Genomic DNA, 115,343 nt, shown 5'->3' on the forward strand with positions numbered 1-115,343 from the left:
TTGTTTTATAAGAGAGATAGTATTTTCCACATATTCCCATTCCACCGTTTCTGTAGCTCCCAGTGCTGTTTTTTGAATGTCTTTATGCGGTGGAGTAGCTGTTATTCCACAGAGATAGACCTTTTTAATTAAAAAGGCATCTGCCGTTCTAAATACAGAACCTATGTTGTTAAGACTTCTAATATTGTCCAGAATAACAATAATGGGCGTTTTAGCAGCTCCCTTAAATTCGGCTACCGTCTTTCTTTCTAATTCGCTATTCTTAAGTTTTCTATTTTCTCCCATAATGGCAAAAATAGGAATATTTATAAGTGTTTTTTAAGATGTTAAAAGGAAATACTTAATCTACTTTACTTCCAAATATGATATTTCCTGAGTAACTTGCTTGCTTATCAAAATATAGCTCTTGCCTAGAACTCAAAGATCCTTAAAACCTGAAAAGATTAACTTTAAAGAAAGCTTTGCCTCTTTAAAGTTTGTGCCACGTTTTTTTAAAGAAATACGAAAGGTTAATCCGTTGTTATTTTATGCCAACGTAGCTAGTAGAATATTAAATGCGAGTTTACCTGTACTAATATTATTGATTGGAAAGATCATTGTAGATGAGGTAGTGCTTCAAATAGCTGCTGATATTAAAGATTATGACAGGCTTTGGTTATTTGTGGGAATTGAGCTTGGGTTGGCAATACTTTCAGATCTATTATCTAGAGCAATCGCGCTGACAGATGCGCTGTTAGGAGATCAATATTCTATAGATACTTCAGTAAAGATCATAAAAAAAACTTCAGAAATAAATTTGGATCAGTTAGAAGATTCAGAATTCTACGATAAATTAGAACGGGCGAGGCAACAAACAACAGGAAGAGTAGGCTTGATGTCTAATATTTTAACCCAAGGACAAGATATAATTGTGATTATATCTTTAATGGCGGGGGTAGTTGTTTTTGAACCTTGGTTGATAATTCTACTAGTTGTTTCTATAGTCCCAACTATTATAAACGAAATAAAATTTAGTGGAACCAGTTATTCTTTAGCCAGAAGGTGGACGCAGGAACGCAGAGAATTGGATTATTTAAGATATGCAGGAGCAAGTGATGTGACAGCTAAGGAGGTGAAATTGTTCGGACTTTCAGATTATCTTGCAACAAGATTTCAAAACCTTTCCAATAAATATTACAAGGAAAGTAAGCAGCTTGCAAAGCAACGTGCAGCCTGGGGTTCATTTTTTAATGTAATAGGAACTGGGGCATATTATGGCGCGTATGTGCTAATAGTTTTTAGGACCGTGGTTGGAGTATTTAGTTTAGGAGATCTTACCTTTCTTTCAGGCTCTTTCAAAAGTTTGCAAAATAAATTACAAGGATTTTTTACCAGATTTACAGCAATCACAGAAAGTGCATTATATCTTCAGGATTATTTTGAATTTTTAGATCTTAAATTCGATAGATCTGAAGAAGTAGAAGGACTGTCCTTACCTGAAAGTATAAAAACAGGATTCACGTTTAATAATGTTGGATTTAAATATCCTAAATCTGAGCGCTGGGTAATCCGTAATGTGAATTTTGAATTGAAAGCAGGTGAAAAGCTGGCTTTTGTAGGAGAAAATGGAGCAGGGAAAACCACACTTATAAAATTATTGCTTCAATTCTATGAGCCAACCGAAGGTGAGATCTTATTAGATGGTGTGCCAATAAAGAAATATAATCAGCTTCAATATCAGCAGTATTTCGGGGTGATCTTCCAAGATTTTGTGAAATTCGAATTAACCTTGCGAGAAAATATCGCGATGGGTGAAATAGAGGAAATTGGGAATCAGCCCCGAATAGACAATGCAGCAGATAAAAGTCTTGCGAATCAGGTAGTTTCAGAATTGCCTGGAGGTTACGATCAGCAATTAGGAAAGCGCTTTAAGAATGGAAAAGACCTTTCTGGAGGGCAATGGCAAAAGATCGCTATTGCAAGAGCTTATATGAAAGATGCAGAAGTATTAGTGTTAGACGAGCCAACTTCAGCATTAGATGCAAGAGCAGAAACCGAAGCCTTTGATAGATTTATAAAATTAACCGAAGGGAAAACCGCAGTGATCATATCGCACAGATTTAGCACCGTGCGAATCGCAGACCGTATCATGGTGCTAAAGGAAGGCACCGTTCTGGAAATTGGAACTCATGAAGAATTAATGGAGAACAATAAATTATATACTGAATTATTCAATCTTCAAGCGGCAGGTTATCAATAGTAAATTCTAATATTATCTAGACAGTAGTTAAGATATCTTTTATTTAAATTTAAAATTTATTAATAATTAGTAGGTATTTAACACATTTTTAATATCTTAGAGCATCTTATTCGTGATAAATAGGAATTTTGTTTTTTACTCCAATCCCCCTTGCATATCCCAAAAAAATTATTTTCCGTAATATTCGGAAACAATCCCCACATTTTAGTTTTGAATAATTGTACTGATTCTAGTATTTCAATATTCTGAATCGGCATTTTATTATAATTAAGTAACCAACTAAAATTCAGAGATTATGAGAACCATTAAAATTTTAGGGCTTTTATTGTTCGGTTGTATGTTCGCGTTTAACATGCAATCTCAGGAGGAATCTAGGTATCAGCGATATCTAATTCATATGGATCCTGTGAAACCTTCTATGCAAGCAGAATATGAAAAGACTGCTGCCAAATTCGCGAAAATGTGCAAAGATAATAACTATGCTAACGATTGGATGACACTTGCCACAGAGGATAACAATTATTTTTATATCTCTCCTATGGAAAATTTTGCTGAACTCGATGAAAACCCAATGGCTTCACTTAGAGAGAAAGTTGGAGCAGAAGATTTTGACAAAGTTTTTGAAGATTTTGATAAATGTTATGACAAGCATTCAGATTTTGTACTAGCACTGGATAAAGAACTTAGTTACATGCCAGATGGAATGCAAACTATGATCGAAGGTGAGAATTATCGAGAAAACACTCGATATTATTTTGCTCCAGCAGATACTGATAAAGCTGTAGAAGCAGCAAAAGCTTTCAAAAACTTCTATTCAGAGAAGAATCTCAATATGCACTATAGATTATATAGAAGTGGCTTTGGGACAGATGGCGCCTATTTTATGGTTGCGGTAGCTGCAAAAGATGCTATGGATATGGAACGTAAAAGTGCAGAAGCCAGAAAAGCGATGGGGCCAAAGGGGCAAGAACTTTTTGCCAACCTTAATAAGATCCTTTTAAAAACGGAAACGATGCGAGGGTGGATGAGACCAGACCTTTCTTATGTAGCATCTAAATAAATTATTGATATTTTTTAACTCCAGATTTTATAATAGACCTACAATAACCATCTAATATTAAATTATGAAAAAGATTTTTTACTTGATATTGCTAATTCCTTTTTTAGCAATATCCCAAAACGGAAATGAATATATGGTGTTTGAAAACGCTTTGTTATCCCCGCAGTTGGATAAGATTTCTGAATTCGAATCTGGACTTGCAGCGCATAATAAACAATACCATAATGAAGGACAATATGGCGCAAGAGTATATTGGATAGGAAATGGACCCAACACTGGTAAGTATCTATGGGTAATGGGGCCTTTGCCTTGGAGCGCATTCGATACCAGACCGGAAAAAGAAGGACATGATGAAGATTGGAACTCCAATGTTCTGCGATACATGCTGCCAGAAACAGATCAGACCTATTTCAAGTTTGAGGCAGGGCTTTCTAATTTTCCTAAAGATTTTACTCTCAACAAATTGTTGGTAGATTATTATGATATAAAGCCTTTTCAAGGGACAAAGACAATGGCTTTATTAGAAAAGATAGAAAAGGTAATGAAAGATAAATTCCCGGGAGCCACTTATGGAATTTACACCAACGAATTGCCAAATAGCAAAGACGGGAATGATATTTCCTTTATTTCATTTTTTGAGAAATCGGCATGGATGGGGGAAGACAGGAAATTTGTCGATAAATATAATGAAGTTCATGGGGCAGGTAGTTTTGACACCTTTCTTAAGGACTGGGAAAATGCAACTCAAGGGAGTTACTCCGAATTATGGCATTTCAGACCAGAACTTAGTGGATTATCCGGCGAAGTGAAAGTTGCAGAGCGACAAGAAAATTAGAGTAGAAACAAAGAATTAATAATAAGCTTTGTTTCTATTTCAATCAATACCTAAATAAATTTATAATTATCCTCTAATGCACACTAAGAGCTTAGAGGATAATTTTTATTTTAATAGTAATGTTGATCTCTTTTAAGATTGATCTTTGGGTTAGAAACATTCTCATTAAAAGATATTGTGGATAATTTTGAATAAAAGCAGCTTTTTAAATTTCTCATAGCCTTTAGGATTGAGTATTTTAGCATGAATTAAATTGAACTCTTTTGGCAGCTAAAAAACCTAAATCAATCACTCCTTTAATGAAACAATATAACTCCATCAAGGTGAAATATCCTGATGCTCTATTGTTATTTAGAATAGGGGATTTTTATGAGACCTTTGGGGAAGATGCCATTAGCACTGCCAGGATCCTGAATATAGTTCTAACTAAAAGAGGGAATGGGAGTGAAACAGAAACTGCTTTGGCAGGATTTCCTCACCACGCCTTGAATACCTACTTGCCTAAATTGGTTAAAGCTGGCTTGCGGGTTGCTATTTGCGATCAGTTAGAAGATCCTAAACTCACAAAAACTATTGTGAAAAGAGGTGTTACAGAGTTGGTTACCCCGGGAGTAGCAATGAATGATGAGGTTTTGAATAGCAAGGCCAATAATTTTTTATGTGCTGTTCACTACGGCAAGAAGACAATGGGAATTTCTTTTCTAGATGTCTCTACTGGAGAGTTCTTAACAGCGCAAGGTTCTGCGGAATATATAGATAAACTTCTTCAAAATTTTGGACCTAGTGAAGTCCTTATTCAGAAAAATTATAAAAAGGAATTTACTAAAACCTTTGGTGATAGTTTTCACTGTTTTTATCTGGAAGATTGGGTTTTCAAATTGGATTATGGATATGAATCCTTGAACGAGCATTTTAAAACCAAATCTTTGAAAGGATTTGGAGTAGATCATTTGGAAGAAGGAATTATTGCTTCAGGAGCTATCCTATATTATTTAAGCGAAACCCAACATCATAAATTACAGCATATCGCTTCTTTAAATAGAATTGCTGAAGAGGAATATGTTTGGATGGATCGATTTACCATTCGAAATCTCGAATTGTACAATTCCAACGCCCAAAATGCAGTCACCCTTCTGGAAATCATAGATAAGACTATTTCTCCTATGGGAGGAAGAATGATGAAACGATGGCTAGCGCTTCCGCTTAAAAATGCTGAAAAGATTAAAGCGAGGCATCATGTGGTGAGCTATTTTATTCAGAATAAAGAGGAGTTAGCGCAGCTTCAGAAACAAATAAAACGAATTAGTGATCTGGAAAGATTGATCTCCAAAGTAGCTACTGGGAAAATTTGTCCTCGGGAAGTAATTCATCTAAATAATTCTCTGGATGCTATCATGCCAATCAAAAAACTGGCTATGAATGCTAAGGAAGAGTCCTTAAAAGTACTTGGTGATAAGTTACAAAGCTGTGAGGTTTTAAGAACCAAGATCAACGAGATGTTACATGAAGAAGCTCCGGTGAATATTGTAAAAGGGAATACTATTGCTAAAGGTTATCATCCAGAGCTGGATGATCTTAGAAACATCGCTTTTTCAGGGAAAGATTACCTTAATGAGATGTTGGAGCGGGAGAGTAAAGCTACCGGAATCACCTCCCTTAAAATAGGAAGCAATAATGTATATGGCTACTATATTGAAGTAAGGAATAGCCATAAGGATAAAGTGCCGGAAGAATGGACCCGGAAACAAACTTTGGTGAATGCCGAGCGTTACATAACTGAAGAATTGAAGGAATATGAAGGCAAGATCTTAGGAGCAGAAGAAAAGATCTTGCATTTAGAGCAAGAATTATTTGCAGGTCTTGTAGACTGGATGAGAGATTATATTAATCCTGTGCAGCAAAATGCGCGATTAATTGGTCAGTTAGATTGTCTATCTTCTTTTGCACAACAAGCGATCTTGGAGAATTATAACAAACCAGAAATAGATGATTCTACTGAATTAGAGATCAAGAATGGGAGGCATCCAGTTATAGAAAAGCAATTGCCACATGGAGAACAGTATATTACCAATGATGTTTTCTTAGATAGAGAAACTCAGCAGGTAATTATGATCACGGGCCCTAACATGAGTGGTAAATCGGCTATTTTAAGACAAACAGCACTTATAGTATTACTGGCTCAAATGGGAAGTTTTGTCCCGGCAGAAAGTGCGAGAATTGGCTTGGTAGATAAGATTTTTACAAGAGTAGGAGCGAGCGATAATATCTCTATGGGCGAATCTACTTTTATGGTAGAGATGAATGAGACCGCGAGCATTCTTAATAACCTATCTGAACGTAGTTTGGTGCTATTAGACGAAATTGGTAGGGGAACAAGTACTTATGATGGAATTTCGATTGCTTGGGCTATTACAGAGTATCTTCATGAACATCCTACCCATGCAAAAACACTTTTTGCGACCCATTATCACGAATTAAATGAAATGGGAGATACCTTTAGTCGAATCAAGAATTATAATGTTTCTGTAAAGGAATTAAAGGATACCGTATTGTTTCTTCGGAAATTGATTCCTGGTGGGAGTGCGCACAGTTTTGGGATACATGTGGCGAAGATGGCAGGAATGCCACAGCAAGTTATAAGCAGAGCTAATAAGATCCTGAAGAAGCTGGAAAAATCTCATAAAATGGAGGATTCCGGAGAAATTTTAAAAAATTCTGCAGAACAAGAGATGCAATTGAGTTTTTTCAATTTAGACGATCCTTTGCTTCAAGAATTAAAAGAAGAGCTCTTGCATATTGATATTGATACACTTACGCCAATTGAAGCCTTGATGAAATTAAATGAAATAAAGAGAATGCTTTCTGGGAAACAAAAAGCCCAAGTTTAAAGTCGATAATATCGTAGAAAATCCTTTGGTATTATAAGAATTGTTTTAAATTTGCAACCGCAATAAGGAATTATTGCTCTTCGGGAAACCGAAAAAACGTTCAGACAAATTGCGAAAATAGCTCAGCTGGTAGAGCGCCACCTTGCCAAGGTGGAGGTCGCGGGTTCGAATCCCGTTTTTCGCTCTGACAAGCGAAACATTTGAAGTTTGCGGGTTCTCCCGATGCTTCGGGGCCGTTTTTCGCTCTGAAAGGCGAAAGTTCGCTCATAAAATCAATGCTCGGATGGTAGATCCTGATGGTTATCGGGAAATAGTCTTAAGAGCAACAAATCCAAATTAGGATTTAAAATATTAAAACATCCACGCTCGGGTGGTGGAATTGGTAGACACGTTGGACTTAAAATCCAATGAACATTAGTTCGTACGGGTTCAAGTCCCGTCCCGAGTACTCTAAACCCTGTTAATCTATTGATTATCAGGGTTTTTTGATTTATAGAATAAAAATTGTCAAACCATTTGTAAATTCGCCACAACTTTTAAGATTGATCCTTGAATGTTTCTCAGAGCAGACTAACATCTCTGTAAGTATACTTCGGCCATTTTTTCGTTCCGGAAAAGCTCAGGATGCCTCTGATATGATAGGGTATTCAGGGGTGGGACTGCTCTTTTTTCAATAAACTAATCCATCACTTTTTCCACTCCTTCAAGCAACACTGCCATTTTTAAATAAAGCCTGTCTTTGTGTACCGGTTTAGCGAGATAATCGTTCATCCCTATGTCTTTCACCCGCTGTTTGGTACTTTCCATAACATCTGCTGTTACGGCTATTATAGGAATGTTCTTATTATAGGTCCCTGCCTCTCCCTTTCGTATCTCGATGCAGGCTTCGTAGCCATCCATTATCGGCATTTGCAAATCCATTAGTACAAGATCAAATGCCTGTTCTTGCAATTTCTCAAGACATTCAGCACCATTATTGGCAAAACTTACCTGGGTTCCGTTCCATTTTTTAAGGATCATTTTCAGCACCATTTGGTTTATAGGGTCGTCCTCAACTACTAGGATATGGCTGCCTTTCAAATCATAAGTTTGAATAGGAGTCAATTTTGATAGGGCTGCAGGTTTATTGGCCAGGGGGAACGAGAGCTTGAGAATGCAGGTGGTTCCAACTCCCTGCTTACTTTGTATTTGAATTTCGCCCTTGTGCATATCTACAAGTACCTTTATAATAAAGAGTCCCAAGCCAAGACCACCATATTTTCGCTTATTATTGATGCTTTCTTGGGTCAGCGAATCAAATATAGTTTCCATTTTTTCTGTAGGTATTCCAATTCCGGTATCGGTAACCTTCAGTAATAGGTCCATAGTATTAAGGTTTCCTTTGCGGGTTTTAAGGTCTAATCGTATACTGCCTTCCGGAGTAAATTTCAGGGCATTGTCTAGGAGGTTGTTTACAATTTGGGCGACCCGGTTTGTATCACCTACTACTGCCTCGGTTACTAAGTTATTAGTATGAAATTCAAAAGAAAGACCTTTTTCTTCGGCCTGGTTCTTATAGCTTATTTGTAATTGTTCCATGATCTCCATAAGATCAAAAACCTCATTCTCAAGTTTCAGTTCCCCTTTTTCTATTTTTGAAAAATCCAGAATATCGTTTATTAGGTTTAATAGACGTACCGATGAAGCCTTGATCACATTAGAAGTGGTTCTTACTTTCTGTTCATTAGTCTCATTGGCCATAGCATCTGCAAGTCCCATTATTGCATTTAGCGGAGTGCGCAATTCGTGGCTTAAATTAGACAAGAAATAAGATTTAAGTTCATCCATTTCCTTCAAGCGTATCAAGGCAAGATTTTGAAGTTCTTGTTTTTCGGTTTTAAGTTTTTTAATCCTGTTGGCCATGGAAAGCGACAGGAAGATAATTTCCAGTCCTGTTCCCAGTTTTGCACTGTTTTGGGTGAGAAAGGTATTGGGTAAGACACTTAAATTATTCAGAATAAAGATCACAAATCCCAGAGTGAGAAAAAATATTCCCGTTAGGAAAAATTTGTCTACGGTTATTTTTTTTGATACTAGGATAATCACCGAAACCACTATGGCTACTAGTACCCCAAGCCCCAATAGGTTTGCCGAGGGATATGCAAATTCCAAAAACCCGGGCACAAATAGCAGCGCAAGCAGCAAAAGCCCAAGCATCACATAGATCGCTTTAAAGATGCGAGCCATATTGCTGTTGCTTTGCCGGATGTTTAAATACACTTCAGAATATTTACCCAGAAAACCGGCTGATAAAATGGCAAACAATATTACAGAATGATTAGAGAACCAGCCACCTGCAGGTCCAAGATATTGAAAAAAGTAGCCGTCTAGGGAGAACTGCAAAAGTCCCACTGTGATTACATAAATACTATAATACAGAAAACTCCTTTCTCCAAGTGCAAAGAAGAAAAACAGGTAAATAATGGCAGCGATCAATAAGATACCGTAGAAAATGCCAAACACTAGTTGCTCGATATAGGTGATCTTTAGAAGACTGGAAGCATTATGAAGGAGTAGGGGTAAATTTAAAACTTCTCCGTCATTCTCGTAATGAATATAAATATCAAGGGTTTCATCAGAAGGCAGATGTATTTCAAAAATTGTTTTCCGGTGGTCAAAACTGCGATTTGAAAAGGCCATTTTATCCCCGCTTTGTTGGGATTGAATGTTTCCTGAAGCTGAAATGCTGTAGAGGTTCACCCTGTCTGTTATAGGTCGGCCGGTCTCAAGATAATAAGTGAGATTTTGAGAAGTAGTATTTTTGATCCTGAATTTCACCCAATAGTGGTCCCGGGTGAATCCAATATTCATATTTTCAGATTCCAGAGGCCTAAAATCAAGGGTTGCGGTATTGTTCTTTACTTCTTCAAGCGTGTAGATTTCGTCTCCGGAGCTGGCATAAAGTGCATATTCATGCAAGGAAACAACTTCAGTAATGGGTTGGGCAGGGTAAGGGTCCTGTTCCAAAGCATTAACCTGAAAAGTGCACAGGAGCAAAAAGACCAGACAGGCAAAATATCTCATTTGACCTTTAGGGCAGGGTAGGTAAGGGGCCATTAATATTTTATTTAATTGGTATTGATAATGACGGTTAAGATAGAAATTAATTTTCAGATTAAATCTGAAGGCGCTATATCAAGCAAAAAACTTTTGATATTTATCATGAAACGCTCTTCATAGTTTTATACTTTTTGAAAATATCATATTATAAATTGCTTCTGAAGTAAACTTTGGTGGAATGTTTATTTTCACTGCTTCATTTTTCTTTGCGTTTTCTTATATTGAGATCTCAAATAAAATTGAATATGATCAAAAAAATATCGGCACTTGGTTTAATGGCAATCGTTTTTCTTGGATGCCAGAGTCAGCGATCCATTACAGGAACACAAACAGGGAATAAATCAGCTTCAACAACAGATTCTAAAAAAGATAATGACGACCTAAAGCCCTACCGGGAGGTGATTACTTCAGAAGCTAAAAGTGATGAAGGTTTGTTCACCAGTCACAGGGTAGGAGATAAGTTATATTATGAAATTCCACTCAGCCTGCTTGAAAAGGATATGCTGTTGGTGAGCAGAATTGCAAAAGTGCCGGCCGGTTTTGGTGGTGGCTATGTAAATGCTGGTTCCAAGGCAAATGAACAGGTTGTAAGATGGACCAAAAGGGGTGAGAATGTAGATATAAAGATCATCAGTTTTGAGAATGAAAGCGATGAAAATTCCCCTATATACCAGTCTGTTGCTGCAAATAACTTTTTCCCAATACTTTACAGTACAAAAATTTCGGCTTACAATCCCGATTCCACAGCTGTAGTTGTTGAGGTAAATAGTTTATATGAGAATGACATTGAAGCTATTAATGGTATTTCAAGTTCCCTTAAAAAGCGGTACAAAGTCAAAAAGCTGGACCAAAATCGTTCTTATATTGAGTCTGTTCAATCTTTTCCGAAGAATATTGAGGTAAAACATGTGATGACCTATGAAGCAGAGGAGCCACCGGAAAGTGATCAGGCAGGAACTATTTCTTTGCTGATGAATCAATCTATGATATTACTTCCGGATGAAAAAATGCAGCCGAGATTAGCAGATGAAAGAGTAGGCTGGTTCAGTATTAAGAAATACGATTACAATTCAGACGAACTTAAAGCTGATGATTACAGGATTATAAGGAAGTGGCAATTGGTTCCGAAGGATAGTGAAGCCTATAAGAGAGGAGAATTGGTAGAACCTGTAAAACCTATTGTTTATTACCTGGATCCTGCAACACCAGAAAAGTGGAGACCCTATTTCAAGAAGGGAATCGAAGACTGGAACGTAGCTTTTGAAGCTGCAGGATTTAAGAATGCTATCATAGCCAAGGACCCGCCTACTAAAGAAGAAGATCCGGAATTTAGCCCTGAAGATATAAGATATTCTGTGGTAAGATATGTTGCCAGTACTACAAGGAATGCAACTGGGCCTTCCGTATCAGATCCACGTACGGGTGAAATAATAGAAAGTGACATAATTTGGTATCACAACCATCTGCGTTCTTACCGAAACAGGTTTATGATAGAAGCAGGAGCACAGAATCCTGCTGCCCGAACTTTAAATACTCCGGAAGCTGAAATCGGAGAAATGATGCGAATGGTGATTGCTCACGAAGTAGGTCACGCCCTGGGATTACCACATAATATGAAGGCCAGTTCAGCCTACCCTACAGATTCCCTACGTTCAGCTGAATTTACTCAGAAGTATGGATTAACGCCTTCCATTATGGATTATGCGAGGGTGAATTATGTTGCACAACCAGAGGATAAAGGTGTTCGATACATCCGGATGATGGGACCTTACGATCTTTATGCCATCAATTGGGGGTATCGATATATACCTGAAGCAGACAGTCCTATTGAAGAGAAGCCAATTCTTGATAAATGGATACTTGAAAAAGCCGGGGACAGGATGTATGAATTTGGAAGCGGTTATGGTGGAGTAGATCCCCAGTCGCAAAGGGAAAGTTTAGGATCTGATCAGGTGAAGGCCAGTGAATATGGACTTGCAAATTTAAAAAAGGTAGTTCCAAATCTTATTGCATGGACTTCCAAAGACGGAGTAGATTACGAGGATCTTGATGAGGTTTACGGGGAATTAACCAGCTTGTGGAGAGGTTATGTAAACCATGTCGTTGCCAATGTAGGTGGGGTTAATGAAACCCTGAAAACTGCAGATCAGGAAGGAGCTGTTTATAGAGATGTTCCAAAGGAAATTCAAAAAAATGCCGTGGCATTTTTAAATAATCAAGCTTTCACAACTCCCGACTGGTTACTAAACCAGGAAATTCTGAGCAGAATTGAAGCGTCAGGAGCAATTGAACGTGTACAAAATTTACAGACCAGAGCTCTTAACAATCTGCTTGATGAGGATAGGTTGAAGAGAATGGTGAGTAATGAGCAGATGAACGGAAAGGAAGCTTATACGGCAGTAGAATTAATGGATGACCTGCGAAAAGGGATTTTCAGTGAATTATATTCTGGAAGAAAAACTGATGCCTATCGCAGAAATTTACAACGTTCTTATGTAGATGCTGCATCCGCTTACCTTCAGCAATTAAAGGGTGAAGATAATGAAGCGGTATTGAAGTCGGATATCATCGCATTAATGCGTGGTGAAATGGAGCGATTGAAAAGGGATCTTAGTACTAGAAAAAACAATAATAATGATTCTTTAACCAAATATCACTGGAATGATCTTGTTGCAAGAATAGATGCTGGTCTTACCGTCGATTTTTAAAATAGATTTTATTTTCATGTATCTTAATATTAGTGACGGAGTAACGTAGTGGACTTGTGACGGGGGGTTTAGTTACGGAGTGACCTTTTAAAGCAGTGACGGAGTTTTGAGCATAGTTCTTCTACGACCCTTAAATTCATTACAGCGTTACTTCAGCACAACATTACTGAGTTTCTTTATTCTCCGTCAAAAAAATTGATGTTCTTCTAATTCTTGGAAGTAAAGTGCCCCCAAAAAGTTGAACACTAATTGGGGGCATTTTTTTAATTATAGGAAATTGGATAAGACTTTCCTTCTTAAATAGAATTACTGATTCTCCCCATTTACGTCATCTGTATTATGAACTTCTTCATCTATTTCTTTGACAACTTTTTCGGCACCGGCTTCAATTTTCTCTCCTGCTTCTTTAGCATTTGTTTCTATATCTTCACCTATAGACTCTAAAGCATCTTCTGTTTTTTCTTGAGTAGTTTCTCTACAAGAATATACCGATGTTGCCATTGCAGCAAGCATCAGCATTAAAAATAATTTTTTCATTGTTTAGATTTAAAGGGTTTAACTAAAAAAGCCACCTCAAATTAAATTAAGATGGCTTAAGAATATGAATGCAAAAAAGACTACATGTCGTCGTCTCCGTTCACATCATCAGTTCCATTTACTTCTTCTTCTACTTCAGTTTCAACGTTTTCAGCAGCAGCATCTAGGTCATCAGCAACATCGTCTGCAGCATCTTCCATGTCGTCAGCTGCGTCTTCCATAGCGTCTTCTGTTTTTTCTTCTGTTGTTTCTCTACAAGAATAGATTGATAAAGAGAATACAGCAGCTAATAATAATAAAGATAATTTTTTCATTGTAAAATGTTTAATTAGTTGAGCAGCAAATTTAAACTAATTTTTAATTTGGCCAAGTACTCTTTTCAGTTAAATATTTCCAATATCTTTTGGGTACATGTTGCAGGTGTAGTTTCATATTCTTTCTGGATTTTATATTGGTGCTTTCAAAATATTCTTACCATAATTTTTTAAAGCCTATTCCGGAAGTACTGAAAACACTGGTGTTAGATGAATCTAGGTGATCTTTAGATTTAAAATTAAAATTTATATAACTAGTATCTCGTAAGTTAAAAAACAAGTCGAAATTTCACTTTATATTGTAAATAATCCATTTTTGATCGGCATATCGACTTTCAAAATGCTGTAAAATTATGGGGAGAACGTTAAAATCTGGCTCGATCGTAGCAAAATAGATCTTGTGTTTAGTAAGCTGAAATCTTACAAAAATCTCTATTCCATTCACTTCCTATGAACTTGTTTAGCGATATTATTGATCCTTAGAATAATATGGTTTCCAATTTTTTTGTATAAAAGTTTCTATACTTAAATTAACTAAATGCCTTATTAAATAGGTGGATTAGTTTCTTCTAATTCACTCAAAAATGCCAAGATTGTGGCCAAAGCCATATAATTAACAATCCAGAAACTATGGCAACCCCGAAAACCACTACAATCCATTTTACAATCTCTTTAGCTCCCAAAACTATAGCCATAATTCCTTTGAAAACCAAATTTGAAATTGAAGCTAAGAGAATCAATTTCCATCCCAATTCTGTTTGTAAGCGCCCATCTTTCATCATTTGTGACAGTGATAGTGTTATGGCATCCACATCTGTCAATCCACTAATTATAGAGACGATGTAGAGTGCATTATTACCAAATTGTTGTTTGGTAAAAGCCACTGCCAATAGGATAAAACCATATAATAGTCCAAATAAAAGAGCGCTCTTAAACTGTGCAGGATTACTTGGCTCAGGCATTTCATTATCTGAATTATTTTTGTTTATCAGGTAAAATATAATTACACATAGAATAGAAACAATAACTATTTCGGCTGCAATGGGAAGAATTATTTGTCCAAGTTTTTCAGGAACAACTACTCCAATTTCTATTAATACGCGTACCATAGAGATAGCAGAAGCTGTTGTTATAACAAAGACTGCTAATTTGCTTATATTTTGTGCTTCTTTTGTTTTACGAGCATAGCTGACTGTGGTTGCAGTACTGCTAATTAAGCCACCTAAAATTCCGTTGGATATAATTCCAGCTTTTTTGCCCACAACTTTATAGATGAAATACCCAATAACACTTATACCAACTATAAGGGTAACCATTAACCAAATATTTTGTGGATTAAGCACATCAAGCGGGCCATAGGTTTCATTTGGAAGAATTGGTAGTATAATTAGACTTATGCCTGCCAAAGTCATGATGGCTGATAAATCCTTATGGCTCAATCGTTCTATAAATTCATGTAAATGATGTTTTAAGTACAATAAAACAGCCATTGATGCACCTACCAAAACGCCAATCAATTGGCTTCCTACCACGAGATATGCGCCAATGGCAAACATCAGTAAAGCAGCAACTTCAGTTGTTTGACCTACATCTGGTTTGTCAAATTTCTTTATTTTAATGTAATTAGCCATCATCAACATAGCTGCGATACTAAGACCCAAAACAGGAAGAATAAAAGCATTGTCATATTCCCGAGTCAAAAACCCAGCAATAACTCCTAAAATAGAAATAAGTGTAAACGTCCTGACTCCAGCCATTTGGTGGTCGGTTTTTTGACGCTGTAATCCAACCAAAAGACCTAACCCCAAAGCAATACCTAAAGTTGTTAAATCCGTGTAATTCATAACATCTAAAATACTAAATTCCATAAAAAAAACCCCATCTTTGGATAGGGTTCTTTTTCATGTCACGTAATAGGCTAAATCAAAAATGCAGTAATTAGTTAATAAGGTCTTTAGGAAAGAAACGCAACTGTTATCTTCTTTATAGCTGTTTCAAATACCACGGTATCACTATTTCCTAATCCTCCTTTATTGGCACGCTTGCTCCCGATACTAAATCAGGAGAAATCATATTTCGCAGCATCTGCCAGAATATTTAATTTTTCCTGAATTCTTTCCAAAGACATAATTATTGTTTTCGTTTAGCTTCAATTCTTTTTTTCTTCCAGACTTTTCATTTTTTCAATTCGGTGGCCGGTAGCCAGATTTCCTTCGGAAAATCGCGGATCTGTGATGTAAGCCTCTTTCTTCATTTTGCTCACTTCAATACTAAAAAAGTCGAATTCTTCGGTGACCTTTCCTAATAGTGCATAAACTCCACTGCCTCTAAATGCGTATTTTTCTGCGATAGGAGGGAAGAGAATGGTATCAAAAAAGTAACCTTCTCGATCTATAAAAGTTCCAAAATTCATTGGTTTTCCCTTTGCCGTTCTAGTGTTTTTCACCGTTACCAGATATCCGTAAATCAAAATTTCCTTATTTAGAAACCCTGCCAGATCCTTTTGTCCATAATCGGTTTGAGGAGACTCCTGTAGCAAATCAAAATGACTACATAATGGAAATCCCAAGAGTTCTATTTGCTCAAAAGACTCTTCTTGTAGAGTAGTATGTAATTCTGGCAATGTGAATTTTTTATGCTTCGGAGTAAAAAGAGGTACCTGATGTGGCTTCTTGGGTTTCTTGTTTAGTTTAAAATGAGCTTCCCATAAGAGTTGATATTTGTCTATGCCTGTAAACCTAAATGCATTAATCCTAATTAGTATGCTTAATTGCTCTATGCTAATGGGAACACGATCTATAAAATTTTCTAAGGATTTAAATTTTCCTTTAAAATTCCTGTTTTCCAGAATACGTTGTACAGCGCGATGCTCGACTTCTTTTAAATTTCCAAAACCCAAATAAATGGTCGTTCCTTTTATGGTATTATGGTAATCCCCTTCATTGATACACGGTGGCTCTACAGTAGCTCCACTCATCTTGGCCTCATGCACATACATTTCTGTAGAGTAAAAACCGCCTCCGTTATTAAGAGTTGCTACCATATATTCTAATGGGAAATAGGCTTTTAAGAACAAACTCTGATAACTTTCTACGGCATAGCTGGCAGAATGCCCTTTTGCAAAGGCGTATCCTGCAAAACTTTTTATTTGATCCCAGACTTCAGAAATGGTCGTTTCTGCGATCTTTTTCTCACGACAGTTGGAGATGAACTTTTCTTCTACCCGCTGAAATTCTTCTCGGGAGCGATATTTCCCACTCATTCCACGGCGCAAAACATCTGCCTCTGCAAGGCTGAGGCCGGCAAAAAAATGCGCTACTTTAATTACATCTTCTTGATACACCATAATGCCATAAGTGTCCGGCATTATTTTGGCAAGTTCGGGATGGGCATTGTCTCGTCTTTCTGGGTATCTGTGGCGTAAGATATATTCTCGCATCATTCCGCTCCTTGCCACCCCAGGGCGAATAATGGAACTGGCAGCCACCAAACCTAAATAGGTGTCGGTTTGTAATTTTCTAAGCAACATACGCATTGCAGGGGATTCCACATAAAAGCAGCCAATACAAGAACCTTCTTTAATAAGATTATTTATTTTAGAATCTTCTTTAAAAACTGCTACATCATGAATGTCGAATGCAGCTGCATCTGGCTGATTTTCAGCAATGATGTATAAAGAATCCCGAATCTTCCCTAATCCTCTTTGTGCGAGAATATCAAATTTATAAAGTCCCACATCTTCAGAGATCACCATATCAAACTGCACACAAGGAAATCCTTTTGGCGGAAGGTCTAAAGCAGAAAAAGCTGTAAGTGGTTTGTTAGAAATTAGAATTCCTCCTGCATGGATACTTCGGTAATTAGGCATGCCCTGAATTAAATCGCCATATTTAAGGACTATTTTATGAATGTCATCTTGTTTGTTATTTGGAAGACTTCCTTTACAGAGCTTGTCTATGTCTTCTTTTGGAAGTCCAAAGACTTTCCCTAATTCTCTAATTACGGCTCTAAATTGGAAGGTGTTATAAGTGGCAAGCAGGGCCGTATGCTTGAATTCTTCAAAAATAAACCTAGTGATATCTTCCCGATCGTTCCATGAAAAATCTATATCGAAATCTGGCGGACTGGTCCTGAATTCATTTATAAATCGTTCAAAATAAAGATCTAATTCTATAGGATCTACCTCGGTGATCTGCAGTAGATAGGCCACAATACTATTGGCGCCGCTTCCTCTGCCTACATAGAAATATCCTTTTTCCCGGGCATATTGGCAAATGCGCCAGTTAATAAGAAAATAGGAGATAAAGTTCATTTTCTTAATGACCTTTAATTCTGTGATCATTCTTTTAAGAACTTCCTCTTTAGCTTCAGGATAGCGAAGAAGGAGTCCTTTTTCGCAAAGTTCTTTTAGGAATTTTTCATCATTAGAAGCGCTTTCCCCAAAAACCTGCTGATTCTGAGGCTTTCTGTTTTCAGAAAAATCGAAATGGATCTTACAGTCTGCCAGAAGCTCTTCGGTGTTTTTGAGAATAAAAGGGAACTCTTCAAAATGCTCTTTTATCTTCTCAAGAGGACTCATTTGCTCTTCTTTTCCAGCCTGTTCTTCAGGAGAGAGTTTGCTTAGAAGTGTATTATTATCAATGGCGCGCAACAATCTATGCGCATTAAAATCTCGTTTATTTCTGAAGGTGACAGGTTGTAATATTACCAGTTTGGTGGTGAGTTCCTTTAATTTTGAAAACTTCAATTTTCGCAATTCAGCAATACTTACCCCAATAAATTCATTGGCGGCAAATTGACTTATTTCTGAAGCTAATATTTTTTCAAAAGGATAAATAATAAAAGCATTTTCGAAAAAAGGTGCTTTTTCCGGGATGACTATTTTTTGCTGAAGATGTTTAGAAAGAAAATCATTTAATTCCTGAAAACCCTCATTGTTCTTTGCGATGCCTATAAATTGTTGCTGTACTCCATTCCTGAAATCTATTCCCAGAATTGGGGTGATATCATATTCTTTGGCAATTCTCACAAAATTTAGGCTGGCAGAAGTGTTATTAATATCTGTAAGCACTAAAGTTTTTACATTATTTTTTTGTGCCAGTTCCAGTAATTCTATTTCTGAAAATGTTCCAAAGCGTATGCTATAATATGTGTGGTTATTTAAGTACAATTTCAGGTCTTATGTTTACAGTATTTTAAACTTCTAATTCTTAATCCCTCATTGAGGGTTTAATTCCCCGAGGCCTGCCCGAAACATTCAGGCGGGCTTGCCTCGAATTTTTGAAAGTATTTTTCCTCCCGAACCATCGGGACATACCTCGTGGGCTTGCCCCGAGGTTCTTGATTTTTTCTTTCTCTTTTTAATTTTTCTTTCTCTTTTTAAGCAAGGTTCTATTGCTTTCTGTGCGCTAGCACTACCGGTGGTTCCCCATTAAAAGGATTGGTCATCCGGCCAATGGTCCTAGCTCCCAGAGAGGCCGCTCTTAATACGCTTCGGTCTCCATACCTAATTCTAATAGTGTCCATAGCATTGTACAAACTCAAAATCTCTTCGTTATCATCGAACAAGTTGATCTGGTAATTTCCACCGGCTAAATGGCTAAAACGTATCCCAATAAGCCGCACCAATAAGCGGCGGTTATAGAGTTTTTTGAATAGATCTTTAATCTTGGGAATTAAAATATGATCTGCACTCGTGTAAGGGATCTTGAGTTGTTTGGTATAGGTATTAAAATCTGAATATCTTATTTTAACCGAGATACAGGAGGTAAGTTTATCACCACGGCGTAACTGAAATGCGAGATTTTCCGTCATTGCTATTAAAATGGCGGATAATCTATCTACATCTATAGTATCCCGATCGAAAGTGCGCTCGGTGGAGATGGATTTTCTTTCAGAATAGGGGATAACCGGCGTGTTGTCTATTCCTTGTGCTCTATGCCAGATGGTTGTGCCGTTTGCTCCCAATACTTTTTGGATCATTTCCAATGGCATTTCTTGTATTGTTTTTACATGCCGAACTCCGAGATTCCGAAGGGTTTGGTATGTTTTATCACCCACCATAGGTATTTTCTTTACTGAAAGCGGTGCTAAGAATTCCTTTTCAAATCCTGAATCTATTTTTAATTGATTGTTGGGTTTTGCTTCATTAGTGGCTACTTTAGAAACTATTTTATTTGCTGAAAGTCCGAAGGAAATAGGTAATCCTGTTTCCCGAATAATCTTTTTACGTAATTCTGAGGAATATTTATAACAGCCAAAAAACCGATCCATCCCGGTGAGATCTGCATAGAATTCGTCGATGCTTGATTTTTCAAAAAGCGGAACATCTTTTTTTATTATATCGGTTACATCATTAGAATATTTGGTGTAAGTACTTGCGTCTCCTCTTATAACAGTCGCCTCGGGACATAATTGTTTGGCGAGTTTCATGGACATTCCGGAATGCACCCCAAAAGCCCTGGTTTCATAACTACAGGCCGCTACGACTCCTCGGTCGCTGGTACCTCCTACTAATAAGGGTCTATGCTGTAAACGCGTATCTATTAGGCGTTCTACAGAAACATAAAAGGTGTCCAGATCCAGATGTAATACGGTTTTTGCCATTTTATATGCATTCCATCTTAGTAGGGAATGATTACAAAATTATGGAATTATTCCAATATATTGGAATAATTCCAATGTTAAAATTAGAAGATTTTGATCTTTAATCCCTCATTGAGGGTTTAATTCCCCGAGGCTTGCCTCGAATTTTTAAAAGTATTTTCCTCCCGAACCATCGGGACATACCTCGTGGGCTTGCCCCGAGGATCTTGATTAGAAGGATCTAGTGTAAGTAGGGAATAGCAGAAATTTGAAAGAATAAATTCCCCTGTATAAATATAATAATGAGAATCTAGAAGATTATAAAAAGAAAAACCCCCAAGGAATACCTTGAGGGTTTTTTATGAAAAAGGAATAAATATTACATATTTTCCAACTCTGCTTCAACTTCAGCTTTAGTTCCTCTGTAGGTTTTTACTTTTACATCAGTCTTACCATTTTCAATAGTAGTAATTCTAACCTCTGCAACAGTTTCGTCACCTTCAGTGGTCATTCTAATTTCCACTTCTTTAGTTACAGAATTTTCTAGATCAGTAACATTTATTATTTCAGTATTTTCAGCTGAATAATTAACATCATCAAGAGTGTGTCCTCCTAATATTGGAGCTATTACCAAACCGATTAAACAAGTCAGTTTTATCAAGATATTCATAGATGGACCAGAAGTATCTTTAAATGGATCTCCTACAGTGTCACCAGTTACAGCCGCTTTATGGGCATCAGATCCTTTATAGGTCATCTCACCATCAATTAAAACTCCGGCTTCAAAAGATTTTTTAGCATTATCCCAAGCTCCACCTGCATTGTTCTGGAAAATAGCCCAAAGAACACCACTCACAGTAACTCCAGCCATATAACCTCCTAACATTTCAGCAATTGCCAAATTATTCATTCCGAAGATCATAGGGATAAAAGCGATCGCTAAAGGAAAACCTATAGTTAATAATCCAGGTAACATCATTTCTCTTAGAGAAGCTTCGGTAGAGATCGCCACACATTTATCATATTGTGGTTTTCCAGTTCCTTCCATAATTCCAGGAATCTCTCTAAACTGTCTACGTACTTCCTGAACCATTTCCATAGCTGCTTTTCCAACGGCATTCATTGCTAAGGCAGAAAATACTACGGGAACCATTCCTCCAACAAATAACATTGCTAAAACAGGAGCTTTAAAAATATTGATCCCTTCAATCCCAGTAAAAGTTACATAGGCTGCAAATAAAGCTAAAGAAGTTAATGCTGCAGATGCAATTGCAAAACCTTTTCCTGTTGCGGCAGTTGTATTTCCAACAGAATCTAAAATATCTGTACGTTCTCTTACTATTGGTTCTTGTTCACTCATTTCGGCAATACCACCTGCATTATCAGATATCGGTCCGAAAGCATCTATTGCTAATTGCATAGCGGTTGTAGCCATCATTGCTGATGCTGCTAATGCAACTCCATAAAATCCTGCGAAAGCATAAGAAGACCAGATAGCAGCTGCAAATAATAAAACTGAAGGAAAAGTAGAGATCATCCCTGTTGCTAAACCTGCAATAATATTGGTTCCTGCACCAGTACTGGATTGTTGTACAATTTTGAGAATTGGTTTTTTACCTAATCCTGTATAATATTCTGTTACAGAAGAAATTGCTCCTCCAACAATAAGTCCGATGATGGTAGCTCCAAATACACGCATTGAAGAAATTTCTTTAATACCTTCTCCAAAGAATTCCATTTGCATAGTTGCCGGAAGCATCCATTTTACCAATACATAACATGTTATTGCTACTAAGGCTATAGACACCCAGTTCCCGATGTTCAAGGCACGCATAACTTGGTCTTCCTTAGCATCATTACTGCTTATTTTCACTAACATGGTACCAATCATAGAAATGATAATTCCTGCACCAGCAATCGCCATTGGTAATAATACCGGGCCAATTCCGCCAAAAACATCGTCGATGCTTCCACCCATATCCTTAATAACATAATTCCCAAGAACCATGGCTGCTAAAACGGTTGCTACATAAGACCCAAAAAGATCGGCTCCCATTCCGGCAACATCACCAACGTTGTCTCCCACGTTATCTGCAATAGTGGCTGGGTTTCTAGGATCATCTTCAGGAATACCTGCTTCCACTTTTCCCACTAGATCGGCGCCAACATCGGCAGCTTTGGTATAAATTCCTCCACCAACACGGGCAAATAAGGCTATAGATTCAGCTCCAAGAGAGAATCCAGCTAGCGTTTCCAATACAATGGTCATGTCCAATGTATTTGTCCATTCGCCTCCCATAAAGTACCAAAAGAAAAAGATAAAGAAACTTGTTAAGCCTAATACAGCTAAACCTGCAACACCAAGACCCATTACAGTTCCACCGCCAAAGGAAACTTTTAATGCATTTGGTAAACTTGTTTTGGCAGCTTGTGTAGTTCTAACGTTTGTCTTTGTTGCTATTTTCATTCCCATATTTCCTGCCAAGGCAGAGAAAAATGCTCCGAAAATAAAAGCGATCACAATTAACCAGTGCGTAGTTGGTACTACAAAAGAAACTACTGCAAGTGCAACACTCACAATAACTACAAAAATGGCAAGTAATTTATATTCGGCATTTAAAAAGGCTAGTGCGCCTTCATAGATATGATCTGAAATTTCTTTCATTTTTCCGTCGCCGGCGTCTTGTTTTAAGACCCAAGACCTTTTTATCCACATGTATAATAGACCAATTATGGCCAGAACAATTGGGGCATAGATAATCATTGATTCCATAGAGAAAGTTAAAAATTAGTTAATGTCTGCTAATGTAGTTAAATCAATGATAAATAAAAAAAGCGATAACTTTTTAGAGTTATCGCTTTTAATCCCTCATTGAGGGTTTAGTTACCTGTCCCGAAACATCGGGATGCCTCGAAAATTTAAAATTATTTTCCTCCCGAACCCTCTGAACATAAATTTTGGGCTTGCCGAGAGCTTCTTGATTTTGTTCAATATTATGAGAAAATCATTCGATTATATTCCGAATCTCTCTTTGTCTCCTTCATAATTCTTATATCTCTCGATACATTGTTTGATGATTTCTTTAGCTTCATCAGCATTTCCCCATCCACCAACATCTACTTTCTTTTTCTCAAGATCTTTGTATACTTTAAAGAAATGTTCGATCTCTTTTAATAAGTGACCATTCACATCATCCAGATCATTCAATCTATTCCAGATAGGATCTGAAACCGGTACACAGATAATTTTTTCATCTGGTCCTTTTTCATCTGCCATATGGAAAACTCCAATTGGCTTTACTTCCATTACAATTCCAGGGAAAGTAGGCTCTGCTACCAATACTAATACATCTAAAGGATCACTATCCAATGCTAATGTGTTAGGAATGAATCCGTAATCTGCAGGGTACATCATAGAAGAAAAGATCATTCGGTCGTACCGAACTTTCTTCAATTCAAAATCATACTCATATTTGTTTCTACTCCCTTTTGGGATCTCTATCAATACATCAAAAGTCTCTGACATTTTCTTTCTTTTTTATTCAAATTTTTCAGGCGGCAAATATAGTAATTTATACTCTTAAAGAGCATATTAAAAATGAAAACCAAATGAAGCGGTTACTCCAAACGATCTTGCATCTTCATTATCGAAATAATTTCCTCTAAAATGAGCATCTATTCTCAGGAACTTAAAAATATTCCCAACACCTACACTATATTCCCAATAAGGTTCAGAATCTGGCGCAATAAGCGGTAATCCAGAAGCATCTATGTTTTTATTCTTTTCTGAAATTTCTCCGTAAACTCCACGAATTCCAACGATCTCCCTTAAATTAAGGTCACGAAGGCCCGGAATCCTTGAAAACAATCTTCCATTAAAGTTGTGTTCCAAATGTGCTGCTATATAAGTATCTGTAACAAATTCGTAGAAATTCAACAGTGAAAAACTGTTGTATAAAGCGAAATAGGTTTGATTTCCAGGCACTACGCTCAATAGCCCCAACGGAACCTCTCCAAAGGTTTTTCCTGTTTCTAAACTAACATTAGATCTTCCGAAGCCTCCTACTAATAACGGCTGATTATAAAAGAATTGTATCTTTTTATAATTAAAATCACTTTCAAAAATATCTTTTACTCCCAGACTATAATTCAAGAAAAATGTTGGAAAATCATCTCCATTAATAATATTTCTATCTACCCCATACCCAGTGGTTTCTCTTCCTGGGGTATAAGTGAAAATGGTGGAAATTTCGGTTTGATTTATTTCTGAATCTATTTGTGTAAGCGCATCATCTGTGTAAAAATCCAGACTAAAAGTTGGTGATGCCGGCTTAAGGATCCTGTAAGATCCAGCTAGTCTAAAAGTGAAATTTTTAATGGGTTCAATTTCCAGGCTTGCTACAGATAGATTAATGGAACTTAACTTATCATTATCTCCTACATTTATCAAAGAGGAAGAAGCCAAACTTCTACCAAGCACATCGGTAGTATTGGTGAGACTGGTTCCCAACTGCTCAATATCGCGCCTGTTCCCGGCGGTGGCAATTATCCTCAATTTTTTGTCTAATAATACTTTAGCTGCGATCCCGTATTTGAATTTCTTATCCTTAAAACCGTAAGCTCCATATCCTTCAATTCTCCATGGGTCATTCTGGTCAAAATAGGTTCTTCCGCCACCTCTAACTCTCCAGCCTTCTACATCATTAAATCCTAATGTGGCATATATAGGCCCGTAATCGAAACCATCTAATTCTATATATCCTGTAGTTAGGGTAGTAGTTAAATTATATAAACGCTTGAAAGCGGGAACCGTTTGCAGGGTGTCCAGCATTTTATAAACACCTCTTTCGTCACCATTTAATTCTTCTAGACGATTCTTTTGCCAAAATTCATCATCTCTATTATACACTTCTTCCTTGAAATCTATAACTCGGTTATCGTAAAATTTCAATGGTTTTTTATTATTGAAATTATAATTATCGTAAAGCACCGTTCTTTTTCCATAGATCCCTCGTGCAGACTCTTTGTCTCTAAGTGAGAAATCTACCTGAAAAAAGTCTCGAGTAATTAAGAAAATAGAATCATTTAAAACGTCAAATTCTTGTTCTATATAAACCCCTTTTACCCAGTTTACATTGGCGTCTTCTGCCATTTCTAGATCGATCTTCTTCACCGCCCAAGTAGTGTCATTTACCCAAAAGTCTCCTTTAAAGGTTAATTCATTTTTTCGCCTTGGATAATATCTTATTCTATAGCACCACTTGTCGCCAACAAAAGAGCTGTCTGTTAGAATATAATTGTAATTGTTTATTCCAGTTGTAGAAAGTGGACTTATAAAACTCTTGTCAAAAAATTTGAGGTAATTCTCGTAAATATCTATTTCAGAATAAATATCTTTTACAGAAGAGATTAAAATCTGATTATTGCTAAAACCAGAATTCTTATTTCCTAAAAGTTCTTCTTTAATTTTACCAGATTTTTTATCTCCATATATTTTAGAAACAGCTTCATTAAGAAAAATAGGTAAATAGGTTTTTCCAGTAACTCTATTAGTATCCAGATCTTTAAATATAAATTCCATTCCATTAAAAATGGGACTATTAATTAAAGCGCTGTCTATTTTATTAAGATCGAATTCCAGTTTTTCATATTTCCTGTATTCGTATTGATCGAATTGCTTAACACCATTCTGTCTTTTGTTCTCCCAGACCTTTCTAAGAATATCCAAAGCAGGATTATTGGTTTTAGAAGTTTTTCCTTGATAGATCATTACTTCACCCAAAGATTCGGTTATTTCTTTCAGAACGATCTTGAGATTCAAATTATCTCCTTTTTCAAGGGGCATTAGCAAAGTCTCATATCCTACATATGAGAATTCTACATTAGGTTGATCTTGATCAGATTTTATGTAGAAATCACCATTCTCGGTAGTGGTAGTTCCTTCAGAAGAACTTAAAAAGATAACATTCGCAAAAGGGATAGGAGTGCCTGTCTCATCTACAACAGTTCCGCTAATTCTGGTTTGTGACCATCCTTGAAAAAAAGTGAATAAAATACAGGTAAAAAAAAGGTATTGTTTCATAGTTGGGCACAAAAAAAGCTTCACCGTTTAGATGAAGCTTCAAAGATAAGTCTATAAGATTACTTGTAAAGCACCTTTCTCACAGCTTTAACAACATCGTCACTATTCGGTATCCAGTTTTTTAATAAGACTGGAGAATAAGGCGCTGGAGTATCTGCCGTATTGATTTTTATAATAGGGGCATCCAAGTAATCGAATGCATTTTCCTGAACTTGATACGTAATTTCTGTAGCAACATTTCCAAACGGCCATGCTTCTTCCAAGATCACTAATCTATTTGTTTTTTTAACCGACTTGTATATTGCATCATAATCCAAAGGTCTTACGGTACGCAAGTCAATGATCTCACAAGAGATTCCATCTTTTTCTAATTCATCTGCTGCTTTGTAGGCTTCCTTGATGATCTTTCCAAAAGATACAATAGTAACATCTGTTCCTTCTCTTTTAATATCTGCAACTCCAATTGGAACTATATAATCTTCTTCAGGCACTTCTCCTTTATCTCCGTACATCTGCTCACTTTCCATAAAGATCACAGGATCGTCGTCGCGAATTGCCGCTTTTAATAAGCCTTTTGCATCGTAAGGATTGGAAGGTACAACTACTTTCAAACCTGGACAGTTTGCAAACCAGCTTTCAAAAGCTTGAGAGTGGGTAGCTCCTAATTGCCCTGCAGAGCCCGTTGGCCCTCTAAATACGATAGGAATATTAAATTGCCCACCACTCATTTGGCGCATTTTAGCTGCGTTGTTAATAATTTGATCTATTCCTACAAGCGCGAAGTTGAAGGTCATAAACTCTATAATAGGTCTATTTCCATTCATAGCACTTCCAATTCCAATTCCGGTGAAACCAAGTTCAGAGATCGGTGTGTCTATCACACGGTCTGGTCCAAATTCATCCAACATCCCTTTAGACGCTTTATAAGCACCATTATATTCTGCCACTTCTTCACCCATTAGGTAAATAGTATCATCTAAGCGCATTTCTTCGCTCATGGCCTGCTGAATCGCTTCTCTGAATTGAATTGTTTTCATTCTATATATCTATACTGTTAAATGTATCGCTTTGAAAAAACAAAAATAGTAATTCGTAAAAGTTTATAGCGCATCTAACTGCTAAAATATTTGTTATGCGCGCATAGTAAATTCTGTATAAATTTCCCTATCTTCGTGATCACGATAAAAAAATTATTTAAAAAGAAAATATAGATGAAAATATTAGTGTGTATAAGTCACGTACCGGACACTACTTCGAAGATTAACTTTACAGATAATAATACTCAGTTTGATACCAATGGAGTACAGTTTGTAATTAATCCGAATGACGAATTTGGTCTTACCCGTGCAATGTGGTTCAAAGAAAAACAAGGAGCAATTGTAGATGTAATAAATGTTGGCGGTGCTGAGACTGAGCCGACTTTACGTAAAGCCTTGGCAATTGGTGCAGATAATGCAATTAGAGTGAACACGCCTGCTACAGACGGTTTTCAAGTTGCTAAACAACTGGCGAACGTTGCAAAAGAAGGTGAATATGATCTTATTATTGCAGGACGTGAGTCTATAGATTACAACGGAGGGATGGTTCCTGGGATGTTAGCTGCTTTGTTAAAAGCTAACTTTGTAAACACCTGTATCGGGCTTGAAATTGAAGGAACCGAAGCAAAAGCGGTTAGAGAAATTGACGGTGGAAAAGAAAGTGTTACCGCTAAATTACCATTGGTTATTGGAGGACAAAAAGGTTTGGTTGAAGAAAGTGATCTAAGAATTCCTAATATGAGAGGAATTATGATGGCTAGAAAGAAACCTTTAAATGTTGTAGAGCCTGTAGATGTCACAGCCCAAACTGAGGTTGAGAAGTTCGAAAAACCTGCTCCAAAGGGTGCAGTTAAATTGGTAGAGTCGGATAATTTAGATGAATTGATCGAATTACTTCATAATGAAGCTAAAGTGATTTAGTTACATATGGAAGGCTTCAGAAAAGCCGAAATGAGTTAAAGATTTAATATCCACAACAAATAAAAATAAAAAACATGTCAGTTTTAGCTTATATAGAATCAGAAGAAGGAAAGTTTAAAAAAGCATCATTAGAAGTGGCTTCCTATGCAAAAGAAGTTGCTCAAATGCTTGGGACTACTGTAACAGGAGTAACATTTAATGCTGAAGATGTTTCGGAACTTGGAACTTACGGAGTAGACAAGGTTTTGAAGATCAATAATTCAAAATTAAAAGACTTTAATGCCGAAGCTTATGCCGATGCATTAAAGCAAGCAGCAGACAAGGAAGACTCTAAAGTGGTAGTTGTAAGTCAGAGTGCAGACAGCAAATATTTAGCACCTCTTTTAGCGGTGCATTTAAATGCTGGATATGCGTCTAATGTAGTTTCTATCCCAGAAAGTGCTAGCCCTTTTGTTGTGAAAAGAACAGCTTTTACAAATAAAGCGTTCAATTTCACAAAAATAAGTACAGATATTAAGGTAGTAGGAGTTTCTAAAAATGCCTTTGGTTTAAAAGAAGTTGAAGGAGCTGCAACTGCTGAAGATTTTTCTCCAAATTTATCTGAAGAAGATTTTTCAGTAAATGTTACCAACGTAGATAAAGCAAAAGATAAAGTGACTATTGCTGATGCAGAGATTGTGGTTTCTGGTGGTAGAGGGCTTAAAGGTCCAGAGAACTGGGGAATGATCGAAGATCTAGCTGAAACATTAGGTGCTGCAACAGCATGTTCTAAACCGGTGAGTGATATGGGTTGGAGGCCTCATAGTGAGCACGTTGGGCAAACAGGGAAGCCTGTTGCTTCAAACTTATATATAGCAATTGGTATTTCTGGTGCTATCCAACATTTGGCAGGGATTAACTCTTCTAAAGTGAAAGTTGTTATCAATAATGATCCGGAAGCGCCATTTTTTAAGGCTGCAGATTATGGAGTTGTTGGTGATGCCTTTGAAATTGTACCGAAGCTAAATGAAAAACTAAAAGAATTTAAAGCTAAAAACGCATAATTTTTTTAACTTGCGAGCATTAAAAGGGCTTTCTAAATCTGGTATTTTGTCCTTATTTAGAAAGCCCTTTTCAATTATTGGTATATGAGCCTAATACGCCTTAATATAAAAGGAATATCTTACAGTCAAACCCAAAACGGCGCTTACGCACTTATTTTAAGTGAAGTGGGCGGGGATAGAAAACTCCCTATCGTTATTGGAGCCTTTGAGGCACAGTCTATAGCCATTGCGCTAGAAAAGGAAATTAAACCTCCGCGACCTCTTACTCACGATCTATTCAAGAACTTTTGCGACAGATATACGATCAATATTAAACAAGTGATCATTCACAAATTGGTGGATGGTGTGTTTTATTCTAGCTTAATTTGTGAAAGAGATAAAATTGAAGAGGTAATAGATGCCCGTACTAGTGATGCTATTGCGTTAGCCTTAAGATTTGATGCCCCAATTTTTACTTATAAAAACATCTTGGATAAAGCAGGAATATTCTTGAAAGGAGAATCTGGATCCTTAACTCCATCTACTGCAAAAGAACAAGCAGAAATAGATGATATACTTGCAGAAAATATTGAACCTGAAGGCTCAGATTATAAAAAAATGTCCTTGATTGAACTTGAAGATCTACTTACTCAAGCAGTTAAAAATGAAGATTATGAAAAGGCAGCCAGAATTAGAGACGAGATCTCCAAAAGAAAATAAGTAGTTATTTATGAAGAAATACTGGTGTTGCCTGTTCTTTGTTTTATTCGGAATTATTACCGCCCATTCCCAAACAATTTCAAAATCATGGACTTTTCAGTCTGTAAAAGATAGTACTCAAACTCTTTCTGGATTCGCATCTGAAGATATAATGACCCTAAAAGATGGTCGTTTTACTATAAATTCTGAAGAGGAAGCAATAGCGCAAGGAGATTATTTGTACCAAAATAATCTTTTGGTATTCTTTTATAGTCAGCCTGCTGGAGATTCAATAAAGAAATTTAGGATAGCAGAATTAACTGAAGGCTCTCTTCAATTATCAGATAACTCAAACACTTATACATTTAGTGAAACCCCTTTGTTAATAGAAGAGGTTATCCCTGTTAGTACAGATAAACAAATGATTCCTAGTGCCGGGATCTCTTTTAAAAGTGTTTCTAGAGGTCTTTTAGGAATGGCTTCGCTATTGCTAATTGCTTTCTTATTTAGCAGCAGCAGAAGATCTATTAACTGGAAGACAGTTCTTATTGGATTAGGAGCACAGATGTTACTCGCAATTGGAGTTTTAAAAATCACATTGGTAAAAAATATATTCGAATTTGTTGGTGGGATCTTTGTATTGATCCTTGATTTTACAAGAGCTGGAAGTGAGTTCTTATTAGGTGGAATGATGGATATAGATAGTTTTGGATTTATATTTTTATTCCAAGTATTACCAACAATCATATTCTTTTCGGCATTAACTTCAGTATTGTTTTACTTAGGAATTATTCAAATTGTAGTAAAAGGAATGGCTAAGGTGCTAACCAGAATCATGGGGATTTCCGGAGCTGAAAGTTTGAGTGTTGCCGGAAACATCTTTTTAGGACAAACCGAAGCTCCTTTAATGATCAAAGCATATTTGGAACGAATGAACCGTTCAGAAATGTTGCTGGTTATGATTGGTGGTATGGCTACTGTTGCAGGTGGAGTGCTGGCAGCTTATATAGGTTTTCTCGGGGGAAATGATCCTGAACTTAGACTACAATTCGCAACACATTTACTGGCAGCTTCTGTAATGGCAGCGCCAGGAGCTATTGTGATTTCAAAGATATTATATCCTCAAGTTGAAGCTATTAATACAAATGTGGAGGTTTCTTCAGAAAAAATTGGATCTAATATTTTAGATGCAATCGCAAATGGAACTACAGAAGGTCTTAAACTTGCTGCAAACGTTGCTGCTATGCTACTAGTGTTTATTGCTTTTATAGCTATGATAAACTACCTGCTAGGTTGGATTGGGGGAATTACGACCCTGAACTCGGTAATGGCAGATTACACTCCTTATGATAAGTTTTCTTTAGAATCTATACTTGGAACCATTTTCGCTCCATTAATGTGGCTCATAGGAGTTGCAAAGGAAGATATGATGCTTATGGGGCAATTGCTTGGAATTAAGCTTGCGGCGAGTGAATTTGTAGGTTATATACAGTTGGCAGATCTTAAGAATCCAATGAATGCCTTGAGTTTAAACTATGAAAAATCGGTGATCATGGCTACTTATATGCTTTGTGGATTTGCTAATTTTGCTTCCATTGGAATCCAAATTGGAGGAATTGGATCTTTAGCCCCAGGACAGCGGAAGGTGCTTTCAGAATTTGGTATGAAAGCCTTATTAGGTGGAACCATTGCATCGCTTTTATCGGCAACTATTGCCGGGATGATTATTGGGTAAAATCATAAATTACAGTAAGTTTTAGAAAAATTTATAATTTCATTTTCTTTATAGCTTTATTTATTTCTATCTTAAACCATGTTATTTTATAATTGGATTTATCGATTCAGTATAAATATTTATATCTATGGAAAAAAAGGTAAAGAAAATAAAAAATAGGGGGTATGAAGCTGAAAAGCCACATCATATTCCGCTTGCCGGGTGGCTAGATATTGGGAAAAGGGTTTTTTCCGAGATAAAGAGAGATCATGTTCAGATAGTATCTGCCGGTGTAGGTTTCTATTTTTTCTTGGCATTATTTCCAACTATTGTTGCAGCCATTTCGGTTTATAGCCTGGTTTTAGAAACTTCACAAATTCAGGAACAAATTTCAAGACTCAGTACAATCTTGCCTGAACAGGCCTATGGAATGATTATCAATATTCTGCAACCTGTATTGGAGCAATCTAAAAAGGAAATTGGCTGGGGATTAACCGTTAGTATAGCAATAAGTTTATGGAGTGCCAACAGAGGAACCAACGCTCTTTTTGAAGGGGTAAATATTGCCTATAATGAGCTGGATCAAAGGAATATTATCAAAAAGAACCTTATTACGCTAATCTTTACTCTTGGAGCAGTGGTATTGGGATTGATTAGTTTATTGTTTATAATTTTCTTTCCAATTCTAATTGAAAAAGTAGGATTGCCAAAGCAAATAGAGGGTATTCTGGGGTGGTCCCGATGGATTGTCCTTGGTATTATTCTTATTCTAAGTTTAAGTATGGTTTACAAAATTGCACCGAACCGCTCCAATCCACGATTTAAGTGGGTGAGCCCAGGCGCGATTTTAGGAACTATATTCTGGTTAGCAGGCTCCCTTCTGTTTTCATGGTATGTTAAAAACTTTGGTAGTTACGATGATCTCTATGGCAGTTTTGCTGCCGTTATTATACTCATGCTATGGTTATTTCTTACCGCTTTTATCGTATTAATGGGTGCAGAAATAAATTCAGAAATAGAGCACCAAACTATGTTCGATACAACGGTAGGCGAGCAAAAACCGATGGGAGAAAGGGGAGCATATCACGCGGATCATCATGCCAAGAAGCCTGAAGAGGATTAGCTTATAATATTACGAGACTATCTTTAGTTATTTACTCTTACTATCTTCTAAAAAAATGTTTTTACGAAAGGAGTAAGGTTCTCAAAATGGACTATAAATCATATAAAAACGGCCGTACCTAAAGCAAAGCCCTAAGTCTTACTTTATGCTTTTTTAATTAACAAAAGTTTAGAAATTTTATTTTCGATACTTACAACCAGTTTTAATTGTGGCGTTAATAACTATTCATAATTCTAGGGGGAATCTAAATTTGAAAATCTAATCAATTCAGTAATTTAGGCGGATCTTAAAAAGTGTAGATTATGCAGCAATATCACGACTTGGTAAAACATGTTTTAGAAAACGGAACTCAAAAAGGAGATAGAACAGGAACAGGTACAAAAAGCGTGTTTGGATACCAAATGCGATTTGATCTAAGTAAAGGATTTCCAATGGTGACAACCAAGAAACTCCACTTAAAATCTATTATTTATGAATTGCTTTGGTTCTTAAAGGGGGATACCAATGTTGGGTATCTACAAGAAAACGGAGTACGGATATGGAATGCTTGGGCCGATGAAAATGGAGATCTTGGACCAGTATATGGTCATCAATGGAGAAACTGGAATAGTGAAGATATAGACCAGATCAAGGAATTAATATATACATTAAAAAACAATCCGAATAGCCGAAGAATGTTAGTTTCTGCTTGGAATTCTTCGGTTTTGCCGGATACTTCTAAATCTTTTTCAGAAAATGTTGCTAACGGGAAAGCAGCTTTACCGCCATGTCATGCGTTTTTTCAATTCTATGTAGCAGATGGTAAATTATCTTGTCAGCTTTATCAGCGCAGTGCCGATATTTTTCTTGGAGTTCCTTTTAATATTGCCTCCTACGCTTTGTTTACAATGATGGTAGCACAGGTATGTGGTTACGAAGCCGGGGATTTTATTCATACCTTTGGTGACGCTCATATTTATAATAATCATATTGAGCAGCTGGAACTTCAGTTAAGCAGAGATCTAAGAGCCTTACCCCAAATTAAGATCAATCCAGACGTGACAGATATTTTTGATTTCAAGTTTGAAGATTTCAGCCTTGAAAATTACGATCCGCATCCGCATATAAAAGGAAAAGTTGCGGTTTAACTCTCATCGAGGGTTTAATTTATGGAAGCCTGCCCAAAAAATTAGGTGATTGTTACTCGGATTTAAAAATACCTACTTATGAAAAATTTACTTTTTATTGCCGCATTAATTTTGTTTACCACAGCTTCCCAAGCCCAAGAAGGAGTTACAGTTAAAGGAAACACCATCACTATGAAAGATATTGGTCCGGTTTGGCCTGGCTGTGAGAAGAGTGAACTTTCTGCAGAGGATTGCTTTAATAAGCAACTTGCCAAGCATGTTAAATCTAACTTTAAATATCCAAAGGATGCTAACGGAAAGATCGTTAGAGGAAAATCTGTAATCACTTTTTATATAGATGAAAACGGAAAAGTATGCAAAGTTTCTGCTGAAGGCTCTGAGAAATTGGTGAATCAAGAGGCTGTGCGTATCACTAAATTATTTCCTGTTATGAAACCTGGGAATAGAGGCGGAAAAAAAATCGAAGTCAAATATAAGATGCCGTTTAACTTTTAGTACCTCTTTGAGCTTAAATTTGTCTCTTATCAATATAATAGGATTCATTTGACTTTAACTTCTCCTTAACTCACGTTGATTTCACCCATTCCTAAAAAATTGTAACTTTGGATGGTAGCCTTATGTTACCATCTGACCTATGATCTCAAAAGAAAATTTATTTCAACTTTTTACTGAAACAAGAACGCAAACCGAAATTATTTGTGCTCCCTTGGAAATTGAAGATTATGTGGTGCAGCCTATAGCAGATGTCTCGCCTCCAAAATGGCATTTGGGTCATACTACCTGGTTCTTTGAAGAGTTTGTTCTGAAGAAATATCAGAAAGACTATAAGTTGTTTGATGAAAATTCTGCTTTCGTTTTTAATAGTTATTACGAAAGTGTAGGGGAGAAGGTAGTGAGAACCGATAGGGGGAATTTATCTCGCCCAACCGTAGCTTGGATTTATGAATACCGTTCTTATGTGACCAAAGCTATTTCAGATCTTTTTAATAGTTCTACAAATTTTTCAGAAGAGCTTTTTAATGTGATGGAAATAGGTTGCCATCACGAAAAGCAGCATCAAGAATTATTGCTAACAGATATTAAGTACATTCTAGGAAACAATCCTTTGTTACCTACTTATAAGGATAATTTTAAAGAAAATTCTGTGCAGGAATTTCAGCAAGAATTTTTAACTATCCCAGAAGGTGTTTATGAAATAGGTCATGAGGGAGATTCTTTCTTCTATGACAATGAAATAGGTAGGCATAAAGTATATTTGAATCAATATGAGATCTCTAATAAATTGGTTACCAATGGGGAATATTTAGAATTCATAAAAGATAAAGGCTATAAAGATGTGTTGCTATGGCATGCGGAAGCTTGGGATTGGATAAATACAGAAAAAATCACAGCTCCTTCTTATTGGCATTATGTAGAAGGTAATTGGAAACAATATACCTTAAGTGGATTAAAAGATTTAGATCTTGAAGCTCCTTTAGCCCATATTTCCTATTATGAAGCCTTCGCTTTTGCACAATGGAAAGGAATGCGATTGCCTACAGAATTTGAATGGGAAGTTGCGCAAGAGAAGTTCAAATGGGGAAGCAGATGGGAATGGACAGAAAGCTCTTACAATCCATACCCTAATTATAAAAAAGCAGATGGTGCATTAGGAGAATACAACGGGAAATTTATGGTAAATCAAAAAGTGCTTCGGGGAGGTTCGGTTGCCACTTCTGTAAATCATACTCGCGCTACCTACAGAAACTTTTTTCACCCACATTTAAGATGGCAATTTACCGGTGTAAGACTTGCTAAATAATTCGACTTCTAGTACATGAAAAATAATACAAAAACGCGCTTTACTTCTGCTTTTGAAGAAGATGTTTACTCTGGTCTAACCAGTTACCCTAAGCATTTATCTTCTAAATATTTTTACGATAAGAAGGGGGATAAGTTGTTTCAGGATATTATGAATTTACCTGAATATTATCTCACTAATTGTGAGTATAATATTTTAGCAAACAACACTCAGGAAATTGCTGATGCATTTACGGGAGCTAATGGTTTCGATTTAATTGAGCTTGGAGCAGGGGATGGTAAGAAAACAAAATTATTATTGAGATATCTCACAGATAAGAAGATAGATTTCGATTATTTGCCTGTAGATATTAGCCAGAATGCATTAGATGAATTAGAGGGATCTCTTAAAAAAGAATTGCCTTCTATTTCTGTGAAGCCACAACAAGGAACCTATTTTAAAACCTTAGAGCGCTTATCTGATTATAACTCTCGAAAAAAAGTGATCCTGGTCTTAGGGTCTAATATTGGAAACCTTCTTCATAAGGATGCAATAGATTTCCTGAAACAGATACAAGAGGCTATGAGCCCAGATGACATGCTTTTTATGGGCTTCGATCAGAAGAAGAATCCTCAAACTGTTTTAGATGCCTATAATGACCCAACAGGTGTTACTGAAGCTTTTAATAAGAATGTTTTAGAAAGGATAAATAGCGAATTGAATGGAGATTTTGATCTTGAATCCTTTTTCCACTGGGAAACTTATAATCCTGAAAGCGGTACTGCGAAAAGCTTTTTAATAAGTAAAGAAAAGCAAACGGTAACTATTAATGACCTAGCTCTTACAGTGAATTTTGAAGCTTGGGAAAGTATACATACCGAGATCTCCCAAAAATACGATAATATGATCGTAGAGTGGCTTGCTAGCCAGGCAGATCTTAAGGTGACTGATTCTTTTGCAGATGAAAAGCATTTTTACAAGAATTATATTTTCAGAAAAAAATAAATTTTTGAATTAGAATAAATAAGAACTGATTGTCAGTTTTTTTTGCCAGTAATCACAAGCAACTAACTATATTTAGGTTTTACCTTATGTTGATCCTATATATAACTATCGGAATTGTTTCAGCATCCCAGTAAAGTCTGGAAGAGATCCTGAAACTCCCGGTGTTTCCGGACAGGGTAACGAGATGGACTGTTGTGTTTCTGGACGTAAAACAGATATAATAATAAGAATTAAAATTATTTGATATGAAAGCTATTTGGAATGATACGATAATCGCTGAAAGTAACGATACAAAAGTGGTGGAAAACAATCATTATTTCCCACAAGAATCTATAAAGTCTGAATATTTTAAACCAAGCAACACTACATCCAGATGCCCTTGGAAAGGGGAAGCGTCTTACTATAATGTAGAAGTTGACGGGAAGACCAATAAAGATTCAGCTTGGTATTATCCCCAAGCCAGCCATGCTGCAAAACCAATTGAAAATTATGTGGCTTTCTGGAAAGAGATCAAGGTGACAGAATAACTACTTTTGATGATATTCCTTTAGCGCAGTTACCAAAAGGTCAATTTCTTCTTCGGTATTAAAATAATGGAAACTTACTCGAACCCCCGGGGTCTTTAGGGAACTTATAATATTTTTACTGTTTAAGAACTCAAGGAGTTTATCATCTCCTCCAATATTAAATATAGAAGAATGTTGAGTTCTTTTTACTACAGCTTCCTCTAGTAAACCGAGTTTTTCAAACTCTTCTTTAGCCTTTTTAGATAAGAGCTTAATCCGTTCTTCAATTAGATCTATTCCAACGGAGTTTATAAATTTTATAGCAGCCATTACACTGCCAAAATTTAAGGTATCTTGATGTCCTGGTTCAAATTTCCCTAGAAAATTCCCTTTATGGGCTTTATATTTTCCTTGTAACGAATTGAATCCAAATCTTTTAGGGTCTATTTTCTTCGGCACATCTTCTTGAAACAACATAATTGCATTCCCATAACCTGCATTCATCCACTTATAACCACTTGCAATTACAACATCTATTTTGGATGCATCAAAATCGAATCTTTCAGTTCCAATAAATTGAGTTCCATCAGCCACGAAAAGTGTGTCAGGAAATTTTTCTTTCATTTCCTTCAAAAAAGCAGTTTCTAATTTTATTCCATTTTCATACTGAACAATGCTAAAGCAAAACAGATCTGGTCGATTTTTTGTAAGGGCATTCTCTATGTTTTTTTCTAAATTCTCATCGATTTTCGCATAACAAACATCAAACTCCCTGGAGTTCACCGCCCAATTTATAGAAGGATAGTCTTCTTTTAATAAAAGGATCTTACTTGATTTGTCTATACCCTCTAAAAGCGTATTGAATCCGCTTGAGAAATTATGGATTAAGCCAACTCTGTTGGGTGCACAATTAAAAAAATCTCCTACTGTCTCACGAACCTTCTCTAAGATCTCTCCTTGTTTATCTCTAAAAACACTCCCCGAAATAAGCAGATCCAGATCGTGATCTTGGCGATATTCGAATACCTTTTCAGATAATAATCCACAGGAAGCATTATTTAAATATACATATTGGCGTAGGGCAGGAAAGGCTTTTCTTAAATTCTTCATAAGCATTTTAACAATAGACCAAAATTTCTGTAAATTTGGTAAACACTAAAGTACCTCTTATTATGTTTTCTAAAAAGAAAAACACTTCTAAACTAGATACAGATCAACGCCAGTTATATGAAAATGCTCGAGCCAGAGCACTTCAGAAAAAAAGATTGTTTCAGCATTTCGTGATCTTTTTGGTAGGTGCTGTGTTGTTAATAGTTTTAAATGTGGTGATTGGCTATCAGGAAGATTTTATGCCCTTAGGATATAATTGGTTTGTCTGGGCAATTTTAGCCTGGTCTTTTTTCTTTTTTATTCATGTTATAAATGTTTGGGTAACTAGCAGTTTTATGGGGAAAGAATGGGAGCAAAAGCAATTAGAGAAACTAGTTGCAAAACAAAAAGAGCGGATTGCTGAGCTTCAACAAAAAGTAGATCGTGACTATCCATTGTCTAAGGAGCCGGAAAACCCTATAATTACAGATAGTACAGAACCTAGAATTATTGAACCAAAGACAACAGACAAAAACTATTAATACTATGCTAACAATTATTGCAGCTGCAGGAGAGAATAATGAACTTGGAAAAGATAGTGGTTTGGTATGGCATCTGCCAGATGATTTTAAGCGATTTAAAAAACTCACTACAGGGCACCATATAATAATGGGTCGAAAGACTTTTGATACTTTTCCGCAGCCATTACCAGATAGAACTCATGTGGTAATTACTAGAAAAGATAACTTCAAAAAAGAGGGAATTGTTACGGTACATTCCTTGGAGCGTGCTATAGATTTTAGCAAGGGAGATCCTCAGCCCTTCGTTATTGGAGGTGGCGAAATATATAAGTTGGCGATGGAAAAAGCCAACAAGTTGGAACTTACTAGGGTTCACGGCACTTTTGAAGCAGATACTTATTTCCCGAAGATCGATGAAAAGATCTGGGTTCTTGAAAAGGAAGAGTTTCATGAAAAAGACGAAAGACACAAATATTCTTTTACCTACCTAACTTACGTTCGCCGTTAATTATTTATAAATTTCTATTGATTTATTTTACTAGATAAGTACTTTGTCTTTTCAGGAATAATTATGATTGCTTAAATATTTTCACAATTTTTAACAAAATTCGCTTAAGAATTGGCTGTTTATTAATTCATTAGATTTCGTTTGCTTGGTATCTTGCAAATAAAAAAAGATGAGCACAGAAAACTTAAATAATACGGAAGCATTAAAGAAAATGAGAAAATTGGTGAAAGATATCGATTTTTGCATGATGCTAACCGATTTGAATTCTAAGCCAATTAGCGCAATTCCTATGTCTACCAAAAAAGTTGATGAAGCTGGTAACATTTGGTTCTTGAGTGGGAAGAAAAGCGAGCATAACTCCAATATTTCGAAAGATTCAAAAACACAACTTTTGTATAGCAATAATTCCGATATGGAATTTATCAGTATTTATGGTTCGGCAACCATTCATTCAGATAAAGATATTATCCATGATCTTTACAGTAAAAGTGATGATGCATGGTTCGACGATAAAAACGATCCGAACATCACTGCCATAAAATTTGCGCCAAGTCAAGCGTATTATTGGGATACAAAACAAAATAAATATATAGCCTTGTTTAAAAAGGGAATGGCTACCATTACCGGGGATAAAGCAGATGTAGGAGAAAAAGGTAAGTTGAATTTATAGGCTAAAAAATTTAAAGGATCAATAGAAAAAGACCTCTAACATATAAGTTATGAGGTCTTTTTTTTTATTTCTATTTTAGCCATACTAAAATGAAATTATGAAAGCATATATATTTCCTGGACAAGGAGCGCAATTTACAGGAATGGGTTTAGATCTTTATGAGAAGTATCCAAAAGCACAAGAATTATTTGAAAAAGCAAATGATATTTTAGGCTTTCGAATTACTGATATCATGTTTCAGGGATCTGCTGAAGATCTTAAGCAAACAAAAGTAACACAGCCCGCAATATTTTTGCATTCCGTGATCATGAGTAAGATGATGGGAGATTCATTTAAGCCAGATATGGTTGCAGGACACTCGCTTGGTGAAATATCTGCTTTAGTGGCAAATAATACATTAGAGTTTGAAGCTGCTTTAAAATTAGTATATAAACGCGCTTTAGCGATGCAAGAGGCTTGTGAATTAGAGCCATCTACTATGGCTGCCGTTTTAGGGATGGAAGATGAATTAGTAGAAGCTATATGTGCTGAAATTGAAGGAACAGTAGTCGCTGCAAATTACAATTGCCCAGGACAATTAGTGATTTCAGGAAATTTAGCTGCTGTTGAAAAAGCATGTGAGGTATTGAAAGAAAGAGGCGCAAAGCGAGCACTAATCCTACCTGTAGGAGGAGCTTTTCACTCTCCTCTAATGGAGCCAGCTAGGAAAGAACTGGCAGAGGCGATTGAGGCAACAACTTTTAGCATTCCCAGCTGTCCAATTTATCAGAATGTAAGTACGTTCGCGGTGACAGACCCAGAAGAGATCAAGAAGAATTTGGTGTTTCAATTAACAGCACCAGTAAAATGGACGCATTCTGTTAAAAACATGATCGCCGACGGCGCAACAGAATTTATTGAAGTTGGTCCTGGTAAAGTATTACAAGGATTGGTGAAGAAAATAGATAGATCTGCTAATACTAGTTCGGCGGAAGTATAAAATAATCGAAATAATTATATCCTGTCATCCTAAAGTTTTTCATAAAACTTGAAAAAGTGGTAAAGAAGCAACATTAATAAGCGCTTATTCTCTTAATATCCTTATTTCAGGAAACTAAGTCCTTTGTTTTTGGTCTAAAAATCTTCAATCCATCGTCTTTTTTATCTGCCTTTCATTTCTTTTGCTCGTCCAAAAGAAACGAAGCAAAGAAAAAGACGCTTTTTTTAAGGAATTTTTTGGCAAAAAAGCCAAAAACCATGTTGAAATTACCGCGGAACAACGATTGAAAAATCGTCGCTCCTGAATCTCGGTAATTTCAACATATATTCTACAAAAAAGGATTAAAAAACCTAACTCTTGGATAATAGTTTACATTTAGAAATTAAATTCCCTAGTTTTTATAAACTTCACCTTCTTTCATTACAAATTGAACATCCTCTAAAGTTTTAATGTTTTTAGTTGGATCTTCCTTCACGGCAATAATATCAGCATAAAATCCCGGCGCTAATTGTCCAGATTCATTTTCCATATTTAAGATAAGTGCAGGAGTAATTGTTGCACTTTGAATTGCTATCATTGCAGGCATTCCAGCTTCTACCATGAACCCGAATTCTTTACCGTTCTCACCATGTGGATAAACTCCGGCATCTGTACCAAAAGCAATTCCAACACCTCTCTTATATGCTTTGCTGAAAGTATTCTGAATTTTAGGTCCTATTTCCAAAGCTTTTGGAACGATGATCTCTGGATAATATCCTTCAATCTTCGCCTTTTCTGAAACTTCTTTTCCTGCGGTAATTGTAGGAACTAAATAGGCATCATATTCTTTCATGAGATCCATGGTTTGTTCACTCATTAGAGTGCCATGTTCTATTGTTTTTACACCACCTTTAACTGCGCGTTGCATTCCCTCGTCCCCATGAGCATGTGCAGCTACATGAAATCCGTAATCTTTTGCGGTTTCTGTAATTGCTTTTATTTCTTCAATAGAAAACTGAGGATTGGAGCTTGATTTTGCTACACTCAAGACTCCTCCAGTTGCTGTGATCTTAATAAGATCTGCACCGTTTTTATAGCGTTGTCTCACTGCTTTCTTAGCATCTTCTGGTCCATTTACCACTCCTTCTTTTGGTCCCGGATCTCCCATTAATTCTCGGTTAAAACCATTAGTTGGATCTGCATGCCCTCCTGTTGTTGCTAAGGATTTACCTGCAGTAAAAATTCTGGGACCAACTACTTTCTTTTTATTTATGGCATTTCTTAAAGCAATATTTACGCCGCTTCCACCAAGATCTCTTACAGTTGTAAAGCCTGCCATGAGGGTTACTTTAGCGAATTTCACAGAATTAAATGCAAGATCAGCCTCATTTAATGTAAAAGGTTCCAGATAAGCTCCGGGATTAGATTCTCCTTCCATATGAACATGCATGTCTGTTAATCCGGGCATTACCGTCATTTCTCGAAGATCTATTAAACTATCACCTTCATTTTTTGGCTGAATATAACCATCTTCCACACTTTTAATCCTTTCTCCAGAAACAATGATAGTTTTCTCAGTAAGAATCTTACCATTTTTAGTGTCTACTATTTTTCCGCTTTGGATATAAATATCCTGAGCATTTACAGTTGAAGCGAATACAACTCCGCAAAGTATATATATTAGTTTTTTCATAGACTCATCTTAATTATTTACAAATTCAATAATAGTTTTTGTGATATGATCAATTTGGTCCGTATCTAACTCCGTATGCATAGGTAAAGAGATCACTTCTTTTACTAATTGATTGGTTACCGGAAAATCTGCTTCGTTATATCTAGCGTCTTTATATGCTTTTTGGTTGTGTAAAGGAATTGGGTAATACACTCCACAAGGAATATTATTTTCATTTAGGTGTTTTACCAAAGCATCTCTTTTCCCGTTTGTGATCTTTAATGTGTATTGATGAAAAACATGCGTGTCACAATCTCCAGATCTAACTGGGGTTTTAATGTGCTCTTGATCTTTTAATGCCATATTATATCTAAAAGCAGCTGCTTTTCTTGCTTCATTATAGATGTCTAGTTTTGGTAATTTTGCACGAAGCACCGCTGCCTGAAAACTATCCAACCTAGAATTTACTCCTACTACGTCATGGTGGTAACGCTCATACATTCCATGATTCACCACTCCTCGTAAAGTATGAGCTAAATCATCATCATTGGTGAAAATAGCTCCACCATCCCCATAACAACCTAAGTTCTTTGATGGAAAAAAAGAAGTAGATCCAACATGTCCAATAGTCCCTGTTTTGTATGTCTTTGCTTCTTTAGAATGAAAATCTGCACCAATAGCTTGGGCGTTATCCTCGATCACATATAGATCATGAGCTTTGGCGATCTCCATGATTGCATTCATATCTGCGGTTTGGCCAAAAAGATGAACCGGAACAATAGCTTTTGTTTTTGGAGTAATTGCTTTTTTAATTGCTTCTGGATCAATGTTAAAAGTTTCCGGATCTACATCTACTAGGACTGGCGTTAATTGCAATAATGCAATAACCTCTACGGTGGCTGCGAAAGTAAAATCGGCAGTGATCACTTCATCTCCGGGTTTTAATCCAAGTCCCATCATGGCTATTTGAAGCGCATCTGTTCCATTTGCACAAGGAATAACATGCTTCACACCTAAATATTCTTCCAGCTCCTTTTGAAAATTTTGGACTTCAGGACCATTTATAAATGCCGAAGTGTTCATTATTTCTTGAAGAGAGTTATTAATTTGGTCTTTTATGGAGTCATATTGACCTTGAAGGTCAACCATTTGTATCTTTTTCATCTAATTTTTCTTGAAGTGCCACGAAAATACAAAATATAGCCCCTACCACCAATGCAATTTTTAGGAAAGAGGTATTTTAGCATTCAAATTAGAAAGCTTGCAAACACTTTATAACATATTGATCTGGTTGGCTGAAAAACTGCTGCCAATTTCAAAATTTTTCAATCCTAAAATGAAATTATTTGTTGAGGGAAGAAAGAATACTTTTCCATTATTAAAATCTCAGATCAATAAAGACGAGCGGGTAATTTGGTTTCATATGGCTTCTTTGGGAGAATATGAGCAAGGAGTGCCGGTAATGGAAAAGGTTAAGGAGCTATTTCCTACTCATAGAATTGTAGTGAGTTTCTATTCTCCATCGGGTTATGAGGTCAAGAAAAACTCGACCCTTGCAGATCTTGTGGTTTATTTGCCCTTGGATACAGCTAAGAATGTAAACTCATTTTTAGATCTTTTACATCCTGAACTTGCGATTTTTGTGAAATATGAATTCTGGCCAAATATTTTAAATGAACTTAACAGAAGAGATATTCAAACAGTATTGGTATCTGGTGGATTTAGAGAAGACCAACTCTTTTTTAAAATGACCAATAGCTGGTTTAAAAAACCTCTTGAAGCCTTCAATCATTTTTTTGTTCAGAATGAAAAATCTAAGTCATTGCTTAATTCTATAGGATTTAATAATGTTAGTGTAAGTGGCGATACGAGATTTGATAGGGTTGCAAATCAACTTCAGCTAAATAACAAATTAGATTTTATTGAAGAATTTTTAGATAACAAATTATGTATTGTTGCCGGAAGTACTTGGCCAGAAGACGAATCGCTTCTGAAGGAATTCATAATGCAAAACAACTGGGATGTCAAAATTATAATTGCGCCTCATACTATAGACCAAGACCGGATCAGGGCTTTTCAAAAAAGTATTTCAATTCCGTCTGTTCTCTTTACAGAAAGAGAGGGGAAACAATTATCAGATTCTAAGCTGTTAATTATAGATACGGTAGGTCTATTAACAAAGATCTATAGTTATGCAGATATTGCTTATGTGGGTGGGGCAGTTGGGACCACTGGGCTTCATAATATTTTAGAACCCGCAACATTTGGGATTCCGATTATTACAGGGACTAATTTTAATAAATTTCCAGAGGCCATTCATTTGGAAGCTCTTAAAGGCTTATATGCTGTGAATTCTAAACATGAAGTGATCTCAATCCTCAATAAGTTGATTGACGATCCTGAATTTAGACTCAAAACGGGTAGTATTTCAAAGAAATATATTCAGGAAAACGGTGGTGCTACAGAAATGATAAGTTCTTACTTTCAAGAAAATTTTGTTAAAATTGAATAAAACTATGCTCCTTTTTCTAATTATATCACCTTTTTTGCTAAAATATTCTAAAAATATAAACGCTTCATTCAATTATGTAGTAATTTCGACGATTAATTATAATACAAACTAAAATTATATGAAACGAGTTATTTATTTGACAGCTTTAATTTTAACAGGTGCTACAACGCTTATTTCTTGTAGGGATACTGCCGAAAAGGAAACGGTTATTGTAAAAGAAGTTAGAGTTGAAACTGAAAAAGCTGAACCTGTAGAGGAGCGTAAAGGGATTTTAGAGAGAACGGCACAAGAGGTAGATAAAGAAGTTAATAAAGAGGTAGATAAAAGAATTGATGAAATAGGTGACGATAACTAGTTCTCAATTTATTTTAATAAGATTAAGGATCTTATCCTTTTTTATTTATATTTATAAAGAATTGACTACTAATTACCAGACAAACCAATAACTACAAAATTAAACTTATGAGAAAATCAATTTTAGTATTAGCAACGGCCTTTACACTTACCGCATTTTTCACTTCATGTAGAGATACAAAAAAAGAAAGTGACGATATGGAAATGAGTGATGATATGGACGACATGGATGATATGGATGATGACATGAACGATGAGATGGATGAGGTAGGAAACGACTTAGAAAATGCAGCCGATGAAACAGGTGATGCTATAGAAAATGCAGCTAACGAAGTTGAAGCTGAGGTTGAAGGAACAGACGATATGTAATATATTGCGCTAATACAGCAGCAAATTGCAAGCAAGACAAATAATCACGAACACTGTAATTAGAAATGATTTGGTGTTTTAAAACAACCACTAAACTTTAAATTATGAAAAAAATTGTTTTTTTATTAGCGCTAACCTTTACTTCTAGTATTGTGTTAACCTCTTGCCGAGAAGAAAAATCTGGTATTGAGAAAGTTGCTGATGATGTTGAAGATGCTGTAGATTAGCATTATAAATCAACTAAAATATTTAAAAATCCATCTCTAACCAAGATGGATTTTTTTAATGCTTAAAAGTTTTAAATTCACTTTTTAATTCTTCCATAGATTCTTGTAGTTGTCTAAGCAAGCCACTTTCTGAGGTGGCATCTATACTAAATGTAAGCTTGCTATTTACTTGCCACAATTCCTGGATATCATTTATTTTAACTTCTACAGGAGCATATTCTTCATTAATAGAGATAAGTACTACTTTAAAAGGATCGTCCAGTTTTTTGATCTTTTTTACAAGAACCGAATCATATAATACAACCACATAGATCTTGTTGCTGCTAATTTCTGTAATACTCGGAATTCCTTTTCCTAAAACCCATTCTCCTGGACGTAAATTAGGCATCATACTATCTCCTTCTACTTGAAAACCTCTATAAGAAGCATTTCTAAATTCGGGTAAAGGAATATCAAAAGCTGGTAATTGTTGGTACCACTCTACATCTTGTACGTTATGTGGGTAACCGGCTGCAGCCTTTTGGTTTACTAGAATTATATTTTCTTCCTCTCCGCTGTTTACAGTGATAACTTTTGGGCTAACATCTCCTTTATTTATTTGCAGATATTTTTGAGCACTCTCCCCAAATAACCAAAGAGGATTCACGCCAAATTGACCTAACAATTCGGCAACTATTTTGCCTGAAAGTTTGGTGCGGCCACGTTCAATATCGGCTGTAGAATTTTTAATACCAAGCAATTCTGCAAACTCACTTTGCGTAAAATTGTGATCGTCGCGAATTTCCTTAAATCGCTTTATTTCAAATGTTACATCTGTACCCATAATCAAATATAACATTTTTTGGAATAAATCCATTTTATATTGGAATTTTTCCTACATGTAAAATCCACATAAAAAAACCCTCTATGATATACTATTTTAGAGAGCTTTTAAATTACCAAAATTTTATTGATCTAAGCTTTTGCTTTCTTATTCAATCTTTTTTCAGCCAGATCATCTAATTTCTGGTCAGCTTTATACTCTTCATCTAAAGTTTTCTGAAGTTTTTTTGCGATACTGTCATGTCCAAGTTCTTTTGCGAACCGAACTGCAGTTCCATATCCAGATATCTCATAATGTTCTACTCGTTGTGCCTCTGCTATTAATCCGGCGTCTTTCACTTCTGGATCTGCTTTTTGGTCAATCATAGATTGAGCTTCCTTAACCAAACCTTCCATAGCTTTGCATTTTTCACCGGTAGGTTTAATAGAAAGTTCCTTGCAAATCTCTTCAATACGTTGCTTATGAGTTTTTGTTTCTTCTAAATGACCTTCAAATGCTTTTTTTAACTGAGCATCATGAGCAGCTTTCATCATTTTTGGTAAGGCATCTATTAATTGGTCTTCTGCGCTGTAAAGATCTTTTAACTGATGTTCAAATAACTCTTCTAAATTTTTCATAATAATATACTTTAATGGTTATGAAACTAATGTAAAAAGTAAGTGACTCATTTTTAGTTAAATACATGATAATTAAAATCTAATTTTAGTGAATAAATTGTTAAGTCCTAATTAGTGTCTACTAATTATATCCAGACATTATACTTACAAGTTTTGGAATACTGTTTATTATTGAAAAGAAATAGAATTCACAGAGAGAACCAGTAATGAGCTCTTAAAGTTTATCTAAAATTAGCGGTAATCTCATTACTAATATTTCTATAATGGTAAATTACCTTTTTATTGGATTTAGAACTTAATTGAAAGAATGCTAAGAAGACTAAAAAGATCATTTAGTAGTAATAAAATTGAAAATGTATTAATTACTCCTTATAGAAGTTATGGAACGAAAAACCATCTCTATATTTTGGGTAGAGCTTTGGATGATGTTCCTCTTAAAATTGTACAGGATCAGTCCTTTTTTAATACTCTTAAAACCACCTATAAACAGTTTGATAGTTTTGAAATTCCATACGCTAAAGTAGAACTAAATATTCCCCAATTTCTAGATCTAAAAACTAAAGCAGATAGAGAAGGTTATTTTCTATTCGAAGAAACCTTTGCAAAAGACCTTTCCACAAAAGCAAATGATGAAGGTTGGGTTACTGTGAATTTGTTGTTTAAGAAAAGTGAAGATTCTACCCCTTCAGAAGAAAGAAAACATTTTCAAGGAGAAGTGTTAATTCCAGACGTTCATGCGGAATATGGTATAATTAGCGATATAGATGATACCATAATTCATACAGGAGTTACTTCTTTTTTAAAATGGAGGCTCCTTAAAAATTCATTGCTTACCAATGCTTATAAAAGGATTCCATTTAAAGGGGCAGCAGATTTTTATCAGAAACTTCACTTAGGAAGAAATCGTGAAAATAAGAATCCGGTTTTCTACATTAGTAATAGTCCGTGGAATTTGTACCAGTATTTAAAGCTTTTCATGGACTTTAATAAATTTCCAAAGGGACCCATTTTACTACGAAACTTTCGCACTCCTTTCGATAGATCTATTAAACCAGAAAAACCTCATAAGCAAAAAGAGATCATCAATATTTTAAAAACCTACCCGGAATTAAAATTCATTTTAATTGGTGATAGTGGAGAACATGATGCTTCTATTTATACGGATATCGCAGCTCAATTTCCAGATAGGATCTTAACTATTTATTTGAGAAGCGTAAATCATAAAAGACAGATGAGCCGGGTAAGGAGTATTGTAACCGAATTTGACACCACGCCTATATTAATGGTAGATAATTCTAATGATGCTGAAGAACATGCCCGTCAAAACGGATTTATTTAGTAAAACGAAAATCCCGCTGATTGGGGGATTTTTTTATATGATATTCTCTTAGTGTGTGGCTTGTTGTTCTAAAAGAGACTTCCTAGGCATTGTTTTAAAGATCATATCCCACAGAGGAGAGGAAACTCCAAAAGCCTTATCTGGCTCTCTATAGTGATGAATGCTATGGTGATGCCATAAGATCCTAAGAAAATTGTTGGGAACCTTAAATGCATGCACAGAATAGTGTACTCCTAAATATGCAGTATATCCCATTAGAAAACCTGCAAGGAAACCAAATGCATAATCTCCCATAACACTTCTATAGATCACAAAGAAAATAGTTGCCAAGATCAAACTTAAAACTGGAGGCATAGCCAATCTGTCTTTATCTTTCGGGAAATCGTGATGTACACCATGCATAGTGTATACAAATTTTTCTCTTTTAGGATTGGTGACCGGTAGATGATAGAGATACCTATGCATTAAGTATTCTATAAACGTAAAAAAGAACAATCCGCATAAGAAAAGCAATATTATAGTTGGTACTTCAAAGCCTTTTTCTACGATCCCAAAATATATTAGAATGATAGAGATCACAGTGAAAATGATTAAAGGCGCAGCAATATGGGTGTGCGTAAGCTTTTCTAAAATGGGATTTTTAAAAAGTTTGGCAGAGCCCTTGTGTTTTGGTCTTTTGTGCTTGGTAGACTCCATTGTCATCAAAATTTAAAATAACCCGTGCAATTGAGCATCAATTTTGCTAATTATATCTCCTAAATCCTCCGGATTATCTACAAAATTTATATTATCTACATCTATAATGAGCAAGTTCCCTTTATCATACGTATGGACCCAAGCTTCATAACGTTCATTCAGTCTACTAAGATAATCAATAGAGATAGAATTTTCATACTCTCTACCTCGTTTATGTATTTGCGCAACCAAATTTGGGATGCTGCTTCTTAGATATATAAGAAGATTAGGGCCTTCCACCAAACCTTCCATTAGGTCGAAAAGTGATCGGTAATTTTCAAAATCCCTGTTTGGCATCAATCCCATTGCATGAAGGTTAGGTGCAAAAATATGAGCGTCTTCATAAATGGTCCTGTCTTGAATAATCTTTTGACCACTTTCTCTTATTTGTAGGATCTGTCTAAACCGAGTATTAAGGAAATATATTTGAAGGTTAAAGGACCAACGCTCCATTTTATTATAAAAATCCTCGAGATAAGGATTTTCAAGAACATCTTCGTATTGTGGTTCCCATTTATAATGTTTTGCTAATAATTTTGTGAGGGTGGTTTTACCAGACCCTATATTTCCCGCAATGGCTACGTGCATATTTAACTCTTTATGACTGGTTATTTTTTGAGGACGATGAAATTAATTCAAAGACTATAAAGATACAAGTTTTAGGCTAAAAATAGTTGATTAGAATTATTCTGGCCATGCATTATTTTTGTTTCTTCATTCAAACATAATTAACATTATTGGTTAAAGAATTATAAAGTTGAAGATTTAAGATAGTTAATGGCATATATTAATTGAAATTCTATATTAGTCATGACTAAAACTATATCTTTTTTTAGCTTGCTGCTTATATTAAACTCCTGTAATAATGATGATCCAGGAGATGTTCTTCTTTCTTCTGAAGAAATAAATATAAACGGCACAAAGTATTCTGAAAGCAAAAATAATTTTGCTAACACTTATTCCGTCTTTATAGATTCTCTTAATGCTAATGAAGCCATCACAATAGTTGCAGAAGTGGATCATGCAGCAAATGCAAGATCTGTAGGGCGTGTTCTTAATCCTACGAAAATTGTGTTCTTTGGAAATCCAGTTTTGGGAACTCCATTGATGCAGAAAAATCAGTTGGCTGGTTTAGATCTGCCACAAAAGGTATTATTCTTCCAAAACTCAGCAAACACAGTATATGCGCTATTTAATAGCGTTCCTTATTTAGAATCCAGACACGATCTTCAAGGAGTTACCACCTTATCACAAATTTCTACTGCTTTGGAGAACTTAACGAAAGCTGCTACTTCTTCAGAAATTAAACGAGCTACAGATCTAACAGCAGAATCTAAAGAAGGTATTATCACTGTTGAAAGTGTTCAAGGTTTTGAATCTACATACAATGCCTTAGAAAATGCTATCGCTTCAAATGAAAATTTAAGTATTGTTGCTCAATTAGACCATCAGGCAAATGCGGCTAATGTAGGATTGGAATTAAGACCAACAAAGATCATTATTTTTGGAAACCCTAATCTTGGCTCACCCTTAATGCAAAACAAACAAACTATAGGACTCGATCTCCCTCAAAAGATATTGGTTTGGGAAGATGAAAATGCTGTGGTGAAGATCTCCTATAATGATCCTTTTTACCTACAACAAAGATATAATCTGGAGGGGAATCAAGAGGAATTGGAACAAATTTCGACTGCGTTAGATAATTTAGCAACTACCGCAGCAGGAAATTAAGGAGTTAAGAAAACACTTGATTCTTATAACTGGAATTGAATAAACTGCGATATTGATTTGGAGTGATCTTCTCCAATCTTTTAAACTGTCTGTTGAAATAGCTAATATTATTAAAGCCAGATTTAAAGGCAATATCTGCAAATTTCCAATTGGTATTCTGTATCAATCGTTTTGCAAATTTAATGCGCTCTGCATTTAAATAATCTATTGGAGATTCACCCAAAGTATTTCTAAAGGTTCTATAAAAATTTGAAGTACTCATGCAGGCTTTATCCGCCAGTTTATCTACTGAAATATTTTCAGTGAGATGATCTCTCATATATTTCACTATAAATGCCATTCTATTATTATCGAATAAGGTGGTATTATCTACTAACATCAATTTAGCTTTGGTTTGAAGCAATCGAATAATTAGCTCCTTTACCATAAGATCTACCAACACATCTTTTGCTTTATTCCCGCTTAAAAAGGTTTGAAAGATCCTTTCCAACACAAATTGAACCTGTTCGTTGTTGTGCAGATGAATGGATTTAGCGTCAAAATTATGAGCATCGTTTTCAAATTCTATTCGGCTATTCTCATTAAATAAAGCAACAGTCTCTTTGATTTTATCAGGATCTATTCCTAAAGCCAAACACTGGGTTGGTTTTTCAATACTTGCCAACGGGAAATCTATGATCATTTTTTCATTGGCTGGTAAAACCACAGATTCTCCCGGAAAAAACTCAAATGCATCCTTATTCTTAAGATGCATTACTTTTTTACCGGTAAGCATGCTGGCAATAATTGGAAAGCCGAACTGAAGATCTACCTTTTCAGCAGCTTGTTGAGTTTCAAAAACATTGAGCTCTGCATGATTTGCACTATAAATAGTTCTATTTTCTATAAAAGTATTTAGCTTTCTAGAACTCTTATATTTTGACAAATTTGTATTCAAGACATTCAAAAATTAAGAAATTGATAGAAATGTAATAGTCTAAAGTAGAAAAGTTCAATTATTTATTAGTTTAAATATAGAAATTTATAATCAATAAATTATAATAAAAGACTATATGAATTATTCAAAGCCAAAGTTCAAAGAAAAATACGGGAATTTTATAAATGGAAAATTTGAAGCTCCAGATGACGGGGAGTATTTTGATAATCATTCTCCAATAGATAATATGTTATTGGCCAAATATCCAAGATCTAAAGAAAGTGTTGTTAAAAAGGCAATTGAAGCGGCTAATAATGCTAAAGATGCTTGGGGAAAAACTTCTGTAGGAGAAAGATCCGCAATTTTGATGAAGATAGCCGATGTTATTGAAGCAAATCTAAATGAATTTGCACAGATGGAAACTGCAGATAACGGAAAGGCAATTCGCGAGACCGTAAATGCTGATGTCCCTTTGGCAGTAGATCACTTCAGGTATTTTGCTTCTGTAATTAGAGCTGAAGAAGGATCTGCAACAGAACTTAATGAGAATACAGTTTCTTTAATTATCAGAGAACCTCTGGGTGTTGTTGCGCAGATAATTCCTTGGAATTTTCCACTTCTAATGCTTGCCTGGAAAGTGGCTCCTGCTTTGGCCTCAGGAAACTGTGTGGTTTTAAAACCTGCTGAACAAACACCTGCCTCTGCAACTTTTCTTGCTGAAAGGATAGGTGATCTTTTACCTCCAGGTGTTTTTAATGTGATCCATGGTTTTGGACCAGAAGCAGGGAAACCCTTAGCTTCTAGTGGCAAGGTAGATAAAGTAGCATTTACTGGGGAAACCACTACCGGACAGTTAATAATGCAATATGCTTCTAAGAATTTGAATCCGGTTACAATGGAATTGGGAGGAAAATCTCCGAATGTCTTTTTTAGCAGCATCATGGATCATGATGATGATTTTCTGGATAAATGTATTGAAGGTGCTGTATTGTTTGCCTTTAATCAAGGAGAAGTATGCACCGCTCCATCCAGGTTGTTAATTCAGGAAGATATCTATGATGCCTTTATTGAAAAAGTAATTGCCAGAACTGAAGCTATAAAAATGGGAGACCCATTTGATATGAACACCATGATGGGAGCTCAGGCTTCCAATGATCAGCATGAAAAGATCTTATCTTATATAGAAATAGGGAAAGAAGAAGGTGCTGAGGTTCTAACAGGAGGAGGAGCTAAAAAATTAGACGGAGACCTTTCTAATGGATTCTATATACAACCAACTATTTTAAAAGGACATAACAAAATGAGGGTTTTTCAAGAAGAGATCTTCGGACCTGTACTTGCAGTTTGTACCTTTAAAGATGAAGCCGAAGCCATTGAAATAGCTAATGATACTCTATATGGTTTGGGAGCAGGAGTCTGGACAAGAGATGCGCATCAACTTTATCAAATACCTCGTGCTATTAAGGCAGGAAGAGTATGGGTGAATTGTTACCATGATTATCCAGCACATGCTCCATTTGGAGGATATAAAAAATCCGGTTTTGGTCGTGAGAATCACTTAATGATGCTAAATCATTACAGACAAACTAAAAACATGCTAATCTCTTACGATAAGAAGAAACTAGGTTTCTTTTAGAAAATAAATATACTATGGAATTTAATCGGGTTGAAATTACAGAGGAGGCTGAAGAAATAGTAGAACAACTGAAGCAGCAACATGGTGAACTGATTTTTCATCAAAGCGGTGGATGTTGTGATGGCTCTTCTCCTATGTTATTACCCAAGGAAGATTTTTATATAGATGATAATGATATTTGGTTAGGTGAGGTTGCTGGAATTCCATTTTATATGAGCCATGATCAATTTGAATATTGGAAGCATACTCATCTTACCGTTGATCTAACCAATGGTCGGGGAGCAAGTTTTTCTTTGGAAATCCCATTAGGAAAGCGCTTTATCATTAGATCTCGGTTACTAAAAGAAGAAGAATTAGCCTACCTCAACAAGAAGGCATAATCGAAAAGGCCCTAACGCAAAAGTTTTAGGGTCTTTTTATTTTCTGAAAAACTGTACCGTCTTATAAATTTCAGATCGTAAATAACAATCGTTACAATCTGAAAACATCCAGATACAATCTATGCTGTCTGTAATCATATGAAATAATAATCCAATAAATATTAGTTTAAAAAGTTTATTCTTGATAAGCAAAACACCAAGAATATATCCCAAAATTGCAATTTCAGAATGTAACGGATGATAGCCAATTCCACACCGATTGGGATCAAAAAGAGGTGTGGCAAAAACATGGTCTAAATCTACCAACATAGTGAGAACCAGAATTAGCCAGTTTCGTTTCCATTGCTCCTTATCATACCAATAAGCAATAGCACCTATGGCGAGAAAATGAAGTGAATAATGGACAATAGATTGCAATATCAATTGGAGACTAGTAATAGTTAAAGATCGGGTTCAAACTTTTCTTTTTAAGATTTATCTTCAACATCTGGCTGTAAAAGTCTCCGAAGTTTTCTGTTCAAATGAATATATCGGTAGATTCCAATAGATATAAAAATTACACATATAAATAGAGAAAGATATCCTAACCATTGTACATGTTCATATTCCTTGATCTGTAAAATAGCTAGTCCCCCAATAAAAAGATACAAGGAAGAGCGAATGTAGGAAAGCAATGTTCGCTCATTCGCTAATTTCGTCCGCTCCAAAGCCAGATGCTCCCGAATAAATTTCTCATCGATCCTCTGAGTTTTAAATGGATTGTATAGTTTAACTCTTCTCATTTATAAAAATAAAGATTTTAGTTGTGAGTAGATTGGCAAGTACAACCAGGTGCAGTAAAACTTTGACTGCTCTCGTGCCAAGGAAATGCTTGATTGTAATTATTATTCTCCCAGTAAAATTCATTTCTTTCCTTCGGATTGTTCCCAACTTCATTCATGGTAGCAGAATCAAATAAACGTCCGTTAACCATAGTAAATTCAACTGTATTTGAATTTTGGATATCTTCCAATGGATTTTTATCCAGAACTATCATATCGGCCAATTTTCCAACTTTTAAAGATCCTATTTCATTACCCATTCCAAGGTACTCTGCTCCGTTAATTGTTGCGGTTCTCAAAGCTTCCATATTGCTCATTCCACCCATTTGTAGTAACCACAGTTCCCAGTGTGCTCCAAGGCCTTGTAGTTGCCCGTGTGCTCCAAGATTTACCTTTACACCTTTATCGCTTAATACTTTTGCAGTTTCAGAAACTAAAATGGGACCATTGTCATATTCTTCTTGTGGAAGCATCTCTCTACGTCTAGATCTGGAATCTACAATGAAACGTGGAGTGAAGGTCAATAACTTTTCATTTTCCCAAACATTCGATTTCTCATACCAGTAAAATTCTCCGTTGATTCCACCATAATTTACAATAAGAGTAGGGGTATAGCCTGTATTACTATTTCCCCAAAGTGTGAGCACATCTTTATAAACCGGCGCTACGGGAATATTATGTTCAATCCCTGTATGGCCATCTATGATCATACTCATATTATGGAAAAAAGTACTTCCTCCTTCAGGAACCACATTTAGATCTAATTCTTTGGCAGCCTGCATCACTTGTTGACGTTGCTCTCTTCTTGGCTGATTATAACTTTTTATAGAATTTGCACCAAAGGCTTTAGTTCTTCTAAGTGCAGATCTTGCATCTTCCAAACTGTTGATGTCTGCTTTAAAATCGCCATCGGCACCATAGATTATGATCCCTGTAGAAAACAATCTCGGTCCAACCATTTCTCCGTTCTTGATCATTTCTGCCATTCCAAATACCGTTTCACTTAATGCAGATGGATCATGGGCAGTGGTAACACCAAAGGCAAGGTTTGCATAAAGCGGCCAGTGTTTCTTTGGGCTAATTCCATATCTAAAGGCTCCAATATGAGCATGTGCATCTACAATTCCAGGCATGATGGTCTTTCCTGTTAGATCGTAAGTTTTTGCGTTTTTAGGAACTTCAATATCATTAGCATTTCCAAGTGCGACAATTTTATTTTCGTTTACTACAATAGTTCCATTTTCAATTACACTATCACCTTCCATAGTAATTATACGCACGTTGGTAAAGGCAATTTGCCCTTTTGGAACATCTGTCTTTGCTAGTAAACCTATTTTTAAGCCAATCTCTGTTATTGCTGAAATAGAGTCTGGTGAAGTTTCTAAAAATGTAAATTTCTGGTCTATTTCATTTGTAAAATATTCGTCTCCTAAGGTCCAGTGAACTTTGTCGCTATTATTAGACCAATGCAAATTGATTCCTGCATCTTTTGTGATCTGAGTTACCGGAAAGGCTTTGGATTTTCCGTCCAGATCTATAGGCTTCCCTGTCATTACAAAAGGCGCCACATAGGCTTTATGTAAATTTGAAAACACGATCCATTTATTATCTGGACTAGGGATCAATCTGTTTGCGTATTTCGAATTGAAATGTACACGTTCATCCTCACCATTCAGGTCTATACTTTTTAAACTCTTGGTAAGATCGCCAAAAAGGTATCCGCCAGTTTGAAAGATAATTCTGGAATCATCTTTATTGAAAACAGGAAAATCTCCTTCTTTATTTATTTTTTCTGAATTCTTCCCGTCGCCATTCATCAAATATATTCCTGGCTCCTTGGTAAATGTTTCGCCTAGATCTGTGTTTCCAGACTCCTTGGTGTACACTATTTTATCTCCATTTCTGGAGAAAGATGGGTTTCTATAGATTCCTTTTTCTGAAGTTAATGCTACCGGGTTTCCTCCCGAAAGGCTTACTTTTTTAATACTTCCTTTGTTTTGATCGTCCCAGGTTACGTAGATAATAGTCTTTCCATCTGTAGAAAAAGAAGGATCAAATTCGAAATCTGTATCCTTAGTCAAGCGTTGAGGTTTTCCATTTGGAAGTTCTTTTTTCCAAAGAAATCCTAATCCGTGAAAAACCAATGTTTTTCCACTTGGAGAAGTCACTGCATTTCTAATAGCTTTCGCGGTGAAATTCTCAGAAAATACCTTCGGACTGGAATGATGAGCTTCAGCTATTTTTATAGTTGTTTCAGCATTGAAAGGGATTTCTTTTACTTCAGAAGTTTCCACATTAATGCGTTTTATTTTTCCTTCACTCCAGATCACCACTTCTTTATTGTTCGGCATCCAGCTAAATCCAGGATATACTCCAAAAATAGCCCAAGCCTCTTGCTGGTCTTTACTTAGGTTGTCATAAACAGGTCGTTCTTCACCTGTTTTTAGATCATGCACATACAAAACAGTCTTGGTACGCACTCTTTTAATAAAAGCCAATTTTGTACCATCTCGGGAAATCTGAGGTCGTGCAGCTCCACCGGAACCTCCTGTAATTGTAAGAGTTTCTCCTGTTTCAAGATCATAACGTTTTATAACATAGATCTGTTTGTTGGGATCTTTGTTATACTGAAAATTCCCTCCAGGATACATATCTTCACTATAATACAAATAGCGACCATCTGGGGAAGTGCTAGGTTCATTCACATCCTGCTGATCGTTCTTTCTTTCGGTTAATTGAAGCCCTGCAGTTCCTGCAATATGATATTGCCACATTTCTCCTGCTCCTAAGGAACGTCCGGAGGTAAAGTGTTTTCTGGCAATTATGGAATTTCCATCTGCCGTCCAAACTGCGTTATTTAAGAGTCGAAATTCTTCGGTGGTAAGTTGTTTTGCGTTTTTTCCTTCAGCATCCATGATCCAAATATTGTCTCCACCTCCAGCATCACTGGTAAATAAGATCTTAGATCCATCTGGGCTAAATCTTGGTTGCACTTCATAAGGCATTCCCGATCTTAATAGCTCAGCTTTTCCGCCTGAAATTGGCATGCTAAAAATATCTCCTAAAAGATCGAATACTATCTTGCTGCCATCTGGACTCACATCCAAATTCATCCAGGTACCTTCATCTGTATTTAAGGGAACCTCATTGATCTTCCAATCTTTGGTATAAGGATTGGAAACATCCCATTTATCTTTTTTGTCTTTTTCCTGTGAGAATGTGGTGGCAGAGAGTAATACTAAAGCTAGTGTGAGCAATAATTTTTGAATCATATTTATTTTTTATAAGGATAGTTAAAGATACCATTTCTTTTATTTTTACATAATCTTAATATTTTTAAACTATGAAAGATAAAGATCTTCCCGAATATTGGCTTAGAGGTAAAGTTGAAGGCACTCCAGATCTTTTGCAACCAATTGTTCATTCATTGCTGCAGTCTAAACTTGAACTGAAGAAATATATGTTGGATTTTAAAGAATCTCTACTCTGGGAAAAGCCTGCAGGAAGAGCTTCGGTAGGATTTCATTTGCAACATCTCACTGGGGTTTTAGATAGATTATTCAGCTATGCTGAAGGTTTGAGTCTAACGGAAAAGCAATTAGAATACTTGAAAATTGAAGCTGTGCCTAACAGCAATGTTTCTTCAGAAATGTTGATAGCTGAATTCGATAAAAAAATTGAGGAAATACTCGAAAAGTTGAAAACCATCCCAGTTGCTAGTTTCACCGAATTTCGGGGGGTAGGTAGAAAACAATTACCTTCTTCTGTAATCGGTTTGATCTTTCATGCTGCAGAACATACCCAACGGCATATAGGACAATTGTTGGTTACAGTAAGTGTAGTAAAAGAGGAAAATTAATCTTCATTTATTGGAATAGTCAGTAGTGGAATGTTCCCATTTTTTAAGAGCTCCAGCGAAACACTTTCAGATAATAAGTTGTGCAGGAAACTATGTTTGTGATTCCCTACTATTAGGAGATCTGCCTGTAGCTTTTTTGCTTCATTTAGAACTGTTTCTACGGTTGAACCTTGAATTAGAAGGGCAGCAGATTCTATTTTTTTATCAAGAAACATATTGGTGATTGCCTGTAGCTTTTTATGTTCTTCTCTTAATTCATCTGCTCTAAAATCTCTTATGTATTGAGGTCCGGGTTCATAACCCACAAAATCTGGATGGGGATCTGCTACATGAACCACCCATATTTTAGCGTCGAATTGCAAAGCTAGCGCTTCAGCATAACCTAATAATTTCCCGACGGCATCATTAAAATCTACCGCAACCATGATATTTTTAAATACTGTATTCATAACTTATTTTTTAATATTCATTTTTCAAGTCGACTACATTTCTTAAAGGTTCGTTGTTCCTTAGCCGCATATAATTCTCCATTAGTTGATGCGCTACTTTCTTGGGATCTGTAACACTGGCAATGTGAGGAGAGATATGCACTTTGGGATGCTTCCAAAAAGGATGTTCCTCCGGCAAAGGCTCTGTTCTAAAAACATCTAAACTTGCTCCAGAAAGTTGTCCGGTATCAAGCATTTCTAAAAGATCATGTTCTACCAAGTGCTCTCCTCGGGCAATATTTATAAGGTAAGCGCCTTTAGGTAATTTTTCAAATAATTCTTTATTTAGAATGTTTTCCGTTACTGAAGTTAAGGGTAACAAACAGATAAGAATACTAGTATTTTTAAGGAAATCGTTTAAACCTCTTTCTCCGTGATAGGTGCTCACGCCATCAATTTGCTTTTGAGTTTTAGACCAGCCGGAAACCTTGAATCCGTTTTTAGATAAGGTTAAAGCTGCGGATTTTCCAAGTACTCCAAGACCCATGATGCCAATATTTTCTTCGTCTACAGTATGGTAGGCTTGTGGATCCCAAATTTTCTCACTGTGGTGCAATGATATATTTCTGATCTTATCTAATACTAAAGCTAGCACGAAAGTGCTCATATCCTTAGTAAGTTGCTCGTCTATTATTCGAGTAATAAGAGCGTTTTTAGGAATCTCGGGATCGCAAATAATATGATCTACACCCGCACCAATAGAAGCAATCACCTCTAAATTAGAATACTTGTTAAACATTCCTTTTGGATGTTTCCAAGTTACTGCGTAAGTTATTTCCTGTGGATTATGCTCTTCTGGATATACATACAACTTAACATTAGGCTGTTCTTTCTTAATAGCATTTACCCAAACTTTAGGATCCCTTCCAGGAAATATCAATAAGACTGACATCTTTTAATTTTTTAATTCACGAAGGCACTATAACCGGTAATGGCACGTCCTACTATAAGTGTATTTATTTCTTTGGTCCCTTCATAGCTATAAATAGCTTCAGCATCGGCAACAAATCGGGCAACATCATGTTCCAGTAGAATTCCATTTCCACCTAATACTTCTCGAGCTCTGCTTACTACGTCTCGCGTGCGCATGCTGCAATATACTTTAGCTAAAGAGGCATGTTCATCTGTAAGGAGTTCTTGATCTTGTAATTCAGAAAGTCTAAAAACCATAGTTTGCATCGCCGTTAAGTTGGAAAGCATCTCTACCAAATGATTTTGAATTAGCTGATAGGAAGCAATAGGCCTTCCAAATTGCTCCCTTTTCTTGGAGTATTTCAAAGCACTTTCATAAGCTCCACGCGCACAGCCAACTGCTTGCCAAGCAACTCCTGCACGGGTCATTTTCAAAACTTTGGCGGTATCCCTAAAGGAATTAGCATTTTGCAAGCGGTCACTTTCCGGGATGCTACAATCTGTCAACGTAATAAGTGCATTTTGAACAATTCTCAATGCCATCTTGTCTTTCATCTTTTCAGCGACAAAACCTGGATTATCTTTTCTAAGTATAAACCCTTTTACTTTATTAGAATCTTCATCTCGTGCCCAGATAATAATTACATCGGCAAAAGTGGCATTTCCAATCCATTTCTTTTGTCCGTTCAAGATCCAATTCTCCCCGTCAAATTTACAGGTTGTTTCCATACCTTGAGAAACCCCGGATCCTACATTCGGTTCAGTCAATCCAAATGCGCCAATCTTCTCTAATTTTTGCATTTGTGGCAGCCATTCTTGTTTTTGCTCTTCGCTTCCACATAGATAGATAGATCCCATTGCGAGTCCACTATGAACTCCGAAAAACGTAGAAATAGAAACATCTACTCGAGCCATTTCCTGTGCGATGACCCCTTCCATTAAGAAAGGCAAATTAGGACAGCCATATCCTTCATAAGGAATACCAGCTATATTTAGTTTTTTGAATTTTTCTATGATCTCAAACGGAAATTTTGCTCTGTTCCAATGATCATTTACCAGTGGTTTTACTTCATCTTCCATGAAATTACGAACTTCTAGCTGAAGCTCGCGCTGCTCTGGAGAAAGTTTTAGATCTAAATTATAAAAATCACCATCGATAGGAGGGAGGTTATGTTGACCTTTTTTCTTTTTGGTTTTCAGCATTTTCATGAGGCCTTTCAATTGGCGTTCATCAAGATTTCCTAAAGCATCCATTGCTTCAGGGAGATCTATGGTTTCACTAATTTTCGCCAGCTGATTTAAATCTACCGACTTTAAAAGATTGATCGTATTTTTTACTTTTCCGAAGAGCGACATAGTTAAGGTTTTTTTTGAATCTTAAAATTAGGGTTTTAATAGGCTGTTCCTTGTTAAAGATTTCCGAAGAATTTTTCAGAAAACAAAAAAGACCACTATTTCTAGTGATCTTTTCTGATATATAAGTTAAAAATTTTGAATTAATTTAATTCAAAAGCCTCTTTTACTTTATCTACATAATCTAATTTTTCCCAAGTGAAAAGCTCCACTTCTCTCGTGATCTTTCCAGAATATGGACTTTCAAAAATTTTGGTGATAGTCCTAGGTTCTTTCCCCATATGCCCATAAGCGGCAGTCTCTCTATAGATAGGATTTCTTAGCTTCAACCTATTCTCAATGCTTGCAGGTCTCATATCAAAGATCTCGGCCACTTTTTTTGCGATCTCTCCATTAGAAAGTTTCACTTTAGAAGTGCCATAAGTGTCTACAGAAATAGAAGTTGGTTTAACAACTCCAATGGCGTACGAAACTTGAATTAAAACTTCATCTGCAACTCCCGCTGCAACCAAATTTTTAGCGATATGTCTTGCTGCGTATGCGGCAGATCTATCTACCTTACTTGGATCTTTTCCAGAAAAGGCGCCACCTCCGTGAGCTCCTTTTCCACCATAGGTGTCTACGATGATCTTTCTTCCAGTAAGCCCAGAATCCCCATGTGGGCCTCCAATAACAAACTTTCCGGTTGGATTAATATGGTACGTAATTTTATCATTGAATAATTCCTGAACATATTGAGGGAATAGTTTTATTACACGCGGAATCAAAATTTCCTTCATGTCCTTCTTGATCTTGCTCAACATCGCATCATCATCTTCATCAAACTCATCATGTTGAGTAGAGATCACGATGGCTTCTATACGTTGTGGCACATTCTCGTCACTATATTCAATAGTTACCTGACTTTTAGAATCGGGTCTTAAATAGGTGATTTCTTTTTCTTCTCGGCGTAACTTTGCCAATTCAATTAAGATCTTGTGAGAAATATCTAATGCCAAAGGCATGTAATTTTCAGTCTCGTTGGTTGCGTAACCAAACATCATACCTTGGTCACCAGCACCTTGTTCCTCTTTTTCCCCACGATCTACCCCTTGGTTAATGTCCTGAGATTGTTCATGGATCAAAGAAATTACACCGCAAGAATCCCCGCTAAACTTGTAAGCTCCTTTGGTATAACCTATATCGTTAATTACCTCTCGGGCAATATTTTGTACATCTATATACGTGTTGCTTTTTACTTCTCCAGCCAAAACAACTTGTCCAGTAGTTACGAGTGTTTCACAGGCAACCTTGGAATTCTCATCAAAAGCTAAAAAATTGTCTAGTAATGTATCACTGATTTGGTCAGCTATTTTATCTGGGTGTCCTTCAGATACACTCTCTGAAGTGAATAAATACGCCATTCTTGTCTTTTTAATTAGTAAGTAAGAAAATATTTGACGGGAATTGCTAGCGGAGTTTACACTGCTTTAGCATTTTTTAAGGGTAGCAATCAGTCAAATCATTCCCTGTAATCGTAAGGCGCAAATGTATAAAATTAGATTGAATGCCGTCATCCTTTAACTTCTTTTTTGATATTTGTTGAGCGCTCCGCTTCGCCAAAAGGCCTGCCCGAGAGTTCAGGCGGGCTCACGGCAGGCTTTCGCGACTCGCTTCCCGAGAAAAAGTTCGGGAGAGCTTAAACAAACGCTCAATCCTTAGCGCAAAAAAATAAATCACGCTCTGAGCATTGACTTTTAGTGGTTTAAGTGAGTTTTATAAAAAATAATTGAGATTAAATTTGGTTTATAAAAAATTCTGTCGTTAAATTTGTATCTAGATTTTAACAAAATGAATCAAGTAATGTGTAATATGTGTATGATGATGTTGGGGCAACCCGCAGCGTTCACTATTGCATAAAACTTAACTTATAAGAATTGCAAAAGCCGCTGCCAACCGCAGCGGCTTTTTTTGTTTATATAATTCAAAACAAATAATAATTAAAAAGGCTTGAAAGATTTCAGCCCTAACAAATTAAAATGAAAACAACTTTCTCAATAATTACCATAATGTGCTGTAAGATGCAAATGTGTATGATGTACGCAACAAGCCGCTATTGCCAAAAATTCAGGATGTAAATTAGTTTTATATAGTTCAATTCCTAAATCCCTCTGGCAAACTTGCCAGAGGGATTTTTTTATTTCAGCAAAATTAAGATCATTAGAATAATTCAAAATAAACCTTTAAAACAAAAATTATGAGCACACAACAATTCGCAACAAACGCACTGCACGCAGGTCACGATGTAACTATCAACGGAGGAACCAGAGCTGTTCCATTGTATCAAACCACCTCCTATGTTTTTAAAAATTCAGATCATGCGGCTAACCTATTTTCGTTGGCAGAGCCGGGATTTATTTACACCAGAATTAACAATCCAACCAACGATATTCTCGAGCAACGCTTAGCCACGTTAGAGGGTGGAATTGGAGCGGTGGTAACGGCCTCTGGAACTGCAGCTATCAATACTACTTTACTTACTTTGTTAAGATCTGGAGACCATATAGTAGCATCTAGTAGTCTTTATGGAGGAACTTACAATCTTCTAAATGTAACCTTACCAAGATTTGGGATCACTACCACTTTTGTAGACCCATCTGATCCAGAAAATTTTCAAAAAGCGGCCAAAGAGAATACTAGAGTGTTTTTTATAGAATCTCTTGGTAATCCCAAGTTAGATGTTCTGGATATCAAAGCTATTTCTACCTATGCTAAAGAGTTTAAAGTTCCTTTAATAGTAGATAATACAGTTGCAACACCTTCACTTTTAAATCCAATCCAGCACGGGGCAGATATTGTAATTCATTCCCTTACTAAATATATCAACGGGAACGGGACTTCTCTTGGAGGTGTAATTATTGATGCCGGAAAATTTGATTGGGCCAATGGGAAATTTCCTGAATTTACAGAACCTTCCGCAGGATACCATGGTCTTGTTTATCACGATGCTTTAAAGGAAGCAGCTTTTATTGCAAAAGTAAGAATAGAAGGATTGCGAGATCATGGTGCGGTATTAAGTCCTTTCAATGCCTTCCAGATCATTCAGGGATTGGAAACCTTAGAGATTAGGATTAAAAAACACAGCGAAAATGCTTTGGCTTTGGCAAAATGGCTACAGGAGCAAGACCAGGTGAAATGGGTGAATTATCCTGGACTTGAAAATAGTGAATATTATGAACTTGCCCAGCAGTATCTGCCAAAGGGGCAAAGTGGGGTTGTGACTTTTGGAGTGGAAGGCGGTTTTGATTCGGCAAAAGTTATTGCAGATGAAACAACAATTTTCTCACTGCTGGCTAATATTGGAGATACTAAATCCTTAATAATTCACCCCGCCAGTACAACTCATCAGCAACTAAGTGACGAACAACAGGAGGCTACGGGAGTTACCAAAGATCTCATTAGACTTTCTGTAGGATTGGAGGATCTGGAAGATCTTAAATCTGACTTAAAACAAGCGTTTTCCAAGATTGGCAAAAAGGTTTTAAAATAATGTGTTGATTGATGAAGACAATCGGGATGAACAAATCCTAATGCGTGATTTCCGATTGTTATTCATTATTGATAAAACTTAAAAATAGGTAGTAATGCTTCATAAGATATACATTTCAGAATTTAAGAATAATGCAGGAACCATTCAGGAGCTCCAGTTGACATATCAAACTTTTGGTAGGGAACTAGGAACTGCGCCAATAGTTCTGGTGAATCATGCACTCACTGGAAATTCAGCAGTAACAGGAAAAAATGGTTGGTGGAAAGAAGTAATTGGGGTTGATAAAAGCATCGATCTTCTAGAGTATACCGTTCTGGCATTTAATAATCCCGGGAATGGTTTTGATGGAGAGGAGTCTCAGCTAATATTAAATTATAAAGAGTTTACGCTTAGGGATATAGCTAAGATTTATTCTGAAGCCTTAAAACAATTAGGGATCTCCAAGATATTTGCAGGAATTGGTGGTTCTATAGGTGGGGCTTTGTTATGGGAACAGGCAGTTTTAGATCCAGATCTTTTTGAACATATAATTCCAGTAGCAGCAGATTATAAATCTTCACAATGGGTAAAGGCACAGTGTAAGGTGCAGGACCAGATCTTAAATAATTCTGTAAATCCGGTTGCAGATGCCAGAATGCATGCAATGACAATTTATAGAAGTCCGGAATCTTTCATCTCGAAATTCAATTCAACCCAAAACCATAAAAATGGAACCGGAAATATTGAAGGCTGGTTGGAGCACCATGGTAAAAAACTAGAAAATAGATATCAATTGGCAGCTTACAAACTAATGAATCATTTGCTTTCTACTTCAGATATAAGTTTGGGTAGTGGAGATCATTTAAGTGCGGCATCAAAGATAACTGGAGATATTCATATAATTACAATTAATTCTGATGGCTTGTTTACAGCCAATGAGAATTGGGATACTTATGTAAATCTGTCTCTTATCAAAGAAAATATAAGTATTGATGAAATTAGATCTATACATGGGCATGATGCTTTTCTAATTGAGAATTCTCAAGTAGCATCATTTTTAAATCCAATATTCAACACTAGTAACAAACAAAATGAAAAAAATAAACATAGTACTCTTCGGAGTAGGTAATGTAGGGAGTGCCTTAATAAATCAGATATTGGAAGCCCGATCCAAAATTTTAAATTCTTCTCAGTTAGAAATTAATATCGCGGTTTTGGTAAATTCTAAAATTGCCTTTTATAATAATAATACCATAAACAACTCTTGGGAGGCAGATTTTAAAACCTATGGATATCCTTATAAATTGTCTCATATTTTAAATCATGTTAAAAAGGAGAAACTCACCAATTTAATCGCAGTAGATGCTACTGCAAGTGAAGATTTCGTTAAAAATTATAAGGAGCTCATAAGAAATGGATTTCATATAGTTGCCGCCAATAAAACAGCTAATACGTTGTCTGATAAATTCTATAAGGAGTTAAGAATTGAATTAAAAAAGCACAATAAACAATTCCTTTATGAAACCAATGTGGGAGCAGGACTACCGGTAATTAAAACAGTGCAAGATCTACATTTAGCGGGCGAAGAGATAACTAAAATAAGAGGGATCTTCTCAGGGTCCTTAAGTTATATTTTTAATACATTTTCTAACAATAACAAATCATTTTCTGAAGTTTTGGAGGATGCTAGAACTAGAGGACTTACAGAGCCAGACCCCAGAATAGATCTTTCAGGGAAAGATGTGGGGAGAAAATTGTTGATCCTTGCCAGAGAAATAAATATCCTTAAAGAACTTTCTGAAGTTAGAATAGAAAGCCTGGTTCCTAATCATCTCAATGGAAAGAGTTCAATTTCTCATTTTATCGAGAATCAACAAGAACTAAACTTAAATTTCGAAGAACGGAGATCAAAATTAAAGTCGGATGAGGTTTTAAGGCATATTGGAGAGTTAGACGTAGCCAGCGGAGAATTAGAAGTGAAATTGGTAACAGAAAAAAGAAGTTCTCCCTTTGGAAGTTTACAGGAAGCCGATGCTTCTTTTGAAATATATACGAAGTCTTATGGGAATAGGCCAATTGTTATTCAAGGCGCTGGAGCAGGCGCAGCAGTGACTTCAAGAGGAGTATTGTCTGATCTTTTAAAGATCTCAGAAAAACTTGAATGTATATAATTCACTGAAAATGGAAAATAAACATATAGAAACTACGGCTATCAGGACACAAGCAGCTAGAACCCAATATTTAGAACATTCTGTTCCTTTATACTTAACATCAAGTTATGTTTTCGAAGATTCAGAAGATATGCGCGCGTCTTTTGCTGAAGAGAAAGAACGAAATATTTATAGCAGATATTCCAATCCGAATACCTCTGAGTTTATAGATAAAATGGTGATAATGGAACAAGCAGAAGCTGGATTTGCTTTTGCTTCAGGAATGGCAGCGGTGTTTTCTAGTTTGGCTGCTTTGTTAAATAGTGGTGACCATATTGTTGCTTGTAAATCCTTATTTGGATCTACACACAGCTTGTTTTCTCAATATTTTCCTAAATGGAATATTTCACATAGTTATTTCAAGATAGATGAACTGGACAAGATTGAAAACCTTATAAAACCTGAGACTAAAATTTTATTTGCGGAATCGCCAACAAACCCTGGAGTAGATATTCTAGATCTAGAAAAACTATGTGAGATTGCCAGAAAGCATAACCTTATCTTGATCATAGATAATTGCTTTGCAACCCCATATCTTCAAAATCCAATAGTATTTGGGGCAGATCTTGTAATTCACTCTGCAACAAAATTAATAGATGGTCAAGGCAGAGTCTTAGGTGGGGTTACTGTGGGAAGAGCAGACCTAATTAGGGAAATATATTTGTTCTCAAGGAATACCGGCCCATCAATGTCTCCTTTCAATGCTTGGATATTGTCTAAAAGTTTGGAAACATTACCAGTGCGTCTAGAAAAACATTGCGAAAATGCGCTTAAGGTTGCTGAGTTCCTTGAAAATAATTCTTCCGTAACAAATGTGAAATACCCATTTTTAAAGTCGCATCCCCAATATGAAATTGCCAAAAAGCAAATGAAACTAGGGGGAAATGTAATTGCTTTTGAGATTAAAAAAGGACTCGATGCCGGACGAAAATTTATAGATGCTATCAAATTATGCTCGATATCGGCAAATTTAGGAGATACCAGAAGCATATTGACTCATCCGGCTTCTACCACACACAGTAAATTATTAAAATCAGATCGACTGGAATCTGGAATTACAGATGGACTCATTCGTATTTCTGTAGGATTAGAACATGTGGATGATATAATAAAAGATCTGGAACAAGCTTTAACTGAAGCAAAATATTGATGGAGTTATTATAAATTAAAGGTGGAAATTTTTTCATATTTAACTTGGTTTTTAACATCTTCTGTCCTTAACTTTGTGCTTTCAAACAAGACAATGAATAAAGTGATTCGTAATATGTATAAGTTAATGTGGGAAACCCCTACAGCAGCTGCTTTTGCGTAAAACTTAAGATATAAGAATTACCAAAGCCGCTGCCACCGCAGCGGCTTTTTTGTTACAATAAATTGAAATTAGAGAATGGAACTTAAGAGGAAAATAAGTAAACCAAATATCATGTGTATTAGTAAACATTGCAATATTTATATGCGCATGTATCGCACCACTTTCAATTATCAGAAATTTTAGATTTTAAACTAGTTTATAGTTTAATTCTAAAGATCCCTCTGGTAATTTTTCCAAAGGGATTTTTTCTTTCTAAAACTTAAGTTAAAGTATTCAGTTTAGAAAGAAAATTTTAAAATTAAAGTCACACTTGGCTGAGTTTTTGAAAACAGTCAAAACCTATTAAATGGAATTATGAAAAAGATTCATATAATACTCTTCGGAGTCGGTAATGTTGGAAGCGCCTTGATCAATCAGATCTTGGAAGCTAGAGAACAACTTAAAAATAAAAGCAAACTAGAAATTAATATACCGGTAATAGTAAACTCTTCTTCGGCATTTTATGAAGAGAAATGTGTGCGTCCAGCTTGGAGAACCGATTTTAAATATTTTGGTGTTCCTTATACAGTAGATACTGTTTTAAAATACATAAAAAAAGAAGCTTATAAGAACGTGATCATTGTAGATGCAACAGCTAGTAAAGAGTTTGTGCAAAATTATTCTACTTTCATAAAGAACGGATATGATATTGTGGCGTCTAATAAATCGGCTAACACGTTATCCAATGTTTTCTATAATAATTTAAGGAAACAACTCAAGAAAAATAAAACGGAGTTTTTATATGAAACTAACGTGGGTGCGGGATTACCAATAATACAAACCCTGCAAAGGCTGCATGCTTCAGGTGAAAAAGTAACCAAGGTAAGAGGAGTGTTTTCTGGATCGCTAAGTTATATTTTCAATCAATTTTCGCAACAAAATAAAATGTTCGATTCTTTGTTGGCGGAAGCTGGAATAAAAGGACTTACAGAGAGAGATCCTAGAATAGACCTTTCTGGAAATGATGTAGCTGAAAAATTGTTAGTCTTGGCAAGGGAATTACACATGAAAAAAGAACTTTCAGATGTGAACATCGAAAGTTTAGTGCCAAAGCATTTAAATGGACGAAGTTCAGTTTCACATTTTAAAGATAACCTGAGCGATCTCAATTTAGAATTCGATGACCTGAAGGATGAATTAAAGCCGGATGAGGTGTTAAGACATATTGGAGAGCTGGATGTGATCACGGGTAGCCTAGAAGTGAAATTGGTAAAGGAAAAAACAAATACAGCTTTTGGAAGTCTAAAGAATGCGGAAGCTTCTTTTGAGATCTACACAGAATCTCATGGGCAATTTCCTATAGTAATTCAAGGGGCTGCTGCAGGAACTGGCGTAGCCGCCAGAGGAATTCTCGCGGATTTAACTAAATTAGCCGAAAAATACAATAGATGAAGATCAATTTAAAACGACTGAACAACAACTATCTTTTCGAAACTAAAAACGAACGAGGAGATATTGTGCTTTTAGATAACAAATCTGAAGAAGAACCAAAAGGCTCTAGCCCAATGGATCTAATTCTGAGAGGAATTGCGGGTTGTAGTAGTATAGATGTTGTAATGATCTTGAAGAAGCAACAGCATGAGCTTGAAGATTTGCAGGTAGAAGTGGAAGGTTTCCGTGAAGAGGGTGCTATTCCAAATGTTTTCAAAAAAATTCAGTTAGACTTTATTTTGAGAGGAGATGTACCTGCAGCTAAGGTTAAAAGAGCCGTACAGTTATCCATGGAAAAATATTGTTCAGTTTCAAAAATGTTAGAAAAGGCAGCAACAATTACCTATGGAATTAAATTAAATGGCGAAGAAATTAGCTGAGGTTAATTAATAAGTTGTCCTTTGAAATGCGCAAACTAAGCGTATATTTACAAAACTTAAGTTCTTAATTTTATTTAAAAACGTTATCAAGAAAGGTGGAGGGATAAGACCCTATGAGACCTTGGCAACCCTCCTTTTGGAGAAGGTGCTACATTCTACCGCGCTCTGGCGTGGATAGATAACAAAAAGAATTCTTTTCACTCCTCTTTTTTGATACATATATACTTTATAATATGTCAAAATTAGAAGAGACCCTTTCCAAAAAAATATTAATCCTCGATGGTGCAATGGGCACCATGCTTCAAGAATATAAATTCTCTGAAGAAGACTTTCGTGGATCGCGTTTTGCCGATTGGCCAAGATCGCTAAAAGGGAATAATGATCTTTTATCGCTTACTCAGCCTCATGCAATCGAGGAGATCCACAGGAAGTATTTTCTGGCGGGAGCAGATATCGTAGAGACCAATACTTTTTCCGGAACCACCATTGCCATGGCAGATTACGGCATGGAGGAATTGGTCTATGAGTTAAATTATGAATCGGCCAGGATCGCAAAAAAAGTTGCTGTAGAGCTCACTTTGGAAGATCCATCAAAACCTAGATTTGTAGCCGGTGCAATTGGGCCAACTAATAAAACTGCTAGTATGTCTCCAGATGTTAACGATCCTGGATATAGAGCTATCTCATTTGAACAATTATTAGTTGCCTATAAACTTCAAGCACGTGCCTTGATTGATGGTGGAGTAGATGTTCTTTTAATTGAAACAGTTTTTGATACGCTTAATGCAAAAGCGGCTTTATTCGCTATAGATGAATTAAAAGAGGAGCTAAATTCTGAAATTCCTGTAATGATAAGCGGGACAATTACAGATGCCTCCGGGAGAACACTTTCCGGGCAAACTGCCGAAGCTTTTCTGATTTCAATTTCACATATGAATTTGTTGAGTGTAGGTTTTAACTGTGCGCTTGGTGCAAATCAACTCACTCCCCATTTAGAAGAATTGGCTCGAAAAAGCGATTTTGGGATCTCTGCTTATCCAAACGCAGGATTACCGAATACCTTTGGAGAATACGATGAAACTCCGGAGATAATGGCAGAGCAAATCCGTGAATATTTAGAGAAAGGTTTGGTGAATATCTTAGGCGGTTGTTGCGGAACCACTCCGGCACATATCAAAGCCATTGCTGACATTGCCAAAGAATACAAACCAAGATCACTTAAAAAGATTTTGAACCCAGAAATTTTATAAAAATGACAAAATTTAGAGCATTAAAACTTTCGGGTTTAGAACCGCTTATAATTACACCGGAAAGCAATTTCGTGAATGTAGGAGAGCGTACCAATATGTCTGGTTCCAAAAAATTCCTTCGACTTATAAAGGAAGATAATTATGAAGAGGCATTAAGTATTGCCAGAAACCAAGTAGATGAAGGAGCGCAAATCATAGATATAAATATGGATGATGGCTTGGTAGATGGAAAAGAAGCCATGGTAAAATTCCTTAATCTCATAGTAGCAGAACCTGATATTGCAAGAGTTCCCATTATGATAGATAGCTCTAAATGGGAGATTATAGAAGCTGGACTTCGGGTGGTACAGGGAAAATGTGTGGTAAATTCTATCAGCCTAAAGGAAGGCGAAGAGGAATTCATCAAACATGCAAAAAAAGTTAAGCGTTATGGTGCAGCCGTAATTATTATGGCTTTTGATGAATTGGGTCAAGCCGATTCTTATGATCGCAGAATTGAAATCGCAGAGCGTTCCTATAACATTCTTACCCAAAAAGTGGGTTTTCCTCCAGAAGATATCATCTTCGACCTTAATATATTTCCGGTAGCAACTGGGATGGATGAGCATCGAAGAAATGCGATAGATTTTATTGAGGCAACACGTTGGGTGAAATCTAATTTACCACATTGTAGTATAAGCGGTGGAGTGAGTAATGTTTCGTTTTCTTTTAGAGGGAATATTCCGGTGAGAGAAGCAATGCATTCGGTATTCTTATATCATGCTATTAAAGCCGGGATGAATATTGGAATTGTGAATCCGGCAATGCTGGAGGTGTACGATAATATTCCAAAAGATCTTTTAGAACATGTAGAAGATGTTATTCTGGATAGAAGAGACGATGCCACCGACCGGCTTTTAATTTTTGCTGAAACCGTGACCGGTACTATTAAGGAGAATAAAATAGATCTTTCTTGGAGAGAAAAAACCTTACAAGAGAGAATTACCCATGCCTTGGTTAGAGGGATTGATGCTTTTATTATCGAAGATGTAGAATCTGCCAGATTAATTGCGGCCAGACCAATTGAGGTGATTGAAATTTATTTAATGACAGGGATGAATGTAGTAGGAGATCTCTTTGGAAGCGGTAAAATGTTCTTGCCTCAAGTTGTGAAATCGGCGAGGGTTATGAAAAAAGCTGTGGCCTATTTACTTCCTTTTATAGAAGCCGCAAAAGATGGCTCTACAGGAAAAGGTGCAAAAGGTAAGATCTTGATGGCAACAGTAAAGGGTGATGTTCACGATATCGGGAAGAATATTGTTGGTGTGGTGTTGGGTTGTAATAATTACGAAATTATAGATCTTGGCGTCATGGTAGCTCCAGAAAAGATCATTGAGATCGCAAAGGTAGAAAATGTAGATGCAATTGGCTTAAGCGGACTTATTACTCCGTCTTTAGATGAAATGGTGTTTTTGGCAAAAGAGATGCAACGACAGGATTTTTCGGTTCCCTTATTAATTGGAGGCGCAACTACATCCAAAGCGCATACAGCGGTTAAAATAGATCCTCACTATAACAATGCAGTGATCCACGTAAATGATGCTTCTCGTGCGGTGAATGTGGTGAATGATCTTCTGAAGAAGGAAACTTCGAAACAATATTTTAAGGATATCAAATTGGACTATGAGGTCTTCAGAACCAATTTTTTAAAGCGAAGTAAAGTGAAAGATTTTCTTCCGCTGGAACTTGCTAGAGAAAATAAATTCAAGATAAATTGGGGTAATACTGAGATCATTAAACCCAATAAACTTGGAGTTCAAGTTTTGGAAGATCTAGATCTTGAAAAATTAGTGCCCTTTATAGATTGGACTCCTTTCTTCAGAAGTTGGGATCTGCACGGGAAATATCCGGCGATCTTAAGCGATGAGGTTGTTGGTGAGCAAGCCAGTATTTTGTTTGAAGATGCGCAGCAACTTTTAAAAAAGATCCTAAAAGATAAACTATTGCAGGCAAAAGCTGTCTTTGGTTTATTCCCTGCGAATTCAGTTGAAGTAGATGATATCGAGATCCATTATTCTGAAGGAAATAAAGAAAAACAAACAGTTTTTAGAACATTAAGACAGCAGCTCAAAAAATATGAAGGCAAACCAAATTTTGCTTTAGCCGATTTTATTGCGCCGAAAGAGACAGGAATTCAGGATTATATGGGTTGTTTTTGTGTAAGTACCGGGTTTGGAACACAAGAGTTGGCTACAAAATTTGAAGCCGACCTGGACGATTATAATTCAATTATGATTAAGGCTTTATCGGATAGATTAGCTGAAGCCTTTGCAGAATATCTTCATAAAAAGGTGAGGATTGAAGATTGGGGCTATGCTTCAAACGAAGAGCTTACTAATGAAGATTTAATAAAAGAAAGTTATAAAGGAATTCGTCCTGCTCCTGGATATCCAGCCTGTCCAGATCATTTAGAAAAAATCACCATTTGGGAAGTCTTAAAAGTAGAAGAAAATATCGGAGTTAAACTTACAGATAGTTTAGCCATGTGGCCAGCAGCCAGTGTGAGTGGTTATTACTTAGGAAATCCCGAGGCTAAATACTTCGGCCTTGGAAAGATCAAATTAGATCAGGTACAAGATTTTGCAAAACGAAAAGCTATTTCTGTGGAAAAAGCAGAAAAATGGTTGAATCCTTCAATTTCAGATCAATAAATAATAGATGAAAATAACAGAACATATAGCTGCCGCAAAAGGCAAAACACTTTTTTCTTTTGAAATATTACCTCCATTAAAAGGTCAGAATATTCAATCTATATTTGACGGAATAGATCCGTTAATGGAATTTAAACCTCCATTTATAGATGTTACGTATCATCGGGAAGAGTACGTGTACATTTTACAAGCTAACGGATTTTTAGAGAAAAAAGTAGTTCGAAAGCGGCCTGGAACGGTGGGTATTTGTGCAGCAATTCAGAATAAATACGGCATAGATGCAGTGCCACATATCCTTTGTGGAGGATTTACCAAAGAAGATACCGAGAACTTTCTTATAGATCTAGATTTTTTAGGGATCCACAATGTAATGGCATTAAGGGGTGATGCAGTTAAGAGCGAAACCTATTTTAAACCAGAACCTAAGGGCAATAATTTCGCTTCAGATCTTGTAAATCAGATCTCAGAAATAAATCGTGGGCAATACTTGGATAATCACTTAGAGAAAAACCATACCACAGATTTTTGCGTAGGTGTAGCAGGATACCCTGAAAAGCACATGGAGGCACCAAGTTTAGATAACGACATAGAAAAGCTGAAAGCAAAAGTTGCCGCCGGAGCGGAATATGTGGTTACACAAATGTTCTATGATAATTCAAAATTCTTTGAATTTGTGGAAAAATGCCGAAAAAGCGGAATTACAGTCCCAATAATTCCAGGACTTAAACCAATTGCTACAAAAAAACAACTCACCAATATCCCGCATAGATTTCATTTAAATCTACCAGAAGAATTAATTAGTTCAGTTAATAATTGCAAGACAGATTTGGAAGTTCGGGAAGTAGGTGTGGAGTGGTGTACTGCTCAAAGTAAAGAACTTATAAGCTCTGGTGTGGAAGTGTTGCATTATTATTCCATGGGGAAAAGCACTAATATTCACAAAATTGCTTCTTCGGTTTTTTAAATTAATAGATTAGATTTGCCCCCTATGAAAAAAAGTTTACTCGCCCTGCTTTTAATTTTTTCTACAGTTTCCTATGCTCAAGAAGAGATAAAAAAGTATTATGCCTTTGATGCCAATTATTTTTATGGCTCCATCATGGAACACAATCCTGATATAGCACATTTAATTACCGGTCATCCCACTGGAGTGATTTTGAGTTTCAACAGGAAAACCTATGGATTAGAAGCTTGGGAGCGCAGGTATAATTACCCAGATTTTGGTTATTCCTTCACCTATCAGGATATGAAAAATCAGTATTTAGGTGAGAATTATGGCTTATATGCCCATTTTAATTTTTACTTTCTCAAGAGGAATTTAATGTTCAGGATTGGACAAGGGATTGCTTATGCTACAAAACCATACAATTCAGAATCTAACTATATTAATAATGCTTACGGTTCTCGATTACTGAGTTCTACTTATTTAATGGGTAACTATCATAAGCAAAATATTTATAAGGGTTTGGGAGTTCAAGCAGGTATTTCTATAATTCACTATTCCAATGCGGACTTTAAATCTCCTAACAATAGTACTAACACCTTTACCTTTAATTTTGGATTGAATTATCATTTAGATTATGAGAATATTCCCGATTATGTAGAAAAAGATTCGAAGGAGAAAAGATATACAGAACCTATTCATTACAATTTTGTGGTAAGGAGCGGAATAAATACTACCGGAGTTATAGGCTCTAAACAATATCCATTTCTAACCTTAACAGGTTTTGCAGATAAGGTGATCAATAAGAAAAGTACTTTACAAGCAGGAGCAGAACTGTTCTTTTCTAAAGCTTTAGAGGAATTTATATATTTCCAATCGGTGGCTTTTCCTCAGGGAATAACCGAAGGAGATGAAGATGCTAAAAGGGTAGGGGTTTTTATAGGCCATCAGTTAACCTTCAATAAAATGTCCCTAGTTACACAAGTGGGTTATTATGCGTATTATCCGTACGATAATTATGTGGAGCGGCTGTATAACAGATTAGGTTTGCGTAGAAAAATCAATGAACACTGGTGGGCATCTGCTACAGTAAGGTCGCATGCGGCAAATGCAGAAGCGGTAGAATTTTCAATAGGATATAGGTTATGAAGAAGTTATTGTTAATACTGTCAGTTATTTTAATCTTTAGTTGTAATGCTGAAGATGCTCCTGGCTGTTTTAAAAAAGCCGGAGAGATCGTACAAGATGAAGTTTCAGTAGACGTCTTTAATGAAATAATCGTGTATGAACAGGTTAAACTTTTTATTCAGCAAGGTCCTGTTCAAAAAGTGGTGATAGAAACTGGTGAGAATCTAAGAAAAGATGTTAGTGTTGAAGTTATAGATAATAGGTTAAGTATTCGGAATGAGAATTCTTGCAACTTGGTTCGGGAATACGAGCTTACTAAAGTATATGTTACCATTCCAGATCTTACTTGGCTTCAGAATAGTAGCGGAAGTGCTATAGAATCTATTGGAACTCTCAAACTGAACAATCTTTGGCTACGCTCCGTAAATCAAGAGAATGACTTATCGATACATACCGATGGGGATTTTATTTTAGATCTGGATGTGGAAAATTTAAGGATCACTAACGATAATGTTTCCAATTATTTCCTGAGTGGAAAAGTGGAGAATTTCAATGTGTTCTTTGCTGCTGGCGATAGTAGATTGGATGCTCCGGAATTAATAGTGCAGCACTATGATATCTTTCATAGAGGAACTAATAAGATGATCTTATTCCCCGTGCAATCTCTAAAAGGAGAATTGCGTAGCAGTGGAGATGTAATCGCTAAAAACAGACCTGTGATTATTGACGTAGACGAATATTATACCGGTCGACTTATTTTTGAGTAGTTAATTCTGAAAACAAAGTTTCTAAATTTTTAGATTTTCTATTTAGCTGAAGGGTTTTTAATCCGTTATCATGAGCGAAATCGAAAACTGCCGGGCGCATATCCTTATCTGTATCGAATTTAAGTTCGTAATGGAATCCACCAATATTCTTGGCAGATATTAGATTTGGTAATGCATTTAAAGCAACTTCCTCTATTCTATAATCGAATTCTACTTGAATTAGCTGCTCCTTTTCCTCTCGTAACTCCTTCATTTTCTTGTCGGCTACAATCACTCCCTTGTCTATAATAATGACCCGATCGCAAATGGCTTCTACCTCCTGCATAATGTGTGTAGAGAGAAAAATGGTTTTTTGCTTCCCTACTTTTAAAATTAAATTTCTTATCTCTGTAAGCTGATTTGGGTCCAGACCTGTAGTAGGTTCATCTAAAATAAGAACTTCCGGATCATGTAAAAGTGCTGAAGCCAGCCCAACTCGTTGGCGATATCCCTTAGAAAGTTGTTCTATTTTCTTATTGGCTTCAGGTAAAAGCCCAGTCATTTCAATCACTTCTTCAATTCTGGATTTATCAGTTTTATAAATAGAGGCGTTGAAGGCCAAATATTCCCGTACATACATTTCGGTATATAAAGGATTGTGTTCAGGTAAATAACCAATAGAGCGTTGCACAGCTTTTAGATCTTCAGAAAGCAAAACGTTATTTACACTCGCTATTCCTTCAGAAGCACTCAGATAACCCGTTAGAATCTTCATAAGTGTAGATTTTCCTGCGCCGTTGGGCCCTAGGAATCCTACGATCTCACCTTTTTCGATCTGGAAGGAAACCTTATCTAAGGCTTTTTGTTCTCCGTAATATTTAGATATTTCTTTAACAGAAATGGACATAGCAAAGCTTTTTTCAAAAGTAAGTATTAATTTATGTTTGTTGAACTATAATTAATTGCACTTTAATATTTGAAAGGATGTATTTATATTTTCCTTATTGAATATTTTCAATAAAAGGAGAAAATTTTTAAATAGCCTAGATGTTACATCGAGCGGAGTCGAGATGTATTTGTAGACTATAAATTGAGCTTAATAAAATGAGAATTCAAAATAACTTTTTAAATTATTCAAATTATAGGAGTCATATTAAAATTTAATTTTACATTAGCATTAGTTAAAAGAACAATGAAGAATATTATTACTTGGACTGCATTCTATTATTTTTATTTCTATTACGGAGATAAGATCGGGAGCGTCATGTAATTAAAATTATAAATTATATAAAGAGGTCCTGATTTAATCTAAATCAGGACCTCTTTTTTTTTGGAAAATTTAAAATGGAAAAAATAATAGGAATTCAAGGGGTACAAGGCTCTTTTCATCATTTGGTTGCCCAGGAATATTTCGGGACAAATGTGAAGGTGTTAGAATGTATGTCGTTTCATGAGTTGGTACATTCCCTTGTTGCCGGGGATTCTCAAGAAATCGTGATGGCTATAGAGAATTCTATTGTAGGGTCCATTTTACCGAATTATGCGCTTATAGATGAGCATGACCTTAAGGTAGTAGGTGAACATTATATTCCTATTAACATGAATTTAATGGCATTGCCAGGACAAGATATCACTAGTATTAAAAAGGTGTATTCGCATCCTATGGCTTTACTTCAGTGTAAAGAATTTTTTAAAAAACATCCGCATATAAAACTGATAGAGGACACTGATACCGCTGAGGTAGCTAGAAGAATTTCAGAAAAACAATCCAAGGGAATTGGAGCCGTGGCTAGTAAAATAGCAGCTGAACTATTTGGTTTAGAAATTCTTGCTGAAGCCATTCACACTAAAAAAAGTAACGCTACCAGATTCTTAATTGTAAGCAATATAAAAAAAGAGCCAAACGGAATAAAGATAGATAAGGCTTCCTTAAAATTTGAATTAGAAAGCCGAAGAGGAAGTTTAGTATCTGTCTTAAATATTATACGGGATTATAATTTGGACATGACTAAAATACAGTCTATGCCGATAATTGAAACCCCATGGAAATATTCATTTTTCGTGGATGTTATCTTCGAGGATTATTCAGAATTCCAAAAAGCTATAAAAATCATTGAAGTGATGACAGAGCATTTGAAAATTTTAGGCACTTACAAAAATAATTTATAATGATCCAAGCAGAACGATTGAACGAGGTGCAGGAATACTATTTTTCTTCAAAATTGAGAGAAGTAAGAGCATTGGAGGCCTCTGGGAAACCCATTATTAACTTGGGAATTGGAAGCCCGGATCTTCCTCCACCTGTAGAAGTGATAAAAGGTTTAAATAATGCCTTAGCAAATCCAGCAGCACATCAATACCAGCCATATAAGGGAACGGCAGATTTTAGAAATGCAATAAAAGAATTTTATAGTACTCACTACACGGTTAATCTAGATGTAGAAAAAGAAATTCTTCCTCTAATGGGGAGTAAAGAAGGTATCTTACATATTTCTATGGCTTTTCTGAATGAAGGAGATCAGGTTTTAATACCAAATCCGGGATATCCTACCTATTCTTCGGTCACCAAATTAGTTGGTGCAGAACCGGTGTTTTATGATCTGGATGAAAAAGGCCATTGGTTACCCGATTTAGAAAGTTTAGGGAAGACCGACCTTAGCAAAGTGAAATTGATGTGGGTGAATTATCCGCATATGCCAACCGGGGCTTCAGCAACAAAAAAGGTGTTTCAAGATCTTGTTGCATTTGCAAAGAAGTATCATATCCTGATTATAAATGACAATCCGTACAGCTTCATTCTTAACGATCATCCTATCAGTATTTTGGAAGCAGAAGGAGCTAAGGATGTAGTACTGGAATTAAATTCGCTTAGTAAAAGTTTTAATATGGCGGGATGGCGAATTGGAATGGTTTGCGGAAATGAGGATAATTTGAATTCCATTTTAAAAGTGAAGTCCAATATGGATAGTGGAATGTTCTTCCCTTTACAAGCAGGAGCAGCCATAGCCTTGCGTTTACCAAATGAATGGTTTAAGGAATTGAATGCTGTTTATAGAACACGAAAGAAATTGGTGTTGGAACTAGCTTCAAAATTAAACTGTATACCTGAAAAAGACCAAACCGGATTGTTTGTATGGGCAAAGGTGCCCTTAGATACCACATCGGAATTATTTGTAGATCATTTATTACATACCTATGATCTATTTGCAACTCCTGGTTTCATATTTGGCGATCAAGGAGAAGGTTATATACGATTCTCACTTTGTACACCAGTAGAGAAAATTAAGGAAGCAATTAATAGAATTAAAATATGAGAGTACATATTATAGGTGTTGGCCTCATAGGCGGATCGTTCGCTGTGGATATTAGAAATGCATTTTCTGATGTGCAGTTAGTTGGTATAGATAGTAATTCAGATCATCTTGAACAAGCATTATCCTTGGGAATCATTGATGAGGTAGAAGAATTAAACGATATAAGAACTTCAGACATGGTAATCGTAGCTGTGCCGGTAGATGTAAGTATTGCACTTATTAAACAGGTTTTGGATATCGTAGAAGACCATACCTTGGTAATAGATACCGGTTCTACTAAAGGGAGGCTGTGTGAGGCTTTAAGCACTCATCCAAATCGTCGGAATTTCTTGGCAGCGCATCCAATTTCGGGAACAGAGTTTTCCGGACCACAAGCAGCAATAAAAGATCTTTACAGAAATAAAACAAATATTATATGTGAAGTAGAGAAAACCGCATTCAAACTTCAGGAAAGAGCTCTAGAGCTTTTCCAAAAATTAGGAATGAGAATATGTTATATGGACCCAAAATCTCATGATAGGCATATTGCATATGTTTCACATTTATCGCATATAAGTTCCTTTATGCTTGGCAAAACAGTATTGGAAAAAGAAAAGGACGAACGCAATATATTTGATCTTGCGGGCAGTGGTTTTGCTTCTACCGTTAGACTAGCCAAAAGTTCTCCGGCCATGTGGACTCCCATTTTTGAGCAAAACAAGGAAAATGTTGTGGAGATTTTAAATGAATATATTCAGAATCTTAATATGTTTAAAGACTTACTGGAGAGCAACAATTTTGAAGGGATATTTAATGAAATGGAGAAAACGAATCATATCAAATCGATATTAAACGGAATAATTTAAAAGATTTTAATAAATAATAGTCAAAAATGGAAAACAAAAAAGAACTTAGAACCTGGTTAGATAAATTTAATCTTGATCACCCTTTGGTAATAGCAGGACCTTGTAGTGCTGAAACCGAAGAACAGTTAGTAAAGATCGCTAAACAATTAAAAGATAGTGATGTTAGTGTATTGCGTGCCGGCTTATGGAAACCAAGAACCCGCCCGGGGAATTTTGAAGGCGTGGGAGCATTAGGTTTAAAATGGATGCAAACAGCAAAAGAAGAAACAGGCTTGCTTACAACTACCGAGGTAGCAAATGCAAACCATGTGGAACTAGCTTTAAAGCACGATGTAGATATTTTATGGATAGGAGCCAGAACCACAGTTTCGCCATTTATAGTTCAGGACATTGCAGATGCATTGCAGGGAACAGATAAAACAGTTTTAATCAAGAATCCTGTAAATCCAGATCTTTCCTTATGGTTAGGTGCTGTAGAGCGTTTTTATACTGCAGATGTCAAGAATTTGGGAGTGATACACAGAGGGTTTTCTGCTTATGAAAAGACCAAATATAGAAACAATCCAGAATGGCAAATCCCTATAGATTTACAGAATAGATTTCCTGATCTGCCGCTTATCTTGGATCCTTCTCACATAGCAGGAAGACGCGATATTATATTTGATCTTTGCCAAACAGCCTTAGATTTGAATTATGACGGATTGATGGTTGAAACTCATCATGATCCAGATAATGCATGGAGTGATGCGGCACAACAAATCACGCCTGCTACTTTAATTCAAATTATGGAGGATCTTAAAATCAGAAAGGAAATTTCAGAAAGCAAAGAATTTGTGAACAGCTTGAAGAATTTACGAGCAAAAATTGATATTGCAGATCACCAGTTATTAGAGGTGCTTTCAAAAAGGATGAAAATTGCCGATGACATAGGTAAAATTAAAAAGACTCAAAATGTTGCAATTCTTCAAACCTCGAGATGGAACGAAATTCTGGGTAAAATGATTTTAGAAGGAGAACAGCAAGGTTTAAGTGAAGAATTCGTTTTGAAAATGTTCAAGGCTATTCATCAGGAATCTATAAATCATCAGAAAAAAGTAATTAGCGAATAAGCTTGGGATTTTGCACCTTTGTAGTATGACAGGAATTGTATATAAATCTACTGGAAGTTGGTACCACGTTAAGGCTGAAAGCGGTGTTTTTTACCGCTGCAGGATAAAGGGAAAATTCCGCATGCAGGGAATTAAAAGTACCAATCCTGTAGCGGTAGGAGATAAGGTGCAATTTGAATTGGAAGAAACTGGAGACGATACTTTTGGAGTTATAAATACAATAGAAGAACGGGATAATTATATTATCAGGAAATCTGTAAACCTCTCTAAGCAAACCCATATAATTGCCTCTAATATTGACGTGGCTTTTTTGTTGGTTACATTAAATAATCCTCCCACATTCACCACTTTTATAGATAGATTTCTGGTAACTGCAGAAGCCTATCATATAAAAACAGTGTTATTGTTCAATAAGATAGATGTGTATGATGAAGAAGAGCTCGGGGAAATTAAATACCTAGCAGCATTATATCGAGAAGTGGGTTATGAATGTTTAGGGATTTCAGCAAAGACCGGTAAGAATTTAGATAAGGTGAAGGAGATGATGATTGGGAAGACCAGCATGTTCTCTGGACATAGTGGTACTGGAAAATCTACACTTATCAATGCACTTGAGCCAAGTTTAGATCTAAAGACTTCCAAAATAAGTACTCAGCATAAACAAGGCCAACATACAACCACTTTTGCAGAAATGTACGATCTTAATTTTGATGCCAGAATAATAGATACTCCTGGAATTAAGGGTTTTGGTGTAGTGGAGATGGAAAAAGAGGAATTAGGAAACTATTTTCCAGAATTCTTTGCGGTAAAACAAGAATGTAAATTCAATAATTGTTTGCATAAAAACGAACCACATTGTGCAGTTAAAGATGGTTTGGAAGATGGAGAAATTGCATGGTCCAGATATAAGAGTTATTTGCAGATCATAGAAGGAGAAGACGAGCAACAATATAGGATGGATGATTTCCCTGAAGAACAATGAGAATAGTTTTACAAAGAGTTTCGGAAGCATCGGTTAGCATTGACGGAAAAGTTAACGGTAAAATTGGCAAGGGTGTTTTATTACTTGTTGGTATAGAGGATGATGATTCTAAAGAAGATATTTCCTGGCTGGTTAATAAGATCTTGAAAATGCGAATTTTTAATGATGAAGCCGGAGTCATGAATTGCTCTTTACAAGATATAAATGCTGAGGTTTTAGTTATAAGTCAGTTTACCTTGCATGCAAGTACAAAAAAAGGAAACAGACCAAGTTATATAAAGGCTGCCAAGCCAGATATTGCTATTCCTCTATACGAGAAATTTATCTTAGATATTGAAGATCAGTTAGATAAAAAAGTGGAGTGCGGAATTTTTGGTGCAGATATAAAAGTTGCACTCATAAATGATGGTCCTGTTACCATTATAATAGATTCAAAAAGCAAGGAATAATGAATATTGAAAATTCACAAAAAGCTGTAGATACTTGGATCCAAGAACATGGGGTTCGCTATTTCAATGAACTCACCAATATGGCCCAGCTTACAGAGGAAGTAGGAGAAGTGGCTCGTATTATAGCTCGGCGTTATGGGGAGCAAAGCGAAAAGGAGAGCGATAAAAATAAAGATCTGGGAGAAGAACTGGCAGATGTGATGTTTGTAGTTTTGTGTTTAGCAAATCAAACAGGAATTAATCTACAGGAAGCTTTCGATAAGAAACTAGATCTCAAAACGAAGCGTGACCACGATAGACATCATAATAATGATAAATTAAAATAAATGAACTTTAAAAAAACTATTCAAACAAAAGGTTTTTGGAAATCTGTTGCCGGAATGGGAATATCATTTATTGTGGTCTATCATATTATTACCATGCTTTTCACTTTTGGAGGCTTTGATTTTAGTGGTTATTTTGGATTGAATTTGTCTGAAGAAAGGTGGATGCGATTTGTATTGGGGTCACTTTTTACAGGATTTATCTATGGTTTCATTATCACCTTCGGGCAATTTTCTATAAAACAAAAAAAGGAAGAAAGAGAGGATTAAATTTTTATTTTTTTCTCATCAATCTATTTTCATCTCAAGTTCTATGAATGTACAGTTAAGTCATCCAGATACTAATCTCTTTGGAGAAATTCAAATTACAGGTTCCAAGAGTGAATCTAACCGAGCTTTGGTCTTGAAGGCTTTATTTCCTTCAATTTCATTGAGCAACTTATCTAATAGTGATGACACTTCTGTTTTACAAAAAGCTTTAAAAACGAGTGGTGGTTTAGTAGATATTCATCATGCCGGTACAGCAATGCGTTTTCTTACAGCCTATTTTGCTTCCAGAGAAGGCTTAGAAGTAGTTCTTACCGGAAGTTCAAGAATGCAAGAACGCCCAATAGAACTTTTAGTGAATGCTCTAAAAGATCTTGGAGCAGATATCAATTATTTAGAAAAAGAAGGCTTTCCTCCTCTAAAGATCACGGGTAAAAAGCTTCTCAAATCATCGGTAAATGTTCAAGCAAATATCAGCAGTCAGTATATTTCTGCTTTGATGTTGATAGGCGCTTCCCTTCCAAATGGATTGATTATAAATCTTGAAGGGCAAGTCACTTCTGCTCCATATATTAACATGACGCTGAAGTTGCTTCACTATTTTGATATTGAAGCAAAATTTGAAGGACAGGTGATAACTATTCAGTCTAAAAGTAAACTTGAGTCAAGAACTTTTGAGATAGAATCAGATTGGAGCTCTGCTTCTTATTATTTCTCGATTGCCGCTTTAGGGAAGCAAGGGCAACTGAATTTAAAGAACTATAAAAAGGAAAGTTTACAAGGTGATTCGAAGATTATTCGAATTTATCATGAATTTGGAATTGAAACTTCATTTGCAGATAATGAAATTCTGCTTTTAAAAAACAACTTTGAAAAACCAAAGAATTTACATTTGGACCTTCGAAATATGCCGGATCTGGCTCAAACCATTGCAGTTACTTGTTTAGGTTTAGGGATAGGTTGCGAATTAAAAGGACTCCATACTTTAAAGATCAAAGAAACTGACCGATTAGTGGCTTTGAAAAACGAACTGGAAAAATTTGGGGCTAGTGTAGAGATCACTGACAGCAGTTTATCTCTAGCTCCATGCTCTACTTTGAGAGAAAATATAGAAGTAGAAACTTATAACGATCATAGAATGGCAATGGCTTTTGCTCCTTTGGCGTTGAAAGTTCCGCTTAGAATTAAGGATGCGGAAGTTGTTTCAAAATCTTATCCAGAGTTTTGGGAAGACTTAGAATCCATCGGATTTTCCATAGAGAAAGTCTCCAGCTAATTCATTTCTTAAATAAACTTCTATTTACTTGACAACGCCTATGTTGAGGTTGTATATTTGCATCCTTAAAAAAATTTAAATATGGGAATGAAACTTTCACAATTTGGTTTTGAACTTCCGGAAGAACTTCTAGCTGAATATCCTGCAGAAAACAGGGATGAGGCACGTTTGATGGTTCTAAACAGAAAAGACCAAACAATTGAGCATAAATTATTTAAGGATATAATGGAATATTTTGAACCAAAAGATGTTATGGTTCTTAATAACACAAAAGTATTTCCCGCGCGTTTATTCGGAAACAAAGAAAAAACCGGAGCTCGTATTGAAGTATTCTTGTTAAGAGAATTAAATCCAGAAACTAAGCTTTGGGATGTGTTAGTAGATCCGGCAAGAAAAATAAGAATTGGTAACAAGTTGTATTTTGGTGATGATGAAAGTCTTGTTGCAGAAGTTATAGATAATACCACTTCTAGAGGTAGAACGCTTCGTTTCTTATATGATGGTTCTTACCAAGAATTCAGAAAAAAATTACAGGAACTAGGGGAAACGCCACTTCCTAAATATATTAAAAGAGACGTGCAGCCTGAAGATGCGGAGCGATACCAAACTATTTATGCTAAGAATGAAGGTGCTGTTGCTGCTCCAACTGCAGGATTGCATTTTTCTAAGCATTTATTAAAACGTCTTGAGATTAAAGGGATAGATTTTGCTGAAGTTACACTTCACGTAGGCTTGGGAACTTTTAGCCCAGTGGAAGTAGAAGATCTTTCTAAGCATAAAATGGATAGTGAAGAAGCTTTTATTGAAGAGAAAGCTACTGTAACGATCAATAAGGCACTTAGCGAAAAACGAAGAATATGTGCTGTTGGTACAACTAGTATGCGAGTGTTGGAGAGTGCGGTTTCTTCTAACCATACTTTAAATGAATTTAGTGGCTGGACCAATAAATTTATTTTTCCTCCATACGATTTTAGCATAGCTAACTGTATGATCACAAACTTCCATACACCTAAGTCTACTTTGATGATGATGGTTTCTGCATTTGCAGGACACGACTTCATGAAAAGAGCATATGACGAAGCGATCAAGGAAAAATATAAGTTCTACACTTATGGAGATGCAATGTTGATTATCTAACATTCACCTTTCAAATATTTTAGAACCACGAATGCACTCATTTAATGAGAAGTATTCGTGGTTTTCTTTTTTTAAGACAGGTTGGAATTTAATCCCTCATTGAGGGCTTAATTCCTCCAAGGCTTGCCTCAAGTTTTCAAAAGTGTTTTTCTCCCGAACAGTCTGGACATATCTCTTGAGCTTGTCCCGAGGTTCTTGATTTGATAATACTGTAAATCCTAATAATCTTCATACTTTTGCAGCGTGAAAGATAAGAAGAAAGATATACGTGCTTTAACTAAGGAACAATTACAGCAATTCTTTGTTGCTCAAGGAGATAAGTCCTTTCGAGGCTCTCAGGTTTATGAGTGGCTTTGGAATAAAAGTGCTCATAGTTTTGAGGATATGACAAATATTTCCAAGGCTACAAGACAGATGATGGAGGACAACTTTGTGATCAATCATATTCGTGTAGACCAAATGCAAAGGAGTAGTGATGGGACCATTAAAAATGCAGTAAGATTACATGATGATCTAACAGTGGAATCTGTGCTTATTCCAACTAAAAAAAGGACTACTGCCTGTGTGTCTTCTCAAGTTGGATGTAGTTTAGATTGTAAATTTTGCGCAACGGCTACCTTAAAACGTATGCGTAATCTAAATCCAGATGAAATTTACGATCAGGTAGTGGCTATAGATAACGAAAGCAGATTGTATTTTGATAAGCCATTGTCCAATATTGTTTTTATGGGGATGGGCGAGCCGCTTATGAATTACAATAATGTAATGAAGGCTATAGAGAAGATTACTTCCAAAGAGGGCTTAGGGATGTCTTCTAAGCGGATCACAATTTCTACCTCAGGTGTTCCAAAAATGATCAAGAAATTAGCCGATGATGAAACTAAAGTGAAACTCGCAGTTTCGCTCCACTCAGCTATAGATGAGATAAGAACAACGATAATGCCTTTTAATGCTACATTTACATTGGCAGATCTTCAAGAAGCTTTGGAGTACTGGTATGAAAAAACCAAAAGCAGGATCACCTATGAGTATATTGTTTGGGAAGGGATCAACGATACACGTAAAGATGCTGAAGCTTTAGTGCAGTTCTGTAAATATGTGCCTTGTAAGGTGAATTTAATAGAATACAATCCAATAGACGATGGCGTCTTTCAACAGGCTTCGTCAGAAGCAACAAATATGTACGAGTCTATGTTGGAGCGAAATGGAATTACAGTTACTGTAAGAAGGTCCAGAGGAAAAGATATAGATGCAGCTTGTGGACAGTTAGCTAACAAATCTTCATAAAGGATAGCCTGAAATATTTAAACCATAATCTTTAGCTATATTTGATTCCTTATGAAGGTAATCTCTCAAATAAAATTACCGGTTGAAAAAGAAATGGAGCTTTTTGAAAAGAAGTTCTTCGAGTCCATGTCCTCTAAAGTGGCACTCTTAAATAAGATCACTCATTATATAGTTAATAGAAAAGGGAAGCAAATGCGCCCTATGTTCGTATTCCTGGTTGCCAAAATGGTTTCTGAAGGGCAAGTGAACGAGCGCACATATCGTGGTGCTGCGGTAATAGAACTTATACATACTGCCACTTTGGTTCATGATGATGTTGTAGACGAATCTAATAGGAGGAGAGGGTTTTTCAGCATAAATGCACTTTGGAAAAATAAGATTGCGGTTTTGGTTGGCGATTATTTGCTTTCTAAAGGTTTATTACTTTCTATAGATAATAACGACTTTGATTTACTGAAGATCATCTCTATCGCAGTGAAAGAGATGAGTGAAGGCGAGTTATTACAAATTGAAAAAGCAAGGCATCTAGATATTACCGAAGCTGTTTATTATGATATTATTCGACAAAAAACTGCAACCTTAATTGCAGCCTGTTGTGGTTTGGGTGCAGCTTCAGTAAAGCCAGAATCTTCTGAAATTGCCAAAATGCGGAGATTTGGAGAGCTTATTGGGATGGCCTTTCAGATAAAAGATGATCTTTTCGATTATGGAGAAGAGCAGATAGGAAAACCTACAGGGATAGATATCAAGGAGCAGAAAATGACTTTGCCATTGATCTATGTGCTTAATAATTCTACTTCAAAGGAGAAAAAATGGATCATCAATTCCATCAAGAATCATAACAAGGATAAAAAACGTGTTAAGGAGGTCATCGCTCTGGTAAAATCTAACGGCGGATTAGATTATGCGGTTACCAAAATGAAAGAATATCAAAAAGAGGCACTTTCCATCTTAAACGATTATCCACCTTCAACTTATAAAGATTCACTTATCTTAATGGTGAATTACGTGATAGAACGTAAGAAATAATTTTTTCAATAAACAATTAACAATAAACAATAAACAATTTGCAATTGTGAAAATTGTCATTCTGAACGCAATGTAATGAAGTGAAGAATCTCAACTAAGTACTAGGTATTTTATTAAGAAAGAGATCCTTCCTTCGTCAGGATGACAAATAAGGATTTTAATGTCACATCGAGCGGAGTCGAGATGTTTTACCCAGTTAAATTCATCTTATAGGCTTATTCAATGGTAGCCTGACATTTTTTTTAGTTGTCATTCTGAACGCAATGAAATGAAGTGAAGAATCTCAAAGTAGTACCAGATGTTTTATTGAAAAAGAGATCCTTCCTTCGTCAGGAAGACAAAAAGGAATTTACTGTCACATCGAGCGGAGTCGAGATGTTTTACCCAGTTAAATTCATCTTATAGGCTTAGTCAATGGTAGCCTGACTTTTTTTTAGTTATCATTCTGAACGCAATGTAATGAAGTGAAGAATCTCAACTAAGTACTAGGTATTTTATTAAGAAAGAGATCCTTCCTTCGCCAGGATTACAAATAAGGACTTTAATGTCACATCGAGCGGAGTCGAGATGTTTTACCCAGTTAGATTCATCTTATAGGCTTCGTCAATGGTAGCCTATCGAAGGGTTGTTTTAAATTATTTTAAACTTTCTTCAAAAATAAATCAATACCTAGGCAACCTTTTGTAATTTTCTTACGTCTATATAAATAGATGGGTTTAACTCTCAATGAGAGTTTGATTCTTCGAGTTCGTCTCGATTTTAAAATTAGTTGTTAAAACAAATGACTTGTGAGGATACTCTCAAGTAACTGAAATAAGCTTAGTGAAAGTAATTCCTCTTTTTAAAAACGAAAAGCAATTAATTGCGAGAGCTGCGAAAAACCATCGCGATGCCCAACAGCATCTCTATGAAAAACATTCTGGTAAAATGTTAAGCGTTTGCAGAATGTATGTTAAAGATCTTCAGCATGCGGAAGATGTCATGTTAACAGGATTTTTTAAGGTTTTCACACATTTAAAAGATTTTAAACATGAAGGTAGTTTTGAAGGTTGGGTGAGAAGGATCATGATACGAGAGTCTATTTCTTTTCTTCGGAAGAAAAATGAACTGGAGTTTCAGGAAGAAATGGAATCTGTAAAAAGTGAAGGATTCGATACTATACAGGCTGAAATAGATGTAGATCATATTCAGCGGTTAATAGATGAATTGCCGGAAGGTTATAAAGCGGTTTTTGTACTCTATGCAGTAGAAGGGTATAAACACGCAGAAATTGCAGAATTACTTAAAATAACGGTTGGGACCTCAAAATCTCAATTGTTCAAAGCGAAAAAAATGTTACAAGAACAACTAGAAATAATAAACACTTCAAGTTATGGGAACTGAGAGATTTGAAGATAAAATAAAAAGGCAGTTGCGGGATCGGGAGATCGCTCCATCTGCGGGAAGTTGGGACAAACTAAGTGCTAAATTAGATGAGACCCAACAAAAGAAAAAACCTTTTGTATTGTGGATGGGAATTGCTGCGAGTATTATTGGTGGGATCTTGATCTTAAGTTTAGTCTTCAATAATACCTCTCCTTCAGATTCCCCAGAAATGGTAGATGTGCATAAAGAAGCAGTTAAACTTGAAGAAAATCCAGTGGAAACTTCAGAAGAAATTTTTACTCAGACTCAAGATGAGGTAGAACAAGTTGCAACTTCAGAAGTAAAGAAGGAACAAATAACTCCTAGATCAAACCCAACTGTTACTCCAGTAAACCAATTGCATCAAAACAATAGAGAAGCGATAGCAGTCATAGACAATAAGAGTTTGCTAAATCAAAATAGCTTAGGTATTTCTATCGAAACTACTACAGATAAAATATTAGATCTAAAATTAAATGATGCTCTTACTAATGTTATCGCAAATGTCGAAAATAGGGCAACAGTCACAGATGCAGAGGTAAATAAATTACTTGCTGAAGCAGCAGCTAAAATTAGTCGAGAGCGTTACAAAACAGATTTTGCAGTTGGAAAGGTAAATCCACAAGAACTCTTACAAGATGTAGAATTTGAAATGGACAATTCCTTTCGCGACAAGATCTTTGAGATTCTAAAAGAAGGATACTCAAAAGCGAGAACCGCAGTTGCAAACAGGAATTATTAACTAGGATAGAATTAGCCGTTATATCATCACAAAGACTCAAAAAGTCAAATTAAATCATTCATCAATCAAGTCCAATAAGCCACCTCTTCAAAAGAGGAGGTAGGCAGAGGACATTTAAAAACCAAAACATCATGAAAACAATTATCGTAACTCTCACACTTATTTTATTCAGTTTTGTCATGCAGGAGATGCAAGCACAAAATGATAGCATTCCTTCCAGTTCCAAAGATTCTATTTCGATTAAAAGTGAATTCTTGGAAAAACAAAGAGAAAAGATACTTGAAGAAGAGAAGGTAGAACTTAAATATAAGTTAGAAAGAATTCAAATGCGACTTGATAATAAGTCTATTACGCAAGAGGAAGCCGATAAATTAAAGAAGGAGGCAGCTGAAAAGCATGCCCTAAATATTGAAAATCGAATCGCAATATTAGAAAATAAGACAGCTTTGGATGAAAGAAATGGTGCAGCTTATCGTACTTCGATCGAATTGCTTGGGAATGGGAAGATCGTAAATGTAAGCGTGAATTATGGGGATGAAAAGAAACGTGCTTTTGATAGGCGAACAACAAGTGATCTAGTTCTTGCTGCAGGTTTCAACAATGTCATCTCTGATGAGAATTCTCTAGATAATTCAGATTTTAAAATTGGTGGAAGTCGGTTTTTTGAAATTGGGTGGGCCTGGAAAACCAGAGTTTTTCAAAACACCAATTGGATGCGTGTAAAATATGGAGTTTCTTTTCAGTTCAATGGATTGAAACCTACAGATAATCGCTATTTTGTTGAAAATGGAGATGTAACTCAGTTGGAAGAATTTGAATACGATCTGGATAAATCCAAGTTTAGATCAGATAATTTAGTATTCCCTGTACACTTTGAATTTGGGCCTTCCAAAAAGACTGAGGGAGCAGATTATATAAGATATAGCACTAAAAGTCAGTTTAAAATTGGGGTTGGTGGTTATGCCGGATTCAATATTGGAGAGCGTCAAAAACTGAAATACACCGTAGACGGAGACAAAAAGAAAGATAAGTTAAAAGGAGACTATAACACGAACGATTTTGTTTATGGCTTAAGTAGTTACGTGAGTCTGGGTGGTACTGCTCTATATGTGAAATATGACCTTAATCCGCTGTTTAAAGACCCAAATATTGAGATGAGAAATATCTCGTTTGGACTAAGATTTGATATAGATTAAGTACAATCTGCTAAGTTGTGAAAGAGGATGGTTTTCTATTGTTGGAAAGCCATCCTCTTTTTTTATTTATTGTTACATTTGGGTCATCTTACAAATCACATATTCTGAATAGCCTTTGATCTCAAAAAACTCCATAGACCTTGTATTTGAAACTGCCCGCGTAGAGGAAGTTTTAGGCGATTTCGTCCAACTAAAAAAGTCTGGAAGTAATTTCAAGGGGTTGAGTCCGTTTACAGACGAGCGCTCTCCGAGTTTTATGGTGTCTCCAGTGAAGCAGATCTGGAAAGATTTCTCCAGTGGAAAAGGGGGGAATGTAGTGGCCTTCTTAATGGAGCACGAACATTTCACCTACCCCGAAGCTATAAAGTATCTCGCCAAGAAATATAATATAGAAATTGAGGAGACCGAGCAGACAGACGAGCAGAAACAACTTTTAGACGAACGTGAAAGTATGTATCTGGTTTCTGAATTTGCAAGTACTTATTTTCAGAACACCATGCTTAAAACCGACCAAGGGAAAGCCATTGGTCTTAGTTATTTTAAGGAACGGGGTTTTACAGATGAAACCATCAAAGAATTTGGTCTAGGATATTGTTTAGATGAATGGGATGCTTTTACTTCTGAAGCAATTCGCAAAGGTTATAAAATGGATTATCTGGAAAAAACCGGACTAACCATCGTAAAAGGCGAAAAGCAATTTGACAGATTTAAAGGAAGAGTGATGTTCCCGATTCAATCCATGTCTGGAAGAGTCCTAGGTTTTGGAGGCCGAATTTTAACTAACGATAAAAAAGCAGCAAAATATTTAAATTCTCCAGAAAGTGATATTTACCACAAGAGTAAAGTGCTTTACGGCATTTATCACGCAAAGCAATACATCGCAAAAGAAGATAACTGTTATTTGGTAGAAGGATATACAGATGTAATCCAATTTCATCAAAGCGGAATTAAAAATACAGTTTCTTCATCTGGTACTGCCTTAACTTCAGAACAAATAAGGCTTATAAATAGACTCACTAAGAATATTACAGTTCTTTTTGATGGAGATGCTGCAGGAATGCGAGCTGCTATTCGCGGAATCGATCTAATATTAGAGCAAGGGATGAATGTGAAAGTGGTGGTTTTTCCAGAAGGGGAAGATCCAGATAGCTTTGCGAAGAAGAATTCTCAATCAGAATTAGAGGAATACCTTGAAGAAAATTCAAAAGATTTTATTGAATTCAAAGCCTCACTGTTATATCAGGATGCTAAGAATGACCCGGTAAAACGCGCTAATTTAATTCATGATATGGTATCGAGCATTGCTAAGATCCCAAATCAAATTCAGCAAGAAGTGTATATTCAGGAATGTTCCAGAATAATGGATATTTCTGAAGAAGTCTTGTTTTCTACCTTGACGCAGATGATGGCTAAAGAGGGGAAAACTGCTCCTCAAAATAAGGGGAAAACTAAGACTCTGGAAGTAGTAAAAGAATCTACATCCCCGCAAACTAAGGTGGATGAGTTATTCGAACTGGAAAGAAAGATAATTAGCCTATTATTGCTTTATGGTACAGTAGAGGAGGAGTTTGAAGATCTTGTTTGGAAAGAAAATGCTCAGGGAGAATTAGTCTTGGAACCAGAGTTACAGAAGGCTAAAGTTTTTGAAAAGATATTCTTAGATCTTCAGGAAGATGAAGTAGCCTTTACCAACGAACTTTTTAAGGAATTGTATAGTTTGGTGATCAATAAATTGAACGAAGAAGGCAAGCTAACTCTAGAGACTTTTGTGAATGAACTAGACTCTAAATTATCCGGAGAAGTAACTACCATCTTGATGGAGGAGGAACAATATATTTTACACGACTGGGAACGTATGGATATCATGGTAAAGCAAAAAGATGCCAGCATTGCCAGATTAGTGAATGAGACCATCCTTGCTCTAAGACGTTTTTTAATTACCAGAAAGATTGATGAATTATCTAAAGAAATTAAAGAGGCTGAACCTTCTGAAGATGGTGCTTCCAGTTCCTTAGAAGATATAGTAGATTATCTTTCTTTGAAAAAAATCCTTTCCAATAAATTGAATCGAGTTATGTAATTCGAAGTTGAAGTAATCTAGATTGGTTGATAAGATCTGCTAGGTTATCTACCTTGAGTTTCTTTAAAAGCCTTGTTTTATAGGTGCTCACCGTTTTTTCATTGATGTCTAATGCTTCAGCAATATCTTTATTACGCTTTCCATTAGAAAGTAAATTAAGCACTTCCATTTCTCTGGTAGATAACTTTTTAAATTTTGCGATCAACCCATTTCCGTTGGTAGCTCCAGAATTGATCTTATCGGTAATGTTTTTATTCAAATAAATTCCTCCTCGGGCAACTTGTTGGATAGCATTAAACAAACTCTCTGTAGAAGCTGTTTTAGATAAATAACCAGATGCACCAGCTTTTATTGCACTTAAGGCATACATTTCCTCAGGGTGACAACTAAATACTAGTATCCTAATTCTCGGAAATTCGGTTTTAATGGTTCGGAGAGCCGTAATTCCATTAATCTCTGGCAGATCTATTTCTATTACCAGAACTTCGGGAGAATGAGCTCTAAGAGATTTTATTAAATCCTTCCCGTTGGTAACGTTTCCAATAACATTTAGTTCATTTTGATCTGCAAGTAAGGATTTAATTCCTTCGCGTGTGATCGGATGGTGGTCTGCAATTAAGATTGTACTCATAAATATTAATTAGCACTAAATTACAGCAGCAGGGTTTGCGTCTTAGTAGTTATGTATAATATTTAAAATTAGCAGATTATTTATTCAATTGCTGAAGCAGTGTGTATTATTCGATAAAAGCACTAATTTCTAAGATTAACGGGTATTTCGCAAACTGGAATCGGTTGCATTTTATGTTGATTTGCTTTATTTCGACCTTTATAAATATTAAAAACTTCCTGTTCTCTGTCAGAATAATCTTCTGCATTCATTCCCAGTTGATCTCTTCCCATTGCCCATTCCAATTCGTCGTAACTCGCTCCAATTTGGTCTTCATCGCTTCTGCTGTCACCAAATAATCCATCAGTAGGTGGTGCATTTAAAATCTCTTCACGAATATTTAAATATCTTCCAATCTCGTAAACTTCGCTTTTCATTAAATCTGCAATCGGACTTAAGTCAACTCCACCATCTCCATACTTGGTGTAAAATCCTACACCAAAATCTTCTACCTTATTTCCTGTTCCAGCTACCAAATATTTATGTAAGCCAGCAAAATAATATAAAGTAGACATTCTTAATCTTGCTCTGGTATTGGCCAGGGAAATATGTAAATTAGGATTTTCGTCTTCAAAAGGCACCACTTCCTTAAACTGTTCGAAAACAGGTGTTAGGTCTACTTCTACATTGGTAACATTTGCAAAATGACTTTTCAAATAAGATATATGATTTTGTCCTCTGCTCACCTGAGTTATGGCTTGATGTATTGGCATTTCTACACACAACGTACGCAATCCTGTTTTTGCACAAAGCGCTGAGGTAACAGCCGAGTCTATCCCGCCACTTATCCCTACAATAAAACCATTCATGTTGGATGAAGTTGCATAATCTTTTAACCAATCTACAATGTGATTTACTACCTTTTCAGTTTGCATAATTTTGGGTGTTTAGAATTCTAAGTAATACCTTTGCAAGCAAATTTAGCAAGTTTAAATTAGTATCAAAAACAGCCTGCGTTAAAGGCATCATAATTATATTAGATGGTTAGATTAATAAGTATGCTTTTTTTGGTTCTAATTCTGGTTGCTTGTAACTCGCGGTCAAATGAAGAAAAGGAGATTGAGAAGATAGCTATAGATCTAAAAGTAACTCGTTTCGACAAGAAATTCGCGGAGGTCACAGGAGATAATTTACCTCAATTAAAGAGTGAATATCCCTATTTATTTCCTGAAAGGTTTACAGACAGTATGTGGATCGCTAAGGCTAATGATAGCATTCAGAAGGAATTAAATGAAGAAGTAGAAAAAGCTTTTCCTGATTTTTCTACTGAAGAAGATGGTATATATGAGCTTTTTCAGCATACCAAATATTATTTTCCTTCCTTCGAAATTCCACATGTAATTACTATAACTTCTGAAGTAGACTATAGAAATAAAGTCTTATTAACTCCAGATTATTTATTTATTTCTTTAGACACCTATTTAGGGAAAGAGCATCCGTTTTATATAGGATTGCAAGAATATTTAAAAAAGAATTTTGAAAAGGATCAGATTCTTCCGGATGTTGCTAATGAGATCGCAGAGGTTTACGTGCCTCAACCAGAATCTAAAACGTTTCTCGCGCATATGGTGTACTATGGAAAGATCCTTTATTTAAAAGATCTTCTTTTATCAAAGGTTGCAGATCATGATAAAATTGGATATAATGAAGTAGAATTAAAGTGGGCTATAGCTAATGAAGAAGAAGTATGGAGATATTTTGTGGAGCGGGAAGTAATATTTAATACCGATACCGACTTAAATTCTAGATTCCTATATCCTGCGCCATTTTCTAAATTCTATCTTGAATTAGACGCAGAGTCTCCTGCAAGGTTGGGACAGTTTATAGGATGGCAAATGATACGTCAATATATGGATAAAAATGAAGTGAGTGTTCAGGAAATGCTTGCTACGAATGCAGAAACAATTTTTAATAAAGCAAATTACAAACCAAAGAAATAATGGCAGAATTTAAAAAATCTGAGATCAATATAGAAGTTATATTAGATGAGAATAAGGTTCCAGAGGAATTATATTGGAGTGCAGACGATGGAGCTATCTATAAAGAGGAAGCCAAAGCTATGATGTTATCTATGTGGGATGGGAAACAGCAGGAAACCTTGCGAATAGACCTATGGACCAAAGATATGCCGGTAGATGAAATGAAGAAGTTTTTTCACCAGACACTTGTAGCAATGAGTGATACTTTTAATAGAGCAACCCAAGATGAAAAAATGACAGCTACTATGAAGGATTTCTGCGATTATTTTGCTGAAAAAATGGAGCTGAAGGAGTAATTATATTTAGTTACCTTATCTCAAAACATCTGGATATTTCAGGATCTTACTTTTATTGAAAATCTGAAAGTTGACGAGAGAAATAATCGTGGTTTCTAAGTTGGAAAACCGAAATTGATTGGCTGTAAAGTATCCTAAACGTATAATGTACGTTATTCTGTCCCGTATGCTTTGGGAGTTTCAGAATATAATTACACCGTAAATCAACGTAATAAATTAAGACCTTGAAATAAATTACCATTGACGTATTTACTAAGTTGCCCAAAATACGAGACCCTGAAACCAGTTGCCATTGACGTAATTCCAAGAATCTAGCAAACACTCCCTCCCGAAAGCTTTCGGGAAGTCGGTAATGATCTGTTTATTTTTTAAGATTGTTCATTTTTTTGCGTGTCCAAAAAAACGAACCAAAAAAAGGACACTTTTTTGTAGGTGTTTCAAATTATGCTACCGCATAATTTGAACAGTACTTCCACGACGTAAAATTTTCTCCAAGGCTTCGAAAATTTTACGCCGTGAAAGCACTACACTTGCAAAAAAGAAGTTTTCTAGAAGATAAATCTGCTAGCAACCATAATACGTCAATGGCCTTCGCTAGATAATTTTTTTATCACAGGTCGCAGTTTGAAGAAACAGAAAAATGTTGTTTCGAGCCCTTCGGCTTTGCTCAGGATAAACTAAAGTCGAGAAATCTTATTTGAGCAGAACAACTTCGATAAGAGATCCCTCCCGCCGTCGGGATGACAATGTAATCATTCCTTTCCCGAAGCGTCGGGATATTTCAGGATCTTAAATAGCTTAAAGCAAAACATCAAAAAACCCCACCAATTTTAAAATTGTTGGGGTTTTATAATATTTAAATGATTCGGATGACTCTTTTATCCATTCATAGAGATCAAAAACTCTTCGTTATTCTTAGTTTTCTTGAAACGCTCATTAATAAATTCCATTGCTTCCACAGGGTTCATATCTGCAAGATACTTTCTCATTACCCACATACGTTGTAAGGTAGTTTCGTCAAGAAGTAAGTCGTCACGACGTGTACTTGAAGAAGTAAGATCTATAGCTGGGAAAATTCTTCTGTTTGCAATTTTTCTGTCTAATTGTAGCTCCATGTTTCCAGTACCTTTGAATTCTTCAAAAATAACTTCATCCATTTTAGAACCAGTATCTGTTAAAGCAGTTGCTATAATAGAAAGAGAACCCCCATTTTCGATATTTCTGGCAGCACCAAAGAAACGTTTTGGTTTGTGTAAAGCATTTGCATCTACACCACCACTTAATACCTTACCACTGGCAGGTTGAACAGTGTTATATGCTCTGGCTAAACGTGTGATAGAATCTAGTAAGATCACTACATCATGTCCACATTCTACCATTCTCTTTGCTTTTTCCAGAACGATGTTGGCAACTCTTACATGCTCATGCGCTTCCCTGTCAAAAGTAGAAGCAACAACCTCACCTTTTACATTACGTTGCATGTCTGTAACTTCTTCCGGACGCTCGTCTATCAATAAAATTATTTGATATACTTCTGGATGATTGGCTGCAATTGCATTTGCAATATCCTTAAGCAACATTGTTTTACCAGTTTTTGGCTGGGAAACGATCATTCCACGTTGTCCTTTTCCAATTGGAGAGAACAAGTCCATAATTCGTGTAGAGATAGTACTTTGTCTGTCTGCAATGTTGAATTTTTCCTTTGGAAATAAAGGAGTTAAGTGTTCAAAAGAAATACGGTCACGAACCACTTGTGGATCTAACCCATTAATTTTGCTGATTTTTATAAGAGGAAAATATTTTTCTCCTTCTTTTGGAGGTCTAATTTGACCTAAAACAGTATCTCCAGTTTTCAGTCCGAATAATCTAATTTGAGATTGAGATACATAAATATCATCTGGAGAAGAAAGGTAATTGTAATCTGATGATCTTAAGAAACCATAGTTATCCTGCATGATATCCAGAACTCCTTCACTTTCTATGATCGCATCAAATTCGTAATCTGGTTCACGATACCTGTTTCTACTATCTCTGTTTCCGTTGTTCTTAGAACTTCCGGAATTATTCCCGTCAGTTTTGTTACCATCAGATTTATTTCCTCTATTATCTCTGGTGTCTTTTCTAGGTTCTCTAGGAGATCTAGTGTTATCTCTAGGAGTATTTTGTTTATCGTCCTTTTTTACGGGCTGATTTTTATGAACAGGACGCTTTGGAGCATCGCTTGATCTTTCCTGTCTAGGCTTTCTTTCTGGAGTTCGATCCTGAGAAGTTTCTTTGGAAGCTGTTTTAGCTTCATCAGTCTTATCAGAAGTAGCTGAAGGTTTCTCTTCAGTATCCTTCTTGCGCGGATTCGGACTCACCTTTCTAGCTGGCTTGCTTTCTATTCTGGGCTTTGCAGGACTTTTGCTTTCCGGACTAGCTGCGCTTTCCGGTTTAGCTGGGCTTTCATCTTTCAATACCTCTTTCACTTTATTTGGGTTTGCCGCTTGGTAGTCCAGAATCTGGTACACCAAATCGAGCTTTTTAACCGTTTTATATTTAGGGACATTTAATGATTTGGCTATATCCTGAAGCTCAGGAAGCTTCTTAGCTTTTAAATCTGAAATTTCAAACATGAATAAGATTGTGTTTGTTTATTGTAAACTTCTCGAGGAAGAATCGAAAAAAATTTTTGGAGTCTTAAGTAACCTATTTTGAATTGGTTACATATTCTTACTGCAATAATACAACTTTATTTTAAATTTTTGAATACAGTATCTAAAAAGAAACACTTATTTTTGCCGTCTAAATAGAAGATTTACCATGTTACAACGCATTCAAACTATTTATTTATTTCTTGCTACTTTAATAAGTGGTGTTTTAATATTTTTTGTTTCTTTGTGGTATACAGAAGCGGGGAACCCTGTTTTTGTTGAAAAGGTTTTAATTGCTTTAGGATTATTTTTAGCCTCTTCAGTTCTTTCTTTTATTAGCATATTTTTATTTAAAAACAGAAAGCTTCAATTTGTATTGGGGCGAATCAATATATTATTAAACTTTTTTTTGCTAGGAGTTTTTGTGTATTGGTCTCTAACTGTACCTGGAGAGATGGAAATCTCGGAGAAGGGTATTGGGATGTTTGTTCCTGTTCTTTCTATCGTTTTTTTAGTTTTGGCCAATAAGGCCATAAAAAAGGATGAGGATCTCGTAAAATCTGCAGACCGGTTACGATAAAACCTATTATCTTAGTGTTATTAGTGCGTAGAAAACCCGAAGTGAAAGCTTCGGGTTTTTTTATACCCACAAGTGGGTTTAATCCCTCATTGAGGGTTTAATTCCCCGAGGCTTGCCTCGAAGTTTTAAAAGTATTTCCCAAGTCATATCTCGTGGGCTTCCCCGAGGTTTTTGATTAATTTAAAAATAACTTCTATCTAAGAAATGTTTATCAAACTATGGTTGTTTTAGTCCTCCCCGCAGGGGAGGATTTAGGAGGGTATGGAGGTTTGATCTATTTTAATTTTATCAGCAGTCCTTTCCCTAAAGAAAGTGAATAAATATTTTCTCATTATCAACCCTAAATTAGAGCCTTCATAAATTAGATATTTAAAAATTCCCGAAAACATTATTGAGTTTGTGGCTTCAATCTAGGTATATAGGTATTGAGTAACGCAAGTGGCCTATAGTAAAGAGCATTCTTGTCGACTTTGTGGTTTATTTTCATGATCTCTCAAATTTCATCATTCACTGGAATGCTCTTAATTTGCGATAATCGATGTTACCCAACTGGCTTTATTCTGTTAGGTTTGGTACAGCGTTGGGAAAAACATATTTTTTGTAGTTTTTGGTGTCGTTGTAGCTGGCGTGAACTATGAAGTAATCACGAACACAAAAAAAAATATTAAAGCCGTGAGTAATTTCAAATGTGTATGGCTTTTAGCGTTGGATTTTTAACAGCAATTCTTATTTTCTTGAATTGGTGGACAAGGTATAGTTCCATAAGAGCAATAAACACAACAATCTCCTTTGTTTGGTTTCAGAACCGTTTTACAATTCTCACACTCGTAAAAGAATTGACAAGCGTTTGTTGGCATATCTTCTACTTTTTTATGTCCGCAGTTTGGACAGGTGATTTCTGATTTTAATATAGTTTCCATTCAATTTTTTTTTAAAGCATATGTGGTATGTCTGAAGCCAATGTTGGATATGAGAAAATCATTGTTCTAATATCATGAACCTTCATTTTTGTTTTTATGGCCATCGCAAAGAGATTTATTGTTTCTTCTGTATGCGGTCCTATTAGATGCGCTCCCAAAACTGTTTGAGTTTCTTCGTCAATTATAGTTTTGTATGCGTATTCGGCTACGTTCAAACGTCTGGCATTAAACCAAGCGCCAACCTCTTTATAATTTACCCGAATATTGTAATCCAACTCTCTTGCTCTAGATTCTGTATAACCTACAGAAGCCATAGTAGGCAATGTGAAAACCACCTTTGGCATTGGCGGATAACTTATTTTTTTATGATTGCCTTTGATGATATTTGACGCAACTGTATGACCTTCTAAAACTGCAACTGGGGTTAGCGGCAAACCTTCTGAATCTGCTGCATCTCCCGCAGCATATATAATTGGGTTTGATGTGTTTTGCAGGTATTCGTTCACTGAAACACCTTTTTTTGTAAAAGCTATGTCCGCTTTTTCTAAATCAAAATCAAATATTGCAGGTGGTCTACCGGCAGAATTAAAAACAGCTTCGGCTTCAAAATATTCTGTTTTCTCCGCAGTTTCACCTTTCACTCGATACTTGTTATCCGCTTTTTCAATGGCAGTTACCTCTGTATTAAGAATGAGTTTTACACCTAATTCTTTTGTTGCAGAAACAAGGTGTTTTACAATATCTTGTTCAAAATTTTCCAAGGGATTATTTCCGCGATGTACAATAGTTACATCTGCTCCACATCTAGCTGCAATATGTGCGAATTCAAACGCAATATATCCACCACCGATGAATAATAAAGATTTGGGTAATACTTCTAAATTCAAGAAATCAGTACTGGATTTGGCAAAATGACCACCTTCAAATTCTAAAACTCTTGGCTTTGAACCCGATGCGATAACAATTTTTTTGGCTTTTATCTTCTCATTTCCTATCTGTAATGTGTTTTGTGAAAGAAATTTTGCTGAACTATGAAAGGTGTCAATTCCATTTTTTTTATACCCTTTTTCGATTTTTGGTGGCATTTCATCCACAAAGGATTGTTTAAAGGCCATTATGTCTTTCCAATTGACTTTGGGTATCGTATCGATACCGACACCTTTAAGTCTTTTAGCAAATTCTCGAACTTCAGTAGCACCAATAATTACTTTTTTTGGGTCACAACCTCTCAATGCACAAGTACCACCGTAAGGTAATTCATCTGTGATTCCAACGCGTAAGCCTTTTGAGGCACATTTATTGGCTATAGTCATTCCTGCCATTCCAGAGCCAATTATAAAAACATCATATTCTTTCATACTAGTTGATTGGTTTTTGTTTGGTGACATTATAGCCTGTTGAATTTATAGCGTTCTCAATTTCTATTTCATTGGTTTTGGTTCTGTCAAATTCTATGATTGCATTTTCATTTTCGTAGGATGCTTTTGAGTTTACAATTCCGTTGAGTTTATTTACTTCGTGGTTGACGTGTTCTTCGCAACTCGCACAAGTCATTCCGCTGATTTTGAATTCAGTCGTTTTAATATCCAATTTGTCAACTACGATTATTTCTTTTTGTGTATTCGAGTAAAAAATTCCCGAATAGTATGGAAAAGCCAACATAACGATTGTAAATGCTGTTACAACTCCTAAGAAGGTTTTTGATTGTATGAATTTTGGTTTCTCGTCCGTTTCACATTCACAATCGATGTCCTTTCGAGTCCCGATAGCTATCGGGATTAGTTTTTGATACCAAGCAAAACCAAGAACCAAAATTGTTAGTCCGATTAAATAGGGTCTAAATGGCTCAATCCAGGAGAATGTTGAAGCAATCCCACTTGTTCCTGCAATTAGAGCCAAAACAGGTGTAATACAGCATAAAGAAGCTGTAATTGCAGTTAATAAACCTGTTCCGATTAATTTGTTTTCACTTTTCATTTGTTAAAATTATATTGTTTTTTATCGGTCAAATGTGATTCGCCATTTTGTGTCTGAGTAAGCATCAAAAATCAATATGGCTCATTTCATGTTGTTGCTAAAATTTTGTTTCCATCAAGTATCTCAAAAAACGGATTCAGTAATGTTGAATATTCAGTCGTTAATGAATAAAAAATCGTTTGGGCTTCCCTTTCTGTTTTTAATAGATTTCTATCTTTCATTTTTCTCAAGTGTTGAGAAATAGCAGAAATGTTCATTCCAAGAATATCGCTTAAATCACAAACGCAAAGTCTTTTTTCCTCAAAAATCAGGTAAAGTATTTTGAGTCTTACGCTGTTTCCAACTAATGAAAGTCCATTTGCTAAATGATCAAACGATTCACTTAATTCCGAAACAGTGTCTTTACATCTATTTATTTGTTTAATATCTGCTTGTTGTCTTATGCACGAATTATTTTCCATAGCACAAAATTACATTTATTTCTTATTTAAGCAAACACTTAAATACGTATTTAAAGCTTTGGAAGATTTTAGCTCTATTGATTTTTAGCATTGGATTTGTGAATTGGCTATAACCGAAAATGCTAAAATGTTCGGCTGGATTTCCGCTTGTGGGGAACCAATAATAGGAACAAGTTCATTAGAATTCGTCAATTTCTTACGCAAGATTATTATTTATAACTTGCCTCAGCTAGATATCTGTGGTAGGTGCTAGTAAAAAAATAGTTGGTAAAAAAGTAGAGAAATTTAAAATTAGAAATAATTAGCTTTCCAATTCTATAACCTCCAGATCAAAAATATTAGCAGCTTCCACTTTAAACCGAAGCATAGTTCGCTTTTTATGAAATCCATATTTTCCTGCAGCACCCGGATTCATATGAAGTAATTGAAGTGATTTGTCATTCATCACCTTTAAAATATGTGAATGTCCGCTTATAAATAATTTTGGCGGATTATTTTTAATCTCTTCTTTGATAGCCGGGGAATATCTCCCGGGATAACCACCAATATGCGTAATCCATACATCTAAGTCTTCACATAAAAATCGTTGATTTAAGGGGAATTCTTTCCGTATTATATGATCGTCTATATTTCCAAAGACAGCTCTTAAAGGTTTTAAAGCCTTTATCTGGTCGGTTACTTTTGGATATCCAATATCTCCCGCATGCCATACTTCATCTGCTTCTTTTACATAATGAAGAATGCGCTCGTCTATATGGCTGTGGGTATCACTTAATAATAAAATCTTTTTCAAATCTTAAATTATAATTTTTTGTTTTTCTGAAAACTGAATTGATCAACCTTTAGAGGGTTGCGAAGTTTGCCGTATCTTTGCAGGCAATCACGTAAAAGTATCAATTTAGATTGAGATATTTTATAAAACTGGCTTATAATGGAAAAGCGTATCATGGTTGGCAATATCAGCCAAACGCTATTTCTGTACAAGAAACTCTGGAGAAAGTTCTTTTTACAGCATTACAGGCGGAAATCCCTTTAGTAGGGGCTGGACGAACAGATGCTGGGGTTCATAGCAGTGAATATTTTGCACATTTTGATAGTAAAGAGATCGAGCATGTAGATAAGTTTATTTATAAGCTGAATTCTTTACTGCCAGAAGATATTGCGGTGTATAATCTTATTGAAGTTAACGACGAAGCACATGCGCGTTTTAATGCTTCGGGCAGAAGTTATGAGTATTATGTGGTTCAGCAAAAGAATCCATTTAGATTTGAAACCGCTCATTATGTGAAAAATGAATTGGATGTAGATAAAATGAATCTGGCAGCAACTACTTTATTAGATTATACAGATTTTAAATGTTTTTCGAAATCTAAAACCGACGTGCATACCTATAATTGTAAGATCGTTTCAGCACAATGGGTAAAGGAAAATGACGTTTTAGTGTTTAAGATCACGGCAGATAGATTCTTGCGAAATATGGTAAGAGCAATTGTAGGGACATTATTGGAAATTGGATTAAGTAAAATCCCCGTTTCCAGATTGCATGAAATATTAGAAAGCAGAGACAGGCAGGAAGCGGGAACATCTGTTCCGGCAAAAGCACTGTTCTTAGCAAAAATTGAATATCCAACATCTATTTTAAATAAATAAATGGCATCAGCTACAGGTAACGCATTTGATTTTAGTCTTTTTAAAAGACTTATAAAATATACGAATCCGTATAAGTGGACATTTTATTTTGTGGCCTTGGCTGCAATACTTTTGTCCTTTTTCGCGGTATTAAGACCTTATTTGCTTCAGGTAACCATAGACGATTCTATTATACCAAAGGATAATGATAATCTGGTATTCTACATCAGTATGATGCTGGTGGTGCTTTTCTTGGAAGTGATTTTTCAATTTTGCTTTATTTATTTTGCTAACTGGTTAGGGCAGGAAGTAGTTCGCGATCTAAGAGTAAATCTATTTAAACACATGCTTCAGTTTAAAATGAAGTATTACGATAAATCTGCTGTAGGAAGATTGGTTACACGTGCGGTAAGTGATATTGAGACCATTGCAAGTATCTTTAGTGAAGGACTTTTTATGATTGCTAGTGATTTGCTAAAGATGATGGTGGTTTTAGGATTTATGTTCTTTAATAGCTGGCAACTTACCTTGTTGGTATTAACAGTATTACCTTTTATTTTGTATGCTACGCGAGTTTTTCAGAAGAAAATGAAAATAGCTTTCGAAGATGTTCGAAATCAGGTAGCAAACCTGAACACTTTTGTCCAAGAGCGAATAACAGGTATGAAGATCGTTCAGATATTTACCAGAGAGAATGTAGAATATCAGAAATTTAAGGATATAAATAATAAGCATAAAAGTGCATGGATAAAGACCGTTTGGTATAACTCCATTTTCTTTCCTATTGCAGAAATGTCTACTTCTATCACCATCGGTTTAATAGTTTGGTATGGTGGTTTGCGAGTAGTAGAGGATGATGCGCTGAGTTTGGGTATCATTATCATGTTTATAGAATTGGCTCAAATGCTGTTTAGACCCTTACGTCAAATAGCCGATAAGTTTAATACCCTTCAAATGGGAATGGTTGCTGCCAATAGGATCTTTGCGATTTTGGATACAGATTCTGTGATTCAGGATACCGGAAGCAAAGAAATTTCTAATCTAAAAGGAGAGATCGAATTTGAAAATGTTCATTTTAGTTACAATGAAGGGGAAAAAGTTTTAAAAGGAGTTTCTTTTAAAGCAGAGCCAGGGGAAACCATCGCAATTGTTGGAGCTACGGGAGCAGGAAAATCTACAGTGATCAATCTGTTGAATCGATTCTACGAAATAGATTCCGGGAGGATTTTGGTAGACGGAATGGATTTTACGGACATAACACTTAAAACTCTGCGAGCGGAAATTGCAGTAGTCTTGCAAAATGTCTTCTTATTTGCCGATACTATCTTGAATAATATTACACTTCAAAACCCTAATGTTACCGAGGAAGATGTGATAACAGCTGCAAAGGAAATAGGGATTCACGATTTTATAAATTCATTGCCAAATGGGTATTATTACAATGTGAAAGAGCGGGGAGTGATGCTTTCATCAGGGCAACGCCAATTGATCTCGTTTTTGAGAGCTTACGTTTCTAATCCAAGTATTTTGGTGTTGGATGAAGCAACATCTTCCGTAGATTCTTATAGCGAACAGTTAATCCAAGATGCAACAGATAAAATTACTGCGAACAGAACTTCCATTGTAATCGCTCATAGATTGGCAACCATTAAAAAAGCAGATAGAATTATTGTGATGGATGCCGGTAAGATTGTGGAAATGGGTACGCACAAACAACTATTGAAGGTTGAAAATGGCTTCTATAAGAACTTATATGAAGTTCAGTTTATGGCTGAAGAAGAGTCTATTTAAAATTCTTCAAATTTTTTCTAAAAAAATTGATTTGACAATTATTGCTTCAATTCTATTATATATATATTGCCAGCTTAAACCAAACTATTTAATTATGAGAAAATTTTATTTATTATTTTTTTTCTGCTTTTCTTATTGCAAGTATGAGCAGCTTTAATTCGTCCGAATCTCTTGAAGATATAGATACATGCTATGTAACAATAACTTCTACGAATAGTGATACTGGAGAATCTTCTACTGAGACTTATTATTCCACTTCAAGAACTTCCGACAGTGATTGTGCGGCAGGAAGGGATGCTCTTTTAAGTGAAAATTTTATGATGTCTGCTGATTTCAAACGTTCTCCAGTATTAGCACCATAAAAAACAAAAAAATCATGAGATTATTTTATATAGCCTTTCTTAGTTTTTTTATGACCTATGGTCAAAAAGATGATTCTTCATTTGTTTTGGAATATGAGGTGAATTACCAATTAGGCAAAGCTTTAGTTAAGGAAGGCTATGTATTTAAATATGAGCAAGGTGTTCATTATTATACTTCAAAATCTGTTTTCTTAGAGGAAAGTAAAAAATTTTATGTAGATGAAGAGACTGGAATACCCAATATCAATTTGCGATCTGCGGGAGACGGATCTAATCACAACATCACTTATCTCAATAAAAATATTCACATAGGTCTATATTCTTTAGGAAATCAGCTTATAACCACAACTGAGGAGTTAATTCTTCAAAACTGGAAAGCCACTGGGGAAGAAGAAACAATTAACGGTAGAAGTTGTGTGAAACTTGTTACAAGCTATAGAGGGCGTGATTATATTGCCTACGTAGATTTATCTGTTCCCGTGAATTTTGGACCTTGGAAATTTAATAACTTCCCTGGTCTTCCTGTTCTAGTAAAAGATACTGAAAATAAACTTTCATGGACCCTTAGCAAAATTAAGTATGAAGATGTGGCAAAATTAAAAAAGTTTACCATTGAACAAAAACAATATTTGGGTTCCTTAAAATCGATTCCTCTTGAAGAGTATGTTGATATCTATGACAGTTCTAAAGGTGGATTTGATTTAATGGTGTCTAAATTACCTAGAGAATTTAAACGTCAAGGTTCCGGTAAAATGAAACAACGAAAAGGACTTGAAATAGAATTTGAATGGGAAGAAAAGCAGTAATTATCCCAAACAACAGGGGGATTTTAATTGCCTGCTTTTTTTTATTAGCAGGCAATTTTTTATTTGGGCAGCATGTAGTTACAGGAACTTTAAGTGATTCTAAGAACAATACGGTTTCTAATGCCAATGTTTTATTATATAAAAATAAAAAACTCATTAAATTTACTTTTAGTAATATTAAAGGAGTATTTCGGTTAGATAGTCTGGGCGCTGCAAAAAATTACGAGGTACGCATATCCTCAATGACTTTTAAAGATACTACAGTTCAATTTGAATTAAACAAAAGTATCCAGCTTGATCTTGAATTAAGAGAAAAAGTTGAACCCATCAAAGAAGTAGTGATCAATGTTGAGAGAGCTATTCAAATAAGAGGGGATACCATAATTTTTAAAGCCGATGCTTTTAGAAATCGGCAGAATGTTGTTGTAGAAGAATTATTGAAAAATATCCCAGGTATTGAGATTGCCGAGAACGGCAGAATTAGGTTTCAGGGGAAGCTGGTTACCAATGTAAAAATTGATGATGATGACCTTCTTGAAGGTGGATACCCGGTACTAACAAAAAATTTAAATGCCGATCTTATTGACAAGGTCGAGGTGCTTCAAAATTATAGCAGAAATCCCTTGTTAAAAAACGTACGTGATACTGAAGATGTTGCTCTAAATCTTACTTTGAAAGCTGAACGAAAAGCAGTTTTATTTGGGAATATGGATGCGGGTTATTCTTTAAAAAAACATCATGATATAAGTGCAAATGGGATTTCATTTTTAAATAAATCAAAACACTATTTGTTTTTAAACTACAATAATGTAGGAAAAGACCTGGTTCTCAATATCAATGATATTTTTAAAATTATTAATGACGATGAAAGTTATTCCTTAGGTAATACTGCAAGAACCCGTTCCTACGTTCACCTTAATACCACAAGACCTATTCTAAATGAACGGCTGGTAAATTTTAACAATACGAAGTTTAATAACTTAAATTCTATTTTTAATATAAGTAAAAATATTAAAATAAAAACTACCGGTATTTTATTTTCAGATGATAAAGACTATTTAAGTAATAATTCCACCACTTTCCTTACTGATGATCCTTTTCAAATTTATGAAGATTTTAAAACTCGGAATGAAGATAAGCTTGGTTTTTTTCGGGCTAATTTACAGTGGAATTTCAATAAAAAGGAGAGACTTGAGTATATAGGCTCCCATTACAATTTCAAGAATATAGGGTTATCAAATCTAACTCAAAATAATACTGCTATCCAGGAGAATTTATCGGGTAAAGTAAAAAGGAACAATCATTTCTTACATTATACCTTTAAATTAAAAGATAGTTCAGCTTTTGTTGCCTCTGCCAGATATTTAAACGATTCCCGTTCCCAGTTCTATAAAGTGTCACCTTATTTATATGGGGACTTTTTTTCTTTTGAGGCTCCAGTCGATTCTATCGACAATTCCATCACAAGTATTAAAAATAAGGTTACTTTTAAAGGGGTTCAATTGGGATATATAAGAAATGGGAAAGATTCTAATTGGGAGTCCTATTTGGGTTCCAGTAGTAGGACCGATAACTTTAATTCATTTCTTAAATTCTCTAGTGAAGAAGCTGATTTAGGTCAGGATTTGAAATTCGTAAATCATTTAAACTATCACTCGACTCTTTATTATCTTAAAAACAGATTTCGGAAAACCTTTGCGTCTTTTAAATTATTTGCAAATTTTGATATGAATTATGAAAAGCTAAGGACTAATAAAAGAAATGGTTCAGAATTAAATTACTTTTTTTACATTCAAGCTGGAGTAAATCTTAAGTATAATCTTTACAAAAAACACGAACTTTTAACAGGACTTCAATTTAACCAGAATACCACCAGGGCTGAAAATAATCTAGAGAATAACCTTCAAAATAGTTATCGTAGTTTTTACAGGAATCTTGGTAGAAATGATGTACTTGACAATTATAAAGGATATGTAGATTACAGATATGGCAACTGGACAGATATTTTTACAGCTAACTTAAACTTCACCTATCAATATAATAATAACTATTTAAGTAATGCAAGCGTGATATCTCCCCAGTTAAATCAGGTAGAACAAATCTTACTTAATGGCAGCGATAAATTAACTTTTGGGGCTAATGCAGACAGATATTTGAATTTTTTATCTTCTAACCTTAAGCTTAAAATTAGTTATGAGGAAACCGGTTACGAGGATGTTTTGAACGGTATAAATAGATTAATAAATTCATCCCAATTAACCTATGGGTTCGAATTAAGATCGGTGTTTCCTGGATTCCTAAATATTATTACTGGAATTCAATGGAATCAAATCTCCTTTGATTTAAATGAATACTCTGGAAATAATTTAAATAACAAATCTTTCGTGGATATAAATTTAGATTTTAGTGAGAATTTCAAAGTTTTCATTGAGAATGAGAGATACTACTTTGGAAATTTATCGGATAACAAGAAATCCTATTATTTTACTGCCCTGGATGGGAGGTACTATTTCATGGATAATAAACTATCTTTTTTTGTAAAGGTTAATAATCTTTTCAATACTGAAAACTTCAATATTTTTTCATTAACCGATACTACAGAATTTGATTCAAGCACAAAGTTAATTCCCAGGTATACTATGTTTGGGGTGAGTTATAGATTTTAAATGCATTATTCCGTATAATTAAGTAAGATCCTCTCTCAATTTATTTACCAACTCGTTTGTGTCTTCAAAGATCACAAATTCACCGTCTTTCAGGTAGGAGATCTGTCCGTTTTCCTCACTTACAACCAATGCTAAAGCATCAGTTTTTTCAGTAATTCCAACTGCGGCACGATGTCTAAGTCCAAATCTAAGAGGGATAGATCTATCGTTAGAAACTGGTAATATTACTCTGGTTGCCGTTATCTTATTGTCCTCAATAATCATTGCGCCATCATGAAGTGGGGAATTTTTAAAAAATACAGACTCAATGATCGGCTGATTTAAATCAATATTCATGGCGTCTCCAGAAATTTTAATAAAATCTAGTTTTGTGCTTTTTTGTATTACAATAAGTGCCCCCGTGTAAGATCTTGCCATGGCTTCACAGGCTTTTACTATTGCGTTGAGATTTGTTTTTATTTGAGTGTCGTCCTTTACAAACTTGAATTGTCTAAAAAATTTCCTTCTCTGCGTGAAATTGGTAGAACCAATCATCAATAAGAATTTCCGTATCTCTTGCTGAAAAACTACAATTAACGCAAACATTCCTACGCCAATAAATTCTCCCAGAACACTGCTCAAAAGTTCCATTTGAAGCAATTCTGTAAGCTTCCACATAAGGTATACGATCACGATACCAATAAAGATGTTTACGGCAACCGTCCCTTTTACAAGTTTATATAAATAGTAAAGTAGTATTGCAACAAATACAATATCTACAATATCCAGAATACGAAGGTTTAAGAAATCCAAATTTTAAGGCTTTATGTAAAAATAGAAAATTAGAATGTAAGCTGACTCATTAATTTAATCGATTCCACAGCTTCCTTCACGTCATGCACACGTAAAATACTGGCTCCATTGGCAATTGCCATAGTATTTAAAACTGTGGTTCCATTAAGGGCTTCTTGTGGCGTGCAGTTTAGGGTTTTATAAATAGTCGATTTTCTGGAGAGACCTGCAAGAATTGGGAGCCCTAGGCTTTTAAGTTTTCTGAGATTAGAAAGTAATTCAAAATTCTGTGTAATATTTTTAGAAAAACCAAACCCAGGATCTACGATTATATCATTTATCCCCATTGCTCTTGCAGCTTTTATCCTTTCTGAAAAGTAAAATAGAATCTCTTGAGTAAGCTCAGTATATTCATTCAGATCTTTCATGGTTTGCGGTGTGCCTCTCATATGCATCATAATACAAGGCACTTGAAAATCGGCTACTACCTGCATCATTTTTTCATCCAGATTTCCGGCAGAAATATCATTTACTATCGCTGAACCTGCTTCCAGGGCTTCCGTAGCAATTTTACTTCTAAAAGTGTCTATAGAGATAATACTTTCCGGGAAATTTTTAAGAATTGCTTCAATAGCTGGAACTACACGATCTAATTCTTCGGTTTCAGAGATGTCCTCGGCGCCAGGTCTAGTGCTGTATCCTCCAATATCAAGAAATGTTGCTCCTTGTTCCAGCATTTTTTCAGCAGTTTTAAGTAAAGCGCTTAGAGATGTTTTTCGACTTTCAGAATAAAAAGAATCTGGTGTGGTGTTGAGTATCCCCATAACTTTTGGGGTAGTTAAGTCTATTAAATTACCTTTACAATTAATGGTCATGATCGAATTTATATTATTTCTTCTGAAAAGAGGATGCTAAATTAACTTTGACTATCTAAATTATTTGCCCGAAATTTACGCAAATTAGAATAGTTCTATGAAGGATACCTCAAAACAATACGATGCGATAATTAATACTTGTCGTGAGTTATTTGTAAATAAAATGAAAGATTACGGTTGTGCATGGCGCATTTTAAGACTTCCGTCTTTAACAGATCAAATATTCATAAAAGCACAACGTATAAGAGGGCTTCAGGAAAATGAGGTTAGAAAAGTAGATGAAGATGAGAAACCAGAATTTATTGGGATCATCAATTATTCTATAATGGCATTAATTCAGTTAGAAATGGGAATTGCAACCCAACCAGATCTTTCGGTAGAAGAGGCGATGAGACTTTATGATGAAAAGATCGATCTGGCCAAGGAATTAATGGAAAACAAAAATCACGATTATGGAGAGGTATGGCGTGATATGCGTGTGAGTTCTTTGACAGATCTTATCATTCAGAAATTGCTTAGAGTTAAACAAATTGAGGATAATAAAGGCAAAACACTCGTAAGTGAAGGTATAGATGCGAATTATCAAGACATGATAAATTATGCGGTTTTTGCCATGATTTTAATGGAAGAAGCCACTGCTTAAAAACAAAGATAACATGAAGATATTAGTTGGGGTTGCCAGGATTTTTGTGGGGATTTTATTTATGATCTCCGGATTTATAAAACTGGATGACCCAATTGGTTTTTCATTTAAACTTCAGGAATATTTTAGTGCACAAGTTCTAGATATGGAGATCTTGGTGCCATTCGCCTTAGTAATCGCTATATTTCTAGTTGTTTTCGAATTGGTGCTAGGGATCATGCTAATTATAGGATACTTGCCAAAATTCACGCTTTGGAGTCTCTTGATAATGATCGTGTTCTTCACATTTCTAACATTCTATTCGGCATATTTCGACAAAGTTAAGGATTGCGGATGCTTTGGAGATGCTTTGCCGCTTACACCATGGCAATCTTTTTATAAGGATGCAGTATTGCTGGGGCTTATTTTGCTTCTGTTCTTTAACAGGAAGTTGATTATTCCAATATTGGCAGTAGCTTCTCATAGATGGATCATTTTTCTTTCGTTTATGCTCAGCTTTATTTTCGCTTATTATGTGCTTATGCATTTGCCGCTTATAGATTTTAGAGCCTATAAGGTGGGGAATAATTTGCTTGAAGAAATGGAAACCCCGGAGAATGCTGAAAAAGCGGTTTATGAATATAGGTGGAAATTTAATCAGAATGGAGAAGAGGTAATTATAAAAAATTCCGGAACTTATCCTAATGTTGAAGGTGAGTATTTAAGTGTAGAAACGTCTTTAGTTTCTGAAGGATTTAAGCCGCGAATCCCTGATTTTTCTATCTTAAAGAATGGAGAAAATATAACTCAGGAGATCTTGAATAAAGATAAATTATTGCTAATTGTGGCTTATGATCTAAGAGGCACTGAGAGAGATGGATTTAGCGCCATAAAGGAATTAAGTGAAGAAGCTTTAAAACAAGGATATACCGTAGTTGGCTTAACAGCCTCTGGAGATGATCTTAAAGACGATATTATTTCTAAATTTAGTTTGAACTTTGATTTTTATCAGAGTGACGAAACAGTATTGAAAACAATTGTTAGAGCAAACCCAGGGATTCTGACATTGAAAAATGCTACAGTAACTCAGAAAAAACATTGGGCAGACGCTTCAGAAATAGAATTATAAAAAATTAAAAAGAAAATTATGAGAAAAAATATAGTTGCAGGAAACTGGAAGATGAATAATGATCTGGCAGAAACTCAAGAATTAATTTCACATTTAAAGCTTCAGATGGTGAAAGAGCCAACGGCTAAGGTTTATGTGGCACCTTCTTTTGTGAATTTATATAATACATTTCAGTCACTTAAAGGAACTGTGGTAAATGTAGCAGCTCAAAATATGCATTATGCAGAGAATGGGGCCTACACAGGGGAGGTTTCAGCAAAGATGCTAAAGAGTATTGGTGTGAATACAGTGATCTTAGGGCATAGTGAGCGTAGAGCTCTTTTTAACG

103 protein-coding genes, 2 tRNA genes, 2 pseudogenes and 1 riboswitch (2 of these 108 running past the window's edge) are annotated in these 115,343 nt (G+C 35.7%); of the genes and pseudogenes, 68 read left to right on the plus strand and 39 right to left on the minus strand.

From position 1 onward, the window contains the following. A protein-coding gene (locus tag ES724_RS04885; protein ID WP_146930339.1) for a TrmH family RNA methyltransferase crosses the window boundary here: on the minus strand, window positions 1-285 show its 5' portion. It extends 255 nt beyond the left edge of the window; only the first 285 of its 540 coding nucleotides appear in the window; its start codon is at window positions 283-285; its stop codon lies beyond the left edge, outside the window. Between the two features lie 121 nt (window positions 286-406). Here ES724_RS04885 and ES724_RS04890 point away from each other — a divergent pair, with 121 nt between their 5' ends. From ES724_RS04890 to ES724_RS04915, 6 genes are all read left to right on the plus strand, one after another. Beyond that, the gene (locus tag ES724_RS04890; protein WP_146930342.1) at window positions 407-2,239 is read left to right on the plus strand and encodes an ABC transporter ATP-binding protein; all 1,833 of its coding nucleotides are present in this window, start codon (window positions 407-409) and stop codon (window positions 2,237-2,239) included. 295 nt (window positions 2,240-2,534) lie between these two features. Continuing rightward, window positions 2,535-3,299, plus strand: a complete 765-nt coding sequence (locus ES724_RS04895) for a hypothetical protein (RefSeq protein ID WP_146930344.1) — start codon at window positions 2,535-2,537, stop codon at window positions 3,297-3,299. Window positions 3,300-3,363: 64 nt separating this feature from the next. Continuing rightward, window positions 3,364-4,134, plus strand: coding sequence for a hypothetical protein (locus tag ES724_RS04900; protein WP_146930348.1), 771 nt, complete (start codon window positions 3,364-3,366; stop codon window positions 4,132-4,134). 299 nt (window positions 4,135-4,433) lie between these two features. Next, window positions 4,434-7,022, plus strand: a complete 2,589-nt coding sequence (mutS, locus tag ES724_RS04905) for a DNA mismatch repair protein MutS (protein WP_146930351.1) — start codon at window positions 4,434-4,436, stop codon at window positions 7,020-7,022. A 111-nt stretch (window positions 7,023-7,133) separates the two neighbouring features. Then, window positions 7,134-7,206 (plus strand) — tRNA-Gly (locus ES724_RS04910). A gap of 180 nt (window positions 7,207-7,386) precedes the next feature. After that, window positions 7,387-7,470, plus strand: a tRNA-Leu gene (locus ES724_RS04915). Window positions 7,471-7,700: 230 nt separating this feature from the next. Here ES724_RS04915 and ES724_RS04920 read toward each other — a convergent pair. Then, window positions 7,701-10,118, minus strand: coding sequence for a hybrid sensor histidine kinase/response regulator (locus ES724_RS04920; protein ID WP_146930353.1), 2,418 nt, complete (start codon window positions 10,116-10,118; stop codon window positions 7,701-7,703). 248 nt (window positions 10,119-10,366) lie between these two features. Between ES724_RS04920 and ES724_RS04925 the strand changes: the two genes are divergently transcribed. Beyond that, a complete protein-coding gene (locus ES724_RS04925; RefSeq protein ID WP_146930356.1) occupies window positions 10,367-12,829 on the plus strand; it encodes a zinc-dependent metalloprotease in 2,463 nt (820 codons plus the stop codon). Between the two features lie 306 nt (window positions 12,830-13,135). On the opposite strand, the gene ES724_RS04930 is transcribed toward ES724_RS04925, so the two are convergent. The 11 genes and pseudogenes from ES724_RS04930 to ES724_RS04985 form a co-directional block, all read right to left on the minus strand. Further along, a complete protein-coding gene (locus ES724_RS04930; RefSeq protein WP_026837557.1) occupies window positions 13,136-13,366 on the minus strand; it encodes a hypothetical protein in 231 nt (76 codons plus the stop codon). A gap of 80 nt (window positions 13,367-13,446) precedes the next feature. Beyond that, on the minus strand, window positions 13,447-13,587 hold the full coding sequence (locus tag ES724_RS16690) for a hypothetical protein (RefSeq protein ID WP_246136824.1): 141 nt from the start codon (window positions 13,585-13,587) through the stop codon (window positions 13,447-13,449). A 136-nt stretch (window positions 13,588-13,723) separates the two neighbouring features. Further along, window positions 13,724-14,125: pseudogene (locus ES724_RS16990) on the minus strand (TIGR03915 family putative DNA repair protein). Window positions 14,126-14,258: 133 nt separating this feature from the next. Further along, window positions 14,259-15,524 (minus strand): MgtC/SapB family protein, encoded by a 1,266-nt coding sequence (locus ES724_RS04950; RefSeq protein WP_146930365.1) that lies wholly within the window; start codon window positions 15,522-15,524, stop codon window positions 14,259-14,261. Window positions 15,525-15,584: 60 nt separating this feature from the next. After that, a pseudogene (locus ES724_RS16695) lies at window positions 15,585-15,808 on the minus strand (putative DNA modification/repair radical SAM protein); the annotation flags it as partial. 21 nt (window positions 15,809-15,829) lie between these two features. After that, on the minus strand, window positions 15,830-18,850 hold the full coding sequence (locus tag ES724_RS04960; RefSeq protein WP_146930368.1) for a DNA polymerase III subunit alpha: 3,021 nt from the start codon (window positions 18,848-18,850) through the stop codon (window positions 15,830-15,832). A 221-nt stretch (window positions 18,851-19,071) separates the two neighbouring features. Further along, window positions 19,072-20,286, minus strand: coding sequence for a DNA polymerase IV (dinB, locus tag ES724_RS04965; protein ID WP_146930371.1), 1,215 nt, complete (start codon window positions 20,284-20,286; stop codon window positions 19,072-19,074). A 358-nt stretch (window positions 20,287-20,644) separates the two neighbouring features. Beyond that, window positions 20,645-23,038, minus strand: coding sequence for a sodium-translocating pyrophosphatase (locus ES724_RS04970; protein WP_146930374.1), 2,394 nt, complete (start codon window positions 23,036-23,038; stop codon window positions 20,645-20,647). Between the two features lie 240 nt (window positions 23,039-23,278). Next, complete coding sequence (locus tag ES724_RS04975; protein WP_010229002.1) at window positions 23,279-23,791, minus strand: inorganic diphosphatase; 513 nt, start codon at window positions 23,789-23,791, stop codon at window positions 23,279-23,281. Between the two features lie 66 nt (window positions 23,792-23,857). Then, a complete protein-coding gene (locus ES724_RS04980; protein ID WP_146930377.1) occupies window positions 23,858-26,347 on the minus strand; it encodes a DUF5686 and carboxypeptidase-like regulatory domain-containing protein in 2,490 nt (829 codons plus the stop codon). A 59-nt stretch (window positions 26,348-26,406) separates the two neighbouring features. Continuing rightward, the gene (locus tag ES724_RS04985; RefSeq protein ID WP_146930380.1) at window positions 26,407-27,384 is read right to left on the minus strand and encodes a pyruvate dehydrogenase complex E1 component subunit beta; all 978 of its coding nucleotides are present in this window, start codon (window positions 27,382-27,384) and stop codon (window positions 26,407-26,409) included. Window positions 27,385-27,558: 174 nt separating this feature from the next. On the opposite strand from ES724_RS04985, the gene ES724_RS04990 reads away from it, so the two are divergent. From ES724_RS04990 to ES724_RS05035, 10 genes are all read left to right on the plus strand, one after another. Further along, entirely contained in the window at window positions 27,559-28,305 is a 747-nt protein-coding gene (locus ES724_RS04990) for an electron transfer flavoprotein subunit beta/FixA family protein (protein WP_146930383.1), read from the plus strand. A gap of 74 nt (window positions 28,306-28,379) precedes the next feature. Next, a complete protein-coding gene (locus tag ES724_RS04995; RefSeq protein WP_146930386.1) occupies window positions 28,380-29,348 on the plus strand; it encodes an electron transfer flavoprotein subunit alpha/FixB family protein in 969 nt (322 codons plus the stop codon). Between the two features lie 84 nt (window positions 29,349-29,432). After that, window positions 29,433-30,047: a bifunctional nuclease family protein gene (locus ES724_RS05000; RefSeq protein ID WP_146930389.1), complete on the plus strand. Its 615-nt coding sequence runs from the start codon at window positions 29,433-29,435 to the stop codon at window positions 30,045-30,047. 10 nt (window positions 30,048-30,057) lie between these two features. Then, complete coding sequence (locus ES724_RS05005) at window positions 30,058-31,761, plus strand: NupC/NupG family nucleoside CNT transporter (RefSeq protein WP_146930392.1); 1,704 nt, start codon at window positions 30,058-30,060, stop codon at window positions 31,759-31,761. Between the two features lie 127 nt (window positions 31,762-31,888). Further along, window positions 31,889-32,863, plus strand: a complete 975-nt coding sequence (locus tag ES724_RS05010; RefSeq protein WP_146930395.1) for a YihY/virulence factor BrkB family protein — start codon at window positions 31,889-31,891, stop codon at window positions 32,861-32,863. 302 nt (window positions 32,864-33,165) lie between these two features. Beyond that, complete coding sequence (locus ES724_RS05015; protein ID WP_146930398.1) at window positions 33,166-33,990, plus strand: thymidylate synthase; 825 nt, start codon at window positions 33,166-33,168, stop codon at window positions 33,988-33,990. 78 nt (window positions 33,991-34,068) lie between these two features. Beyond that, on the plus strand, window positions 34,069-34,485 hold the full coding sequence (locus ES724_RS05020) for an energy transducer TonB (RefSeq protein WP_146930401.1): 417 nt from the start codon (window positions 34,069-34,071) through the stop codon (window positions 34,483-34,485). Window positions 34,486-34,624: 139 nt separating this feature from the next. Then, window positions 34,625-35,791, plus strand: a complete 1,167-nt coding sequence (gene egtB, locus ES724_RS05025; RefSeq protein WP_146930404.1) for an ergothioneine biosynthesis protein EgtB — start codon at window positions 34,625-34,627, stop codon at window positions 35,789-35,791. 15 nt (window positions 35,792-35,806) lie between these two features. Next, a complete protein-coding gene (locus ES724_RS05030; RefSeq protein WP_146930407.1) occupies window positions 35,807-36,775 on the plus strand; it encodes an L-histidine N(alpha)-methyltransferase in 969 nt (322 codons plus the stop codon). Window positions 36,776-37,020: 245 nt separating this feature from the next. Then, window positions 37,021-37,302, plus strand: a complete 282-nt coding sequence (locus ES724_RS05035; RefSeq protein WP_026837576.1) for a DUF427 domain-containing protein — start codon at window positions 37,021-37,023, stop codon at window positions 37,300-37,302. Here the strand turns inward: ES724_RS05035 and ES724_RS05040 are convergent, their stop codons facing one another. Continuing rightward, window positions 37,303-38,391 carry an aminotransferase class V-fold PLP-dependent enzyme gene (locus tag ES724_RS05040; protein WP_146930410.1) on the minus strand — a complete coding sequence of 363 codons (1,089 nt, stop codon included), beginning with the start codon at window positions 38,389-38,391 and terminating at the stop codon, window positions 37,303-37,305. Window positions 38,392-38,426: 35 nt separating this feature from the next. Between ES724_RS05040 and ES724_RS05045 the strand changes: the two genes are divergently transcribed. From ES724_RS05045 to fabD, 4 genes are all read left to right on the plus strand, one after another. Beyond that, window positions 38,427-38,912 carry a 2TM domain-containing protein gene (locus ES724_RS05045; protein ID WP_317129747.1) on the plus strand — a complete coding sequence of 162 codons (486 nt, stop codon included), beginning with the start codon at window positions 38,427-38,429 and terminating at the stop codon, window positions 38,910-38,912. 4 nt (window positions 38,913-38,916) lie between these two features. Next, the gene (locus ES724_RS05050; RefSeq protein ID WP_146930413.1) at window positions 38,917-39,399 is read left to right on the plus strand and encodes a dihydrofolate reductase; all 483 of its coding nucleotides are present in this window, start codon (window positions 38,917-38,919) and stop codon (window positions 39,397-39,399) included. Between the two features lie 169 nt (window positions 39,400-39,568). Beyond that, complete coding sequence (locus ES724_RS05055; RefSeq protein ID WP_146930416.1) at window positions 39,569-40,069, plus strand: pyridoxamine 5'-phosphate oxidase family protein; 501 nt, start codon at window positions 39,569-39,571, stop codon at window positions 40,067-40,069. Window positions 40,070-40,166: 97 nt separating this feature from the next. Next, on the plus strand, window positions 40,167-41,048 hold the full coding sequence (fabD, locus tag ES724_RS05060; RefSeq protein ID WP_146930418.1) for an ACP S-malonyltransferase: 882 nt from the start codon (window positions 40,167-40,169) through the stop codon (window positions 41,046-41,048). A 391-nt stretch (window positions 41,049-41,439) separates the two neighbouring features. On the opposite strand, the gene ES724_RS05065 is transcribed toward fabD, so the two are convergent. Beyond that, window positions 41,440-42,720, minus strand: coding sequence for a metal-dependent hydrolase family protein (locus ES724_RS05065; RefSeq protein WP_146930421.1), 1,281 nt, complete (start codon window positions 42,718-42,720; stop codon window positions 41,440-41,442). Window positions 42,721-42,729: 9 nt separating this feature from the next. After that, a complete protein-coding gene (locus ES724_RS05070; RefSeq protein ID WP_146930424.1) occupies window positions 42,730-43,863 on the minus strand; it encodes a DegT/DnrJ/EryC1/StrS family aminotransferase in 1,134 nt (377 codons plus the stop codon). 97 nt (window positions 43,864-43,960) lie between these two features. Here ES724_RS05070 and ES724_RS05075 point away from each other — a divergent pair, with 97 nt between their 5' ends. The 4 genes from ES724_RS05075 to ES724_RS16885 all read left to right on the plus strand — a co-directional run bounded on the left by ES724_RS05075 (window position 43,961) and on the right by ES724_RS16885 (window position 46,161). Next, on the plus strand, window positions 43,961-45,211 hold the full coding sequence (locus ES724_RS05075) for a 3-deoxy-D-manno-octulosonic acid transferase (protein ID WP_170249849.1): 1,251 nt from the start codon (window positions 43,961-43,963) through the stop codon (window positions 45,209-45,211). A gap of 118 nt (window positions 45,212-45,329) precedes the next feature. Then, window positions 45,330-45,566 carry a hypothetical protein gene (locus tag ES724_RS05080; protein WP_026837584.1) on the plus strand — a complete coding sequence of 79 codons (237 nt, stop codon included), beginning with the start codon at window positions 45,330-45,332 and terminating at the stop codon, window positions 45,564-45,566. Between the two features lie 107 nt (window positions 45,567-45,673). Continuing rightward, window positions 45,674-45,934: a hypothetical protein gene (locus ES724_RS05085; protein WP_146930426.1), complete on the plus strand. Its 261-nt coding sequence runs from the start codon at window positions 45,674-45,676 to the stop codon at window positions 45,932-45,934. Between the two features lie 104 nt (window positions 45,935-46,038). After that, the gene (locus ES724_RS16885) at window positions 46,039-46,161 is read left to right on the plus strand and encodes a hypothetical protein (protein ID WP_262489276.1); all 123 of its coding nucleotides are present in this window, start codon (window positions 46,039-46,041) and stop codon (window positions 46,159-46,161) included. A gap of 55 nt (window positions 46,162-46,216) precedes the next feature. Here ES724_RS16885 and ES724_RS05090 read toward each other — a convergent pair whose 3' ends face one another. After that, complete coding sequence (locus tag ES724_RS05090; protein ID WP_394345067.1) at window positions 46,217-47,017, minus strand: XRE family transcriptional regulator; 801 nt, start codon at window positions 47,015-47,017, stop codon at window positions 46,217-46,219. A 98-nt stretch (window positions 47,018-47,115) separates the two neighbouring features. Continuing rightward, window positions 47,116-47,601, minus strand: a complete 486-nt coding sequence (locus tag ES724_RS05095; RefSeq protein WP_026837587.1) for a YciE/YciF ferroxidase family protein — start codon at window positions 47,599-47,601, stop codon at window positions 47,116-47,118. A gap of 307 nt (window positions 47,602-47,908) precedes the next feature. Here ES724_RS05095 and ES724_RS05100 point away from each other — a divergent pair, with 307 nt between their 5' ends. Continuing rightward, window positions 47,909-48,940, plus strand: coding sequence for an App1 family protein (locus ES724_RS05100; RefSeq protein ID WP_146930429.1), 1,032 nt, complete (start codon window positions 47,909-47,911; stop codon window positions 48,938-48,940). Between the two features lie 48 nt (window positions 48,941-48,988). Here the strand turns inward: ES724_RS05100 and ES724_RS05105 are convergent, their stop codons facing one another. Both ES724_RS05105 and ES724_RS05110 read right to left on the minus strand, forming a co-directional pair. Continuing rightward, window positions 48,989-49,636, minus strand: a complete 648-nt coding sequence (locus tag ES724_RS05105; RefSeq protein ID WP_170249850.1) for a sterol desaturase family protein — start codon at window positions 49,634-49,636, stop codon at window positions 48,989-48,991. Between the two features lie 12 nt (window positions 49,637-49,648). Next, the gene (locus ES724_RS05110) at window positions 49,649-50,263 is read right to left on the minus strand and encodes a deoxynucleoside kinase (RefSeq protein WP_146930431.1); all 615 of its coding nucleotides are present in this window, start codon (window positions 50,261-50,263) and stop codon (window positions 49,649-49,651) included. 222 nt (window positions 50,264-50,485) lie between these two features. Between ES724_RS05110 and ES724_RS05115 the strand changes: the two genes are divergently transcribed. Beyond that, a complete protein-coding gene (locus ES724_RS05115) occupies window positions 50,486-51,406 on the plus strand; it encodes a DUF302 domain-containing protein (RefSeq protein ID WP_146930434.1) in 921 nt (306 codons plus the stop codon). A gap of 4 nt (window positions 51,407-51,410) precedes the next feature. Here the strand turns inward: ES724_RS05115 and ES724_RS05120 are convergent, their stop codons facing one another. Continuing rightward, complete coding sequence (locus ES724_RS05120) at window positions 51,411-52,331, minus strand: AraC family transcriptional regulator (protein ID WP_317129748.1); 921 nt, start codon at window positions 52,329-52,331, stop codon at window positions 51,411-51,413. Window positions 52,332-52,458: 127 nt separating this feature from the next. On the opposite strand from ES724_RS05120, the gene ES724_RS05125 reads away from it, so the two are divergent. Continuing rightward, window positions 52,459-53,958 (plus strand): aldehyde dehydrogenase family protein, encoded by a 1,500-nt coding sequence (locus tag ES724_RS05125; RefSeq protein ID WP_146930439.1) that lies wholly within the window; start codon window positions 52,459-52,461, stop codon window positions 53,956-53,958. Window positions 53,959-53,972: 14 nt separating this feature from the next. Then, complete coding sequence (locus tag ES724_RS05130) at window positions 53,973-54,338, plus strand: DUF779 domain-containing protein (RefSeq protein WP_146930442.1); 366 nt, start codon at window positions 53,973-53,975, stop codon at window positions 54,336-54,338. A 36-nt stretch (window positions 54,339-54,374) separates the two neighbouring features. Here the strand turns inward: ES724_RS05130 and ES724_RS05135 are convergent, their stop codons facing one another. From ES724_RS05135 to ES724_RS05145, 3 genes are read right to left on the minus strand one after another with little or no spacing between them, the layout of a single operon-like run. Beyond that, window positions 54,375-54,755 (minus strand): DUF6122 family protein, encoded by a 381-nt coding sequence (locus ES724_RS05135; protein WP_394345068.1) that lies wholly within the window; start codon window positions 54,753-54,755, stop codon window positions 54,375-54,377. A 50-nt stretch (window positions 54,756-54,805) separates the two neighbouring features. Then, window positions 54,806-55,120, minus strand: a complete 315-nt coding sequence (locus ES724_RS05140) for a DUF202 domain-containing protein (RefSeq protein WP_026837593.1) — start codon at window positions 55,118-55,120, stop codon at window positions 54,806-54,808. Window positions 55,121-55,137: 17 nt separating this feature from the next. Then, on the minus strand, window positions 55,138-58,431 hold the full coding sequence (locus ES724_RS05145; protein ID WP_146930445.1) for an amidohydrolase family protein: 3,294 nt from the start codon (window positions 58,429-58,431) through the stop codon (window positions 55,138-55,140). Window positions 58,432-58,502: 71 nt separating this feature from the next. Here ES724_RS05145 and ES724_RS05150 point away from each other — a divergent pair, with 71 nt between their 5' ends. Beyond that, window positions 58,503-59,018: a DinB family protein gene (locus ES724_RS05150; protein WP_146930448.1), complete on the plus strand. Its 516-nt coding sequence runs from the start codon at window positions 58,503-58,505 to the stop codon at window positions 59,016-59,018. On the opposite strand, the gene ES724_RS05155 is transcribed toward ES724_RS05150, so the two are convergent. The 4 genes from ES724_RS05155 to metK all read right to left on the minus strand — a co-directional run bounded on the left by ES724_RS05155 (window position 59,015) and on the right by metK (window position 63,174). Beyond that, window positions 59,015-59,467, minus strand: a complete 453-nt coding sequence (locus ES724_RS05155; RefSeq protein ID WP_146930451.1) for a universal stress protein — start codon at window positions 59,465-59,467, stop codon at window positions 59,015-59,017. The genes ES724_RS05150 and ES724_RS05155 overlap by 4 nt on opposite strands. 10 nt (window positions 59,468-59,477) lie before the next feature. Next, window positions 59,478-60,398, minus strand: a complete 921-nt coding sequence (locus ES724_RS05160) for a 2-hydroxyacid dehydrogenase (protein ID WP_146930454.1) — start codon at window positions 60,396-60,398, stop codon at window positions 59,478-59,480. An 11-nt stretch (window positions 60,399-60,409) separates the two neighbouring features. Further along, the gene (locus ES724_RS05165) at window positions 60,410-61,774 is read right to left on the minus strand and encodes an acyl-CoA dehydrogenase family protein (RefSeq protein ID WP_146930457.1); all 1,365 of its coding nucleotides are present in this window, start codon (window positions 61,772-61,774) and stop codon (window positions 60,410-60,412) included. Between the two features lie 140 nt (window positions 61,775-61,914). Continuing rightward, the gene (metK, locus tag ES724_RS05170) at window positions 61,915-63,174 is read right to left on the minus strand and encodes a methionine adenosyltransferase (protein ID WP_146930459.1); all 1,260 of its coding nucleotides are present in this window, start codon (window positions 63,172-63,174) and stop codon (window positions 61,915-61,917) included. Window positions 63,175-64,007: 833 nt separating this feature from the next. Between metK and ES724_RS05175 the strand changes: the two genes are divergently transcribed. The 11 genes from ES724_RS05175 to ES724_RS05225 all read left to right on the plus strand — a co-directional run bounded on the left by ES724_RS05175 (window position 64,008) and on the right by ES724_RS05225 (window position 77,429). Continuing rightward, window positions 64,008-65,300 carry an O-acetylhomoserine aminocarboxypropyltransferase/cysteine synthase family protein gene (locus ES724_RS05175; protein ID WP_146930462.1) on the plus strand — a complete coding sequence of 431 codons (1,293 nt, stop codon included), beginning with the start codon at window positions 64,008-64,010 and terminating at the stop codon, window positions 65,298-65,300. A gap of 94 nt (window positions 65,301-65,394) precedes the next feature. Then, complete coding sequence (locus ES724_RS05180; protein WP_146930465.1) at window positions 65,395-66,408, plus strand: alpha/beta fold hydrolase; 1,014 nt, start codon at window positions 65,395-65,397, stop codon at window positions 66,406-66,408. Further along, window positions 66,371-67,450: a homoserine dehydrogenase family protein gene (locus tag ES724_RS05185; protein ID WP_146930468.1), complete on the plus strand. Its 1,080-nt coding sequence runs from the start codon at window positions 66,371-66,373 to the stop codon at window positions 67,448-67,450. Before ES724_RS05180 ends, ES724_RS05185 begins: the two co-directional genes overlap by 38 nt. A gap of 10 nt (window positions 67,451-67,460) precedes the next feature. Next, window positions 67,461-68,639, plus strand: coding sequence for a trans-sulfuration enzyme family protein (locus ES724_RS05190; protein ID WP_146930471.1), 1,179 nt, complete (start codon window positions 67,461-67,463; stop codon window positions 68,637-68,639). A 516-nt stretch (window positions 68,640-69,155) separates the two neighbouring features. After that, on the plus strand, window positions 69,156-70,232 hold the full coding sequence (locus ES724_RS05195) for a homoserine dehydrogenase family protein (protein ID WP_146930474.1): 1,077 nt from the start codon (window positions 69,156-69,158) through the stop codon (window positions 70,230-70,232). Next, window positions 70,229-70,651: an OsmC family protein gene (locus tag ES724_RS05200; protein WP_146930477.1), complete on the plus strand. Its 423-nt coding sequence runs from the start codon at window positions 70,229-70,231 to the stop codon at window positions 70,649-70,651. Before ES724_RS05195 ends, ES724_RS05200 begins: the two co-directional genes overlap by 4 nt. An 80-nt stretch (window positions 70,652-70,731) precedes the next feature. Then, a riboswitch (SAM riboswitch) is annotated at window positions 70,732-70,836 on the plus strand. 48 nt (window positions 70,837-70,884) lie between these two features. After that, entirely contained in the window at window positions 70,885-71,901 is a 1,017-nt protein-coding gene (locus ES724_RS05205) for a homocysteine S-methyltransferase family protein (RefSeq protein ID WP_146930480.1), read from the plus strand. Window positions 71,902-71,903: 2 nt separating this feature from the next. Then, window positions 71,904-74,591 carry a methionine synthase gene (metH, locus tag ES724_RS05210; protein ID WP_146930483.1) on the plus strand — a complete coding sequence of 896 codons (2,688 nt, stop codon included), beginning with the start codon at window positions 71,904-71,906 and terminating at the stop codon, window positions 74,589-74,591. Window positions 74,592-74,598: 7 nt separating this feature from the next. Continuing rightward, window positions 74,599-75,555 carry a methylenetetrahydrofolate reductase [NAD(P)H] gene (gene metF / locus ES724_RS05215; RefSeq protein WP_146930486.1) on the plus strand — a complete coding sequence of 319 codons (957 nt, stop codon included), beginning with the start codon at window positions 74,599-74,601 and terminating at the stop codon, window positions 75,553-75,555. 24 nt (window positions 75,556-75,579) lie between these two features. After that, window positions 75,580-76,683 (plus strand): acyloxyacyl hydrolase, encoded by a 1,104-nt coding sequence (locus tag ES724_RS05220; RefSeq protein ID WP_146930489.1) that lies wholly within the window; start codon window positions 75,580-75,582, stop codon window positions 76,681-76,683. Beyond that, window positions 76,680-77,429 (plus strand): head GIN domain-containing protein, encoded by a 750-nt coding sequence (locus ES724_RS05225; RefSeq protein WP_146930492.1) that lies wholly within the window; start codon window positions 76,680-76,682, stop codon window positions 77,427-77,429. Before ES724_RS05220 ends, ES724_RS05225 begins: the two co-directional genes overlap by 4 nt. Here ES724_RS05225 and gldA read toward each other — a convergent pair. Beyond that, window positions 77,416-78,315, minus strand: coding sequence for a gliding motility-associated ABC transporter ATP-binding subunit GldA (gldA, locus tag ES724_RS05230; RefSeq protein WP_146930495.1), 900 nt, complete (start codon window positions 78,313-78,315; stop codon window positions 77,416-77,418). The genes ES724_RS05225 and gldA overlap by 14 nt on opposite strands. A gap of 437 nt (window positions 78,316-78,752) precedes the next feature. Between gldA and ES724_RS05235 the strand changes: the two genes are divergently transcribed. The 16 genes from ES724_RS05235 (at window position 78,753) to dnaG (ending at window position 94,848) form a co-directional block, all read left to right on the plus strand. Then, window positions 78,753-79,577 (plus strand): prephenate dehydratase, encoded by an 825-nt coding sequence (locus tag ES724_RS05235; protein ID WP_146930498.1) that lies wholly within the window; start codon window positions 78,753-78,755, stop codon window positions 79,575-79,577. Then, on the plus strand, window positions 79,577-80,722 hold the full coding sequence (locus ES724_RS05240; protein ID WP_146930501.1) for a pyridoxal phosphate-dependent aminotransferase: 1,146 nt from the start codon (window positions 79,577-79,579) through the stop codon (window positions 80,720-80,722). Before ES724_RS05235 ends, ES724_RS05240 begins: the two co-directional genes overlap by 1 nt. Further along, window positions 80,719-81,567: a prephenate dehydrogenase gene (locus ES724_RS05245; protein ID WP_146930504.1), complete on the plus strand. Its 849-nt coding sequence runs from the start codon at window positions 80,719-80,721 to the stop codon at window positions 81,565-81,567. The genes ES724_RS05240 and ES724_RS05245 overlap by 4 nt, the downstream gene beginning before the upstream one ends. 26 nt (window positions 81,568-81,593) lie before the next feature. Next, window positions 81,594-82,676 carry a bifunctional 3-deoxy-7-phosphoheptulonate synthase/chorismate mutase type II gene (locus ES724_RS05250; protein WP_146930507.1) on the plus strand — a complete coding sequence of 361 codons (1,083 nt, stop codon included), beginning with the start codon at window positions 81,594-81,596 and terminating at the stop codon, window positions 82,674-82,676. Between the two features lie 25 nt (window positions 82,677-82,701). After that, window positions 82,702-83,658 (plus strand): ribosome small subunit-dependent GTPase A, encoded by a 957-nt coding sequence (rsgA, locus tag ES724_RS05255; protein ID WP_146930510.1) that lies wholly within the window; start codon window positions 82,702-82,704, stop codon window positions 83,656-83,658. Next, window positions 83,655-84,107 carry a D-aminoacyl-tRNA deacylase gene (gene dtd, locus ES724_RS05260; protein ID WP_146930513.1) on the plus strand — a complete coding sequence of 151 codons (453 nt, stop codon included), beginning with the start codon at window positions 83,655-83,657 and terminating at the stop codon, window positions 84,105-84,107. The genes rsgA and dtd overlap by 4 nt, the downstream gene beginning before the upstream one ends. After that, entirely contained in the window at window positions 84,107-84,433 is a 327-nt protein-coding gene (locus ES724_RS05265; protein ID WP_146930516.1) for a nucleotide pyrophosphohydrolase, read from the plus strand. Before dtd ends, ES724_RS05265 begins: the two co-directional genes overlap by 1 nt. Continuing rightward, window positions 84,434-84,700 (plus strand): hypothetical protein, encoded by a 267-nt coding sequence (locus ES724_RS05270; protein ID WP_146930519.1) that lies wholly within the window; start codon window positions 84,434-84,436, stop codon window positions 84,698-84,700. Between the two features lie 43 nt (window positions 84,701-84,743). Next, on the plus strand, window positions 84,744-85,973 hold the full coding sequence (gene aroA / locus ES724_RS05275) for a 3-phosphoshikimate 1-carboxyvinyltransferase (protein WP_146930522.1): 1,230 nt from the start codon (window positions 84,744-84,746) through the stop codon (window positions 85,971-85,973). A gap of 87 nt (window positions 85,974-86,060) precedes the next feature. Beyond that, window positions 86,061-87,110, plus strand: a complete 1,050-nt coding sequence (gene queA, locus ES724_RS05280; RefSeq protein WP_146930524.1) for a tRNA preQ1(34) S-adenosylmethionine ribosyltransferase-isomerase QueA — start codon at window positions 86,061-86,063, stop codon at window positions 87,108-87,110. Window positions 87,111-87,353: 243 nt separating this feature from the next. Further along, window positions 87,354-88,397 carry a 23S rRNA (adenine(2503)-C(2))-methyltransferase RlmN gene (gene rlmN / locus ES724_RS05285; protein WP_146930527.1) on the plus strand — a complete coding sequence of 348 codons (1,044 nt, stop codon included), beginning with the start codon at window positions 87,354-87,356 and terminating at the stop codon, window positions 88,395-88,397. A 51-nt stretch (window positions 88,398-88,448) separates the two neighbouring features. After that, window positions 88,449-89,426: a polyprenyl synthetase family protein gene (locus tag ES724_RS05290; protein WP_146930529.1), complete on the plus strand. Its 978-nt coding sequence runs from the start codon at window positions 88,449-88,451 to the stop codon at window positions 89,424-89,426. A gap of 822 nt (window positions 89,427-90,248) precedes the next feature. Then, window positions 90,249-90,809 (plus strand): RNA polymerase sigma factor, encoded by a 561-nt coding sequence (locus ES724_RS05295; protein WP_146930532.1) that lies wholly within the window; start codon window positions 90,249-90,251, stop codon window positions 90,807-90,809. Continuing rightward, window positions 90,799-91,572, plus strand: coding sequence for a hypothetical protein (locus ES724_RS05300; protein ID WP_146930534.1), 774 nt, complete (start codon window positions 90,799-90,801; stop codon window positions 91,570-91,572). Before ES724_RS05295 ends, ES724_RS05300 begins: the two co-directional genes overlap by 11 nt. A 131-nt stretch (window positions 91,573-91,703) precedes the next feature. Beyond that, a complete protein-coding gene (locus tag ES724_RS05305) occupies window positions 91,704-92,768 on the plus strand; it encodes a hypothetical protein (RefSeq protein ID WP_146930537.1) in 1,065 nt (354 codons plus the stop codon). 115 nt (window positions 92,769-92,883) lie between these two features. Continuing rightward, window positions 92,884-94,848, plus strand: a complete 1,965-nt coding sequence (dnaG, locus tag ES724_RS05310; protein ID WP_146930540.1) for a DNA primase — start codon at window positions 92,884-92,886, stop codon at window positions 94,846-94,848. On the opposite strand, the gene ES724_RS05315 is transcribed toward dnaG, so the two are convergent. Together ES724_RS05315 and nadE are read right to left on the minus strand one after the other, a co-directional pair. Next, a complete protein-coding gene (locus ES724_RS05315) occupies window positions 94,841-95,479 on the minus strand; it encodes a response regulator (protein ID WP_146930543.1) in 639 nt (212 codons plus the stop codon). The genes dnaG and ES724_RS05315 overlap by 8 nt on opposite strands. A gap of 122 nt (window positions 95,480-95,601) precedes the next feature. After that, window positions 95,602-96,393 (minus strand): NAD(+) synthase, encoded by a 792-nt coding sequence (nadE, locus tag ES724_RS05320; protein WP_146930546.1) that lies wholly within the window; start codon window positions 96,391-96,393, stop codon window positions 95,602-95,604. 105 nt (window positions 96,394-96,498) lie between these two features. Here nadE and gldB point away from each other — a divergent pair, with 105 nt between their 5' ends. Beyond that, window positions 96,499-97,458 (plus strand): gliding motility lipoprotein GldB, encoded by a 960-nt coding sequence (gldB, locus tag ES724_RS05325; protein WP_146930549.1) that lies wholly within the window; start codon window positions 96,499-96,501, stop codon window positions 97,456-97,458. After that, entirely contained in the window at window positions 97,458-97,793 is a 336-nt protein-coding gene (gldC, locus tag ES724_RS05330) for a gliding motility protein GldC (protein WP_026837640.1), read from the plus strand. The genes gldB and gldC overlap by 1 nt, the downstream gene beginning before the upstream one ends. An 878-nt stretch (window positions 97,794-98,671) precedes the next feature. On the opposite strand, the gene rho is transcribed toward gldC, so the two are convergent. Then, entirely contained in the window at window positions 98,672-100,408 is a 1,737-nt protein-coding gene (gene rho, locus ES724_RS05335; RefSeq protein ID WP_146930552.1) for a transcription termination factor Rho, read from the minus strand. 187 nt (window positions 100,409-100,595) lie between these two features. On the opposite strand from rho, the gene ES724_RS05340 reads away from it, so the two are divergent. After that, window positions 100,596-101,006 carry a DUF4293 domain-containing protein gene (locus ES724_RS05340; RefSeq protein ID WP_146930555.1) on the plus strand — a complete coding sequence of 137 codons (411 nt, stop codon included), beginning with the start codon at window positions 100,596-100,598 and terminating at the stop codon, window positions 101,004-101,006. Window positions 101,007-101,719: 713 nt separating this feature from the next. On the opposite strand, the gene ES724_RS16700 is transcribed toward ES724_RS05340, so the two are convergent. The 5 genes from ES724_RS16700 to ES724_RS05365 form a co-directional block, all read right to left on the minus strand. Continuing rightward, window positions 101,720-101,926, minus strand: coding sequence for a GDCCVxC domain-containing (seleno)protein (locus ES724_RS16700; protein WP_146930558.1), 207 nt, complete (start codon window positions 101,924-101,926; stop codon window positions 101,720-101,722). Between the two features lie 11 nt (window positions 101,927-101,937). Continuing rightward, complete coding sequence (locus tag ES724_RS05350; protein WP_146930560.1) at window positions 101,938-103,284, minus strand: dihydrolipoyl dehydrogenase family protein; 1,347 nt, start codon at window positions 103,282-103,284, stop codon at window positions 101,938-101,940. Window position 103,285: 1 nt separating this feature from the next. Further along, window positions 103,286-103,903 (minus strand): mercuric transport protein MerTP, encoded by a 618-nt coding sequence (merTP, locus tag ES724_RS05355; RefSeq protein WP_146930563.1) that lies wholly within the window; start codon window positions 103,901-103,903, stop codon window positions 103,286-103,288. A gap of 86 nt (window positions 103,904-103,989) precedes the next feature. Beyond that, entirely contained in the window at window positions 103,990-104,364 is a 375-nt protein-coding gene (locus ES724_RS05360) for an ArsR/SmtB family transcription factor (RefSeq protein ID WP_146930566.1), read from the minus strand. Between the two features lie 301 nt (window positions 104,365-104,665). Continuing rightward, on the minus strand, window positions 104,666-105,157 hold the full coding sequence (locus ES724_RS05365; protein WP_146930569.1) for a metallophosphoesterase family protein: 492 nt from the start codon (window positions 105,155-105,157) through the stop codon (window positions 104,666-104,668). A 110-nt stretch (window positions 105,158-105,267) separates the two neighbouring features. Between ES724_RS05365 and truA the strand changes: the two genes are divergently transcribed. From truA to ES724_RS05390, 5 genes are all read left to right on the plus strand, one after another. Continuing rightward, window positions 105,268-106,014 (plus strand): tRNA pseudouridine(38-40) synthase TruA, encoded by a 747-nt coding sequence (gene truA / locus ES724_RS05370; RefSeq protein WP_146930571.1) that lies wholly within the window; start codon window positions 105,268-105,270, stop codon window positions 106,012-106,014. Further along, window positions 106,015-107,784, plus strand: coding sequence for an ABC transporter ATP-binding protein (locus ES724_RS05375; RefSeq protein WP_146930574.1), 1,770 nt, complete (start codon window positions 106,015-106,017; stop codon window positions 107,782-107,784). A 143-nt stretch (window positions 107,785-107,927) separates the two neighbouring features. Further along, on the plus strand, window positions 107,928-108,146 hold the full coding sequence (locus tag ES724_RS05380; RefSeq protein ID WP_146930577.1) for a hypothetical protein: 219 nt from the start codon (window positions 107,928-107,930) through the stop codon (window positions 108,144-108,146). Window positions 108,147-108,160: 14 nt separating this feature from the next. Continuing rightward, on the plus strand, window positions 108,161-108,952 hold the full coding sequence (locus ES724_RS05385; protein WP_146930579.1) for a GLPGLI family protein: 792 nt from the start codon (window positions 108,161-108,163) through the stop codon (window positions 108,950-108,952). Beyond that, window positions 108,934-111,618, plus strand: coding sequence for a carboxypeptidase regulatory-like domain-containing protein (locus ES724_RS05390; RefSeq protein WP_146930582.1), 2,685 nt, complete (start codon window positions 108,934-108,936; stop codon window positions 111,616-111,618). The genes ES724_RS05385 and ES724_RS05390 overlap by 19 nt, the downstream gene beginning before the upstream one ends. Before the next feature lie 18 nt (window positions 111,619-111,636). Here ES724_RS05390 and ES724_RS05395 read toward each other — a convergent pair whose 3' ends face one another. Both ES724_RS05395 and folP read right to left on the minus strand, forming a co-directional pair. After that, complete coding sequence (locus ES724_RS05395; protein ID WP_146930585.1) at window positions 111,637-112,410, minus strand: diadenylate cyclase; 774 nt, start codon at window positions 112,408-112,410, stop codon at window positions 111,637-111,639. A gap of 29 nt (window positions 112,411-112,439) precedes the next feature. After that, window positions 112,440-113,264: a dihydropteroate synthase gene (folP, locus tag ES724_RS05400; RefSeq protein WP_146930588.1), complete on the minus strand. Its 825-nt coding sequence runs from the start codon at window positions 113,262-113,264 to the stop codon at window positions 112,440-112,442. A 97-nt stretch (window positions 113,265-113,361) separates the two neighbouring features. Between folP and ES724_RS05405 the strand changes: the two genes are divergently transcribed. The 3 genes in view from ES724_RS05405 to tpiA are tightly spaced (at most 18 nt apart) and all read left to right on the plus strand, a layout consistent with a single transcriptional unit that may run on beyond the window. After that, window positions 113,362-113,907 carry a DUF1599 domain-containing protein gene (locus tag ES724_RS05405; protein ID WP_146930591.1) on the plus strand — a complete coding sequence of 182 codons (546 nt, stop codon included), beginning with the start codon at window positions 113,362-113,364 and terminating at the stop codon, window positions 113,905-113,907. 13 nt (window positions 113,908-113,920) lie between these two features. Continuing rightward, window positions 113,921-115,015, plus strand: coding sequence for a BT_3928 family protein (locus tag ES724_RS05410; protein ID WP_146930594.1), 1,095 nt, complete (start codon window positions 113,921-113,923; stop codon window positions 115,013-115,015). 18 nt (window positions 115,016-115,033) lie between these two features. Beyond that, window positions 115,034-115,343, plus strand: the 5' portion of a protein-coding gene (gene tpiA, locus ES724_RS05415) for a triose-phosphate isomerase (protein WP_146930597.1). The gene runs 446 nt beyond the window's last position; 310 of the gene's 756 nt are visible here — the first part of the coding sequence; it begins with the start codon at window positions 115,034-115,036; the stop codon falls past the right edge of the window.

Source organism: Gillisia hiemivivida (assembly GCF_007997295.1).
Classification (GTDB): domain Bacteria; phylum Bacteroidota; class Bacteroidia; order Flavobacteriales; family Flavobacteriaceae; genus Gillisia; species Gillisia hiemivivida.

Bases quoted from the DNA above. Each gene is read 5' to 3' on its own strand.
- ES724_RS04895 (WP_146930344.1), top strand. From the start codon at position 2,535: ATGAGAACCATTAAAATTTTAGGGCTTTTATTGTTCGGTTGTATGTTC.
- ES724_RS04900 (WP_146930348.1), top strand. From the start codon at position 3,364: ATGAAAAAGATTTTTTACTTGATATTGCTAATTCCTTTTTTAGCAATA.
- mutS (WP_146930351.1), top strand. From the start codon at position 4,434: ATGAAACAATATAACTCCATCAAGGTGAAATATCCTGATGCTCTATTG.
- ES724_RS04920 (WP_146930353.1), bottom strand. From the start codon at position 10,118: ATGGCCCCTTACCTACCCTGCCCTAAAGGTCAAATGAGATATTTTGCC.
- ES724_RS04925 (WP_146930356.1), top strand. From the start codon at position 10,367: ATGATCAAAAAAATATCGGCACTTGGTTTAATGGCAATCGTTTTTCTT.
- ES724_RS04930 (WP_026837557.1), bottom strand. From the start codon at position 13,366: ATGAAAAAATTATTTTTAATGCTGATGCTTGCTGCAATGGCAACATCG.
- ES724_RS16690 (WP_246136824.1), bottom strand. From the start codon at position 13,587: ATGGAAGACGCAGCTGACGACATGGAAGATGCTGCAGACGATGTTGCT.
- ES724_RS04950 (WP_146930365.1), bottom strand. From the start codon at position 15,524: ATGAATTACACGGATTTAACAACTTTAGGTATTGCTTTGGGGTTAGGT.
- dinB (WP_146930371.1), bottom strand. From the start codon at position 20,286: ATGGCAAAAACCGTATTACATCTGGATCTGGACACCTTTTATGTTTCT.
- ES724_RS04970 (WP_146930374.1), bottom strand. From the start codon at position 23,038: ATGGAATCAATGATTATCTATGCCCCAATTGTTCTGGCCATAATTGGT.
- ES724_RS04975 (WP_010229002.1), bottom strand. From the start codon at position 23,791: ATGTCAGAGACTTTTGATGTATTGATAGAGATCCCAAAAGGGAGTAGA.
- ES724_RS04980 (WP_146930377.1), bottom strand. From the start codon at position 26,347: ATGAAACAATACCTTTTTTTTACCTGTATTTTATTCACTTTTTTTCAA.
- ES724_RS04985 (WP_146930380.1), bottom strand. From the start codon at position 27,384: ATGAAAACAATTCAATTCAGAGAAGCGATTCAGCAGGCCATGAGCGAA.
- ES724_RS04990 (WP_146930383.1), top strand. From the start codon at position 27,559: ATGAAAATATTAGTGTGTATAAGTCACGTACCGGACACTACTTCGAAG.
- ES724_RS04995 (WP_146930386.1), top strand. From the start codon at position 28,380: ATGTCAGTTTTAGCTTATATAGAATCAGAAGAAGGAAAGTTTAAAAAA.
- ES724_RS05000 (WP_146930389.1), top strand. From the start codon at position 29,433: ATGAGCCTAATACGCCTTAATATAAAAGGAATATCTTACAGTCAAACC.
- ES724_RS05005 (WP_146930392.1), top strand. From the start codon at position 30,058: ATGAAGAAATACTGGTGTTGCCTGTTCTTTGTTTTATTCGGAATTATT.
- ES724_RS05010 (WP_146930395.1), top strand. From the start codon at position 31,889: ATGGAAAAAAAGGTAAAGAAAATAAAAAATAGGGGGTATGAAGCTGAA.
- ES724_RS05015 (WP_146930398.1), top strand. From the start codon at position 33,166: ATGCAGCAATATCACGACTTGGTAAAACATGTTTTAGAAAACGGAACT.
- ES724_RS05020 (WP_146930401.1), top strand. From the start codon at position 34,069: ATGAAAAATTTACTTTTTATTGCCGCATTAATTTTGTTTACCACAGCT.
- egtB (WP_146930404.1), top strand. From the start codon at position 34,625: ATGATCTCAAAAGAAAATTTATTTCAACTTTTTACTGAAACAAGAACG.
- ES724_RS05030 (WP_146930407.1), top strand. From the start codon at position 35,807: ATGAAAAATAATACAAAAACGCGCTTTACTTCTGCTTTTGAAGAAGAT.
- ES724_RS05035 (WP_026837576.1), top strand. From the start codon at position 37,021: ATGAAAGCTATTTGGAATGATACGATAATCGCTGAAAGTAACGATACA.
- ES724_RS05040 (WP_146930410.1), bottom strand. From the start codon at position 38,391: ATGAAGAATTTAAGAAAAGCCTTTCCTGCCCTACGCCAATATGTATAT.
- ES724_RS05050 (WP_146930413.1), top strand. From the start codon at position 38,917: ATGCTAACAATTATTGCAGCTGCAGGAGAGAATAATGAACTTGGAAAA.
- ES724_RS05055 (WP_146930416.1), top strand. From the start codon at position 39,569: ATGAGCACAGAAAACTTAAATAATACGGAAGCATTAAAGAAAATGAGA.
- fabD (WP_146930418.1), top strand. From the start codon at position 40,167: ATGAAAGCATATATATTTCCTGGACAAGGAGCGCAATTTACAGGAATG.
- ES724_RS05065 (WP_146930421.1), bottom strand. From the start codon at position 42,720: ATGAAAAAACTAATATATATACTTTGCGGAGTTGTATTCGCTTCAACT.
- ES724_RS05070 (WP_146930424.1), bottom strand. From the start codon at position 43,863: ATGAAAAAGATACAAATGGTTGACCTTCAAGGTCAATATGACTCCATA.
- ES724_RS05080 (WP_026837584.1), top strand. From the start codon at position 45,330: ATGAAACGAGTTATTTATTTGACAGCTTTAATTTTAACAGGTGCTACA.
- ES724_RS05085 (WP_146930426.1), top strand. From the start codon at position 45,674: ATGAGAAAATCAATTTTAGTATTAGCAACGGCCTTTACACTTACCGCA.
- ES724_RS16885 (WP_262489276.1), top strand. From the start codon at position 46,039: ATGAAAAAAATTGTTTTTTTATTAGCGCTAACCTTTACTTCTAGTATT.
- ES724_RS05090 (WP_394345067.1), bottom strand. From the start codon at position 47,017: ATGGATTTATTCCAAAAAATGTTATATTTGATTATGGGTACAGATGTA.
- ES724_RS05095 (WP_026837587.1), bottom strand. From the start codon at position 47,601: ATGAAAAATTTAGAAGAGTTATTTGAACATCAGTTAAAAGATCTTTAC.
- ES724_RS05100 (WP_146930429.1), top strand. From the start codon at position 47,909: ATGCTAAGAAGACTAAAAAGATCATTTAGTAGTAATAAAATTGAAAAT.
- ES724_RS05105 (WP_170249850.1), bottom strand. From the start codon at position 49,636: ATGGAGTCTACCAAGCACAAAAGACCAAAACACAAGGGCTCTGCCAAA.
- ES724_RS05110 (WP_146930431.1), bottom strand. From the start codon at position 50,263: ATGCACGTAGCCATTGCGGGAAATATAGGGTCTGGTAAAACCACCCTC.
- ES724_RS05115 (WP_146930434.1), top strand. From the start codon at position 50,486: ATGACTAAAACTATATCTTTTTTTAGCTTGCTGCTTATATTAAACTCC.
- ES724_RS05125 (WP_146930439.1), top strand. From the start codon at position 52,459: ATGAATTATTCAAAGCCAAAGTTCAAAGAAAAATACGGGAATTTTATA.
- ES724_RS05130 (WP_146930442.1), top strand. From the start codon at position 53,973: ATGGAATTTAATCGGGTTGAAATTACAGAGGAGGCTGAAGAAATAGTA.
- ES724_RS05140 (WP_026837593.1), bottom strand. From the start codon at position 55,120: ATGAGAAGAGTTAAACTATACAATCCATTTAAAACTCAGAGGATCGAT.
- ES724_RS05145 (WP_146930445.1), bottom strand. From the start codon at position 58,431: ATGATTCAAAAATTATTGCTCACACTAGCTTTAGTATTACTCTCTGCC.
- ES724_RS05150 (WP_146930448.1), top strand. From the start codon at position 58,503: ATGAAAGATAAAGATCTTCCCGAATATTGGCTTAGAGGTAAAGTTGAA.
- ES724_RS05155 (WP_146930451.1), bottom strand. From the start codon at position 59,467: ATGAATACAGTATTTAAAAATATCATGGTTGCGGTAGATTTTAATGAT.
- ES724_RS05160 (WP_146930454.1), bottom strand. From the start codon at position 60,398: ATGTCAGTCTTATTGATATTTCCTGGAAGGGATCCTAAAGTTTGGGTA.
- ES724_RS05165 (WP_146930457.1), bottom strand. From the start codon at position 61,774: ATGTCGCTCTTCGGAAAAGTAAAAAATACGATCAATCTTTTAAAGTCG.
- metK (WP_146930459.1), bottom strand. From the start codon at position 63,174: ATGGCGTATTTATTCACTTCAGAGAGTGTATCTGAAGGACACCCAGAT.
- ES724_RS05175 (WP_146930462.1), top strand. From the start codon at position 64,008: ATGAGCACACAACAATTCGCAACAAACGCACTGCACGCAGGTCACGAT.
- ES724_RS05180 (WP_146930465.1), top strand. From the start codon at position 65,395: ATGCTTCATAAGATATACATTTCAGAATTTAAGAATAATGCAGGAACC.
- ES724_RS05185 (WP_146930468.1), top strand. From the start codon at position 66,371: ATGAAAAAAATAAACATAGTACTCTTCGGAGTAGGTAATGTAGGGAGT.
- ES724_RS05190 (WP_146930471.1), top strand. From the start codon at position 67,461: ATGGAAAATAAACATATAGAAACTACGGCTATCAGGACACAAGCAGCT.
- ES724_RS05195 (WP_146930474.1), top strand. From the start codon at position 69,156: ATGAAAAAGATTCATATAATACTCTTCGGAGTCGGTAATGTTGGAAGC.
- ES724_RS05200 (WP_146930477.1), top strand. From the start codon at position 70,229: ATGAAGATCAATTTAAAACGACTGAACAACAACTATCTTTTCGAAACT.
- ES724_RS05205 (WP_146930480.1), top strand. From the start codon at position 70,885: ATGTCAAAATTAGAAGAGACCCTTTCCAAAAAAATATTAATCCTCGAT.
- metH (WP_146930483.1), top strand. From the start codon at position 71,904: ATGACAAAATTTAGAGCATTAAAACTTTCGGGTTTAGAACCGCTTATA.
- metF (WP_146930486.1), top strand. From the start codon at position 74,599: ATGAAAATAACAGAACATATAGCTGCCGCAAAAGGCAAAACACTTTTT.
- ES724_RS05220 (WP_146930489.1), top strand. From the start codon at position 75,580: ATGAAAAAAAGTTTACTCGCCCTGCTTTTAATTTTTTCTACAGTTTCC.
- ES724_RS05225 (WP_146930492.1), top strand. From the start codon at position 76,680: ATGAAGAAGTTATTGTTAATACTGTCAGTTATTTTAATCTTTAGTTGT.
- gldA (WP_146930495.1), bottom strand. From the start codon at position 78,315: ATGTCCATTTCTGTTAAAGAAATATCTAAATATTACGGAGAACAAAAA.
- ES724_RS05235 (WP_146930498.1), top strand. From the start codon at position 78,753: ATGGAAAAAATAATAGGAATTCAAGGGGTACAAGGCTCTTTTCATCAT.
- ES724_RS05240 (WP_146930501.1), top strand. From the start codon at position 79,577: ATGATCCAAGCAGAACGATTGAACGAGGTGCAGGAATACTATTTTTCT.
- ES724_RS05245 (WP_146930504.1), top strand. From the start codon at position 80,719: ATGAGAGTACATATTATAGGTGTTGGCCTCATAGGCGGATCGTTCGCT.
- ES724_RS05250 (WP_146930507.1), top strand. From the start codon at position 81,594: ATGGAAAACAAAAAAGAACTTAGAACCTGGTTAGATAAATTTAATCTT.
- rsgA (WP_146930510.1), top strand. From the start codon at position 82,702: ATGACAGGAATTGTATATAAATCTACTGGAAGTTGGTACCACGTTAAG.
- dtd (WP_146930513.1), top strand. From the start codon at position 83,655: ATGAGAATAGTTTTACAAAGAGTTTCGGAAGCATCGGTTAGCATTGAC.
- ES724_RS05265 (WP_146930516.1), top strand. From the start codon at position 84,107: ATGAATATTGAAAATTCACAAAAAGCTGTAGATACTTGGATCCAAGAA.
- ES724_RS05270 (WP_146930519.1), top strand. From the start codon at position 84,434: ATGAACTTTAAAAAAACTATTCAAACAAAAGGTTTTTGGAAATCTGTT.
- aroA (WP_146930522.1), top strand. From the start codon at position 84,744: ATGAATGTACAGTTAAGTCATCCAGATACTAATCTCTTTGGAGAAATT.
- queA (WP_146930524.1), top strand. From the start codon at position 86,061: ATGAAACTTTCACAATTTGGTTTTGAACTTCCGGAAGAACTTCTAGCT.
- ES724_RS05290 (WP_146930529.1), top strand. From the start codon at position 88,449: ATGAAGGTAATCTCTCAAATAAAATTACCGGTTGAAAAAGAAATGGAG.
- ES724_RS05300 (WP_146930534.1), top strand. From the start codon at position 90,799: ATGGGAACTGAGAGATTTGAAGATAAAATAAAAAGGCAGTTGCGGGAT.
- ES724_RS05305 (WP_146930537.1), top strand. From the start codon at position 91,704: ATGAAAACAATTATCGTAACTCTCACACTTATTTTATTCAGTTTTGTC.
- ES724_RS05315 (WP_146930543.1), bottom strand. From the start codon at position 95,479: ATGAGTACAATCTTAATTGCAGACCACCATCCGATCACACGCGAAGGA.
- nadE (WP_146930546.1), bottom strand. From the start codon at position 96,393: ATGCAAACTGAAAAGGTAGTAAATCACATTGTAGATTGGTTAAAAGAT.
- gldB (WP_146930549.1), top strand. From the start codon at position 96,499: ATGGTTAGATTAATAAGTATGCTTTTTTTGGTTCTAATTCTGGTTGCT.
- gldC (WP_026837640.1), top strand. From the start codon at position 97,458: ATGGCAGAATTTAAAAAATCTGAGATCAATATAGAAGTTATATTAGAT.
- rho (WP_146930552.1), bottom strand. From the start codon at position 100,408: ATGTTTGAAATTTCAGATTTAAAAGCTAAGAAGCTTCCTGAGCTTCAG.
- ES724_RS05340 (WP_146930555.1), top strand. From the start codon at position 100,596: ATGTTACAACGCATTCAAACTATTTATTTATTTCTTGCTACTTTAATA.
- ES724_RS16700 (WP_146930558.1), bottom strand. From the start codon at position 101,926: ATGGAAACTATATTAAAATCAGAAATCACCTGTCCAAACTGCGGACAT.
- ES724_RS05350 (WP_146930560.1), bottom strand. From the start codon at position 103,284: ATGAAAGAATATGATGTTTTTATAATTGGCTCTGGAATGGCAGGAATG.
- merTP (WP_146930563.1), bottom strand. From the start codon at position 103,903: ATGAAAAGTGAAAACAAATTAATCGGAACAGGTTTATTAACTGCAATT.
- ES724_RS05360 (WP_146930566.1), bottom strand. From the start codon at position 104,364: ATGGAAAATAATTCGTGCATAAGACAACAAGCAGATATTAAACAAATA.
- ES724_RS05375 (WP_146930574.1), top strand. From the start codon at position 106,015: ATGGCATCAGCTACAGGTAACGCATTTGATTTTAGTCTTTTTAAAAGA.
- ES724_RS05380 (WP_146930577.1), top strand. From the start codon at position 107,928: ATGAGCAGCTTTAATTCGTCCGAATCTCTTGAAGATATAGATACATGC.
- ES724_RS05385 (WP_146930579.1), top strand. From the start codon at position 108,161: ATGAGATTATTTTATATAGCCTTTCTTAGTTTTTTTATGACCTATGGT.
- ES724_RS05390 (WP_146930582.1), top strand. From the start codon at position 108,934: ATGGGAAGAAAAGCAGTAATTATCCCAAACAACAGGGGGATTTTAATT.
- folP (WP_146930588.1), bottom strand. From the start codon at position 113,264: ATGACCATTAATTGTAAAGGTAATTTAATAGACTTAACTACCCCAAAA.
- ES724_RS05405 (WP_146930591.1), top strand. From the start codon at position 113,362: ATGAAGGATACCTCAAAACAATACGATGCGATAATTAATACTTGTCGT.
- ES724_RS05410 (WP_146930594.1), top strand. From the start codon at position 113,921: ATGAAGATATTAGTTGGGGTTGCCAGGATTTTTGTGGGGATTTTATTT.